The organism is Streptomyces sp. NPDC102451 (assembly GCF_044765485.1).
Classification (GTDB): Bacteria; Actinomycetota; Actinomycetes; order Streptomycetales; family Streptomycetaceae; genus Streptomyces.
Map to the genome: position 1 here is coordinate 227,297 of NZ_JBIWKD010000008.1, position 81,027 is coordinate 308,323.

General features: G+C 70.3%; 64 protein-coding genes (1 of these 64 running past the window's edge). 42 read left to right on the forward strand and 22 right to left on the reverse strand.

The window, feature by feature from the left end:
• Both ACIRD8_RS20750 and ACIRD8_RS20755 read left to right on the forward strand, forming a co-directional pair.
• Positions 1-421: the 3' portion of a hypothetical protein gene (locus ACIRD8_RS20750; RefSeq protein ID WP_403993321.1), read on the forward strand. It extends 41 nt beyond the left edge of the window; 421 of the gene's 462 nt are visible here — the last part of the coding sequence; its start codon lies beyond the left edge, outside the window; the stop codon is at positions 419-421.
• Positions 422-502: 81 nt separating this feature from the next.
• A complete protein-coding gene (locus ACIRD8_RS20755; protein ID WP_403993324.1) occupies positions 503-2,338 on the forward strand; it encodes a chitinase in 1,836 nt (611 codons plus the stop codon).
• Here the strand turns inward: ACIRD8_RS20755 and ACIRD8_RS20760 are convergent.
• Both ACIRD8_RS20760 and gabT read right to left on the reverse strand, forming a co-directional pair.
• Positions 2,323-2,889, reverse strand: a complete 567-nt coding sequence (locus ACIRD8_RS20760; protein ID WP_403993327.1) for a phosphatase PAP2 family protein — start codon at positions 2,887-2,889, stop codon at positions 2,323-2,325. The two genes, ACIRD8_RS20755 and ACIRD8_RS20760, sit on opposite strands and share 16 nt — an antisense overlap.
• Positions 2,890-3,269: 380 nt before the next feature.
• Complete coding sequence (gene gabT / locus ACIRD8_RS20765) at positions 3,270-4,610, reverse strand: 4-aminobutyrate--2-oxoglutarate transaminase (RefSeq protein WP_403993329.1); 1,341 nt, start codon at positions 4,608-4,610, stop codon at positions 3,270-3,272.
• A 246-nt stretch (positions 4,611-4,856) separates the two neighbouring features.
• On the opposite strand from gabT, the gene ACIRD8_RS20770 reads away from it, so the two are divergent.
• The 13 genes from ACIRD8_RS20770 to ACIRD8_RS20830 all read left to right on the forward strand — a co-directional run bounded on the left by ACIRD8_RS20770 (position 4,857) and on the right by ACIRD8_RS20830 (position 22,726).
• Entirely contained in the window at positions 4,857-7,244 is a 2,388-nt protein-coding gene (locus ACIRD8_RS20770; protein WP_403993332.1) for an ATP/GTP-binding protein, read from the forward strand.
• Between the two features lie 112 nt (positions 7,245-7,356).
• A complete protein-coding gene (locus ACIRD8_RS20775; protein ID WP_403993335.1) occupies positions 7,357-8,934 on the forward strand; it encodes a PucR family transcriptional regulator in 1,578 nt (525 codons plus the stop codon).
• 155 nt (positions 8,935-9,089) lie between these two features.
• The gene (locus ACIRD8_RS20780; protein ID WP_403993338.1) at positions 9,090-10,535 is read left to right on the forward strand and encodes an aldehyde dehydrogenase family protein; all 1,446 of its coding nucleotides are present in this window, start codon (positions 9,090-9,092) and stop codon (positions 10,533-10,535) included.
• Between the two features lie 184 nt (positions 10,536-10,719).
• On the forward strand, positions 10,720-12,666 hold the full coding sequence (locus ACIRD8_RS20785; protein ID WP_403993341.1) for an acyl-CoA dehydrogenase family protein: 1,947 nt from the start codon (positions 10,720-10,722) through the stop codon (positions 12,664-12,666).
• Between the two features lie 79 nt (positions 12,667-12,745).
• Complete coding sequence (gene aroA, locus ACIRD8_RS20790; RefSeq protein ID WP_403993344.1) at positions 12,746-13,987, forward strand: 3-phosphoshikimate 1-carboxyvinyltransferase; 1,242 nt, start codon at positions 12,746-12,748, stop codon at positions 13,985-13,987.
• Positions 13,988-14,029: 42 nt separating this feature from the next.
• On the forward strand, positions 14,030-14,524 hold the full coding sequence (locus tag ACIRD8_RS20795; RefSeq protein WP_403993347.1) for a nucleotidyltransferase domain-containing protein: 495 nt from the start codon (positions 14,030-14,032) through the stop codon (positions 14,522-14,524).
• A 79-nt stretch (positions 14,525-14,603) separates the two neighbouring features.
• A complete protein-coding gene (locus ACIRD8_RS20800) occupies positions 14,604-15,362 on the forward strand; it encodes a hypothetical protein (RefSeq protein WP_403993350.1) in 759 nt (252 codons plus the stop codon).
• A gap of 52 nt (positions 15,363-15,414) precedes the next feature.
• On the forward strand, positions 15,415-16,677 hold the full coding sequence (gene dxr / locus ACIRD8_RS20805; RefSeq protein WP_403993353.1) for a 1-deoxy-D-xylulose-5-phosphate reductoisomerase: 1,263 nt from the start codon (positions 15,415-15,417) through the stop codon (positions 16,675-16,677).
• Positions 16,674-17,984: a M50 family metallopeptidase gene (locus tag ACIRD8_RS20810; protein WP_403993356.1), complete on the forward strand. Its 1,311-nt coding sequence runs from the start codon at positions 16,674-16,676 to the stop codon at positions 17,982-17,984. The genes dxr and ACIRD8_RS20810 overlap by 4 nt, the downstream gene beginning before the upstream one ends.
• Before the next feature lie 181 nt (positions 17,985-18,165).
• Positions 18,166-19,323 (forward strand): flavodoxin-dependent (E)-4-hydroxy-3-methylbut-2-enyl-diphosphate synthase, encoded by a 1,158-nt coding sequence (gene ispG / locus ACIRD8_RS20815; RefSeq protein WP_103513666.1) that lies wholly within the window; start codon positions 18,166-18,168, stop codon positions 19,321-19,323.
• Positions 19,324-19,470: 147 nt separating this feature from the next.
• Entirely contained in the window at positions 19,471-20,316 is an 846-nt protein-coding gene (locus tag ACIRD8_RS20820; protein ID WP_403993359.1) for a GNAT family N-acetyltransferase, read from the forward strand.
• A gap of 44 nt (positions 20,317-20,360) precedes the next feature.
• The gene (locus ACIRD8_RS20825; RefSeq protein WP_403993362.1) at positions 20,361-20,936 is read left to right on the forward strand and encodes a GNAT family N-acetyltransferase; all 576 of its coding nucleotides are present in this window, start codon (positions 20,361-20,363) and stop codon (positions 20,934-20,936) included.
• A gap of 86 nt (positions 20,937-21,022) precedes the next feature.
• Complete coding sequence (locus ACIRD8_RS20830; protein WP_403993365.1) at positions 21,023-22,726, forward strand: proline--tRNA ligase; 1,704 nt, start codon at positions 21,023-21,025, stop codon at positions 22,724-22,726.
• Positions 22,727-22,787: 61 nt separating this feature from the next.
• On the opposite strand, the gene ACIRD8_RS20835 is transcribed toward ACIRD8_RS20830, so the two are convergent.
• Genes ACIRD8_RS20835 through ACIRD8_RS20845 form a run of 3 tightly spaced genes read right to left on the reverse strand, consistent with a single transcriptional unit; the run spans position 22,788 to position 24,779 of the window.
• Positions 22,788-23,702 (reverse strand): aminoglycoside phosphotransferase family protein, encoded by a 915-nt coding sequence (locus tag ACIRD8_RS20835; RefSeq protein WP_403993368.1) that lies wholly within the window; start codon positions 23,700-23,702, stop codon positions 22,788-22,790.
• Positions 23,703-23,760: 58 nt separating this feature from the next.
• On the reverse strand, positions 23,761-24,255 hold the full coding sequence (locus tag ACIRD8_RS20840) for a ferritin-like domain-containing protein (RefSeq protein WP_403993371.1): 495 nt from the start codon (positions 24,253-24,255) through the stop codon (positions 23,761-23,763).
• Positions 24,252-24,779: a hypothetical protein gene (locus tag ACIRD8_RS20845; protein WP_403993374.1), complete on the reverse strand. Its 528-nt coding sequence runs from the start codon at positions 24,777-24,779 to the stop codon at positions 24,252-24,254. The genes ACIRD8_RS20840 and ACIRD8_RS20845 overlap by 4 nt, the downstream gene beginning before the upstream one ends.
• A gap of 171 nt (positions 24,780-24,950) precedes the next feature.
• Between ACIRD8_RS20845 and rimP the strand changes: the two genes are divergently transcribed.
• From rimP to ACIRD8_RS20895, 10 genes are all read left to right on the forward strand, one after another.
• Positions 24,951-25,448, forward strand: coding sequence for a ribosome maturation factor RimP (rimP, locus tag ACIRD8_RS20850; protein WP_403993377.1), 498 nt, complete (start codon positions 24,951-24,953; stop codon positions 25,446-25,448).
• A gap of 2 nt (positions 25,449-25,450) precedes the next feature.
• Positions 25,451-26,491 (forward strand): transcription termination factor NusA, encoded by a 1,041-nt coding sequence (nusA, locus tag ACIRD8_RS20855; RefSeq protein ID WP_403993380.1) that lies wholly within the window; start codon positions 25,451-25,453, stop codon positions 26,489-26,491.
• Positions 26,492-26,663: 172 nt separating this feature from the next.
• Complete coding sequence (locus ACIRD8_RS20860; RefSeq protein ID WP_403993383.1) at positions 26,664-26,942, forward strand: YlxR family protein; 279 nt, start codon at positions 26,664-26,666, stop codon at positions 26,940-26,942.
• 148 nt (positions 26,943-27,090) lie between these two features.
• Positions 27,091-30,228 (forward strand): translation initiation factor IF-2, encoded by a 3,138-nt coding sequence (gene infB / locus ACIRD8_RS20865; protein WP_403993386.1) that lies wholly within the window; start codon positions 27,091-27,093, stop codon positions 30,226-30,228.
• A 203-nt stretch (positions 30,229-30,431) separates the two neighbouring features.
• Positions 30,432-30,728 (forward strand): DUF503 domain-containing protein, encoded by a 297-nt coding sequence (locus ACIRD8_RS20870; RefSeq protein ID WP_129265753.1) that lies wholly within the window; start codon positions 30,432-30,434, stop codon positions 30,726-30,728.
• 25 nt (positions 30,729-30,753) lie between these two features.
• Positions 30,754-31,215 carry a 30S ribosome-binding factor RbfA gene (gene rbfA / locus ACIRD8_RS20875; protein ID WP_014153744.1) on the forward strand — a complete coding sequence of 154 codons (462 nt, stop codon included), beginning with the start codon at positions 30,754-30,756 and terminating at the stop codon, positions 31,213-31,215.
• Complete coding sequence (gene truB / locus ACIRD8_RS20880; RefSeq protein WP_403993389.1) at positions 31,212-32,117, forward strand: tRNA pseudouridine(55) synthase TruB; 906 nt, start codon at positions 31,212-31,214, stop codon at positions 32,115-32,117. The genes rbfA and truB overlap by 4 nt, the downstream gene beginning before the upstream one ends.
• Before the next feature lie 218 nt (positions 32,118-32,335).
• Positions 32,336-35,938 carry a serine protease gene (locus tag ACIRD8_RS20885; protein WP_403993392.1) on the forward strand — a complete coding sequence of 1,201 codons (3,603 nt, stop codon included), beginning with the start codon at positions 32,336-32,338 and terminating at the stop codon, positions 35,936-35,938.
• A gap of 43 nt (positions 35,939-35,981) precedes the next feature.
• Entirely contained in the window at positions 35,982-36,935 is a 954-nt protein-coding gene (locus ACIRD8_RS20890; RefSeq protein ID WP_403993395.1) for a bifunctional riboflavin kinase/FAD synthetase, read from the forward strand.
• Between the two features lie 77 nt (positions 36,936-37,012).
• The gene (locus ACIRD8_RS20895) at positions 37,013-38,128 is read left to right on the forward strand and encodes an XdhC family protein (protein ID WP_403993398.1); all 1,116 of its coding nucleotides are present in this window, start codon (positions 37,013-37,015) and stop codon (positions 38,126-38,128) included.
• Positions 38,129-38,141: 13 nt separating this feature from the next.
• Here the strand turns inward: ACIRD8_RS20895 and ACIRD8_RS20900 are convergent, their stop codons facing one another.
• From ACIRD8_RS20900 to eccE, 9 genes are all read right to left on the reverse strand, one after another.
• Positions 38,142-39,149, reverse strand: a complete 1,008-nt coding sequence (locus ACIRD8_RS20900) for an oligopeptide/dipeptide ABC transporter ATP-binding protein (protein WP_403993401.1) — start codon at positions 39,147-39,149, stop codon at positions 38,142-38,144.
• Positions 39,146-40,207 (reverse strand): ABC transporter ATP-binding protein, encoded by a 1,062-nt coding sequence (locus ACIRD8_RS20905; protein WP_403993404.1) that lies wholly within the window; start codon positions 40,205-40,207, stop codon positions 39,146-39,148. Before ACIRD8_RS20905 ends, ACIRD8_RS20900 begins: the two co-directional genes overlap by 4 nt.
• The gene (locus ACIRD8_RS20910) at positions 40,204-41,124 is read right to left on the reverse strand and encodes an ABC transporter permease (protein ID WP_403993407.1); all 921 of its coding nucleotides are present in this window, start codon (positions 41,122-41,124) and stop codon (positions 40,204-40,206) included. The genes ACIRD8_RS20905 and ACIRD8_RS20910 overlap by 4 nt, the downstream gene beginning before the upstream one ends.
• Positions 41,121-42,212 (reverse strand): ABC transporter permease, encoded by a 1,092-nt coding sequence (locus ACIRD8_RS20915; protein ID WP_403993409.1) that lies wholly within the window; start codon positions 42,210-42,212, stop codon positions 41,121-41,123. The genes ACIRD8_RS20910 and ACIRD8_RS20915 overlap by 4 nt, the downstream gene beginning before the upstream one ends.
• Positions 42,213-42,215: 3 nt before the next feature.
• Entirely contained in the window at positions 42,216-44,090 is a 1,875-nt protein-coding gene (locus ACIRD8_RS20920) for an ABC transporter substrate-binding protein (RefSeq protein ID WP_403993412.1), read from the reverse strand.
• Positions 44,091-44,287: 197 nt separating this feature from the next.
• The gene (locus ACIRD8_RS20925) at positions 44,288-47,245 is read right to left on the reverse strand and encodes an SCO5717 family growth-regulating ATPase (protein WP_403993415.1); all 2,958 of its coding nucleotides are present in this window, start codon (positions 47,243-47,245) and stop codon (positions 44,288-44,290) included.
• A 384-nt stretch (positions 47,246-47,629) separates the two neighbouring features.
• Positions 47,630-47,863, reverse strand: coding sequence for a DUF397 domain-containing protein (locus tag ACIRD8_RS20930; RefSeq protein WP_124274972.1), 234 nt, complete (start codon positions 47,861-47,863; stop codon positions 47,630-47,632).
• An 87-nt stretch (positions 47,864-47,950) separates the two neighbouring features.
• Positions 47,951-48,661, reverse strand: a complete 711-nt coding sequence (locus tag ACIRD8_RS20935) for a hypothetical protein (protein WP_403993417.1) — start codon at positions 48,659-48,661, stop codon at positions 47,951-47,953.
• Positions 48,658-49,998: a type VII secretion protein EccE gene (gene eccE / locus ACIRD8_RS20940; protein ID WP_403993420.1), complete on the reverse strand. Its 1,341-nt coding sequence runs from the start codon at positions 49,996-49,998 to the stop codon at positions 48,658-48,660. The genes ACIRD8_RS20935 and eccE overlap by 4 nt, the downstream gene beginning before the upstream one ends.
• Positions 49,999-50,181: 183 nt before the next feature.
• Here eccE and eccB point away from each other — a divergent pair, with 183 nt between their 5' ends.
• The 8 genes from eccB (at position 50,182) to ACIRD8_RS20980 (ending at position 58,752) form a co-directional block, all read left to right on the forward strand.
• Positions 50,182-51,714, forward strand: a complete 1,533-nt coding sequence (gene eccB / locus ACIRD8_RS20945) for a type VII secretion protein EccB (protein ID WP_403993423.1) — start codon at positions 50,182-50,184, stop codon at positions 51,712-51,714.
• Between the two features lie 11 nt (positions 51,715-51,725).
• Entirely contained in the window at positions 51,726-52,985 is a 1,260-nt protein-coding gene (gene mycP / locus ACIRD8_RS20950) for a type VII secretion-associated serine protease mycosin (RefSeq protein WP_403993426.1), read from the forward strand.
• A gap of 147 nt (positions 52,986-53,132) precedes the next feature.
• The gene (locus tag ACIRD8_RS20955) at positions 53,133-53,573 is read left to right on the forward strand and encodes a hypothetical protein (protein WP_403993429.1); all 441 of its coding nucleotides are present in this window, start codon (positions 53,133-53,135) and stop codon (positions 53,571-53,573) included.
• Positions 53,570-55,297, forward strand: a complete 1,728-nt coding sequence (locus tag ACIRD8_RS20960) for a hypothetical protein (RefSeq protein ID WP_403993432.1) — start codon at positions 53,570-53,572, stop codon at positions 55,295-55,297. The genes ACIRD8_RS20955 and ACIRD8_RS20960 overlap by 4 nt, the downstream gene beginning before the upstream one ends.
• A gap of 25 nt (positions 55,298-55,322) precedes the next feature.
• Positions 55,323-56,576 (forward strand): S8 family serine peptidase, encoded by a 1,254-nt coding sequence (locus ACIRD8_RS20965; protein WP_403993435.1) that lies wholly within the window; start codon positions 55,323-55,325, stop codon positions 56,574-56,576.
• A 76-nt stretch (positions 56,577-56,652) separates the two neighbouring features.
• Positions 56,653-57,006, forward strand: a complete 354-nt coding sequence (locus tag ACIRD8_RS20970; protein ID WP_403993438.1) for a WXG100 family type VII secretion target — start codon at positions 56,653-56,655, stop codon at positions 57,004-57,006.
• A 63-nt stretch (positions 57,007-57,069) separates the two neighbouring features.
• Complete coding sequence (locus tag ACIRD8_RS20975; protein ID WP_403993441.1) at positions 57,070-57,369, forward strand: WXG100 family type VII secretion target; 300 nt, start codon at positions 57,070-57,072, stop codon at positions 57,367-57,369.
• A gap of 123 nt (positions 57,370-57,492) precedes the next feature.
• Complete coding sequence (locus ACIRD8_RS20980; RefSeq protein ID WP_403993444.1) at positions 57,493-58,752, forward strand: S8 family serine peptidase; 1,260 nt, start codon at positions 57,493-57,495, stop codon at positions 58,750-58,752.
• 118 nt (positions 58,753-58,870) lie between these two features.
• On the opposite strand, the gene ACIRD8_RS20985 is transcribed toward ACIRD8_RS20980, so the two are convergent.
• From ACIRD8_RS20985 to eccCa, 6 genes are all read right to left on the reverse strand, one after another.
• A complete protein-coding gene (locus ACIRD8_RS20985; RefSeq protein ID WP_403993447.1) occupies positions 58,871-59,944 on the reverse strand; it encodes a (+)-(1(10)E,4E,6S,7R)-germacradien-6-ol synthase in 1,074 nt (357 codons plus the stop codon).
• Between the two features lie 379 nt (positions 59,945-60,323).
• Positions 60,324-60,917 (reverse strand): hypothetical protein, encoded by a 594-nt coding sequence (locus tag ACIRD8_RS20990; RefSeq protein ID WP_403993450.1) that lies wholly within the window; start codon positions 60,915-60,917, stop codon positions 60,324-60,326.
• A gap of 81 nt (positions 60,918-60,998) precedes the next feature.
• The gene (locus ACIRD8_RS20995; protein WP_403993453.1) at positions 60,999-61,484 is read right to left on the reverse strand and encodes a hypothetical protein; all 486 of its coding nucleotides are present in this window, start codon (positions 61,482-61,484) and stop codon (positions 60,999-61,001) included.
• A 142-nt stretch (positions 61,485-61,626) separates the two neighbouring features.
• Positions 61,627-63,936: a hypothetical protein gene (locus ACIRD8_RS21000; protein ID WP_403993455.1), complete on the reverse strand. Its 2,310-nt coding sequence runs from the start codon at positions 63,934-63,936 to the stop codon at positions 61,627-61,629.
• Complete coding sequence (locus tag ACIRD8_RS21005; protein WP_403993458.1) at positions 63,936-64,406, reverse strand: hypothetical protein; 471 nt, start codon at positions 64,404-64,406, stop codon at positions 63,936-63,938. The genes ACIRD8_RS21000 and ACIRD8_RS21005 overlap by 1 nt, the downstream gene beginning before the upstream one ends.
• A gap of 144 nt (positions 64,407-64,550) precedes the next feature.
• A complete protein-coding gene (gene eccCa, locus ACIRD8_RS21010) occupies positions 64,551-68,519 on the reverse strand; it encodes a type VII secretion protein EccCa (RefSeq protein ID WP_403993461.1) in 3,969 nt (1,322 codons plus the stop codon).
• A 247-nt stretch (positions 68,520-68,766) separates the two neighbouring features.
• Between eccCa and eccD the strand changes: the two genes are divergently transcribed.
• From eccD to ACIRD8_RS21040, 6 genes are all read left to right on the forward strand, one after another.
• The gene (gene eccD / locus ACIRD8_RS21015; RefSeq protein WP_403993464.1) at positions 68,767-70,269 is read left to right on the forward strand and encodes a type VII secretion integral membrane protein EccD; all 1,503 of its coding nucleotides are present in this window, start codon (positions 68,767-68,769) and stop codon (positions 70,267-70,269) included.
• A 177-nt stretch (positions 70,270-70,446) separates the two neighbouring features.
• Positions 70,447-70,737: a 30S ribosomal protein S15 gene (gene rpsO, locus ACIRD8_RS21020; protein WP_003965855.1), complete on the forward strand. Its 291-nt coding sequence runs from the start codon at positions 70,447-70,449 to the stop codon at positions 70,735-70,737.
• Between the two features lie 270 nt (positions 70,738-71,007).
• A complete protein-coding gene (locus ACIRD8_RS21025) occupies positions 71,008-73,221 on the forward strand; it encodes a polyribonucleotide nucleotidyltransferase (protein WP_103516564.1) in 2,214 nt (737 codons plus the stop codon).
• Positions 73,218-74,597, forward strand: a complete 1,380-nt coding sequence (locus tag ACIRD8_RS21030; protein ID WP_403993467.1) for a M16 family metallopeptidase — start codon at positions 73,218-73,220, stop codon at positions 74,595-74,597. The genes ACIRD8_RS21025 and ACIRD8_RS21030 overlap by 4 nt, the downstream gene beginning before the upstream one ends.
• Positions 74,598-74,619: 22 nt before the next feature.
• On the forward strand, positions 74,620-75,372 hold the full coding sequence (gene dapB / locus ACIRD8_RS21035; RefSeq protein ID WP_403993470.1) for a 4-hydroxy-tetrahydrodipicolinate reductase: 753 nt from the start codon (positions 74,620-74,622) through the stop codon (positions 75,370-75,372).
• Between the two features lie 14 nt (positions 75,373-75,386).
• Positions 75,387-75,839 (forward strand): hypothetical protein, encoded by a 453-nt coding sequence (locus tag ACIRD8_RS21040; RefSeq protein WP_403993473.1) that lies wholly within the window; start codon positions 75,387-75,389, stop codon positions 75,837-75,839.
• 55 nt (positions 75,840-75,894) lie between these two features.
• Here the strand turns inward: ACIRD8_RS21040 and ACIRD8_RS21045 are convergent, their stop codons facing one another.
• On the reverse strand, positions 75,895-76,446 hold the full coding sequence (locus ACIRD8_RS21045; RefSeq protein ID WP_403993476.1) for a hypothetical protein: 552 nt from the start codon (positions 76,444-76,446) through the stop codon (positions 75,895-75,897).
• A gap of 93 nt (positions 76,447-76,539) precedes the next feature.
• Positions 76,540-76,779 carry a hypothetical protein gene (locus ACIRD8_RS21050; RefSeq protein WP_099177849.1) on the reverse strand — a complete coding sequence of 80 codons (240 nt, stop codon included), beginning with the start codon at positions 76,777-76,779 and terminating at the stop codon, positions 76,540-76,542.
• Between the two features lie 196 nt (positions 76,780-76,975).
• On the opposite strand from ACIRD8_RS21050, the gene thyX reads away from it, so the two are divergent.
• The 3 genes from thyX (at position 76,976) to ACIRD8_RS21065 (ending at position 80,580) form a co-directional block, all read left to right on the forward strand.
• Positions 76,976-77,713: an FAD-dependent thymidylate synthase gene (gene thyX, locus ACIRD8_RS21055; protein WP_403993479.1), complete on the forward strand. Its 738-nt coding sequence runs from the start codon at positions 76,976-76,978 to the stop codon at positions 77,711-77,713.
• A gap of 151 nt (positions 77,714-77,864) precedes the next feature.
• Positions 77,865-78,764 carry a 4-hydroxy-tetrahydrodipicolinate synthase gene (gene dapA, locus ACIRD8_RS21060; RefSeq protein ID WP_403993482.1) on the forward strand — a complete coding sequence of 300 codons (900 nt, stop codon included), beginning with the start codon at positions 77,865-77,867 and terminating at the stop codon, positions 78,762-78,764.
• 130 nt (positions 78,765-78,894) lie between these two features.
• Positions 78,895-80,580, forward strand: coding sequence for a ribonuclease J (locus ACIRD8_RS21065; protein ID WP_099177852.1), 1,686 nt, complete (start codon positions 78,895-78,897; stop codon positions 80,578-80,580).
• The last annotated feature ends 447 nt before the right edge of the window (positions 80,581-81,027 follow it).

Consider the following 81,027-nt stretch of genomic DNA (forward strand, 5'->3'; position numbering starts at 1 on the left):
ATCGGTGGCACCGGATCCGAGGGCCTGCCGGAGGGAGTGGGGGCGCGATCCCCAGGGGATGGCGCTCCTCCCCGCCGGAAAACGCTGGGACGTGCTGATCGTCCCGGGCGAGCTGGGCTATCCCACGCTCGATGTGCTGACCCGGCTCCTCGACAGGCCGGGCCCCGTCCTCGCGGACTTCGGCGAGTCCCGGATGGGCTTCTTCGTGCCCCCGGGGACGGCGGCCCGCTGGGTCGGGACGGGGATCCGAGGGGTCGGTGCCGGGGCGTGGATCGTCGTTCCCCGGCCCGGCGGCACCGTGGGCGGCGTGCGGTGGCTGATCCCGCCGGACGGATCGGGCACGCTCACCGACGCGACCCTCCTGGAGCTCGCCCTGCACGAGGCCGCGGCGGCCAGGGGCGCGCGCGAGGGCGGGAGGTGAGGCGCCGCCAGAGGTCTTGACAACCCGATTGGTCTGGACCATGTTGTGCACCACTCAATTCCCCCCTGCACGGAGGCTGTTGTGGAACGCACCGGATCCAGACCATCCGTCCGCCTCTCCGGACCCATGGCGGTCTTCTCGGCCGCTCTGCTCGCCGCCGGTGCCCTGGTCGCCACGGCACCGGCCGCCGGGGCCGCCGACGCCGATCTGGCCCGCAACGGCGGCTTCGAGGCGGGACTGGACGGGTGGAGCTGTACCGGCGGCAGCGGCACGGCCGTCAGCACGCCCGTGCACAGCGGGACCTCGGCGCTGAAGGCGACACCGGCGGGCAGCGACAACGCCCGGTGCTCCCAGACGGTGACGGTGAAGCCCGACTCCGCCTACACGCTGGGCGCCTGGGTCCAGGGCGACTACGTCTACCTCGGGGCGTCCGGCACCGGGACCACCGACGTCTCCACCTGGACCCAGTCCGCCGGGGCGTACAAGCAGCTCACCACCAGCTTCAGGACCGGCCCCTCGACCACGTCGGTGACGGTCTACACACACGGCTGGTACGGCACTCCGGCCTACTACGCCGACGACCTCACCCTGACCGGCCCCGGCGGCGACCCGGTCGCCGTGCCCGCCACCCCCGCCGGACTCCGGGCCGGCACGGCCACCGCGTCCTCCGTCCCGCTGTCGTGGACCGCGTCCGCCGGAGCCACCGGCTACCGCGTCTACCGCGGCGGTACGAAGGTCCTGGACACCACCGGCACCTCGGCCACCGTGACGGGGCTCTCGGCGTCGTCCGCGTACAGCTTCCAGGTCAGCGCAGTCAACGCCGCCGGTGAGTCGGCGAAGTCGGCGGCCGTGAGCGCCACCACGGCGGCCACGGGCGGTGGCGGAGGTGGTGACGCCGGCCTCCCGGCCCACGCCCTGGTCGGCTATCTGCACTCCAGCTTCGCCAACGGCTCCGGCTACACGCGCATGGCCGACGTCCCCGACTCGTGGGACGTCATCAACCTCGCCTTCGGTGAGCCGACATCCGTGACCTCCGGCGACATCCGCTTTTCGCTCTGCCCCGTCGCGGAGTGCCCGGGCGTGGAGACCGAGGCGGAGTTCAAGGCCGCCATCAAGGCCAAGCAGGCCGCGGGCAAGAAGGTGCTGATCTCCATCGGCGGCCAGAACGGTCAGGTGCAGCTCGCCTCGACCGCCGCCCGCGACACCTTCGTCTCCTCCGTCAGCAAGATCATCGACACCTACGGGCTGGACGGCCTGGACATCGACTTCGAGGGCCACTCGCTCTCGCTGAACACCGGCGACACCGACTTCCGCAGCCCCACGACCCCGGTCATCGTCAACCTGATCTCCGCGGTGAAGACCCTCAAGGCCAAGTACGGCGACGACTTCGTCCTCACCATGGCCCCCGAGACCTTCTTCGTGCAGCTCGGCTACCAGTACTACGGCTCCGGCCCCTGGGGCGGACAGGACCCGCGCGCCGGTGCCTACCTGCCCGTCATCCACGCGCTGCGCGACGACCTCACCCTGCTGCACGTCCAGGACTACAACTCGGGCTCGATCATGGGGCTGGACAACCAGTACCACTCCATGGGCGGCGCCGACTTCCACATCGCCATGACCGACATGCTGCTCACCGGGTTCCCCGTCGCGGGTGACCAGACCAAGGTCTTCCCCGCGCTCCGCCCCGAGCAGGTCGCCTTCGGCCTCCCCGCGTCCACCCAGGCGGGCAACGGCCACACGTCACCGGCCGAGGTCACCAAGGCGCTGAACTGCCTGACCAAGAAGACGGACTGCGGCTCGTACCAGACGCACGGCGCCTGGTCCGGGCTACGCGGGCTGATGACCTGGTCCATCAACTGGGACCGCTTCAACAACTGGGAGTTCTCGAAGAACTTCGACGCCTACTTCGGCGGCTGACCGCTCCGCGTGCCCGCCCGCAGGGCGAGCAGCAGCACCCCGCTGAGGCACCAGCCGGCCACCACGTCCAGTGGCCAGTGGTAGCCGCGCAGCACCAGACCGACGCTCGTCGCCGCCGTGAGCAGAACGGCGGCGGCGAGCGTCACCCATGACCGCCTGAGATATGGGGCCAGCAGCAGGGCCGCGGCCCCGTACGCCACCATCGCCGTCGTCGTGTGCCCCGACGGGTAGTAGCCCGTCGCCTCCGTCAGCGGACCCTGACGGTCCGTCCACAGCTTGAGCGGGACGACGAGCGCCGGAACGGCGGCCATGGTCAGCACGGCGCACACCGCCGCTCGCCGGGCCCCGCGGAACCACGCGACGAGGACCGCGCACGCCAGCACGGGAACGGCCACCTGCATGTTGCCGAGATCGGCGAAGAGATCCGAGAGCGGCGCGGGGCCCCGCCCCGCCAGCTCCAGGCCGAGCCGCTCGTCGGGATCCAGCAGCGGGCCGTCGGCCAGCACCTGCCAGGTGATCACGAGGAAGAGCGCCAGCAGCGCACCGGCCACGGGAACGAGAAGAACCGGCCACCGGGGAACAGGGGGGATTGTTCCGAGGTGGCCGGTCGGATCGGTTTGCCGCGCGCCCCGGGGGGTGTGGGGCGAGCGGCCATCCGATCGGTGAGGAGTCCCGGAGCCCGAAGCTCCAGCGGTGTGCGCGATGGCACGGCCGGTACGACGCTGGGGGAGCGCCGGCCCGGCATCACCCGCAGTCCCCTGCGGGCGGGGTGTTTCTCTCATCTGGGAAAACCGTACGTCAGAGGAAGGAGGCACCGGAAGTGACAACGGTATCCCGCCATCGCCCCCGCACACCTTCTTCACACGCCCTCACCCGGGAGCCGGTTCCCGCCCCCTGGGAGGGCTCCCGGCGCCCGGATGATTCGCACGTGTCAGAGCTGCGCGAACGCCTGCTCGATGATGTCCAGGCCCTCGTTCAGCAGGTCCTCGCCGATGACGAGCGGCGGCAGGAAGCGCAGGACGTTGCCGTACGTGCCACAGGTCAGCACCAGCAGACCCTCCGCGTGGCAGGCCTTGGCCAGTGCCCCCGCGGCGGCCGCGTCGGGCTCCTTCGTGCCCGGCTTCACCAGCTCGATCGCGATCATCGCGCCGCGCCCGCGGATGTCCCCGATGGCGTCACCGTTCGGCAGCTTGGACTGCATCTCGGCGAGGCGGCCCTTCATGACCTCCTCGATGCGCCTGGCCTTCCCGTTCAGGTCCAGCTCGCGCATCGTCTCGATGGCGCCGAGCGCACCCGCGCAGGCCACCGGGTTGCCGCCGTACGTCCCGCCGAGGCCGCCGGCGTGGGCGGCGTCCATGATCTCGGCGCGGCCGGTCACCGCGGAGAGCGGGAGGCCGCCCGCGATGCCCTTGGCCGTGGTGATCAGGTCGGGCACGATGCCCTCGTCCTCACAGGCGAACCACTGGCCGGTGCGGCAGAAGCCCGACTGGATCTCGTCCGCGACGAAGACGATGCCGTTGTCCTTGGCGAACTGCGCGATCGCCGGGAGGAAGCCCTTCGCCGGCTCGATGAAACCGCCCTCGCCGAGGACCGGCTCGATGATGATCGCGGCGACGTTGTCCGCGCCGATCTGCTTGGTGATCTCGTCGATGGCCTGCGCGGACGCCTCCGCGCCGGCGTTCTCGGCGCCGGTCGGCCAGCGGTAGCCGTACGCCACCGGCACGCGGTACACCTCGGGCGCGAACGGGCCGAAGCCCTGCTTGTACGGCATGTTCTTCGCCGTCATGCCCATGGTGAGGTTGGTGCGGCCGTGGTAGCCGTGGTCGAAGACGACGACAGCGGTGCGCTTCGTGTACGCACGGGCGATCTTGACGGCGTTCTCGACGGCCTCGGCGCCCGAGTTGAACAGCGCCGACTTCTTGGCGTGGTCGCCCGGCGTCAGCTCGGCGAGCTGCTCACAGACCTCGACGTACCCCTCGTACGGCGTGACCATGAAACAGGTGTGGGTGAAGTCGGCGAGCTGCGCCGAGGCGCGGCGTACGACCGCCTCGGCGGAGGCGCCCACCGAGGTCACGGCGATGCCGGAACCGAAGTCGATCAGCCGGTTGCCGTCCACGTCCTCGATGATTCCGCCGCCCGCCCGGGCGGTGAAGACCGGCAGCGTGGAACCCACACCTGCGGCGACCGCCGCGACACGGCGGGCCTGCAGCTCCGCCGACTTCGGGCCGGGGATGGCGGTGACGAGGCGGCGCTCCTGCGGGATGTCGGACATGCGGGGCTCCTGGGGGTGTTTCGGACGCTTCTGTTTCTGCAGGCTAGGGGCGGGTGCGGGCAGCGGTCATGCTCCGATCGGGAGTGATGGGGGCGTGTCCTTGTCCGTGACGGACAGATGTGCGTGTGGAGTGGCGACGACGCCGTCACCGGGGCAGTTGGGCCGCCTGGCTGCACCGGGCCGTACCCGCGCACTACATTGACGGGGGCAGTGGACGGGACCTGGCTGGTCAGGGGGCAATGCTTCATGAACGACGAACGCGCGCACCGTGTGCGGGACACGAGCGGTGCGGCGTGGGTGCCAGGACCTGGTGACGGATCACGCCCGCCTCGCCCCCGGTACGCGCCGGCTGCCGGCCCCCCGCTGGGCGAGTGGCTGCGCACCCCGAGGCCGCCCCAGGAGCCGGGGGTGTGGCGGTACGGGTACACGCCGCGTCCGCCCAGGGAGCCCGAGGGCGTCCCCGACCACCATCTGCTGCTCGGTCTGCTGATCTCCGTCGTGTCCGGGGTGCTCGTCGTCTTCGTCTGGTACAGCGTCTACAACCCGTACCGGCTGGTCCCGGTGAAGCTCTTCACCCCCAGCGACTGGTGGAACATCGGAATCTCCGGCGGACCCCGGACGGTGGAGGGTGCCCATGCGAGCACCATCTACCAAGGGGTTCTGTTCTGGGCCCTCGCCTACGCCTGCGGTCGGCTCGGCAACTGGGCGGAGTTGTTCCGGCGGCGTGTCGCGAGCCGTGGCCAGCCCTTCCTCGGGCTCGTCATGTTCGCAGCGGCCGTTCTGGCGCAGCTGCTGGTCTGGAAAAGCCCGCTGCCGGTGGTCGAACCGGTCCTGGCCCTGATCTTCTCTGTCGCGGGCGGCGAGATCTTCCAGAGCCAGGCCTTGGTGAACATGATCTACGCGGTCATCGCCGCGGGCGCCCTGTGGCCCTTCGCGAGGCTGGGGCGCTGGCGGGAGCTCGCCGCCTCTTACATCCGCCGCCGCCGTGGCCTGGCCGGAGAACCGGTCGCGGTCGTCGCCCGGCACACGCCGCCCGCCGCTCCCCTCCCGGCGCAGGCACCCCACGAGTCCCCGGCCCACTGGCCTCAGCTGCGGGCCGGTGGGCAGGGCGAGGCCGCCGACGTCCTCGCCGCGGCCGTGCGGGACGGCCTGATGAACGACGTGGACTGCGCACGTATCCAGCACGCCTGGGCCGCAGCAGGGGCCCGGCCCGACGGGGCGGCCTCCTTCGCGCAGGCGGTCCGGCGGGACGGCGCGGGGGCGGCGCTGCACCCTTCGGGACACCGCGACCTGCCCCTGCGGCGGTTCACCCACGACCTGCTCGCCCAGCAGGTCCGCATCGGCTTCTGCGCCGACGACGAACACAACCCCTACGAGCGGCGAGGCTCGGGCATGGCCTTGGACCCCGGCCTGCTCGGCACCTCCTTGCTGGCGGTCGGGCCGTCCGGCGCGGGGAAGACCGCACGGCTCGTGGCTCCGGTCGTGGAGTCGCTGGCGCTCCAGGCTCTCGCCGGGACGGCGGCGGTGGTCGCGGTCGGCCGGGCCGACGCCCCCCTCGGACCGGACGAGGCGTACGACATCGTCGTGAAGCCGGGCGACCCCACCTCCGTGCACGATCTCGACCTCTACGGCGGCACCGTCGACGCCGACGAGGCCGGGTCCGTGCTCGCCGAGGGGCTGGTCGGCGATGTCGAGGCGGTGGACAGCCGTCGGGCAGCCACCGCGCTCGCCCAACTGCTGGGCCCCTATCGTGCGGTGCACGGCCGGTTCCCCGAGGTGCCGGTGCTCCGTGAACTGCTCGAAGGCGCACCGGCCGTGCTCGCCGCTCTCCGAGCCGGACTCGAAGCGGGCAACCACTCGGCCATGCTCCGCGAGCTCGATGCCCGCGAACGCCAGGCGGGTGGCGCCGGCGACCCCGGGCCCGTGCTCGCGGACCGGATCGCCCTGCTCGACCGGCCGGTCTTCGCCGGATTCTTCGCGACGGGAAGCGACAGCCGTCCGTTCTCCCTGCGGTCGCTGGGACAGCTTCCGCTGCGCGTCCGCGTCGATCTGCCGGAACGCGCGCACGCGGAGGCCTCCAGGCTCCTCGCCAGGCTCCTCCTGGCCCAGTTCAACGCCGTTGCCGCCGCCCGTGCCGACCGGACGCTCTTCGTCTGCCTGGTCCTGGACGACGCGACGCACACCTTGACCGAGGAAACGATCCGTGGGATCCGGCGGCTGCGTTCGCTCAACGCGGGGGTGGTCCTCTCCCTGCGGACCGTGGACGACGTCCCGGACAGGCTGGACACGGCCCTTCTCGGGGCTGTCGGATGCTGCATGGTCTTCTCGGGGGTCACCACATGGGACGGTAAGCGCTTCGTGGAGGTGTGGGGCAAGGAGTGGATCGAGACGCGCGAGGTGGCCCAGCACACCGTGTTCGCCGACCAGCCCTTCACCCGGGCCCTGCACGGGCTGCGCAGGCTGGTCACCGGCAAGGACAAGACCACGGCGGCCGTGACCGTGCGGCGGGTGGAAAGAGAGCGTTGGTCGCCCTCGGAACTCGCCTACACCGTGCCCTCCGGACACGCGGTCCTCTCATTGACCAGCGTGCAGGGCACCCATGCGCCTCCTCTTCTGGTCGAGTTGGGAAACTAGGCCCAGCCCCGCTGCCCGTGCAGCGGTAACGCGGATTGCGCCGTCCTGGCAGAATCGAAGCCGGCCGTCTGTACAGGGCGGCGCCATCGACTCCCAGAGGTCCGGCGGTCCCATGCCACCCACTCTCGCCTCGCTCGTCCAGCACTCGGCGCTCAAGCTCACCGTCCGGGCCGGCGCCGACCGGCTCGGCACGCCCGTGCGCTGGGCACACGCCAGCGAGCTGGCCGACCCCGTCCCGTACATGGACGGCGGCGAACTGCTCCTCGTCACCGCGACCAACCTCGACGCCCGGGACCCGGGGACGATGCGGCGGTACGTACAGCGGCTGGCCGGTGCCGGGGTCGCGGGGCTCGGCTTCGCCGTGGGCGTCACGTACGAGGAGATCCCGCCGGCGCTCGTGGACGCGGCCGAGGAGGCAGGGCTGCCGCTCCTGGAGGTGCCCAGACGCACCCCGTTCCTCGCCATCAGCAAGGCGGTGTCCGCGGCGATCGCCGCCGACCAGTACCGCTCGGTCACGGCCGGCTTCGAGGCCCAGCGGGAGCTGACCCGCGCCGCGGTCGCCGGGGACGGCCCCGTCGAGCTGCTCACCCGCCTCGCCGCCCACGTCGACGGATGGGCCGCGCTGTACGACTCCTCGGGCGCCGTCGTCGCCGCCGCGCCCGACTGGGCCGCACGCCGCGCCGCCCGGCTCACCCCGGAGGTGGAGCGGCTGAGGGACCGCTCCGCCCCGGCCAGCGCGGTCGTCGGCGACAGCGAGGGCGACGACCGGGTCGAGCTCCAGTCGCTGGGCACCGGCCGCCGCAGCCGCGGCGCGCTCGCCGTCGGCACGGGGGCGGCGCTCGGCACGGCCGAGCGCTACGCGGTGCACTCCGCGGTCGCCCTGCTGACCCTCACCACGGCCCGCTCCCGCGCGCTCCAGGGCGCGGAGCAGCGCCTCGGCGCCGCCGTCCTGCGCATGCTGCTGGCGGGCGAGTCCGACCACGCGCGGGCCGTCGCCGGAGACCTGTACGGCGGGCTGCTCGACGCCCCCTTCCGGCTCCTGATCGCCGAGTCTCCGGTCCCCTCCGGGACGGAGGGGCTCGCCGAGGCGATGGAGGCCGCCGCCTCCCGGTCCGGCGAGAGCCTCCTGATGGTGCCCGAGGGCGAACGCCTCGTGGTGCTGGCCGCGGACGGCGGCGAGGCGGTCGCGGCGGGCGCCGCCCACGCCAGGGCCGCGGACGACCGGCCGGTGCGCGAAGGGGGTGAGGGCGACGCCGACGTGGTGGTCGGCATGTCCGCGCCCTCCGGCCCGATCGCCGTCTCCGCCGCGTACAAACAGGCCGAACAGGCCCTCTCCGTCGCGCGCCGCCGGGGCAGGACCATGGTCGAGCACGAGGAGCTCGCGGCCGGCTCCGTCCTGCCGCTGCTTGCCGACGACGCCGTACGGGCCTTCGCCGACGGGATGCTTCGGCCGCTCCAGGAGCACGACGCGAAGGGGCGCGGCGATCTGGTCGCCTCCCTGCGGGCCTGGCTCTCCCGGCACGGCCAGTGGGACGCCGCCGCCGCCGACCTGGGCGTCCACCGCCACACCCTGCGCTACCGGATGCGCCGGGTCGAGGAGATCCTGGGCCGCTCCCTGGACGACCCGGACGTCCGGATGGAGCTCTGGCTGGCCCTCAAGGCGACGGCCGCGTCCTCGGGGACGCAGTAGCCCGTCCGGCTCCGACAATCCGGTGCACCGGGCCTCCGCTCCACTCCACGGTGGACAAGCCTCATCCGTGCCGGATCGCCCTACGGTGGGGCCGACGGGCGCCCTCGCGGCGCCCGGCGACCGTCGTACACCACCCCCGAAGGGCCGGAACCGCCATGACTTCCACCCACGCCTTCTGGCTGGCCGGCCGCCAGGCCACCGGCGAGGACAGCTTCGACGTCACCAACCCCTGGGACGGCCGTACGGTCGGCACGGTCGCCGTACCGACCGACGCCCAGGTCGAGGAGGCCGTGGCCGCCGCGTACGCCGTGCGCGAGGAGTTCGCCGCGACCCCGGCGCACGTACGGGCCGCCGCCCTCGACCACGTCGTACGCCGCCTCACCGAGCGCACCGAGGAGATCGCCCAGCTGATCTCCGCCGAGAACGGCAAGCCGATCAAGTGGGCCCGCGGCGAGGTCGGCCGCGCCGTCTCCGTCTTCCGGTTCGCCGCCGAGGAGGCCCGCCGCTTCAACGGCGGTGACGCCCAGCGGCTGGACACCGACGCCGGCGGAACGGGCCGTCTCGGACTGACCCGGCGCTTCCCGCGCGGCCCCGTCCTCGGTATCGCGCCCTTCAACTTCCCGCTCAACCTGAGCGCCCACAAGGTCGCCCCGGCCATCGCCGTCGGCGCGCCGATCATCCTGAAGCCGGCTCCGGCCACCCCGATCTCGTCCCTGATCCTGGGCGAGCTGCTGGCCGAGACGGACCTCCCGGCCGGCTCCTGGTCCGTGCTGACCGTGCCCAACGACAAGATGCCCGCCCTGGTCCAGGACGAGCGGCTGCCGGTGATCTCCTTCACCGGCTCCGGCCCCGTCGGCTACGCGATCATGGAGTCGGTGCCGCGCAAGCACTGCACCCTGGAGCTGGGCGGCAACGGCGCGGCGGTCGTGCTCGCCGACTGGTCGTCCGAGGAGGACCTGGACTGGGCCGCGACCCGCATCGCGACCTTCTCCAACTACCAGGGCGGCCAGTCCTGCATCTCGGTACAGCGCGTCATCGCCGACGCCTCCGTGTACGACCGGCTCGTCCCGAAGATCGTCGCGGCCGTCGAGGCACTGGTGACCGGCGACCCCTCCGACGCGGCCACCGACGTCGGCCCGCTGGTCAGCGAGGACGCCGCCCGCCGGGTCGAGTCCTGGGTCGACGAGGCCGTCGGTGCCGGCGCCACCCTGCTGACCGGCGGCAAGCGCGACGGCGCCACGTACGCCCCGACGGTCCTCACCGACCTCCCCGGCACCACGACGATCGCCTGCGAGGAGGTCTTCGGCCCGGTGCTGTACGTCCAGAAGGCGCAGGGTGAGGCCGAGGCCTTCGCCGCCGCCAACGACTCCAAGTACGGGCTGCAGGCGGGCGTCTTCACCCACGACCTGCAGACCGCCTTCCGTGCGCACCGCGCCCTGGAGGTGGGCGGCGTGGTCATCGGCGACGTGCCCTCCTACCGCGCCGACCAGATGCCGTACGGCGGCGCCAAGCAGTCCGGAGTGGGCCGCGAGGGCGTGCGCTACGCCATGGACGACTACACCTACGAGCGGGTGCTGGTCCTCACCGGCCTGGCCCTGTAGCCCGGACACCCGCGACGGACCGGCCGGAGCCCGCTGTGCGGGGGCTCCGGCCGTTTCCGTACCCGCCTGGAGCCTCGCGCAGGGTGGTGGGGCCGACGCAGATCGGGTAGATACGGACGAGTGGTACCGATCGGCACGCGTACGGCCCGACCCATATCCCGACTCGCGGCGAGGTGAGCTCCTCATGTCCGCCCCATCCGACATCCCCCAGGCCCCCAAAGTCACCGAGCGCGAAGCACGGCAGGTGGCCGAGGCCGCCCGTGAACAGGACTGGCGCAAGCCGAGCTTCGCCAAGGAACTCTTCCTCGGACGCTTCCGGCTGGACCTGATCCACCCCCACCCCCTGCCGGCCCCCGACGACGTACGGCGGGGCGAGGCCTTCCTCGCCCGGCTGCGCGAGTTCTGCGAGACGCACGTCGACGGCGCCCTCATCGAGCGCGAGGCCCGGATCCCCGACGAGGTCATCAACGGCCTCAAGGAGCTCGGCGCCCTCGGCATGAAGATCGAGACCAAGTACGGCGGTCTCGGACTGACCCAGGTCTACTACAACAAGGCGCTCGCGCTGGCCGGTTCGGCGAGCCCCTCGATCGGCGCGCTGCTCTCCGCGCACCAGTCGATCGGCGTACCGCAGCCGCTGAAGATGTTCGGCACGCAGGAGCAGAAGGACGCCTTCCTGCCCCGCCTCGCGCGGACGGACATCTCCGCCTTCCTCCTCACCGAACCCGACGTCGGCTCCGACCCGGCCAGGCTCGCGACCGCGGCCGTGCCCGACGGCGACCACTACGTCCTGGACGGTGTGAAGCTCTGGACGACCAACGGTGTCGTCGCCGACCTGCTCGTCGTCATGGCCCGGGTCCCCGAGTCCGAGGGCCACAGGGGCGGCATCACCGCCTTCGTCGTCGAGGCCGACTCCCCGGGCATCACCGTGGAGCACCGCAACTCCTTCATGGGGCTGCGCGGCATCGAGAACGGCGTCACCCGCTTCCACGAGGTCCGGGTGCCGGCGGCCAACCGCATCGGTCCCGAGGGCGCAGGCCTCAAGATCGCCCTCACCACGCTCAACACCGGCCGCCTCTCGCTGCCCGCCATGTGCGTCGGCGTCGGGAAGTGGTCCCTGAAGATCGCCCGCGAGTGGTCGGCTGTCCGCGAGCAGTGGGGCAGGCCCGTCGCCCGGCACGAGGCGGTGGGCGCGAAGATCTCCTTCATCGCCGCCACCACCTTCGCCCTGGAAGCGGTCGTGGACCTCTCCTCGCAGATGGCCGACGAGAGCCGCAACGACATCCGCATCGAGGCCGCGCTCGCCAAGCTGTACGGCTCCGAGATGGGCTGGCTGATCTCCGACGAGCTCGTCCAGATCCGCGGCGGACGCGGCTTCGAGACCGCGGCCTCGCTCGCGGCCCGCGGCGAACGCGCCGTCCCCGCCGAGCAGATGCTCCGCGACATGCGGATCAACCGGATCTTCGAGGGCTCCACGGAGATCATGCACCTGCTCATCGCCCGCGAGGCCGTCGACGCCCACCTCAAGGTCGCCGGCGACATCATCGACCCCGACAAGCCGCTCGGCGACAAGGCGAGGGCGGGCGCCAACGCCGCCGGGTTCTACGCGCGCTGGCTCCCCAAGCTGGTCAGCGGACCCGGGCAACTGCCCAACTCCTACCGAGAGTTCCGTGTCCCAGGGCACCCCGACCTCTCCGCCCACCTGCGGTACGTCGAGCGCGCGTCCCGCAAGCTGGCCCGCTCCACCTTCTACGCGATGTCCCGCTGGCAGGGCCGCATGGAGACCAAGCAGGGCTTCCTCGGCCGGATCGTCGACATCGGCGCCGAACTCTTCGCGATGAGCGCCGCGTGCGTCCGGGCCGAGCACCTGCGGGCCGACGACGACCACGGCCGCGAGGCGTACCAGCTCGCCGACGTGTTCTGCCGGCAGTCCCGCATCCGGGTGGAGGAGCTCTTCAACCGGCTGTGGTCCAACACCGACGACATCGACCGGCGCGTCGTCGACGGAGTCCTCTCCGGGACCTACACCTGGCTGGAGGAGGGGGTCATCGACCCCAGCGGCGACGGCCCGTGGATCGCCGACGCCACCCCCGGCCCGGCCATCGGGGAGAACGTCCACCGCCCCATCCGCTGACCCCGGCACCCCCGCGGGGCGCGTCCACTGCCTGGACGCGCCCCGCGGGCACGCCCGCCGCAGGGCAAAATGGACGCCCGTGACCGTCATCGACATCCCCGGCTCCAAGTCCGTCACCGCCCGCGCGCTGTTCCTGGCCGCCGCCGCGGACGGCACCACCACCCTCCTGAGGCCCCTGCACTCGGACGACACCGAGGGGTTCACCGAGGGGCTGGCCCGCCTCGGCTACGGGGTGAGCCGCGAGCCGGACCGGTGGCACATCGAGGGCCGCCCCTCGGGACCCGCCACGCAGGACGCCGACGTGCACTGCCGCGACGGGGCCACCACCGCGCGGTTCCTGCCCACGCTCGCCGCCGCCGCGGCCTCCGGCACGTACCGCTTCGACGCCTCCGCGCAGATGCGCCGGCGTCCCCTGGCGCCCCTCACCGAGGCACTCCGCGCCCTCGGCGTCGACCTGCGCCACGAGGGAGCGGAGGGCCACCACCCGCTCACCGTCGAGGCATCCGGCGTCAAGGGTGGCGAACTGACCCTCGACGCGGGGGAGTCGTCCCAGTACCTCACCGCCCTGCTGATGCTCGGACCGCTCACCGCCGAAGGCCTGCGGATCGACGTCACGGAGCTCGTCTCGGCGCCGTACATCGAGATCACCCTCGCGATGATGCGCAGCTTCGGTGTCGAGGTCGTCCGCGAGGGGAACACCTTCACCGTCCCTCCCGGCGGCTACCGCGCCACCACGTACGCCGTCGAGCCCGACGCGTCCACGGCCTCGTACTTCTTCGCCGCGGCGGCCCTCACCGGCCGCGAGGTCACCGTGCCCGGTCTCGGGACCGGCGCGCTCCAGGGCGACCTGCGCTTCACCGAGGTGCTGCGCCGCATGGGCGCCGAGGTCAGCACCACGGCGGACTCCACCACCGTCCGCTCCGACGGCCGGCTCTCCGGTCTGACGGTCAACATGCGTGACATCTCCGACACGATGCCGACCCTCGCGGCCATCGCGCCGTACGCCACCTCCCCGGTCCGCATCGAGGACGTCGCCAACACCCGGGTGAAGGAGTGCGACCGGCTGGAGGCCTGCGCGGAGAACCTCCGGAGCATGGGGATCACCGTGCACACCGGGCCCGACTGGATCGAGATCCACCCCGGCACCCCGCACCCCACCGAGATCGTCACCCACGGCGACCACCGCATCGTGATGTCGTTCGCCGTGGCGGGGCTGCGTACGCCCGGCATGAGCTACGACGACCCCGGCTGCGTACGGAAGACGTTCCCCCGGTTCCACGAGGAGTTCGCCGCGTTCGTGGCCAGGACCGCGCAGCCGTAAACCGTGGTGCGGCCCGGCGCGGGCCGCACTACGGTCGCCCGCATGATGTCCCGGAACGATGTCCTGTCCGTCCTCACCCTGCTGCGCGAGGCCGGTGCCGACGTGGTGATCGCCGGGGGCTGGGGCGTCGACGCCCTGCTCGGCGAGGAGACCCGTCCCCACCGCGATCTCGACCTCCTGCACCGGCGTGAGCAGGAACCCGACGTCGTGGCCGCCCTGGAGTCCGCCGGATACACCGAGACGCTCGACCGGCGCCCCGTCCGCTTCGTGCTCAGCCACCCGGCCGGGCCCGAGATCGACCTGCACCCGCTGGAGTTCGACGCCGACGGGTCCGCCGTGCAGTCCTCGCTCGACCCTGCGGAGCCCTTCCGCTACCCGGCCGCCTGCTTCGTCACGGGCACCATCGGGACCACCACGGTGCGCTGCATCTCCGCCGAGCGGCAGGCGCTGTTCCACCAGGGGTACGAACCGGCCGAGCGCGATGTGGCGGACATGCGCCGGCTGAGGGAGCAGTTCGGCATCGAGACGGCTTTCTGACCGCCGCATGCCGCACAATCGAGCCTCGGCCACGATCGGGACACGGGTCCCGGCGTGTCAACACGAGACAGGGGCAGGGATGTTCGGGGTGTACGGGGCGGGCGGCCGGCGGGGCGCCGCGGCGGCGGGATGCGCGGTGGCGGCCCTCGTGGGCCTCACCGGATGCGGTGGCGACGGGGACAGCGGCAAGGGTGAGGCCGTGAAGAGTCCGGCCGCCTCGCGCCCGGCAGCGGCGTCCGAGGCACTCACCGAGGCGCAGCTCACCGCCGCCGCCCTCGCCGAAGGGGAGCGGGCCGGCGACCTCACCGCCTCCGAGTACACCCTGGACGGGCCGCTCGGGGACGCCTACACCGCCGACCCGGCCGTCTGCCAGCCGCTCGTCAGCCTCGCCGGTGACGTCAGCGACCACGAGCCCGTCGCCCAGGTGCAGCGCAAGGCCGACAAGCCCGAGGAGATGCTCGGGGTCACCGTCGACATCACCCTGCGCTCGTACGCAGGGGACGAGGCCGCGAAGGTCATGGCATCGCTGGAGCGGGCCGGCCGGGAGTGCGCCGGCGGCCTCACCGAGGAACGGGCCGTCGCCCGAGCCACGTACGAGAAGGTGGAACCGGCGGCGCTGCCCGCCTTCGCGGACGAGGCCGACGAGGCGAGGGCCTACCGCTTCACCGTCCTCGACGTGAAGGGGAAGCTGAAGCTGTACGAGTACCTCACCGTCCTGCGCTCCGGTTCCACCACACTCGCCTTCCGCGGTGAGATCCTCGGCACCCAGGACATCGGCGGTGTCCCGGAGGACGTCATGGCCGCCCAGTGGAAGAAATTCCGTGCCGCGCGGGCCTGAGGCGCGCGCCGACGGGGGCGCGCTGTCACGGCACACAGCGGATACGGCAACAATGGGGGCCATGAGCGACAGCCCCGCACCCCTCGCCGATCCGCATCTCGTCTTCGACGCGACGGACGGCCGCCGGGATCTGGTGATCCTCGGCTCCACCGGGTCCATCGGTACCCAGGCCATCGACCTGGTCCTGCGCAACCCCGGCCGTTTCCGCGTCACCGCGCTCTCCGCCGCGGGCGGCAGGGTCGAGCTCCTCGCCGAGCAGGCGCGGCAGCTGCGCGTGCGCACGGTCGCGGTGGCCGACGGGGACAAGGTGCCGGCGCTCACCGAGGCCCTGCGGAAGGTCTACGGGGCGGGGGAGCCGCTCCCGGAGATCCTGGCCGGTCCCGACGCCGCCACGGACCTCGCGGCGAGCGACTGCCACACCGTGCTGAACGGGATCACCGGCTCGATCGGCCTCGCCCCCACGCTCGCGGCGCTGAAGGCGGGCCGCACGCTCGCCCTGGCGAACAAGGAGTCGCTGATCGTCGGCGGCCCGCTGGTGAAGGCCCTGGCGGCCCCCGGCCAGATCATCCCGGTCGACTCCGAGCACGCCGCGCTCTTCCAGGCCCTCGCCGCGGGCAAGCGCGCCGACGTCCGCAAGCTCGTCGTGACCGCGTCCGGCGGCCCGTTCCGCGGGCGTACCCGCGCCGAGCTGGCCGATGTCACACGGGAGCAGGCCCTGGCCCACCCGACCTGGGCCATGGGCCCGGTCATCACGGTCAACTCCGCGACCCTGGTCAACAAGGGCCTGGAGGTCATCGAGGCGCATCTGCTCTACGACATCCCGTTCGACCGGATCGAGGTCGTGGTCCACCCGCAGTCGTTCGTTCATTCGATGGTGGAGTTCACCGACGGCTCCACCCTCGCGCAGGCGACCCCGCCCGACATGCGGGGCCCCATCGCCATCGGTCTCGGCTGGCCCGAGCGGGTCCCGGACGCGGCCCCCGCCTTCGACTGGACGACGGCCTCCAGCTGGGAGTTCTACCCGCTCGACACCGAGGCGTTCCCGTCCGTCGGGCTCGCCCGGCACGTGGGCACCCTGGGCGGCACCGCCCCCGCGGTCTTCAACGCGGCCAACGAGGAGTGCGTGGACGCCTTCCTCGCGGGACGGCTGCCCTTCAACGGAATCATGGACACGGTCACAGCCGTGGTGGCCGAACACGGCACCCCCGCCACGGGAACTTCACTGACGGTCGCGGACGTCCTGGAAGCGGAGGCCTGGGCCCGGTCCAGGGCCCGCGAACTCTCGGCGGCAGCGACAGCGGAGGCGCACGTATGAGCATGACGACGATCCTGATGACGATCCTCGGGATCGCCGTCTTCGCCGTGGGACTGCTGTTCTCGATCGCCTGGCACGAGCTGGGCCACCTGTCGACGGCCAAGCTCTTCGGCATCAGGGTGCCGCAGTACATGGTCGGCTTCGGGCCGACCATCTGGTCGCGCAAGAAGGGCGACACCGAGTACGGCATCAAGGCCATTCCCGCGGGTGGCTACATCCGCATGATCGGCATGTTCCCCCCGGGGCCCGACGGCCGGATCGAGGCGCGCTCCACCTCGCCGTGGCGCGGAATGATCGAGGACGCCAGGTCGGCCGCCTTCGAGGAGCTGGAGCCGGGCGACGAGACGCGCCTCTTCTACACGCGCAAGCCGTGGAAGCGCGTCATCGTGATGTTCGCCGGACCCTTCATGAACCTGGTCCTGGCCGTCGCGATCTTCATGGGCGTGGCCATGACCTTCGGCTTCCAGACCCAGACCACCGAGGTCGCCGGCGTCCAGCAGTGCGTGATCGCGCAGAGTGAGAACCGCGACACCTGCAAGTCGTCCGACCCGGTCTCACCGGCCAAGGCCGCGGGCCTGGAGGAGGGCGACAGGATCGTCGCCTTCAACGGCCGGAAGATCGACGACTGGGCCACGCTCTCGGACAAGATCCGGCAGACCATCGGCCCCGCCACCATCACCGTGCAGCGCGACGGCCAGGAACAGACCCTGAACGCCGTGCTGAAGAAGAACGCCGTGGCCAAGAAGGACTCCCACGGCGAGGTCGTCCCCGACCAGTACGTCAGCGCCGGCTACCTCGGCTTCGCCGCGAAGACGGAGATCCTGCCGCTCTCCTTCGGCGACTCGGTCGTCCGCATGGGCGACATGATCGAGAACGGCGTCGATTCGATCATCGCGCTGCCCTCCAAGATCCCCGACCTGTGGAACGCGGCGTTCAGCGACGGCGAGCGCGCCGACGACTCGCCGGTCGGCGTGGTCGGCGCGGCCCGGATCGGCGGCGAGGTGATGAACCTCGACGTCCCGGCCCAGAACCAGATCGCGATGATGCTGTTCCTGCTGGCCGGGTTCAACCTCTCGCTGTTCCTGTTCAACATGCTGCCCCTGCTCCCGCTCGACGGCGGGCACATCGCGGGTGCGCTCTGGGAGGCCCTGCGCCGCAATCTGGCCAAGGTCTTCAAGCGGCCCGACCCCGGCCCGTTCGACGTGGCGAAGCTCATGCCCGTCGCCTACGTGGTCGCCGGGATCTTCATCTGCTTCACGCTGCTGGTGCTGGTCGCCGACATCGTGAACCCGGTGAAGATCACCTGACGCCTCACACGTCTCACAGGTGGCGGCCGGTCACACAGGTGGTGTACGGCCGCCACCCATCGAGAGGTTCGGCGGCACGGGTGCGCTCCGTTCGCCTCCGGTGCCGTAACCTCGAATCCTGGAGTCCGCCGTTCTCGGTACCTCGATCCACACTGATCCACACCTTGGGGATGCTCAGCGCATGACTGCGATTTCTCTCGGAATGCCCGCCGTTCCGACCAAGCTCGCCGAACGACGGGTCAGCCGTCAGATCCAGGTCGGCACCGTGGCGGTCGGCGGGGACGCGCCCGTGTCGGTGCAGTCGATGACCACGACGCGTACGTCGGACATCGGTGCGACGCTGCAGCAGATCGCGGAGCTGACGGCGTCAGGCTGCCAGATCGTACGGGTGGCGTGTCCGACGCAGGACGACGCCGACGCGCTGGCGACGATCGCCAGGAAGTCCCAGATCCCGGTGATCGCGGACATCCACTTCCAGCCGAAGTACGTCTTCGCGGCGATCGACGCGGGCTGCGCCGCGGTGCGGGTGAACCCGGGCAACATCAAGCAGTTCGACGACAAGGTCAAGGAGATCGCGAAGGCGGCGGGGGACGCCGGCACCCCGATCCGTATCGGGGTGAACGCGGGCTCGCTGGACGCGCGGCTGCTGAAGAAGTACGGCAAGGCGACGCCGGAGGCGCTGGTCGAGTCCGCGCTGTGGGAGGCGTCGCTCTTCGAGGAGCACGGCTTCCGGGACATCAAGATCTCGGTGAAGCACAACGACCCGGTCGTGATGGTGAACGCCTACCGTCAGCTGGCCGCGCAGTCGGACTACCCGCTGCACCTGGGTGTGACCGAGGCCGGCCCCGCGTTCCAGGGGACGATCAAGTCCGCGGTCGCGTTCGGCGCGCTGCTCTCCGAGGGGATCGGGGACACGATCCGGGTCTCGCTGTCGGCCCCGCCGGCCGAGGAGGTCAAGGTCGGCCTGCAGATCCTGGAGGCGCTGAACCTCAAGCAGCGCCGTCTGGAGATCGTCTCGTGCCCGTCGTGCGGGCGCGCGCAGGTCGATGTCTACAAGCTGGCGGACCAGGTGAGCGCCGGTCTCGAGGGCATGGAGGTCCCGCTGCGGGTCGCCGTCATGGGCTGTGTGGTGAACGGCCCGGGTGAGGCACGCGAGGCGGACCTCGGTGTCGCGTCCGGCAACGGCAAGGGCCAGATCTTCGTGAAGGGCGAGGTCATCAAGACCGTCCCGGAGTCGAAGATCGTGGAGACCCTCATCGAGGAAGCCATGAAGATCGCCGAGCAGATGGAGAAGGACGGGATCGCCTCCGGCGAACCCCAGGTCTCCATCGCCGGCTGACCTCACGCCGTCTCTGTGCCCCGCAGGCCGCGTCCTGCGGGGCACAGCCGCGTTTCCCGGCCCCGCAGGGCTTCCCGCCTGGGGCGGCACCCCACAGGCTTGTCGGTTACAGTGCGGACATCGAGTAGACCGTTTGGTGAGGCCCCAGTGTTGACGCAGACCACTACCCGGGTCCTCGACCCCGGCGAGCTCCCCGCAGCGCTCGCCGTCCTTGAGAGCGACCCCGTCGAGAACGCCTTCGTGACGTCCCGCGTCCAGGTGGCCGGGCTCGATCCGTGGCGTCTCGGCGGCGAGATGTGGGGCTGGTACGCCGACGGCCGGCTGCGCTCGCTCTGCTACTCCGGGGCCAACCTCGTGCCCATCTGCGCCACCCCCGAGGCCATCAGGGCCTTCGCCGACCGCGCCCGGCGGGCCGGCCGCCGCTGCTCCTCCATCGTCGGCCCGGCCGGCCCCACGGCCCAGCTCTGGCGGCTCCTCGAACCGAGCTGGGGCCCCGCCCGTGAGGTCCGCCCCAACCAGCCGCTGATGGTGACCGACCGGCCCTCGGCCGAGGTGACGGCCGACCCGCTCGTGCGCCGGGTCCGCAAGGAGGAGATGGACGTCCTCATGCCGGCCTGCGTGGCCATGTTCACCGAGGAGGTCGGCGTCTCCCCGCTGGCCGGCGACGGCGGGCTGCTCTACCAGGCGCGCGTCGCCGAGCTGATCACCACCGGCCGGTCCTTCGCCCGTATCGAGGACGGCAAGGTCCTCTTCAAGGCCGAGATCGGCGCGGCCACCTCCCACGCCTGCCAGATCCAGGGTGTCTGGGTCGCCCCCGAGGCCCGGGGCCGCGGGCTCTCCGAGACGGGCATGGCAGCCGTCCTGCGCCACGCCCTCAGCGATGTGGCACCCGTCGTCAGCCTGTACGTGAACGACTACAACACCGCCGCGCGCAGGGCATACAGCCGGGTCGGCTTCCGCGAGACGGGCGCCTTCATGAGCGTGCTCTTCTGAAGCATCCTGTTCTGGCCGGACGGTACGGCCAGTAGGGTTCCCGCATGGCAGCAGCAATCCCCGCGTCCCCCCGGGGCTCCGGGACCCCCGACATCGTGGTCGGACCGCTCGACCTCACCGACCGCGTCGACGAGGCCCTCGCCGTGCAGGCCCTCGCCTTCGGCCTCACCCAGGACGAGATCGACGTGCGCCGCCATATCGTCCTGCGGCACCTCGACGACCCCCGGGCCCGCGCCCTCGGCGCCACCGCCGCCGACGGACGGCTCGTCGGATTCGTCTACGGGCTGCCGAACAGCCGGACCCACTGGTGGTCCACCGTCGTCGAGCCCTACCTGCGCACCAACGGCTCCGACGGCTGGCTCGACGACTCGTTCGTGATCACCGAACTCCACGTCCACCCGGAGTTCCAGCAGCGCGGCATCGGCCGCAGCCTGATCACCACCATCACGGACTCCGTCGGCCTGCCCCGTTCCATCCTCTCCGCGATCGACACCGAGAGCCCCGCCCGCGGCCTCTACCGCTCGCTCGGATACCAGGACCTGGCCCGGCAGGTGCTCTTCCCGAGCGCGCCCAAGCCGTACGCGGTGATGGGCGCGCCCCTCCCGCTGCGCCGCGGCTGAGACCGGCCCGCCCACGAATCGATTTCCGCCCGCGCGGGCCCCCCGGCTAACCTCGGGCTCACCACCCTTCCGAGCAGGAGTTCATCATGGCCCAGGTCCAGCGCATGTCCCGATTGATGATCAAGACACTGCGCGACGACCCGGCGGACGCCGAGACGCTCAACCACAAGCTCCTCGTCCGCGCCGGATACGTACGCCGCACCGCGGCCGGCATCTGGTCCTGGCTGCCCCTCGGCAAGAAGGTGCTGGAGAACATCACCCGCGTCGTCCGCGAGGAGATGGACGCCATCGGCGGCCAGGAGGTCCTGCTCCCCGCGCTGCTGCCCAAGGAGGCGTACGAGGCGAGCGGCCGGTACGACGAGTACGGCGACCTGCTGTTCCGGCTCAAGGACCGCAAGGGCGGCGACTACCTCCTCGGCCCGACCCACGAAGAGGTCTTCACCCAGATCGTCAAGGACATGTGCTCGTCCTACAAGGACCTGCCCGTGATCCTCTACCAGATCCAGACCAAGTACCGCGACGAGGCCCGCCCCCGCGCCGGTGTGCTGCGCGGCCGCGAGTTCCAGATGAAGGACTCGTACTCCTTCGACACCACCGACGAGGGCCTGGCCGAGGCGTACCAGCTGCACCGCGCCGCGTACATCCGGATCTTCGAGCGCCTCGGCCTCGACCACCGCATCGTCTCCGCCGTCTCCGGCGCCATGGGCGGCTCCGCCTCCGAGGAGTTCCTCGCCCCCGCGCCCGCCGGGGAGGACACCTTCGTCGACTGTCCGAACTGCGACTACGCGGCCAACACCGAGGCGGTGACGTACAAGGTCACGGCCGTCGCCGACGCCTCGGCGACCGGCCCCGTCGAGGAGCTGGACACCCCCGACACCCCGACCATCGAGACCCTCGCCGCCCACCTCGGCGTCGAGGCCTCGGCCACCCTGAAGAACCTCCTGGTCAAGGTCGACGGCGAGATCGTGGCCGTGGGCGTGCCCGGCGACCGCGAGGTCGACCTCGGCAAGCTGGGCGAGCACCTCGCCCCCGCCGTCGTCGAGCTGGTCACCGCCGAGGACTTCGTGGGCCGCCCCGACCTGGTGCGCGGCTACGTCGGCCCGCAGGGCCTGGAGAAGGTCCGCTACATCGCCGACCCCCGTGTCGCCGCCGGCACCGCCTGGATCACGGGTGCCAACAAGGAGGGCAAGCACGCGAAGAACGTCGTCGCGGGCCGCGACTTCGAGGTCGACGAGCACCTCGACGTGGTCGTCGTCGAGGCGGGCGACCCCTGCCCCAACTGCGGGGCCGGCCTCCAGGTGGACCGCGCGATCGAGATCGGCCACATCTTCCAGCTCGGCCGCAAGTACGCCGACATCTTCTCCCTCGACGTCCTCGGCCAGCAGGGCAAGCCCGTCCGCGTCACGATGGGCTCGTACGGCATCGGCGTCTCCCGCGCGGTGGCCGCCCTCGCCGAGCAGACCGCCGACGACAAGGGCCTGTGCTGGCCCCGCGAGATCGCCCCGGCCGACGTGCACGTCGTCGCCGCCGGCAAGGCGCTCCAGACCGAGCTGGCCCTGGACGTGTCCGAAAAGCTCAACGCCGCGGGGCTGCGCGTCCTGGTCGACGACCGCCCGGGCATCTCGCCGGGCGTGAAGTTCACCGACTCCGAGCTCATCGGCGTCCCCAAGATCCTTGTCGCCGGCCGCCGTTCGGCCGAGGGCGTCCTGGAGCTGAAGGACCGTCGTACCGGCGAGCGCGAGGAGCTCACCGTCGACGAGGCGATCGCCCGCCTGACCGACCAGGGCTGATCTCCGGCCGGACAGCGACGAGGGGCCCCGCGCGGTGCGCGGGGCCTCGTGCGCGCGGTGGCTACAGCCAGCCCGCGAACTCCAGCGACAGCTCGCCGTCCTGCGTGCGCCCCACCGTCAGCGCCCGTGTGCCGGACTCGACGGCCCGGAACAGCGTCCAGCCGCGCAGCCGCGCCTGGTCGACCTCCAGCGACTCGGCGAGCTTCTTGACCCGGCGACGGGCCGTCACGGCACCTCCGGGCGAGGCGATCAGGTCCTCGACCCGGTCACGCACCAGCCGCGCCAGGTCGTACGCCCGCTCGCCGGTCAGCGGCTCGGGGCCGACCGCCAGCCACGGGGCGCGCTCACCCGCCAGGACCTTGCTCTGCCGGAAGTTGCCGTGCAGCAGGAAGAGTTCGGGGGAGTCCTGGACCAGCTCGTCGCGGGCCGCGAGCGCCTCCGAGACGAGCGGTTCGAGCGCGGGGTCCTCGGCGGCGGCGGCCCGCATCGGCTCCACCTGCCGGGCGGTGCGCTCCTCGACCGTCTCGAAGGCGTGGCCGGCCGGCGGCTCGACCCACAGCCGCCGCACCGTGCCCGCGGCCTCCAGCAGGGCCTTCGCCTCGGGCAGGGAGCGCAGGGACACCTCGTGGTGCAGCCGCTCCAGCAGGAGGGACTCCTCGGGCACCGCGCCGTCCGGAGCGGCCAGGAGCTCGACGGCCCCCCAGCCCTTCCAGTGCGCGAGGGCGGCCCTCTCCAGCGCGGGGGCGGCCCCGGGAGGCGCGATCTTCAGCACGGCGGGCGTGCCGTCCGCCCGGTGCACCAGGAGGACGAGGCCGGTGCGCCCGCCGGGGGCGCACACCCGGTCCAGGGCGACCGAGTGGGCGGACAGCGCGTCGTCGGTGAGTGCGGGGAGCCGTCCGAGCCACTCGGCGGCGGCCGTGTCCCCGTACGTCTCGCCGAGCGCTCGCACCAGACGCTGCGGCGGTTCGAAACCCATACGTGCCTTGTTCCCTTTCGGAGCGTGCCCACGTGCTCAGTGCTCAGTGCTCACGTGCTCAGTGCGTGACACCCGTGGCGCCTGCCTCCGCCGTGTTCTCCGGCGGGGCGGCCTTCTCGGTGAGCCCAGGAAAGGCTACGCCGGTGCCACGCCAGCGCACCGCACGCACCGCGGCCTCCCGGAGCGCACCCGCGGCGTACTGCCGCAGCGGACCCCGCGCGGCCCGTACGAGGTCGGAGTACACGCCCGCGACCCGGTCCTCCAGCACGGTGGCGAGCCGCATCGCGGTCGCCGGGTCCCGCACCGCGAACGGCAGGGCGTACGCGGCGTGCGCCGCCACGGGCGTACCGCCGAGGTCGCGCACCGTACGGGCGAGGGCGTCCCGCCGGGCCCGGTGGGCGTCGCAGGCGGCCGTCGCGTCGCTCCTGCGGCCGCCCGCCAGCCGGCCGCCCAGCGCCCCGTACCCGTACACGGCTGCGTGCTCGGCGGCGAGTGCGGCCTGCGCGGCCCGCAGCGCCTGTGCCGTGTCGCTCTTTCCGGCCTCCTGGGTCATGCCGGGGTCTCCTTGGCCAGTTCGGTCAGCAGATAGGCGTGGGCCGCTCCGGCCGCGGCGATCGAGGCCAGCAGCCTGGCCAGTTCCGGTTCGGCGGTCAGCAGGGCCGTGGCGCGGCCGTCCGCCACCCGGCGCTCCTCGGCAGCCAGCTCCTTCAAGGCCGCACGCGCGTCCGAGGCGGCGGCCGGGGGCGTCGGGGAGGGGGAGCCGCTCGCGGCCTTCGCGGGGCCGCCCAGTGCCGCGAGGTGCTCCCGCACGGCGGCACCCATCGGCGCGAGCCCCGCCTCCGTCACCGGGTGGGCCGTCGCGACCTGTTCGTAGCGGGAGAGCAGCGAGGCGCTGTCACGGGCGGCCGCCGCCCGCAGCGCCGTCCGCGCTCGGAGCGAGGCGGCCCCGGCGTCCGTCGTGCCCCCGGGGGGTGTCGCCGCTCCCGGCCCGTCCCCGCAGCCGGTCAGTACCGCACCCAGGGCGAAGGCTCCCGTAGCGGTGAGCGCACTCCTGCGCGTCGTCCCCGTGCGGCGCACTTGTCTCCTTCAGCCTGGTTTTTGACAGTTTCTGACCTGAAGTGATCACCGGATGTGAGAGTACCTGCGGCGGGGCGGGAGGCGGACGGCAACACCCCTGCGGACCGGATACCCTTTGACCTGACACGCGACGATCCCCACAACAGCACACGCGGCCGAGGAGTCACCCGGATGAGCACCACCCAGAGCGACAGGCTGCGCGAACTGCTGGAGCCGCTCGTCAGCGCCAAGAGCCTGGACCTCGAGGAGATCGAGGTGTCACGGGCGGGCCGCCGCCGGGTGCTGAGGGTCATCGTGGATTCCGAGGACGGCGTGGAGCTCGACACCTGCGCGGAACTCAGCCGCTCCCTCTCCGAGGTGCTGGACGAGACCGACGCCATGGGTGAGGGCGAGTACGTCCTCGAAGTGAGCTCTCCGGGCGCAGACCGCCCGTTGACCGAGCACCGCCACTACGTACGGGCCACCGGCCGGCTGGCCAGGCTCACCCTGGGCGAGGGCGGCGAGCTGGTGGCCCGCATCCTCGGGGTGGACGACGAGGGACTCGATCTGGAAGTGCCGGGCGTCAAGGGCCGCAAGCCCACGCCGCGCCGTGTCGCCTTCGACGAGATCGTCAAGGCACGCGTGGAGATCGAATTCAACCGCAAGGACAAGAAGGAAGAGGAGGCGTAGCCGTGGACATCGATGTGAAGCTTCTGAAGGGCTTGGCGCAGGACAAGGAGATCCCCTTCGACGTGCTCGTCGGGGCGATCGAGTCGGCCCTCCTCATCGCGTACCACCGCACCGAGGGCAGCCACCGCCGCGCACGCGTCGAGCTGGACGCCGGCGGCCACGTCACGGTGTGGGCGAAGGACGACCCGGCCGAGCTCGAGGAGGGCCAGGAGCCCAAGGAGTTCGACGACACACCGTCCGGCTTCGGCCGTATTGCCGCGACCACCGCCAAGCAGGTCATCCTGCAGCGGCTGCGCGACGCCGAGGACGACAGGACGTTCGGCGAGTACGCGGGCCATGAGGGCGACGTCGTCACGGGCCTGGTCCAGCAGGGCAAGGACCCGAAGAACGTCCTGGTCGACATCGGCAAGCTGGAAGCCATCCTGCCGGTGCAGGAGCAGGTGCCGGGCGAGGAGTACACCCACGGCCTGCGGCTGCGCACGTACGTCGTGCGCGTGGCCAAGGGCGTGCGCGGTCCCTCCGTGACGCTCTCGCGCACCCACCCGAACCTCGTGAAGAAGCTCTTCGCGCTGGAGGTTCCGGAGATCGCGGACGGGTCGGTCGTCATCGAGGCCATCGCCCGCGAGGCGGGCCACCGCACCAAGATCGCCGTACGTTCCACCCGGGCCGGCCTCAACCCGAAGGGCGCCTGCATCGGCCCGATGGGCAGCCGTGTGCGCAATGTCATGGCCGAGCTGCACGGCGAGAAGATCGACATCGTGGACTGGTCGGACGACCCCGCCGAGATGGTCGCCAACGCGCTGTCACCCGCACGGGTGAGCAAGGTCGAGGTCGTGGACCTCGGCACGCGCTCCGCCCGCGTGACCGTGCCCGACTACCAGCTGTCGCTGGCGATCGGCAAGGAGGGGCAGAACGCCCGCCTGGCCGCCCGTCTCACCGGCTGGCGCATCGACATCCGCCCGGACACGGAGACCGACGAGGAGCGGGACGTCGCCGACCGCGAGCGCGCCGAGCGCGCCCGGGAGCGTTCCGAGCGCCGCTGATCCCGGATCCGTGTCCGAGGCCCGCCCCGCGCGGGCCACGGACCGGCTCCGGAGCGGATCCGGACGGGCTCCGAGGGAATAGATCGAGGCGCTGTGCCGCTGAGATCACGACAACATCCGTTCGATTTTTGCCCCCAAGGGGTGAGGTCGGTGCGGGGAGGTAGACTTAGCCGTGTCTGGCCGGACGCAAGCCCGCGCTTGCCCCGAGCGAACCTGTGTGGGATGCCGGGAGCGAGCGGCCAAGAGCGAGCTGCTGCGCATCGTGGTGGACGAGGGAGAAGTCGTCCCTGATCCACGCGGTACGCTGCCCGGCCGGGGTGCGTACGTACACCCCGTCTCTGTCTGTCTCGACCTGGCGGTCCGCCGCCGGGCATTCCCCCGGGCCTTCAAGGCCAAGGGGCCGTTCGACTCCGCGGCACTGCAGCGGTTCGTCGAGCGGGTGACACCGTAAGAAAGTGAACGGCACGGGTCCCCGTGCGGTCAGGTACCTCGCGAGTTGGAAGTAGGTCGAGATTGCGATGAGCACTCGATGAGTACGCGATGAGTACGCCCATGAAGTAGCGACGGTCCGGCGGTAACCCGGACCTAAAAGGAGCGAAGTGGCTAAGGTCCGGGTATACGAACTCGCCAAGGAGTTCGGCGTGGAGAGCAAGGTCGTCATGGCCAAGCTCCAAGAACTCGGTGAATTCGTACGTTCGGCGTCCTCGACGATCGAGGCGCCGGTTGTACGCAAGTTGACTGACGCACTGCAGGGGCCCGGCGGCAACGCCGGCAAGTCCGCTGCAAAGCCTGGCGCGCCTCGCAAGGCCGCCCCCGCAAAGCCCGCGGCGCCTTCTCCGGCCGCCGCGGCACGTCCCGCTGCCCCGAAGCCCGGCGCCCCGGCTCCCAAGCCGGCCGCCGCGGAGACCCCGGCGAGCAGCACCCCCGCGGCGCCGTCCGCGCCGGCCGCGCAGTCCGCGCCGTCGGGAGGGCCGCGTCCGGGTCCCAAGCCCGCGCCGAAGCCCGCCCCGGTCACCCCGGTGCCCGCCGCGGAGTTCTCGGCTCCGGCCCCGGCCCAGCAGCCGGCCGCGCCGCAGCAGGCCCCGCGTCCCGCGGGTGCCACCCCCGGCCCGCGTCCCGCCGGCCCGGCCCGTCCGGCTCCGGCCGGCGGTCAGCGTGACGGTGGTCAGCGTGACGGCGGCCGTGGCGGCGAGCGTGGCGGAGACCGCCCCGCACGTCCCGCAGGCCAGGGCGCCCCGCGCCCCGGCGCACGTCCGGCCGGTCCCCGTCCGGGCAACAACCCCTTCACCTCCGGTGGCTCGACGGGCATGGCCCGTCCGCAGTCGCCCCGTCCCGGCGGCGCCCCGCGTCCCGGTGGCGGTCAGGAGCGCCCCGGCGCCCCGCGTCCGCAGGGCGGCCCCGGCGGCGCCCCGCGCCCGCAGGGTCAGGGCGGCGCACGTCCGAGCCCGGGCGGCATGCCGCGTCCGCAGGCTCCTCGTCCCGGCGGCGCCCCCGGCGCCGGCGGTAACCGTCCGAACCCGGGCATGATGCCGCAGCGTCCCGCTGCGGGTCCGCGTCCCGGCGGTGGCCCCGGCGGCGGCCGTGGTCCCGGCGGCGGCGGTGGCCGTCCCGGTGGTGCCGGTGGCGGTCGTCCCGGTGGCGGCGGCTTCGCGGGCCGTCCGGCCGGTCCCGGTGGTGGCGGCGGCGGTTTCGCCGGCCGTCCCGGTGGTCCCGGTGGCGGTGGCGGCGCAGGCCGTCCCGGTGGTGGCGGCGGCTTCGGCGGTCGTCCCGGCTTCGGTGGACGTCCCGGCGGCCCGGGTGCCCGTGGTGGCACACAGGGTGCGTTCGGCCGTCCCGGCGGTCCCGCGCGTCGTGGTCGCAAGTCGAAGCGTCAGAGGCGCCAGGAGTACGAGGCCATGCAGGCCCCGTCGGTGGGCGGCGTCATGCTGCCTCGCGGCAACGGGCAGGCTGTCCGGCTGTCGCGCGGTGCGTCCCTGACCGACTTCGCGGAGAAGATCAACGCCAACCCGGCGTCGCTCGTCGCCGTGATGATGAACCTCGGCGAGATGGTCACCGCCACGCAGTCCGTCTCCGACGAGACGCTGAAGCTGCTCGCGGACGAGATGAACTACGTCCTCGAGATCGTCAGCCCGGAGGAGGAGGACCGCGAGCTGCTCGAGTCCTTCGACATCGAGTTCGGCGAGGACGAGGGCGGCGAGGAGTCGCTGGTCTCCCGTCCGCCGGTGGTGACCGTCATGGGTCACGTCGACCACGGTAAGACCCGGCTGCTGGACGCGATCCGCAAGACGAACGTCGTCGCGGGCGAGGCCGGCGGTATCACGCAGCACATCGGTGCGTACCAGGTCTCCTCCGAGGTCAACGGCGAGGACCGCCGCATCACCTTCATCGACACCCCGGGTCACGAGGCGTTCACCGCCATGCGTGCACGTGGTGCGAAGTCCACCGACATCGCGATCCTCGTGGTGGCGGCGAACGACGGTGTGATGCCCCAGACGATCGAGGCGCTGAACCACGCCAAGGCGGCCGAGGTGCCGATCGTGGTCGCGGTCAACAAGATCGACGTCGAGGGTGCCGACCCGACCAAGGTGCGCGGTCAGCTCACCGAGTTCGGTCTGGTGGCCGAGGAGTACGGCGGCGACACGATGTTCGTCGACATCTCCGCCAAGCAGGGCCTCAACATCGAGGCACTGCTGGAGGCCGTCGTCCTCACCGCCGACGCCTCGCTCGACCTGCGGGCCAACCCGGAGCAGGACGCGCAGGGTATTGCGATCGAGTCCCACCTCGACCGCGGCCGCGGTGCCGTCTCGACCGTCCTCGTCCAGCGCGGAACGCTGCGCATCGGCGACACGATGGTCGTCGGCGACGCGTACGGCCGTGTCCGGGCGATGCTCGACGACAACGGCAACAACGTCCAGGAAGCGGGTCCCTCGACCCCCGTCCTGGTCCTGGGTCTCACCAACGTCCCGGGTGCCGGCGACAACTTCCTGGTGGTCGACGAGGACCGTACGGCCCGTCAGATCGCCGAGAAGCGTGCCGCCCGTGAGCGCAACGCCAACTTCGCCCGCAAGGGTGTCCGGTTCTCCCTGGAGAACCTGGACGAGGCGCTCAAGGCCGGTCTTGTCCAGGAGCTCAACCTCATCATCAAGGGCGACGCGTCCGGTTCGGTGGAGGCTCTCGAGTCCTCGCTGCTCCAGCTCGACGTCGGTGAAGAGGTCGACATCCGGGTCCTGCACCGCGGTGTGGGTGCGGTCACCGAGTCGGACATCAACCTGGCGACCGGCTCCGACGCCATCGTGATCGGCTTCAACGTGCGCGCCGCAGGGCGCGCCGAGCAGATGGCCGAGCGCGAAGGCGTGGACGTCCGGTACTACTCGGTCATCTACCAGGCGATCGAAGAGATCGAAGCGGCCCTCAAGGGCATGCTCAAGCCGGAGTACGAAGAGGTCGAGCTCGGCACGGCGGAGATCCGCGAGATCTTCCGCTCGTCCAAGCTGGGCAACATCGCCGGTGTGCTGGTCCGCTCCGGCGAGGTCAAGCGAAACACCAAGGCGCGCCTGCTGCGCGATGGCAAGGTCATCGCGGAGAACCTCAACATCTCCGGTCTGCGTCGCTTCAAGGACGACGTCACCGAGATCCGCGAAGGCTTCGAGGGCGGTATCAACCTCGGAAACTTCAACGACATCAAGATCGACGACGTCATCGCGACGTACGAGATGCGCGAGAAGCCGCGAGGCTGATCAACGGGGAATCCCGGGGGGTGACCCCCGGGCTCTCTCCCACGGTCGGGGCCGGTCGACGGGTCGTATTTCCGTCGATCGGCCCCGGCCGTTCCGTGTACGGTTCGGGTGTCTCCGCCGAGTGACGGCGGGACGTGGCTGTGCCAGCCCGGAGGGCGACCTCCGGGCCCCCGAACCCGAACCGGCGGGACATCCGGACATACATGTATGTGGGGACGCTGTCCTTCGATCTCCTCCTCGGCGACGTACGGTCGTTGAAGGAGAAACGCTCCATCGTCCGCCCGATCGTCGCCGAGATCCACCGCAAGTTCGCGGTGAGCGTCGCGGAGACGGGGGACCAGGACCTCTACCGCAGGGCCGAGATCGGTCTTGCCGTGGTCTCCGGGGACACCGGACACCTCACAGACGTACTCGACCGGTGCGAGCGGATGATCGCGGGCCGGCCGGAAGTGGAGCTGCTGTCCGTACGGCGGCGGCTGCACAACGACGAAGACGATTGAGCACGTTCAAGAAGGAGACGGACCAGTGGCCGACAACGCGCGGGCGAAGAAGCTGGCAGACCTCATCCAGGTGGTGGTCGCCGAGAAACTGCAGCGCGGTATCAAGGACCCGCGTCTGGGCACGCACGTGACCATCACGGACACCCGTGTCACCGGCGACCTGCGGGAGGCCACGGTCTTCTACACGGTCTACGGGGACGACGAGGAGCGGGCCAGCGCCGCCGCGGGCCTGGAGAGCGCCAAGGGCATCCTGCGCTCGGCGGTCGGCGCGGCGGCGGGGACGAAGTTCACCCCCACGCTGGCCTTCGTGGCGGACGCCCTGCCGGACAACGCCAAGGCGATCGAGGACCTGCTCGACCGGGCACGTGCCTCGGACGCCAAGGTCCGCGAGGCGTCCTCGGGTGCCACGTACGCCGGCGGTGCGGACCCGTACCGCAAGCCGGAGGACGAGTCCGACGAGAACGACGGGGACTCGCCTTCCGCATGACGCAGAACAAGCAGGACAAAACGCCGGACGGCCTTGTCATCGTCGACAAGCCGTCCGGCTTCACTTCGCACGACGTCGTGGCGAAGATGCGCGGCATCGCCCGCACCCGGCGGGTCGGCCACGCCGGCACGCTGGACCCGATGGCGACCGGAGTCCTCGTGCTCGGCGTCGAGAGGGCGACCAAGCTGCTCGGTCATCTCGCGCTGACCGAGAAGGAGTACCTGGGGACCATCCGGCTCGGCCAGGACACGGTCACCGACGACGCGGAGGGCGAGATCACCTCGTCCACCGACGCCTCGGGCGTCACCCGTGAGGGCATCGACGCAGGCGTGGCCGCGCTGTCCGGTCCGATCATGCAGGTGCCGTCGAAGGTCAGCGCCATCAAGATCGACGGCAAGCGGTCCTACGCACGGGTGCGCGGCGGCGAGGAGTTCGAGATCCCGGCCCGCCCGGTGACCATCTCGTCCTTCCGGGTCTACGACGTCCGCGAGGCGGTCGCTGAGGACGGCACCCCGGTCGTCGACCTGGTCGTCTCCGTTGTGTGCTCTTCCGGTACGTACATCCGCGCCCTGGCCCGCGACCTCGGCGCCGGGCTCGGCGTCGGCGGGCACCTGACCGCGCTGCGGCGCACCCGCGTCGGACCGTACGGGCTCGACGCGGCGCGGACCCTCGACCAGCACCAGCAGGAGCTGACCGTGATGCCGGTCGCCGAGGCGGCCGCCTCGGCCTTCCCGCGCTGGGACGTGGACGAGAAGCGCGCCAAGCTGCTGCTCAACGGCGTACGGCTGGACATGCCGGCCTATCCGCCGGGGCCGGTCGGGGTCTTCGGTCCCGACGGCACCTTCCTCGTGCTCGTCGAGGAGCAGAAGGGCAAGGCCAAGAGCCTCGCCGTCTTCGCCTGACGAAGGCTCCCGGGTCCGGACGAGTCCGGCCCGTCGTGGAGCGGGCAGCCCCCCGGTGCGTGCCCGCTCCACGATCCCCCTCCCGCGACCATCCCTGTCCACGCGGACCCGCCGATTCACCCCAATGGACGGGCGCTCGGAGTGATCGGGGGGTGTGAGGGGGGCGCTTTCGCCCCGCGCATTTCCGGTGCCGATCACCGGGGACCTACCGTCGGACCATGGGCAGCGGGGACCGGTCGAAACTTGTGAGAATCTGCGATCAGGCCGGCCGGCCGCGGGGAACCGGGTTCGTCGCGGACGACCGGGGCACGGTCGTCACCAGCCACCAGGCCGTCGCACGCCCGGGCCCCCTGACGCTGCACTCCGCCGACGGCCGCAGCTGTTCCGTCGGCTCCGACGACATCACCGCGCTGCCCGCTCTGGGCCTCGCCCTGCTGCGCACGGGCGGCGCCGGCACCCTCGGGGTGGAGCCGCTCCCCGTCGCCGTACGCGAGGAGATCGGCACGGGCACCTACGTGCGGATCGCCGCCCACGGCTGGCGCGAGGCACGGGTGCTCGGGACCACCCCCGCGACGTACTCCGAGGGCGGACGCGACCACCCCCTGAGCGACGCGCTGGAGCTCGCCCTCGGCACGGACGGGCGCGACGCGCTGCGCTCCGGCGGCGCCGCCGTCGGCGGGCCCGTGACGGACCCGCGCACCGGGGCCGTCCTGGGCGTGCTCTCGACCGCGCTGAGCGCCGGGCGCGAGACCGCCGGGCTCGCGGTGCAACTGGCCCGCAAGGACGCCCCGGGGCCGCTGGCCGAGGTGCTCCGGCGCAACGCGAGCACCGTCCCCGGCTACGGCCGCGACCTCAACCTCGCCGGGGCGCTCCAGCTGACCGCCACCTCGCTCGGGCAGGCCGACGGTCGGCCCTGCGGCACCGAGGCCGTCGAACGCCCCGACATCAGCGCGGAGTTCACCGCTTTCGAGACCGGCACGGGGCCCGTGCTCGGCCTGGTCGGAGCCCCGGGCACCGGCCGTACCACCGAGCTCGCCGCCCTGGCGGCCCGCCGGGCCCGCGGGCCCGTGCCCGCCCTGACGCTCTGGCTGCGCGGAGCCGACCTGCTGGCCGACGACACCTCGGTCACCGACGCGATGACCAGGGCGCTGCAGCGCTCCGGGAGGATCATCACCGCCGCCGGGGCCCGGGGCGACATGGAGGCCGCCACCCCCGAGCGGGTGGCCGCCCTCGCCGCGGCCTCCGGGAACCCGCTCCTCGTCGTCGTGGACGGCCCGGAGGAGATGCCGCCCCTGCTGGCGCACCGGCTCGCCGGATGGACCGGGGCCACGGCCGAGTGGCTGCCGGCCCACGAGGTGCGGATGATCGTCGCCTGCCGCCCCGAGCACTGGGAGACCGCCGGCGCGCTGTACCCGCCGGGCGCCCTCCACCGCCCGGAGCGGCCCGCCGGGGGCCTGCCGCCCGCCGTCCGGCTCGGCGACCTCACGGCGGAACAGGCCGAGCGGGCGGCGGAGCGGTACGCCATCCCGCCCGGCACCATCGCGCCGGGCCACGACCGGCACCCCCTCACACTGCGCCTGCTCGCCGAGGTGCGGGCGGCCCTGCCCCCCGACGTACCCGGCAGGCCCGGTACGGAGGAGGTCTTCGCCGCCCACCTGGACCTCACCTGTGTCCGGATCGCCGTCCGGATCGGGGCCCAGGCCGAACCCGGGCTCCGGGGCACGGCGGTCCGCCGGCTGGCGGCGAAGGTGGCCGGCCAGGTCCACGAGGCGGCCAGGCGCTGCCTCGGGCCGGGGCAGGGCGAGCTGGACCGGGCCGCCTTCGAGGAGCTCTTCCCCTGGCGCACGGGCTGGGCCTCGGCCGTACTCACCGAAGGACTGCTGGTCCCGGCGGGCGCGGGATACCGCTTCGGCCACGAGGAGCTGGGCGACTGGGTGCAGGGCGCGCACCTCGACCTGGACGCGGCGCTGCACTCACTGGTCCACCGCTGGCACGCGGACGGGGCCTCCGAGGACCCTGTACCCGCCCCGCAGGGCCCCGTACCCGCCCCGCAGGGCCCTGCGCCCGCCCCGCAGGACCTGGCGGAGCCCCGCAACCTGCCGGTGCCGCGCCATCGCATCGGCCCCGTGCTCCAGGCGATGCTCCTGCTGGAGCGGCGGCAGGGGCACGCCGCGCTGGCCCACCGGATGGCGGACCTCATCGAGGCGATGGACCGCCTGTCGTCCGGCCCCGGCACCGAGGACCGACTGCCCGACGCCGCCTGGTGGGCGGCGCACCTGCTCCGGGAGAGCCTGCTCAGGGTGGCCGACGCCCGGCCCTGCCTCGGGGTGCTGCGGGTGCTCGCCGGACGGATCACCCGGCGTTCCCTGTCGGGCGGCGGGCCGGCCGTGCTCGGGCCCTACGCCGAGTTCGGCCCGTGGTTCTGGCGCCGGATCCGGCTGCCCGAGGACGACCGGATCGACCTCCTGCGCCGCCTCCTGCCCGCCGACGGCGCCCCCCGCACGGACGGCGGCGAACGCTACCTGGACGCCGTCTCCCGCCGCCTGGCCGCCCACCCCAGGGCCGTCCAGGCACTCCTGTGCCGCTGGTTCACCGACGAGAGCCCGCTGCCCGCCGAGGAGGGCCTGCCGATGCGGCTCACCGTCGCCGCCGCCGCGCAGGCACTCCTGTACGCCCGCAGGGACCTCGCCCTCGACGACCTGACCGAGGCGCTCGTCGACACCGTCCACCCACGCGCCGCCGAACTGCTCACCACCCTCGCCGAGGACGAGCCGGCCGCCCTCTGCCGTGCCGTCGACCGCTGGGCGCGCGACGACGAGCGGCCCGAGCGGCGCGCCGCCGCGGCCGTCCACGCCTCACTCACCGCCGCCCGCACCCTCTGCGCCGCCGACCGTGCCGTGCTGCGGAGCGCGGCGCTCACCCTGCTGGCCCGGCCCGACGACACGGCCCTGCACGCCCAGGCGCTCACCGTCCTCGTACGGGACCCGGGGACCGGGGGCCGCTATCTGCCGCAGGCCCTGCGGGTCTTCGCCGCCGGAGACCCCCGGCTGCCGCTGGCGCTGCTCACGGAGGTGTTCCCCGAGCACCCCGAGCCGGTGCTCGCAGCGCTGCGCGCCCGTCTGTCGCTGCCCGGCGAGGCCGCCGACGCCGTCCTGCGGGACCTGGCCTCCCTGGACACCCCCGCCCTGGCGCTGCACGCCCCCGGTCTCGTACGCGGTTACGTCGAGAGCCACAGCCGTCCCGGTGAGGACGCCGGCGCCCGGACCGCCGCCTACGTGGACATCCGGCTGGAGCACAGCCCCGCCGCCCGGGCGCTCCTGCTGCCCCTGCTGACCGGGCTGCTGCGGGGCCGGCCCGTGCCGCCGCCGGTGCGCGCGGCGCTGGTCCAGGTGCTCGCCGGCCCGGGAAGCGCCGCTTCGAGGCCGCTGCGGGCCGAGCTGCTGGAGGTCCTGCTGGAGTTCGAGCAGGAGACCGGAAGGGACCCGGAGGTCCTCGACGCCCTGCTGCGGGCGGCCGCGACAGGTTCCGGCCGCCGCCCCGAGGCCCGCACCCGCGCCCTGGTGCACCGCACGGGGATGCTGCTCGTACGGACGCCCGAGGGCGCGGCCCGCTTCGACCGGGGCCTGGTCGAACTCGCCAGGGACGTGCCCGGATTCGCGGCCCTCGTCACCCGGTGGCTGGCGGACGCCCCGCAGGAGTGGGCCGCGGTCGTGAGCCCCGGCGCCCGGCGGACGATGGAGGCACTGGACGGTTCGCGGCCCGCGATCCCTATGCCGATGCAGGCCGCGGGACGTGAGCATGGCAGTCTTAGACCTGCGTAATGGACATACACACGTACACAGGTTCGGGCGAGGAGCGGTCACAGTGCACTGCTGGCGTGGCTTGGAGGACATCCCTGAGGGCTGGGGACGCAGTGTCGTCACCATCGGCTCCTACGACGGGGTGCACCGTGGACACCAGCTGATCATCGGCAGCGCGGTGGAGCGGGCGCGCGAGCTCGGTGTGCCCTCCGTCGTCGTCACGTTCGATCCGCACCCCAGCGAGGTCGTCCGCCCCGGCACGCACCCGCCGCTGCTCGCACCGCACCAGAGGCGGGCCGAGCTCATGGCGGGCCTGGGTGTGGACGCGGTGCTGATCCTGCCGTTCACCGCCGAGTTCTCGAAGCTCTCGCCCGCGGACTTCGTCGCGAAGGTGCTCGTCGACAAGCTGCACGCGAAGCTGGTCATCGAGGGCCCGAACTTCCGGTTCGGACACCGTGCGGCGGGCAACGTCACCTTCCTCGCCGAGCTCGGCCCGACGTACGACTTCCAGGTCGAGGTCATCGACCTCTATGTGAGCGGTGACGCGGGCGGCGGCGAGCCGTTCTCCTCCACGCTCACCCGCCGCCTGGTCGCCGAGGGCGACGTCGAAGGCGCCGCGGAGATCCTCGGCCGCCCGCACCGCGTCGAGGGCGTCGTCGTGCGTGGCGCCCAGCGCGGCCGCGAGCTCGGCTTCCCCACGGCGAACGTGGAGACCCTGCCGCACACCGCGATCCCCGCCGACGGCGTCTACGCCGGCTGGCTCACCGTGAACGGCGAGGCGATGCCCGCCGCGATCTCCGTGGGCACGAACCCGCAGTTCGACGGCACGGAGCGGACCGTCGAGGCGTACGCGATCGACCGCGTCGGCCTCGACCTGTACGGGCTGCACGTGGCGGTCGACTTCCTGGCGTACGTACGCGGCATGCTGAAGTTCGAGTCGATCGACGACCTGCTCGTGGCGATGGCCGCCGACGTGAAGCGGTCCACCGAGCTGATCGCGGCGTACGAACGGGCCTGACGCCTTCCTGTGGTGCGCACTGCGGCACCGGGGCATGGTCGGGGGCAGGAGCCGTCGAGCCGGGAGGACGCCCCCGCATGCGTGAACTGCTGTCGGAACTGCGCGACTGGCACACCGCCGGTACGCCCTTCGCCCTGGCCACGGTCGTCGCGGTGCGCGGCAGCGCGCCCCGGGCGCCCGGCGCCGTGATGGCGGTCAGCGCCACGGGAGCGGTCGCGGGCAGCGTCTCCGGGGGGTGCGTGGAGAGCGATGTGTACGAGGTCGCCACGGAGACGCTCACCGCCGGCCGGACACAGGTGCGGACCTACGGCATCAGCGACGACGAGGCCTTCGGTGTCGGGCTGACCTGCGGCGGCACGATCGACGTCCTCGTGCGGCCGTACGTCGAGGAGGGCGACCGGGCCGCACTGCGGGAGCTCGTCGGCACCATCGCCGCCGGGGAGCCCGTCGCGCTCGCCACCGTGGTGTCCGGAGCGGCGCCGCCCGGCGCCCACAGAATGGTCCTGGCCGGCCGGGTCAGCGGTTCGCTCGGCGACGAGGGGCTCGACGCGGCCGTCACCGACGACGCGCGCGGGCTGCTCGCCCAGGGGGCCACCGGCAGCACCGGCTACGGCACGCACGGCGAGCGTCGGATGCAGGACGTCACCGTCTTCGTCCAGACGTACGCCCCCGCGCCCCGCATGCTCGTCTTCGGGGCCATCGACCACGCGGCGGCCACCGCGCGGATCGGGTCCTTCCTCGGCTACCGGGTGACGGTCTGCGACGCCCGCCCCGCCTTCGCCACCCGGGAGCGCTTCCCCACGGCCGACGAGGTCGTCTGCGCCTGGCCGCACACCTACCTGGAGTCGACCCAGGTGGACGGACGCACCGTCATCTGCGTCCTCACCCACGACCCGAAGTTCGACGTGCCGCTGCTCGCCGCCGCACTGCGCACACCCGCCGCGTACATCGGGGTGATGGGCAGCAGACGCACCCACGCCGACCGGGCCGCGCGGCTGCGGGAGGCGGGTGTGGGCGAGGCGGAACTGGCCCGCCTCGCCTCACCCGTGGGCCTCGACCTCGGAGCCCGTACGCCGGAGGAGACGGCCGTCTCCATCGCCGCGGAGATCGTCCAGCACCGCTGGGGCGGCACGGGACGCCCCCTGGGCGAGCTGGCGGGCGCCATCCACCACGCCCGGGAGCCCGAAACCTAGGAGGCCCAGGCCCTCAGGAGCCCTGGGAGACGGCCTGCTCCGCCGCCGCCCAGTGGCAGGCGACCTGGGTCAGGCCGCCCCCCTCCAGCACCGGCAGATCCTTCGTGCGGCACGCGTCCGCGACGCCCGCGCGCTCGGCCTCGCCCGAGGCGAGGACCTGGCACCGGGCATGGAAGCGGCAGCCGGAAGGGACCTTCGAGGGGTCCGGCGGCTCGCCCGTCAGCAGCACCGGCTCGCCGTCCGCCTCCGGCAGCACGGACAGCAGCGCCTGGGTGTACGGGTGCCGGGGAGCCGTGAGGATCTGCTCGACGTCACCGGTCTCCACGATCCGGCCGAGATACATCACCGCCACCCGGTCCGCGATGTTCCACGCCAGCCCCAGATCGTGCGTCACCACCAGTGCCGACAGGCCCAGTTCGGCACGCAGCCGCAGCAGCAGCGCCAGGATCTCGCCGCGCACCGAGGCGTCCAGCGAGGCCACGGGCTCGTCCGCGACGATCAGCTCCGGCTCCAGGACCAGCGCCCCCGCGATGACGACGCGCTGACGCTGACCGCCGGACAGCTCGTGCGGATACCGCAGGAAGAACCGCTCCGGAGGCCGCAGCCCGGCCCGCGACAGCGCCCCGGACACGGCCTCCCGCTCGTCGCCCGCGTAACCGTGGATGCGCAGGCCCTCCGCCACCGCGTCGTACACCGTGTGGCGGGGGTTGAGGGAGCCACTGGGGTCCTGGAGGACCAGCTGGACCCGCTTCCGGTACGCCTTCAGTGCCCGGCCCGCGTAGTTGAGGGGCTCACCGCCGAAGGTGACACGGCCGGCCGTGGGCGGTACCAGGCCCAGCAGGGACCGGGCCAGTGTCGTCTTCCCGCAGCCCGACTCGCCGACCAGGGCGACGATCTCACCGGGACGGATGTCGAGGTCGACCCCGTCGACCGCTCGCGCCGTCGCCGCCCCGCGCCGGCCGGGGAACGCGACCTCCAGCGCCTGCGCGCTGAGCAGGGGAGCCGGGGGAGTGGTCGTCATGTGGTGCTCCTTGCTTCCTCGGTACCGCCGTGCGGACCGGGCGTCGCGGTGGCTTCCGCTTCCACCAGCACACAGGCCGCCCGCCGGGACGGGCCGGCGGGCCGCAGCTCCTGGTCCTCGGTGGCGCAGGACTCCAGCGCCGCCGCGCAGCGCGGATGGAACGTACAGCCGGAGGGCAGCGCCGACGGGTCCGGGGGGTCGCCCGGCAGGCCGCGCGGCGCGTGCCGCGACGCGAGGTCGCCGATGCGGGGGAACGCGGCCGACAGGGCGCTGCTGTAGGGGTGACGGGCATGCTCGTAGACCTGCTTGGCTGGGCCCTCCTCGACGACCCGGCCCGCGTACATCACCGACAGCCGGTCGCAGGTGTCGGAGAGCACCGCCAGATCGTGGCTGATCATGATCAGACCGAGGTCCTGGTCGCTGACGAGCTGTTCGATCAGCCGCAGGATCTGCGCCTGGATCATCACGTCGAGAGCCGTGGTGGGCTCGTCCGCGATGATCAGCCGCGGGTCGCAGGCCAGCGCCATCGCGATCATCACGCGCTGGCGCTGACCGCCGGACAGCTCGTGCGGATAGGCATCCGCCCGCGCGGCCGGAAGCCCCACCTGCTCCAGCAGCTCACCGGCGCGCCTGCGGGCGGCCGCCGGGGTCCCCTTGCCGTGCAGCAGGATCGGTTCGGCGATCTGGTCCCCGATGCGGTGCACGGCGTTCAGCGAGTGCATCGCGCCCTGGAAGACGATCGACGCCCCCGCCCAGCGCACGGCGCGAAGCCGCCCCCACTTCATGGTGAGGATGTCCTCGCCGTCCAGCAGGATCTCGCCGCTCAGGGTCGCCGAAGGGGGCAGCAGCCGCAGCAGGGCCAGTGCCAGCGTCGACTTCCCGCAGCCGGACTCCCCGGCGATGCCGAGCTTCTGCCCGGCCTCGACCCGCAGGTCGATCCCCCGTACGGCGGGGACGGCCGAGGCCCCCGACCCGTAGGTGACATGCAGATTCCGGACGTCGAGCAACGGCCGCCCGGTCTCCGGCTTCGGAACGCTCTCGGTCTTCACGGCGGTCAACGGGACACCCCCAGCTTGGGGTTGAGCACGGATTCGATGGTGCGGCCGCACAGCGTGAACGCGAGGGCGACGACCGCGATGGCGAGTCCGGGCGGAGCGAGGTACCACCAGTTGCCGGAGCTGACCGCCCCGGCCTCACGGGCGTCCTGGAGCAGCCCGCCCCAGGAGACGATCGTGGGATCGCCGAGCCCGAGGAAGGCGAGGGTCGCCTCGGTGAGGATGGCGGTGGAGATCACCAGCGTGGTCTGCGCGAGCACCAGCGGCATCACATTGGGCAGTACGTGGCGGGACATGATGTGGCCGTGCCCGCCCCCGAGCGCCTTGGAGCGCTCGATGTACGGACGGGACTCCACGGACAGCGTCTGCGCCCGTACGAGCCGTGCGGTCGTCGGCCAGGTCGTCACGCCGATAGCGAGGACCGTCGTCCACAGGGATCGCGAGAGCACGGTGGCCAGCGCGATGGCCAGCACCAGCGTCGGCATCACCAGGAACCAGTCCGTGATCCGCATGACGACGTTGCCGTACCAGCCCTTGAAGTGCCCGGCGGTGATGCCCACCAGGGTCCCGATGGCCACCGAGAGGAACGCGGCGAGCAGGCCCACGGTCAGGGAGACCCGCGTCCCCCACACCAGGAGGGCGAGCAGGCTGCGGCCGAACTGGTCGGTGCCGAGGGGGAACTCGGCGCTCGGCGACTCCAGCGGGCCGCCCGGCGCGGCCGTGACGCTCTGCGAGTCCGCGCCGACCAGCAGCGGGGCCGCCAGCGCCGTCAGGGCGATCAGCGCCAGCACGGCGAGTCCGGCCAGGCCCGCCCGGTGGGCGCGGTACTGCCGCCAGAAGCGGGCCGCCGCCTGGCGCCGGCGTGCCCAGGTCAGTGCGCGCGGGCCGGTGGCCGGCGCGGCGTCGGTCGTGGTCGTCATCGGCCCACCCGGGGATCGAGGAGCGGATAGATCACATCGGCGAGCGTGTTCATCAGGATCACCGCGGCGGCGAAGACGAAGAACAGCGCCTGCACCAGGGGCAGATCGGGCACGCTCAGCGCCTGGTAGAACAGTCCGCCCAGACCGGGCCAGGAGAACACCGTCTCCACCAGGATGGCGCCCGCCACCGTGTTGCCCAGGTTGACGAAGAGGAGCGTCACCGTCGGCAGCATCGCGTTCGGGACGGCATGCCGGCGGCGTACGAGATCGTCGCGCAGCCCCTTCGCCCGTGCCGTCGTCAGATAGTCGCTGCCCATCTCGTCGAGCAGCGAGGAGCGCATCACCAGCAGGGTGCGCGCGTACTCGACGGCGACGAGCGTGATGACCGGCAGCACGAGGTGGTGCGCCACATCGAGGACGTACGAGAAACCGCTCTCGCTGCCTGACTCCATGCCGCCGGTCGGGAAGAGACCGGGGATGGGCCCGATGCCGACCGAGAGGGTGACGATCAGGAGCAGCCCGAGCCAGAACGAGGGCACCGAGTACAGCGTCAGCGCGAAGGCCGTGTGGAAGCGGTCGCCCGCCGAGCCGTTGCGCCAGGCGGACCTGGCGCCCAGCCAGATGCCGATCGCCGTGTAGATCACGAACGCGGTGCCGGTGAGCAGCAGCGTCGCGGGCAGCGCCTCGGTGATCTTGTCCATGACGGGGGCGCGGAACTGGTACGACGTACCGAAGTCCCCGGTCAGGGCCTTGCCGCAGTACTCGGTGAACTGCTGCCAGAGCGGCAGGTCCAGGCCGAATTCCTTGCGCATCGCGGCGATCTGCTCGGTCGACACCTGCCGGCCGCCGGTCATGTGCTTGACCGGGTCACCGGGGATCAGACGGAACAGGAAGAAGCTGGTGACGAGCACGGCGAACAGCGAGACGGCCGCACCGGCCAGCTTGCCCGCCGCATAGCGGAGATACGCGGTCGTGCTGCGGGAGCGTGGACTGCGGGCCGACGGCCCGGCCGGAGCCGGGCCGTCGGTCTGCACAGCGTCCACGCCCGCCGCGCCCTTCACGAGCGCGGGAGTGCTTTCTGTGCTCATGGACTATTCACGGTCTTCCGCGGTGGAACGACGACGCATGGCGAACAGCAGCCCGCCACCGGCGAGGACGACTACAGCGACACCGACACCGATGAGGACTCCGGTCGAGCTGCCGCTGTCGCCGGACGAATCGCCCGACGCACCGGCGGCCGGGACCGCCGACCACCAGCTCCAGTAACCGTCCTGACCGTAGATGTTGCCCGCGTCCGAGGGCATGGTCGTGAGGGACTCGATCTGGTCGGTGCGGTAGGCCTCGACGGCATTCGGGTACGCCATGACATTCATGTACCCCGTGTCGTACAGCCGCGACTCCATCTGCTTGACGAGGTCGGCCCGTTTGGCGGGGTCGTATTCGGCCAGCTGCTTCGCGTAGAGCTCGTCGTACTGCTTGTCGCAGATGAAGTTGTCCGTCGCCGCCGTCTGCTTGGCCTTGGCCGGGAGCGCGGCGCAGGTGTGGATCGACATGACGAAGTCGGGGTCCGGGTTGACGGACCAGCCGTCGAAGGCGAGGTCGTACTCACCGGCGTACCAGGGGTCCGAGACGTTGTCCATGCAGTCGACCTTCAGGCCGACGCCGAGCTCGCCCCACCACTCCTGGAGGTACTTGCCGATCGCCTTGTCGTTGGGGTCCGTGGCGTGGCACAGGATGCGGAAGTCGAGCGGCTTGCCGTCCTTGCCGGTCCGCTTGCCCGCGCTGTTCTTCTTGTAGCCCGCCTCGTCGAGGAGGGCGCCTGCCTTCGCCGGATCGTAGGCGTGCTTCTGCTCGGCGGACGGCTTCCAGAAGTACGAGCCGTAGCGGGGCGGGATGTAGCCCTCGCCCTCCACGGCGTAGCCCTGGAAGACCTTGTCGATGATGGTCGGGCGGTCCACGGCCATGAACAGCGCCTGGCGGACCTTCTGGTCCTGGAGCGCCGGGTGCCCGTCGCCGAACTTCTTGCCGTCCTTGGTCTGCGCGCCGGGGTTGACGGCCAGTGCGTAGAAGCGCCGGCCGGGGGCGTCGTTCACCTTGATGTTCTCGGTGGTCTTCAGCGACGCGGCCTGCGCGGGGGTCAGACTCGGGCTTCCGGCGACGAAGGAGACTTCACCCTTTCGGAGGGCGGCGACCGCTGCGTCCTGGTCCTTGTAGTACCGGAAGACGAGCTCGTCGAACTTGGGCGAGCCCCGCCAGAAGTCCTTGTTGGCCTTCAGCTTCACATAGCTGTCGACCTTGTAGTCCGTCAGGATGAACGGCCCGTTGCCCACGATCGGGAACTTCGTGTCGTTGTTGAACTTCGAGAAGTCGCCGACCTCCTCCCAGACGTGCTTGGGGACGATGGGCACGTCCAGCGCCGTCATCGTGGCCTGAGGCTGCTTCAGCTCTATGACCAGCTTGTCCGGGCTGGGTGCCGTCACCTTCTTGAAGTTGGAGACGAAGCTGCCGTTCGAGGTCGCGGCGCCCTCGTCGGTCATCATCTTGTTGAACGTCCACGCCGCGTCCTCGGCGGTGGCCTTCTCCCCGTCCGACCACTTCGAGTCGTCCCGGATGGTGTACGTCCACGTCAGCTTGTCCGCCGAGGTCTCCCACTTGGTGGCGAGCCCGGGGATCGTGCTGCTGTCCTTGGCGTCGTAGTTGGTCAGGAAGTCGTACATCAGCCGGCTGATGCTCGTGGAGACCAGCCGCTGGGCGAGGAACGGGCTCAGGGAGTCGACGCTCTGCGCGACCGCGACCGTGAGCGTCGACTTGCCGTCGGCCGCCTGTGCCTCCTGCGGGGCGGGGCTGAGCGGGTTGCCGGGGACGACCGATCCGGCGGCCAGCGCCAAGGCGGCGGCTCCGGCGGCGAGAAGGATACGCAGACGACCGCGTGGGCGGGGGGAGCGTGGAGGGAATCTTGTGACCATGGACGTGGACCTCGCGTCATGACTCGCACGGTGAAGGCGGGCAGATCTCTGGTTCGCCAGCTGGTGAAGCGAAGGTTTATCAGCGGCGGTCGAGTCGCGTCAACGGTCCGCCAAACCGCGTGTGGTCTGCGGGAATGCGATGAGGGCCCGCACCGGGTGAACGGTGCGAGCCCTCATTGGTTTAGACCTCTACTGCCTCACTGCTGAGGCGCCGGCGGCGGCTGCGGAGGGTGCTGCTGCCAGCCCGCGGGCGGAACGGGGCCTTGCAGTTCGGGCTGTCCCGGCTGATGTGCCTGGCCATCGTGGTGCGCGGGCGGCGGAGGCGGCCCGGCCGGGGCACCGCCGGGCTGCGCCTGGGCGGGCGGCGACTGCTGCCAGGCGTTGCTCTGCGCACCCTGGCCGGGGTGCGGCGGGTACGCCTGCTGAGGCGCGGCGGCCTGCTGCTGGCCCCCGTAGGGCTGCTGACCGCCGTACGGCTGCTGGGGTGGATACGGCTGCTGCGGCTGACCCGGATACGGCTGTCCGGGGTACGGCTGCTGACCCGGATGGGGCTGTCCGGGGTAGGGCTGACCGGGCTGCGGCTGGGGTGCGTACGGCTGCTGGCCGGGCACCTGCTGACCCGGCGTCTGCTGACCGGGCGTCTGCTGTCCGGGCATGGGCGGGGCGAACTGCGGCGGCGGGTTGCTGCCGTCCGCCGTCCACAGCCCCTGCTGCTGCTGGGCCCGCTGGAAGTCCTCCGCGACGAGCGCGGAGAGGTTGAAGTAGGCCTCGCGGGTCTTCGGCCGCATCATGTCGAGGTCCACCTCGGCGCCCGCCGACAGGTGCTCGTCGAACGGCACGACGACGACGCCGCGGCAGCGGGTCTCGAAGTGCTGCACGATGTCGTCGACCTTGATCATCTTTCCGGTCTCACGGACACCGGAGATGACGGTCAGGGAGCGCTGCACCAGTTCCGCGTACCCGTGCGCCGAGAGCCAGTCCAGCGTGGTGGACGCGCTGGAGGCGCCGTCGACGGACGGCGTCGAGATGATGATCAGCTGGTCGGCGAGGTCAAGCACCCCGCGCATCGCGCTGTAGAGCAGGCCGGTGCCCGAGTCGGTGAGGATGATCGGGTACTGCTTGCCCAGGACGTCGATCGCCCGCCGGTAGTCCTCGTCGTTGAAGGTCGTGGAGACCGCCGGGTCCACGTCGTTGGCGAGGATCTCCAGGCCCGAGGGGGCCTGCGAGGTGAAACGGCGGATGTCCATGTACGAGTTGAGGTACGGGATCGCCTGGACCAGGTCGCGGATGGTGGCCCCGGTCTCGCGGCGCACCCGCCGGCCGAGCGTGCCCGCGTCGGGGTTGGCGTCGATGGCGAGGATCTTGTCCTGCCGCTCGGTGGCCAGGGTCGAGCCGAGCGCGGTGGTGGTCGTCGTCTTGCCGACACCGCCCTTGAGGCTGATGACCGCGATCCGGTAGCACGACAGCACCGGCGTACGGATCAGGTCCAGCTTGCGCTGCCGCTCGACCTCCTCCTTCTTCCCGCCCAACTTGAAGCGGGAGGCGGCGGACGGTGTGCGGCTGCTCTTGGCCTTCTGCTTGCCCCGGACCAGCCGGTCCGACGACAGCTCCACCGCGGCCGTGTAGCCGAGCGGCGCGCCAGGCACGGAGCGCTCGCGCTGGTCATGGGTGACCGGCGTCGGCCAGGCGGTCCCGGTGCGCGGGTCGACGGGCGGGGCCTGGGGTGCGGGCGGCTGGGGCTGGTAGGCCTCGGGCTGCTGCTGCTGCTGCTGCTGCTGCTGCGGAGCGGGCAGGTTCGGTGTGCCCTGGGGCGCCTGCGGGGGGAGCGGGGCGCCCTGCGCGGGGAACTGCGGCGGCTGAGCGGCCTGGGGGAAGCCGTAACCGCCCTGGGGCTGCGCGGCCGGAGGCAGCTGGGGTGCGCCCTGCGCGGGGAGCTGCGGCGGCTGGCCCGCCTGCGGGAAGCCGTAACCGCCCTGCTGCGGTGCCTGCGGGAAGCCGTAACCCCCCTGTGGCGCGGGCGCGTTGGGCTGTACCGGCTGCTGGGGCGCAGGCGGGGACGGCTGCGCGGGCACCGACGGCGCGGGCGGCTGCGGGAAGCCGTAGCCGCCCGAGGCGTCGGCGGCCGGAGCGGGCTGCTGTGCGGGCCACTGCGGCGCGGACTGCGGCGCGCTCGGCTGCGGTGCGGCGGGCTGGAAGGCGGGCGGCAGCGGCGGGAGGGCGCCCTGCGGGGGCGGCGCCGGCGACCAGGGGGCCGGCACGTTCGACGGCACGGCGCCCTGAGGAGCGTCGGCGGCCGGTGCTGTGGTGGGCGGCGGCGCGTCCGTGGGCGTACCGGCCGGCGGTGTGTCCCGGGGGGCGGCGTCGGTCACGGAGTCCGCGGCCGCGTCGGCCTGCCCGTCCGCGCGCCCGTCCGCCCGCTTGTCGTCCGTGTCCGGCCAGTCGTCGACGTCCTGCGCCGGGGTCGGAGCCGCATCCGCCTCCGGGGCGGCGGTTCCGGCCGTACCCTTTTCGGCTTCTCCGGATTCGCCTGCTTCTCCGGGTACCTCGGAATCCTTCTCGCCCACCGGTCCGGCCGGGTCCGTGCCGTCGGCCTCGGACGGGGTGGCGGGAGGCGAGGGTTCGGCGGAACCGGCGGGAACGGACGCCGCGGGCTCCGCCTCCGCCTCGGCCTTGGCCGCCTCGCGCTCGGCGATCTCCTGCTTCAGCGCGGCGGGTGAGAACCGCATGGTGGCGCCGCTCTCCACATCACCGCCGCCGAACGGGCCGGACGCGCCGCTCGCGGCGTCGGACTCCTCGGAGCCCGGCGCGGGCGAAGCCGGTGCCGGGGGAGTGGGCTCGTAGGACGGCGAGGGCGGCTCGGACGAGGCCGCCGACGCCGCCTCGGACGGCGCGGCCGGAGCCGGCGACCAGCCGGGCTCGAATCCGCCGGCCGACGGCAGCCCCGGTACGGACACCGGCGCCCCCTGCGGCGGCGGAGGCGGCGCCAGGTGCGAACCCGCTCCGCCCGAGGAGTCGCCCGGCGCGTTCTGCGTGTACCAGGCGGGCGGGGTGTAGTCGATGGTGAACTCACCCGTCATCTCGGCGGGATCCGCGTCGGACGACTCGTCGACGGGCGTGTTCCATCCCCCGCTGATCTCGTCCCGATCGCCGTTCACTTTGCCTCCTGGTGTGGTCGAGCACCCTTGTGCCGTGGTGGGTGGGGGCGACCGTTCCCGTTCTGGCCGGTCCGCCCGGCTCTCCCCCTTGCGACGCGCAGTGCCTGCCCGCAGGTTCCTCTGCCGCGCCCCCACCCACCCTAATCGCCATGGGGCGCACTACGGCAGGCCGTATCGCCCGCGGTAACTGTCCCGTAGGTCACGCACGGCTCTCCCACGCGGTGAGTGCGTCAGAAGGTGAAGGAACGGGCCATTTGTCGCGCATCGGGACGTGGCCGGACAGAGCGAGAGGGTGCCCGGCCCGGGCAGCGAGAGGGCCACCGGTCCCGGACACAGCGAGAGGGCGGCAGTACCGGACAGCCGCCCCCGCACCGTGCAGTCGCGCTACTTGAGGTCGAACTCCCCGTCCCGTGCGCCCAGTACGAACGCGCGCCACTCGGCCTCCGTGTAGCGCAGCACGGTCTCCGGATCCAGCGACGAGCGCATGGCGACCGCACCTCCCGGGAGGTGGGCGATCTCGACCCGCTCCTCGACGTTCTCGGTACCGGGTGCGCTCAGCCACTCCACATCCGAGATGTCGAGAGCGTAGAGCTCGTCCTTTTCCTGCTGGGTGCCCATGCGCCCGTCCCTTCCGTTCCGTCGAATGTGCCGTTCCCCCGCCATGATCCTGAAAAGCGGCCGGTCCGGGGGCCGAACGGGAGAGGTTCAGTCCATCCTGCGGGCAGTGCCCAGCAATCCGGTCTCCACATCCGTCGCACTGGTCATCACCCAGTGGCGCTCGCGGCCCGCCACCCAGAGGGTGACACCGTCGGCCAGAGTGGGCAGGGCCTCGCTCTCGGTGCGTGCGAGCCCCAATATCCGGCCGATCTGCTCCGCCTCGGCCGGGGACACCCGCTGCACGCCCACCAGCGTCGCCGCCCGCATCAACCGGGGCGCCACAGGGCTCAGATAGGGCAGCAGCGTCAGCACCGACTGCCACGGCGAGGACACCACCCGGCCACGGGGCGGACGCATACCGCAGTCCCGCACCACCACGACCGGACTGCCGACGGTCGCACCGGTCGGCGGTACCCGGCCCACGTCATGGAGCGAGATGCACTCGAGACCGGCGCCCGCCGCCTGGGCCAGCGTGGTCCACGCCTGGGTGCGGCCCGTCTCGACCGCCACCCGCGCACCCGTACCGGCCGCGCGCAGCGCCAGCACCTGCGCGGTCCACAGACCACCGATCAACAGGACGTCGTACGGCGCCGGCCGGTGGAACCCGATCATCTGCGGGCGGCCCTCGGCGTCGTCTCCGATGATCACGCCGTCGTCACCCACCGGCAACGACAGCGCGCCCAGATGGTCCGCCGCCAGGGTGTGCCCTGCATGGCGCGGCCCGAGCAGCCCCCGCCTCGGAGCGATGTTCTTCGTCACTGCGCGCCTCCCAGCGGGAGCGTGGCCAGGACGCCCGGCAGCTGCTCACGGTCCAGCCGTACGAGACCGACCTCCGCGTGCCGGGCCGCCTGCTCCAATATCCTTCGTACGCCGACGAGTTCGGTGTCCGATCCGCCGGTGATCCGCACGTGGCCCCGTACGGACATGTGGCCCTGGTGCGCCCCGCGGCGCACCGTCAGGCTGAACGTCGTCGCATACGCGGGCACCGAGGTCAGCAGCGCGACGAGCCGCGGCAGCGGAGTCGCACCCCGGCCGAGCTCGGGCCAGCGGTCCACGGCGTAGGTGGTGTGCCAGCGGTCGTCGCAGCGCCAGACCCGCGTCGTCTCCGTCGTCCGCCGCTGAGGCGCGGCGTCCGGGCGCCCCGCACGCGCCGACAGGATGGGGTTGGCGCACGCGGACGTCGCCACGGCGGAGTTGAGCTCCTCCTGGTCCAGCACCGAGGCCCGGAACCCCGCACCGGTGATGCGGCTCGCCACATGGTCCGCGACCCGCACCAGACAGCGTTGAGCCCCGCCCATACCGCCGCCGCGGGCCTCCACGGCCTCCCGGCACAGCTCCGGATCCAGCTTGACCGCCACCCAGGTCATCCGCAGCGCGGGCGCCCCCGTCCGGTCCTGGAGAGGGGCGTACGAGAGCCGGGCCACCGACCGCTCCGGAAGGTGCGGCGCCGGAGCGGGACGTACCTGCTGCACGAGCTGCGCGGACTCCAGCACGATGTCGTCCACCGCGAGCGCGTCACCGAGGAGGGACAGCGGAAGCGCCCGCGCCCCCATGGCCTGACGGAGCGACTCGCCGCTCGCCTCGACCCGTACGACCGCGGTCAGGAAGGTGCCGTCCCCGATCATGCCGACCGTGCGGCGCGCGCCGTCGACGTAGATGTACGGAGCGAACCCCGGCACGTTCTCCGCGACCGGGGCCAGCTGCGGCTCCGTCTCGGCCGGGGAGGCCGTGGCGGTCCGCCTGCGACGGCGGAGGGAGGACACGGTCGACAGCCAGTCCTGGACGGCGCGGCCCCTGCGGCGTACCACCGCGAGGAGGATCAACAGACACGCGATCACACCGGCGGGGATCAGCCAGGCACCACCGAGCGCGGCGCCCACCACCGCGACTGCCAGGGCCGCTTCGACGAGCACCAGCTGCCGCAGCGCGGGCCCGACACGGCCGGTCCTGGAGATCGAATGGAGCGTGGTCGCGGCGGGGGCGTCCGCCGACTGACGGGAGGCCGCGCCGTCAGGCCCGTTGCTGCGTTGCCGCCGGGAAGGGCCGGGCGTTCGCTGGGTGGACCGCCTCGTGCGCTCGCCCGTCGCTGCAGCCATCGCCGCGTTGCCCCCTCGTGTCCGTATTCACCGTTTTTTACACGGGCGTTGATCGGGCGATCACCCTACCTGAGCGGTGAGAGCCAAGTGCCAACAGGCATAGTAGGGGTCCCGGTCGGCGGCAGCGGTCCACGGCGGGTGTGGGAACCTGGTCGCCCACTGGGGAGAAGGGGCAGCGCGCACATGGCATCACGGCGGGACGAACTCAATGCCTACACCTTCGCGAAGCGGAGGTTGGTCGCACAGTTCCTGCAGCCCCACCCGTCCGGCTCGGAGGAGGGCGCACCGCGCCCCCTTCGCGCGGTGGTGCCCGGAGCGATCGTCGGCGTGGTCGTCCTGGCGGTGTTCGGAGCCTGGGGAATGTTCAAACCCGTGGCACCCCAGAAGTGGGACACCCCCTACGAGAACGTCATCATCGCCAGCGATTCCACCACCCGCTACGTGGTGTTGGTGACCGACGGCAAGACGCAGCTCCACCCCGTTCTGAACATGTCCAGCGCCAAGCTGCTCCTGGCCCCGGACAAGGGCAAGGTCGTCAACGTCGGGGAATCGGTCCTCGACAGCGGCAAGATCCCGCACGGGGCGACCCTCGGCATCCCGTACGCCCCGGACCGCCTGCCCGGCAAGACCGAAGCCGGTGCCGCGAAGCGCTGGGCGGTCTGCGAGCGGCCCGGCGAGGGCGGCCGGGCCATCCAGAAGGCGGCGTTCGTCTTCGCGGAGCGCGAGCAGCAGAAGACCGAGGGCACGAGCAAGCTGCAGGGCGGCGAGGTGATGTACGTCGAGGGCCCCGGACCGGACAGGACCCGCTACATCGTGGACACCACGGGCACGGCCTACGCGGTGGAGAAGGACGAAGTGCTGCTGCGCGCCCTGTTCGGGCAGGGCAGCAAGCCCCAGCGGGTGTCCGACGACTGGCTGGCGACGCTGCACAAGGGGGACGCGGTGACCTTCCCCGCCATCGAGGGAACTCCCGGTGCTCCGGCGGGAGTTCCGGGTGAGCTGCAGGACGGGGACAACCGGGTGGGCATGGTCCTCGCCGCGATCTCCGGCGCCGGCACCCAGCAGTACGTGGTCCTGCCGGGCAGGGTCGCCCCGGTGTCCGACTTCGTCGCCAAACTCCTGCTCAGCAGTCGCGCCCTGGTCGGCCTCGACCAGGACGGCAAGGCGCAGCACGTCAGCGCCGGAGCGTTCGAGCCCGGTGCGGCCTTCGGCCAGGAGATGAAGTGGCCCAAGGACGAGTCGACCGCCGTCAACTCCGCGAGCACGGCGAGCGGAAGCCGTAACACCGTCTGCAACGTCCTGCGCAGCGTCTCGGACAAGAACGGCACCAGCACCCTCAGCACCTGGGCCGGCACGGGCTTCCCCGCCACCCTCCCCACCGGCTCCAGCAGCGCGTACGTCACCCCCGGATCCGGGCAGCTCTTCCGGCAGTTCAAGGGATCCAGCCCCGAGTCGGGCCCGCTCTTCCTGGTGACCGACACCGGACTGCGCTACGCGATGCAGTCCAACGGCGACAGTGTCGAGGACGACTCCGGAATCGGTGAGTCCGGCACGAAGGAGGGGAAGGCGCAGAGCCAGCAGGAAGCCCAGCAGGCGCAGAACCATCTCGGGTACAAGGACGTCGATCCCGCGCCCGTACCCGCCGCCTGGTCCGCCTTCCTGCCGACCGGCCCCCGACTGTCGACCGGCGCGGCCCGCCAGCCGCAGGGTTCGTGAGGAGCGACCGCGTGACCACGGACTCCTCTTCCTCCCGGGCTTGTTCGCGACGGCTGCTGACAGCCGCGGCCGCCACCGCCGTACTCGTCGTCTCGCTGCCGGTGCTGCCCGCAGCCGCGGACGACTCCACCCAGTGCACCTTCCCCTCGAAGAAGTACGCCGGCCGCCCATGGGCGCTGCAACGCGTGCTGATGGACGAACTGTGGGAGCAGTCCACGGGCAAGGGCGTGAGGGTGGCCGTCATCGACACCGGCGTCGACGTCAAGAACCCCCAGCTCACGAAGGCCGTGGACACCGGGAGCGGCAAGAACCTCCTGGACAAGAACATCAAGGACGACAACGGCAACAAGATCGAGCGCGGCAAGGAGAACGGCACCACCGACGTGGTCGGCCACGGCACCAAGGTCGCCGGCATCATCGCCGCGCGAGAGGCGAAGGGCACCGGCTTCACCGGCCTCGCTCCCGACGCGACGATCATCCCCATCCAGCAGAACGACGCCGAGGGCCATGGAACGGCGGAGACCCTGGCAACCGCCATCAACTACGCGGCCGGGCAGGGGAGGGCCGACGTCATCAACATCTCCCAGGACACGGCCAACGCGGTGAAGCCCACGCCCCTCCTGGAGCAGGCGGTGAACGCAGCCCTCGCCAAGGAGATCGTGATCGTCGCCTCGGCCGGCAACGACGGGCTGGGCGGAAACGTGAAGAAGACCTACCCGGCGTCGTACGACGGTGTCCTGGCCGTCGCCTCCTCGGACCGCAACAACGAACGCGCGGCCTTCTCCCAGTCCGGCGACTTCGTGGGCGTCGCGGCCCCCGGCGTGGACATGGTCTCGACGGTCCCCGGCGGGGGGCACTGCTCAGACAACGGCACCAGCTTCTCGGCCCCGTACGTCGCCGGCGTCGCGGCCCTGATCAAGGCCAAGCACAAGGACTGGACGCAGGAGCAAATCGTCGCCCAGATCGAGCAGACGGCGGAACGCTCGATCGCGGGCCACGACCACCTGGTCGGCTGGGGCGTCGTCGACCCGGTGCGCGCGCTGACCGAGGATGACAAGCCCATCGAGAAACCGGTGGCACACGAAGGTGTGAGCAAGGGCAAGGCGCCGGTTCCGGCCGCCATCCATCTGGGCGAAACCGCGGACGAGCGTAACGCCAGGCTCGCCACGTACGTCGTGGTGGGTGGGGCAGTCCTGGTCGCCGCCATCGCGGGTGCGGCAGTGACCGTACGCGACAGGCAGCGGAGGCAGGGACGACCCGGCGGAATGTGACGTCGTGGAAGTCACGTGATGGAGAAGACAGTTGGTCCTGTCAGTGCCATTGGCTAGAGTGATGCTATGGGGCCAGTGCTGTTCACGTGGGTGCGAAAGCAACGCAAAACGGCCTGAGCAAACGGGGAAACGGGGAAGGACAGCAACGTGACCGAGGGCAAAGGGGATCTCCGGCGCGGGGTAGGCGCCCTGGAGAAGTTCCAGAAGAGCGTGAACGCGTTGCTGGCCGAACTCGAGAGTTCGCCGGCCGGGAAGTCGAAGGTCGCGGCACAGAGGGTGTCGCGCAATGCCTTCAGCGGCGGGAACACGGGCTTCGCGGAGGCGGACGGCCTCTACACCCAGTACAACCGCGTCCACGAGTCGCTCGTCACGCTGTCGAAGTCGCTGGGCGAGCAGATCGAATACCTGAGCCTCGGTGTGCACGCGGCGGCTGTCGGCTTCGACAACGTGGACGACGACACGCGGCGTCGGTTCTACGAGATCCAGGCGCACATGGACGCCGAGCGCGAGAAGGCACAGGCGGAGAGGCACGCCAAGCCTGAGCAGAACGCCGACAAGCAGAGCGACGCGGGGTGGGCAGCCGAATGAGTGAACCGAAGAAGCCGGGTTCCGAGGAACAGCCGGAACTGACTCCCGCGGAACAGAAGCAGCAGGACACGGAGCGCGTCCAGGGGCAGCTGATCGTCACGGACGTGACGCGCCAGATGCAGGGCGTGATGGAGGTGTTCGGCTTCGGTGGCCCGAGCACCTCGGGGCGGACGTCCTTCGAGGGCCATGAGCTCAACGCGATGATCGACCTGATCGAGAACTCCAATCCGGCGGACCTCGAGGACGCAGGCCAGGCGCTGCTGAAGGCGCGTACCGCGATCAACGACGCGGCGAAGGAACTGGGCGACTTCATCAAGGCGGTCGACTGGGAGGGCGAGTCCGGAATCGCCTTCCGCGACTGGGGCAACGGTCTGGTCGCCCATGCCGAGAAGCTGGGCGAATACGCGCAGACGGCCGGCGACCAGATCACGGTCGCGGGCACCGGACTTGCCTCGGTACGCAGCTCCCTCCCGCCCCGCGACAGCCGCCTCATCCGCAAGTCCCCGGAACAGATCGAGAGTCCGGCGCGGATCGAGGCAAACCCGGAGTACGCGGCGGCGGTGAAGGTCGAGAAGGACCGCCAGGAGGCCATCAACCAGGCGAACCGGCTGGCTTCGTACTACGCGGTCTCGGAGGAGACGCTGGCGGCGCAGGAGCCGCCGCGGTTCGAGAAGAAGCTTGATGTTGCGATGCCTAAGCCGGGAGGGCTTCGGGTTGGCGACGGACCAGGGACATCGTCTACGGGCTCCGGCTCATCAGGCAGCGTGGACTCGGGAGACGTAGCGGCGCATTCGGTGATCGGCAGCCCGGGCTCTGCAACAAACGGCCATGGCTATGAGACGCCGCCGACCGTAGCGCCCGTCCTGGACCAGAGCACATCGACAGAAATCAACAGTGTCGCCACTCCTCCGGCGCCGGTGACCTCTTCAGGCACGCCTACACCAGCACCGACTACGAGCCCTGCGGTATCCGGGGGAGGTCCGACTCCTCCCATGGCAACCGGCTTTGTGAACCCCGTGACAACTGGCTCACGGGGGCCCCAGTCACCAACAGGCGCACCCAGGGCTGTTGGCCAAGCGGGCGGTAATGGTGCTCGGACAGGTAGCGGCCCGGCGTCCAACAGCCGCACTACCGGACCTCAAGTGGGGCGCCCCTCGCCCATGAACGGAGGAACACCCTCCGCACGTGGGGTTACCGGTCCGCAGTCCCCGACTGCCGGTCGATCCGGTGTCACGGGCGGCAGGCCGACATCTGTCGGTCATGCGGGTACGTCCGGAGCTGCCGCCCCGCGTGCGGGCCGAGGCGGCATCGTCGGGGGTACACCCCAGCGTTCGGCGCCCGGGGCGTCCGGAGGCACGCGTGGTGCCCCACGCGGCACCGTCATCGGAGCTGGCGGAGCGGCACGGCCGGGAGGTCCAGTCAGCGGGGTCGGACAACGCGGCGTCGTCGGCAATGGAAGCGGTAACGCCCCTCGTCCTGCGGGGCGGGGTACCCCCAGTGCCAACGGGGTTGTCGGCACGCCCCGTGGTGGCCCCGCACGGCCCGGGGCGGGCGCGAAGGGCTTCAGCGCAGGCGGTGCTGGTCTCGTGCGTGGCCCGGCGGGCCGGAAGGACTCCGGGGACGAGGACCAGGACGACGGCACGCCGCGCCCGGACTACCTGACAGAGGACAGAGAAACGTGGGAGGCCGGCCGGCGCGGAGCCGCACCGCCGGTGATCGAGTAGGTACACGGAAGGTTCGGAAGTCAGGATGACAGCAGGAATGAGCCAGACCCGAAAGCGCCGTGTATCTCTCGGATTGAGAGGGCGCCTGTTCGGCACGATGGTCGTAGCCACTGCCTGGTCTGTGGGATTCGCGGGGGCTGCCCCCTCGGCGATGGCTGAGGATGTGCAATCGAAGCAGTGGTACCTCAGTGCGATGCAGGCTGAGGAAATGTGGAAAATTGCAACGGGTGAGGGCATTAAAATTGCTGTCATCGATAGTGGTGTTAATTCCTCGACGCCCTCCTTGAAGGGGAAGGTGCTGAAGGGGTTCGACGCCACCGGGGCTGAAGGTGACGAGTACGACGATTATGCCGGACATGGAACTACCATGGCTGAGTTGATCGCCGGAACGGGGAACGGTGGAGGGCTGAAGGGCCTGGCACCGGGGGCAAAAATCATTCCCATGCGGATCACCGATACGGAATTCCAAAACAAGCATTCGGTGAATGCGTATGACACGCGAGACGCAATCAGGGCTGCAGCCGACAGTGAGGCGCAGATCATCAGCATGTCGTTCGGCAGTGAGTTCCCAACTGCTGAGGAGCGAGCAGCTGTCGAGTACGCGCAAGACAAGGGAAAACTATTCTTTGCTCCTGTTGGAAACAGCGGGAAGGAAGGGAATAAGGAAGAGTACCCGGCGGCGTACCCCCAAGTTGTTGGAGTTTCCGCAGCGGACAGCGGCGGAAAAGTGGGCGAATTCTCTCAACATGGCCAAATCACCGACATTGCGGCTCCCGGCAGCGATGTGCCGTACTGGTGTGACGAAACCTTCCAAAAGTACTGTGACGGCAACGGCACGAGCCAGGCAACCGCCATTGCTTCTGCCTCGGCAGCCCTCGTGTGGTCCGCTCACCCGGACTGGACCGCGAACCAAGTCCTCAACGTACTGTTTGACACCGCTAGCCGGGACTGGGAAAAGGGCACGCTCAGCAAGTATCTAGGCCACGGCCTGATTCGGCCCTCCATGATCCTTCTGAAGGGCAAGGGGGACCCCGGCGCCCCGGACATCAGTCCTCTCACCAATGAGAAGACTGCCGGCTCCCCAGCCTCACCCGCCGCATCCGCATCAGGTTCGTCACAGCCTGAGAAGAAGGAGAAGGCGGAGGACGCCGCTATGGCAGGCTCCAGCACGGAGAAGGATGACGGTAGCCAACTGGGCCTGATCCTCGGCGGAGTGGCAGTGGTACTCGTCCTCGGCGGCGGCGCTTTCGCGCTCGCTCGCAAGCGCCGTACCGCCTGACTGACCGTAGTTCCTCATACACACCCCCGGCGTGCATGCCGGACCGAACAAGAGCACCAGGAAGGAAGCCAGAACTATGGCGGATCAGAAGCTTTCAGATGAGATGCTCCTCAAGCTCGAGGGCGAGCTCACCAAGCGATTCGACTCCGTGAGGGGCCAGCTGAAGACGCTGCAGGCGACGATCGACAGCCTGGAAGGCGCCTGGAAGGGCATCGGCGCCAGCGCCTTCAACGTCAAGCAGGCTGACATCAACCTGAAGATGGGCAACATCGCCACCCGGCTGGTCAACTTCCAGGAAGCCATCAAGGCGGCCCGGACCATCTCCGGTAACACCGAAGACGAGATCAGGCAGGCCCTCCAGGGCGTCGACGTCGTCCCCGGCCACTCGGGTGGCTCCGAGGTCAAGACGTCAGCTATCAACGCCCTCTGAACCTTGCCGTACCCGTACGACGTACGGGCCATCACACCGCACTAGATTGAACTGGAGGACCGTATGCCGACCAACGACGGCACGATGGTTGTCACTTACTCGAGCCTGGAGCAGGCCGCCGGGGACATCGACCGGCAGAGCAGGCAGCTTCAGGAGGACCTTGCGGCGATCAAGCGCATGGTCGCCAGTGTGTCCGAGCTCTGGGTGGGCGAGGCCAAGTCGGCCTACGACGCCGCGCAGACCGGCTGGGACCGCGACGCCACGGGGATCCACACCGCTCTGTCTGAGATCTCTCGCAAGGTGCGCGACGCCGGTACCGCGTACCACGCGGGTGACAAGCGGGCGCGGGCCAACTTCGAGTAGGTCTCGCCAGGCAACACAACAAAGGTCAGGGTGGGCACGCACGGGAGGTGCCCACCCTGACCTTTGTCGTGGGACCCACACAGTCGGTGATCGAGTAGGTACACGGAAGGTTCGGAAGTCAGGATGACAGCAGGAATGAGCCAGACCCGAAAGCGCCGTGTATCTCTCGGATTGAGAGGGCGCCTGTTCGGAACGATGATCGTAGCCACTGCCTGGTCTGTGGGATTCGCGGGGGCTGCCCCCTCGGCGATGGCTCAGGATGTGCAATCGAAGCAGTGGTACCTCAGTGCGATGCAGGCTGAGGAAATGTGGAAAATTGCAACGGGTGAGGGCATTAAAATTGCTGTCATCGACACCGGCGTCAACCCGTCGACACCCTCACTGAAGGGTCAGGTCCTCAAGGGGTTTGATGCGACGGGCGTCGAAGGCGATGAGCACAACGATTATCGCGGCCACGGCACCACCATGGCTGAGCTGATTGCTGGAACTGGCAAGCGTGGAGGGCTGCAAGGCCTTGCGCCAGGCGCCAAGGTCATCCCGGTGCGAATCACCGATACGGAGCTGCAAAGCACACATTCTGTGAATGCGCATGACGACGCGGATGCTATCAGAGCTGCAGCGGACAGTGATGCGCAGATTATCAGTATGTCATTTGCCAGTGATTTCGCCCGAGGGGAAGAGCGGGAAGCAGTCGAATACGCGGAGAGTAAGGGGAAGTTGTTCTTCGCGGGAGTAGGAAACAACGCGCAAGAGGACAACAAGGAGCAGTACCCTGCTGCGTACCTGCAAGTTGTCGGTGTTGCGGCCACTGATAGTAGTGGTCGGGCATCAACATACTCTCAGCACGGGAAAGTCGTAGACATCGCTGCTCCTGGGGATGGCATTCCAACGTGGTGTGACTCGAATTTCAAGAACTACTGCGACTCCGAAGGTGGAACCAGCCAGGCGACTGCCATCACATCAGCCGCCGCCGCCCTGATCTGGTCCGCCCACCCGGACTGGACCGCGAACCAGGTCCTCAATGTCCTCCTCGACACGGCTGGGCGAGGCGACATGGAAAAGGGCGAGCTCAGCAATTACGTCGGCCACGGCCTGATTCGCCCCTCCATGAACATCCTGAAGGGCAAGGGTGACCCCGGCGCCCCGGACATCAGCCCTCTCACGCAGGAGAAGACGTCCGATTCCACAGGCTCCGCCGCCCCGTCCGCACCCACCTCGGCCGAGCCTGAGACGGACAGGAAGGCGGACGACGCTGCCATGGCAGACGCCAGCACCGAGAAGAACGACGACGACCAACTGGTCATGATCCTCGGCGGAGTAGCCGCTGTACTCGTGCTCGGCGCCGCAGCCTTCGCCCTTGTCCGCCAACGTCGCACCACCTGAACACCTGCCCAGCGCCGGGTAGCCGAGGGGCCGGGACGGGTGCACCCTCGGCGCCTACCAGCACGATCTGCGGTCCCCCGTCCTCAGCCTGCCGCCGGACGCACGTCCCCCATCGAGATCACTGGTCCTTCAACAGGGTCCACCACCAGCCGATGCTGGCGATCGGCAGAGGCTGATCCGCCTCCCGTTCCTGGAACGGGGAGGCCGCGCTGCCGGCGGGCAGGTCAGCGGGGTTCTCCGGATTGACGTAGCGATTGGTGGTCAGGGACCAGTCGTAGTCGGCGCGGATCCAGGAGTCGCAGTCCGTGATCCAACGGCGGAGTTCAGGGCCGGCGTCGAGAAGGATCTGGTCGCGGAGGCGCAGGTAGAGGGCCATGGCGCGGGTGTGCATCACGGCGGTCTCGCTCACCGCTTCGTCGAGGGTGCATTTCCGCTCGTACGCGATCAGGTCGACGATGTTGCCGTATCCCTCTTGGCTGCGTTCCCGCTCCTTGTGGTACGAGACCAGGTCGTTGGACCAGCCGATGATCGAGGCGAAGATCTCGACGAACCCACGGACGTCGTGACGCTCGTAGTCGGCCGCGGGGAGGTCGTACCCGTGGATGATCTCGCTGAGGGTCGAGAAGATCTTGACCCCGGAGGAGTCGAGCCGGACCGCCAGGTGGTCGGAGAGGGTGGGGATCCGTCCTGCGGCGCTGTTGGCGGCCATCCAGATCTGGCCCTGGAGGTAGGCGCGGAAGCTGGCGGCCCAGCGTGCGGTCTGCACGGGTGTGGTCAGGCCGTCTAGCCGCAGCCGCAACTCACGTAATGCGGCGCTGTAGTTGTCGTCGGCGCGTGCCGCCCAGGGGACGTCGACGACGCGCTGGAGCTTGGTGATGATGAGCAAGGTCGCGTCAGGGGATGCAGCGACCGGCCCCTCGTCGCAGAACTCGTCGTCGAACGCGAAGAGCCACATGAGGAAGTCCGAGGTCCACTGCAGCGCCCCGAGACGTCCCGCGGGCGCGCCACGGCTGGTTATCTCACCCACGGAGATCCGCGTCAGCCGCTCGCGTTGCGCTCGGTCGGAGTAGAGGCCGAATCGATCGAGCCAGGCGGCCGAGCGTTCGTCGATCTCACGCCAACTCGGGTGGATTCCGGAGGGGAGCGGAACCCACAGCTGAGGGATCTTCGGCGCTGGAGCTGGGGAGGTCATGTACCGCCCTTTCGCATGTTCTTTTCAATGCCTCTGAGACCCGGAAGTTAGCAAGGTGTACGGGGAACGGGTACAGCCGTTTCCAGCCTGCTTGGCCGGTGTACGGCTGTCCCTTTCGGCCCGGGGGCAGGCGCCTGGTCACGTCTCAGCGGCCTGTGGGAGGTGCGAAAGCGGTTGATCACGCATCGTTTACGGTTGATCGGCCTCGGAGCGCAGTTGGCCCGAAAGTGCCTCTTGATAGTTCATGATTCACCGACCCAAGCCTGCGGCACGGAGGTTCTGCCCCCGCCGGCCCGTCGCAAGGGCTGCGCTTACCCCGCTCGGCGCGGCACTCCGCCGCAGGCGGACCACGAGGGAGCATCGGCGCGACCAGGCGGCTTCAACACTCGCCCTTGCGGCTCGTCACAGCGAAGTCGTAGTTCGGGACGGTCACGGTGCCGGGGTTGCCCGCGATCCCCGGGGGTTTGTAGTCCCCGTCCTTCGACGGCGTGCGCACGACGTGTACGCAGAAGGCTGCGTCCGCGCCTGCGGCCTGGACCGTGTAGTCGGCGTCGGAGGGCTTGTTCGAGGCTGCGGCGCCGGCGTCCACACCGCTCTGCGGCGCGCCCCCGCCACCGTTCTCGACGACCTCTTCCTCGATCATCTTCGCGAATTCCTGATCGAAGCCGCTGTCATCACCGAAGATGTCGCCGAAGCGCGAAGTGCCGTCCAACTCCGCCGCGGCCTGGCTGACCGCACTGGACAGTTCGTCGTCGCTCCACTCCGCGTCGGCGACCACGGCCATGAACTGGAACGCCGAATAGATACCGATCCCCGCCATCCCGAAGAGGACGACTCGCGCGGCGACAAAGGCGGAGTCGGGAAGTTCGGGCGCCGAAGGATTGAACGACTCACGCCACCGGCGGACCCGATCCGCCTTGACGCAGCCCATGGCCACGAGCCCGGCAGCCAACACGAAAATCAGGACGACCATCAACAAAGCCTTTACTGTTCCATTTTTCGGACAGGTAGTCAAAGAAGCAGGCACATTTTGCAGCCGTGAGGCCAATATTCGCTATGAGCAGTGATCTGAATTGTCGAGTTTCTTCGAATATTCGCGAATAAGGTTCTTGAGTGCCTCTGCGTCGGGCTTCCCCCCTGAAATCCGAATGCTTGCAAATACTCTCTCGCTGCTCGTCGGGGGCACGAGGCAGGTCACTTCCCCGATTGCTCCCGTTTTTGAGTATATGTACTTTCCGTCTCTTGTTACTGTGTCGCCCGGGTCGACGTTGTTGAACGGCATGGCGGCGACCTTTAGTAGTGATGCATCCTTGCGTAGCCACTCGGAGCTGGCTGACAGTACTTCTTTGCCGTCAACGTATATGCGGCACCTTCTGATGCCTTCCGCTTCGTGACGGGATACTACGGACACCTTCTTTCCCGGTGGCATGAAAGGGTCGAGGAACTTTGACGAGATGGATTTTCCACAGAGCGAGCCGGGGGTCGCGTAGGATTTCTCGGGAGCGGAGCAGGCCGAGTTCAAGCTCGCCAAGATGATCACCCCCGCAATTGAGGCTGGGAGTCTCAGTTTGGCGCGACGGCTCAGGCCGGATCCCTCCATAATGTTTCCCTTCTACTGGAATGCTGCGGTGACGGTGTGGTTGTTCTGAAGGATCGTCGTTTTTCCGACTTTCCCTCTGTGGCTATGTGGGAATGTCGGTCTCGAGGTCATTAGCCATTTTCTGACCCGCTGTGGAGGCATCGTTAAATCCGTCCCGGGTTCCCGCTCGCGTCCACTCCGCGAACTGTTCTATCTCAGGGTTTTTGTGTGTCCTGCCAGCGCCGTCTGCTGCGATCCTGGCAAGTTCGGTATTCTTTTCCGTGCTATCTTCCCAAAGCTCTCCCACGGTCTTCCCTGCCTCCTTCAAGTTCTCGGGCTCGCTATCCTTGAAAAGCTGTTCCAGTACAGCTCCGGTCACAGTCCCTGCCACTCCGCCCGTTGCAGCTCCTACGGCCGGGCTCGCGATAAAGCTTGTGCCAATTCCTATACCTGTGCCAATCACTCCTGAGGCGATGCCCTTCTTCTGGTTCACCGCATGTTCGAAGTCGCTGTCAGCTTCGTTCGCTTCCCCCAGCACCGCCTCTTGGCGCCCGATGGCTAGGGTTCCTCCGACCTCACCGGACCTTCGGGAAATTTCTTTGATCGTTTCTTCGGTGGAGTGAGGGTACTTTTGATCATCGGGTAGGTTGGGATTCAGGTGGTAATCCATGAGGCTGGCCATGTAGGATTTCTGGCCTACTTCGACAGCAGCGTACCCCTCCGGATTCTGGCCCAGGCTCACCAGCAGGCGAGTCACATCCGTGTGCTCCAGATTGGCGATGTGCCCAGAGATCGGGAAGAGCTTCGGAACACTCGTGTTGTTCTCGCTGGCTTCGGTGGTTGCCCGATGGATGTCAGGTAGATATTCGGATGCAATCTGGCCGATGCTGTCTGACATGTATCCATGCCCGGTCAAGCGCTCTGGGTCATCTGAAATGGAGGCAGTGAGACTCTCCATGAGCCTCGCCTGATTCGCATTATGGGCCGGTAGGTCAGCCGCCGGGATTTCACCCGCCAGGTGCCCGGTCGTCGCCGCCTCCAGAGCCAACGCCATGGCGTTCCGGCCGGAGATGCTATCCTCGCCCTTGTCCGTATAGTCCTTCGGCCAGTCCCGCTCCTCGAAGAGATAGTCGAAGTTGCTGAGCTCCCTCCTCCCCATCTTTTTGTCGCTGTCAGTACCTTCCTTGAATTCGTGATCCTCGTCCTTCGTCAGGAACGTGTCATTGAAAAACTCCGTCGCAGCGTCAGGGCTGCTCGAAAGCGCCTTCATGAAGCCCGTCATCGGGTCCATGCCGGAATCCGATCCGGTGCGGTTGAGGGTCGGGTCCATGGGGGCCGGGGTGTTCCAGGTTCCGTGCCTCCCGTTGTCAGTGCGTTCCTTCTCGGTCTTGATCAGCTCGTTCCCGTAGTCGTTGAGGAAGCTGTTGTCGTAGTTCCCCCAGCGCATGAGATTGCTCATCACCTGGAAGCCGACGGTTCCTGAATTCTTCGAGATGGGCTGACTGCCGAGCTCCACCATCTCGTGCTTCCACTGCGTCATCCCGGAAGAGTCACTATGACTGGCAGTGGCCAAGGTGAGACTCAGGTTCTTCTGCAGGTCGTCGTACTGGTCGCCTCGCGCCTCCCTCAGCTCATGGGGTCCTCCAGGAGTGTTCAGCCCTGCCCAGAAGTCCAGCGTCCCCTGCGCCTTCAGCTTTTCCGCGAAGCGGGCGCTGAACAGCTCGTCACCCGACATCTTCTTGAGCCCGGCGTTCAGCTTGTCGAACTCCCTGACCGTGAGGTCCTCCGGGTCCTTCTTCGCGATAGCCGCCAGTTCATCGGCTTCCTTGATCGCGTGGGCCGCGGAGTCCCGGTCCTTGTACTCGGCACCTGCGAATCCCAGAGCTGCCTGGTCCGCAAGAGCTCTAAGCGCGACGGAGCCCGTGTGGTCGATTTCGGTCGCCTTGTCGAGGATCCTCTGCAGTTCGCCGCGGAGCGCGTTGACATCGCGCTCGGCCTCGCTGGAGGCGGGGACGGTCGGCCCCAGGGGCGGGTCGGTATAGGCGATACCAGCCGTGACCGTGAACCCGCCCCCGCTGGTCGTGGCGACCCTGAGGTTCTTCGCCGCCCCGCGTTCCAAGGCCTCGTTCAGCTGGCCCTGGCAGGCCTTCAGCTCGTTGCGCGTGTCCTTGAGGATGTTCCACAGAGACTTGGCCTGCTGGTGCGCGTCGTCGAACTCGCGCACCGTCTTGTCGACGAACCCTTTGGTGACATTGGCGTTGTCGCCTGACCAATCGGCCTTGTCGGCCTTTGCCTTGAGATCGTCCCGGGCGTCCACCTGCAGGACGGCTAGGTTGCTCACCATGGTCGACCAGTCGGTGACGGCCTGGTCCAGCTGCCCGAATGTGGCGAAGCGCAGGGTTTCCAGATCCATCAGTTGTCCGCCTTGTTCTTCTCACCCTTGGGCGCGTTGTCGTCGTCGAAGGCCTCATCGAGCACGGCGATACTGCTGACCCTGCTCCGAACGTACTGGTCGTCTCCGTCGTGCACGTACTTCGTGAAGTCCATGTGGTTCGCGATGTGACCACACGCATCCAGAAGGGACTTGAGCTGGACGTCCCATTTGCTCGCCACGTGCCTGAGAGCGCCACCGAGTTCGAAACCCTGCGTGGTGAGATCGCCCGCCGCTGATTCGCTGGTCGGGACTGCTACGCGGGCCTCTTTCCACAAGCGCGTATTCAGCTTGGAGGCCTCGTTACGGACGCCCGACAGGTCGGTCTGGTTGACGGCGAGGTCTCCCTTCTTGCCTCCACCGCCCCCAGGCGCGGCCTTGTTGAGACGCATCTGCGTCCCGCCCTCGCCGGCCGCATCCGTCTTCAACTGTTCCCACTCGGCCCATGCCATGCGTGGAGTCCCCCTAGGTCCGTACTCGGAATGTCGTCGTGCCGGAATCTCAACTGCTCCGCCGCCCGCCCCGAACGCCGGAGCGGGCGGCAACAGCGGCGTAAAGCCTGCCGTCCACCGCCCGCCCCGGTCCCGCCACAAGCCCTACCGGTCGCCGTCCATGAGCCCCGACTGCACCAGCGGGTTCCCGCGGCGCCGGGTGACGAAGACGCCCCGCCCCGGGGGCATCGGGCGCGGGCGTACGTTGCCGAGGATGTCCCCCTCGATGGGGTCGCCCGACAGCATCAGGCCCTGCGCACCCAGCTCCAGGATGCGCTGCAGGAACGGCTCGTACAGGGCGCGCCCAGCGCCCGCCGTGCTGCGGGCGATGATGAACCGCACGCCGACGTCCCGGGAGAACGGCAGCATCTCCGTGAGCTTCGCCAGCGGGTTGCCGCTGGACGTCGAGACCAGGTCGTAGTCGTCGACGACCACGAACACGTCCGGGCCGCTCCACCAGCTGCGGTCGCGCAGCTCCTGGGCCGTGACGTCCGGAGAGGGCGTACGGCGCTTCATCAGGTCGTACAGCGCGTCCATGTGGTGCTCCATGTTGTTGGACATGGGCACGTACTCGGCCAGGTGCGTCGCAGGGGTGACGTCCAGCAGCGCTCGCCGGTTGTCGATGACGAAGAACTTGGCGGCGTTCCCCTCGTACCTCTCCGTCAGCTGCTTGATGAGCAGGCGCAGCAGGTTGGACTTGCCGGACTCGCTCTCGCCGAACACCAGGAAGAACGGGTCCCGCTCGAAGTCGAGGAAGACCGGCTCCAGGTTGTTCTCGTCGATGCCGAACGCGATGCCCCGCTCCGGCCGCGCGTAGCCCGCGGGCAGGTCGTGGACCGGGAGTTCGCGGGGCAGCAGCCGGACCGCCGGGGCGGGCGCCGCGGTCCAGTGCCGGGCGACCTCCTGGTTCATCGCGGCCGTGGCCTCGGAGAGGTCGCTGTCGGAGTTGATGCCGTCGATCCGCGGCACCGCGGCCATGAAGTGCAGCTTCTCCGGGGTCAGACCGCGTCCGGGCACCCCGGGCGGCACGTTGACCGCGGCCTTGCGGTCCAGCTCCGAGTCCATGACGTCACCGAGCCGCAGCTCCAGCCGGTTCATCAGGTGGTCCTTGAGGTTGGCCCGGACCTCCATCGAGCGCGACGCCGTGACGATCAGGTGGATGCCGTAACCGAGACCGCGCTGAGCGATGTCGATGGCCGCGGCTTCCAGGGCCTCGTAGTCCGTGCGGAAGTTGCCCCAGCCGTCGATGAGCAGGAAGACGTCGCCCCACGGCTGGTCCGTCACCGAGATGTCACCGCGCGCCCGCAGCCTGCGGAACGTGGCGATGGAGTCGATGCCGGCGCTGCGGAAGTACTCCTCGCGGCGCGCCATGATCCCGTACACCTCGGAGACCGTACGGCGCACCCGCTCGGGGTCGAGCCGGGACGCGACCCCGCCGACGTGCGGCAGACCGGAGACCGAGGCCATGCCGCCGCCACCGAAGTCGAGCCCGTAGAACTGGACCTCCTGGGGCGTGTGCGTGAGGGCGAAGCCCGCGATGAGCGTGCGCAGCAGCGTGGACTTGCCCGACTGCGGGCCGCCCGTGATCTGCATGTGGCCCGCCGCGCCGGAGAAGTCCCGGTAGAGCGTGTCGCGGCGCTGCTCGTACGGCTTGTCGACCACCCCCAGCGGTACGACGAGACGCCCCGAGCCCTCGAACCCGGGCTGGGTCAGCCCACGGCCCTCGACCGCGGACAGCCCCGGAAGGAGCTCGTCCAGCGACGGCGGGTTGTCCAGCGGAGGCAGCCACACCTGGTGCGCGGAGGCCCCCCGGCCCTCCAGCCGGCGCACGATCACGTCGAGCACCGTGTCGGCCAGGGCGTCGTCCTCGGCCTTACGGGCCTCGGGCACGCCGGGCTGCGCCGTCGGCTGTACGTAACGGACGGGCACCGGGGCCGCGGTGAACACCACGGGCCTGCGGTCCACCGGCAGCGGACCGGAGGACACCGCCGGCTGGGCGCCGGAGCGGTACACCCCGGAGACGTACGCCGCCTTGAAGCGCACCATCTCGTCCGTGCCGTACTTCAGATAACCCGAACCGGGCACGTTGGGCAGGTGGTACGCGTCGGGCACGCCCAGCGCGGCCCGGGACTCGCCCGCGGAGAACGTACGCAGACCGATCCGGTACGACAGGTACGTCTCCAGCCCGCGCAGACGCCCCTCCTCGAGGCGCTGCGAGGCCAGCAGCAGATGGACGCCCAGCGAACGGCCGATGCGCCCGATCTGCACGAACATCTCGATGAAGTCCGGCTTGGCGGTGAGCAGCTCGCTGAACTCGTCGATGACCAGGACGAGCGAGGGGATGGGCTGCAGGGGTGCGCCCGCGGCCCGCGCCTTCTCGTAGTCGTGGATGTTGGCGTAGTTGCCCGCGTCGCGCAGCATCTCCTGGCGGCGGTTGAGCTCACCGCTGATGGAGTCGCCCATGCGGTCCACCAGCGTCAGGTCGTCCGCGAGGTTGGTGATCACCGCCGCGACGTGCGGCATCTGCGCCATGCCGGCGAAGGTGGCGCCACCCTTGAAGTCCGCGAGGACGAAGTTCAGCGTCTCCGAGGTGTGGGTGACGGCGAGACCCAGCACGAGCGTGCGGAGCAGTTCGGACTTGCCGGAACCGGTGGCGCCGACGCACAGGCCGTGCGGCCCCATGCCTTCCTGCGCCGCCTCCTTGAGGTCCAGCATCACGGGGGCGCCGTCCTCGCCCACACCGATCGGCACCCGGAGCCGCTCGGCCTGCGAGCGGGCCCGCCAGGTGCGGCTGACGTCGACCGAGGCGGCGTCGCCGAGATTCAGCAGATCGGTGAACTCCAGGTTGGCCAGCAGCGGTTCGTCGTCGTCGCCGCCCGAGGCCACGTGGAGGGGGGCCAGCTGGCGTGCCAGTGCCTCCGCGGCCTCGTGGCTCAGCAGGTCGGGGAGGCCGTCGTACACGAGGCCGTTCCCCGACTCCAGCTGCAGGGAGTGCGGGTCCACCACGATGGAGAGGCCGCCGCGCGCCCCGTTGACCTGGCCCGTGACGATCTCGACGACCGACACGCCTTGGAGGCCCTCCGCCGAGGCGAGCGCCGACGTCGCCGGTACGGACTCGCCGTCGAGCACGACGACGACGTGCGGCTGGTCCAGGAGCGGCTGCCCACCGGGCTGGAAGCGCGGCCGTCCGTCGAGGCGGCCCGCGAGCATCTCCTCCAGCTCGGCGACGCTCGTGCTGATCAGACGGCGGCTGCCGGCCCCGTCGATGGAGCCCTGCACCTGGACGTGCGGGAGCCACTTCGTCCATTCCCAGCGCGGGGCGGCGTCGCGGCCGGTCGCGACGGCGATGATCAGGTCCTCGGGGGAGTGGAGCGAGGCGAGCGCCCCGACCATCGCGCGGGCCGTGGCACGCGCGGACTCCGCCTCACCGCTGATCGTCAGGTGGTAGAAGGCGCGGAGCGAGACGGCCATCGGCAGCCCGTCCAGCGTGCTGTGGGTCGTCAGGAACTGCTGCATGGCCCCGGCGGTCAGCGGCTCCAGCTCATCCACGGGCGCGGTGTCCGGTGCGACGAGCGGGGTCGCGAGCTCCTGGCTGCCCAGACCGATGCGTACGTGCGCGAAGTCCGCGTCCCCGACACGGCGCTCCCACACCCGGCTGCCCTCGGCGACGAGCGCCCACAGCTGCTCCGGGGACGGGTGGAGGTAGAACTGCGCGTCACGCTGCTGCCGGGCGGTCCTCAGCACGGCACGGCGGGTCTGGGTCAGATACTTCAGGTAATCGCGCCGCATGTCCGCGAGCTGGCCCTGGGTGCCGCGCCGGAAGCGGATGATCATCGAGATGGCCATGGCGACCGTCGACGCGATCATGACCATGCCCATGATCCGCATGATCGGGTTCGGCGTCATGAAGAAGAAGACGACGGAACCACCCATGCCGAGCATCGGCAGCAGCTGCATCATCACCCCCTCCTGCTGCCCGCGGGGCAGCTCGGGCGGAGGTTGCAACTGCACCTGCTCGCCCGGAACTTCGGAGGGGAGGGCCCGCGGTGGGCGCTTGACGACAATCTGGCTCACAGCTCACCAATTCCCTTGCCGGACGGAACTGTTCCTATCGGCGCCCCCGTGGCGACGGGTTCCGTCCGCGGGAGGATCCTACTGGCGTACCCGGCGACCCGAGGGCGGTAGGGTGACGCGACGCGTGTACGCATCCGCTAACTACCGCAAAAAAATGGGTCATTCGGGACGCAGCTGGAGCCCATGACCCAGGGGGTGCGTTCCACGGGAGATCCAGGAGAACCATGAGGGGGAGCAGCACGTGACTATGACGGCCCAAACGGCGGCTACCGGATCCGGTCGGCCGGGTCCCGGAGTTCCGGCCGGCAACGGAACGGGCTTCTGCCGGGTCACGGTCGTCGCGCCCGACAGTCGCGTCGATGTGGCGCTGCCCGAGGACATCCCCGTCGCCGACCTCTACCCGGAGATCCTCCGGCTGTCGGGGCAGAGCCCCGCCCAGGGAGCCCCCGTCGGCTACCACCTGGTGCGCCGGGACGGCACGGTGCTCGACAGCGGGCGCACGCTGGCCGGCCAGCGGATCCTCGACGGCGAGCTGCTGTCCCTCCGCCCCTTCTCCGAGTCGCTGCCGCCCGCGGTCTTCGACGACGTCTCCGACGCCGTCGCCACGGCCGTGTCCCGGGACCGCACGCTCTGGGGTGACACCCTCATGCGCTCGGCCGGACTCTTCGGCGGGTCGGTCCTGCTGGTCCTGCTCGGCTTCGTGCTGTGGACCTCCGACGTCCGGCACGACATGCACGGGCTCCCGGGCATCCTGGCCGCAGTCTCCGCCCTGCTCCTGCTCGCGCTGGCGTGCGTACGCGCGCGTGTCTACGCGGACCGCGGCTCGTCCATCGCGCTGGGGATCGGCGCGCTCACCAGCGTCGCAGTGGCCGGCGCCGGGCTGCTGCCGCTCAGCGCGGGCCAGGGCATCGGCAGGCTCCAGTTCCTGCTCGCCTGCGCCGCCGTACTGGTCTTCTCGGTGATCCTCATGATCGCCGCCCCCGAGGGCGACGGCACCTTCGTCGCGTTCGTCTTCGCCTCCGCCATCGGCGTACTCGTGACCTTCATCGCGATCATGACCGGCATGGAGCCGGCCGAGACCGCTGCCGTGTGCGCGCCCCTGTCCGTGGGGCTCCTCGGCTTCCTGCCCGGACTCTCCACCCGCTTCGCCCGCCTCCCGATCGGCTTCGAGCCGCCCCGCACCACCGTCGGTGACTACGGGACGTCCGACCCGGCGCCGCAGGGCCCGGTCGACGCCGACCGCATCGCCGCCCAGGCGCGGCGCGGCCACGAACTGCTCCTCGGCCTGGTCGGCGGATGCGCGCTGGTGGCCGTGGGTGCCGCGGCAGTGCTCGGCTTCTCGGACGGCGTCTGGGGCCAGCTGCTGGCCCTCGCCACCGGGGCAGCCATGCTCATGCGCGCCCACCTCTTCCGCTACACCGCCCAGGTCGGCTGCGCCCTGGGCGCGGGCCTGGCCGCACTCGTGCTCCTCGGCCTCGGGCTGTCGCTCAACCCGCCGACCGAGCTCTTCCTGGACGCGTTCAAGGGCGACACCAGGGGACTCGACATCCGTACGATCTGGCTCACCGCCGCGGTCGCCGGCGTCGCCGCGCTGATCACCGCCATAGGGCTGATCGTGCCGCGCAAGGGAGTCACCCCGTTCTGGGGACGCTTCCTGGAGGTCGCCGAGGCCTGCGTGCTCCTGACGCTGCTGCCGCTGTGCCTCGCCGTCTTCGACGTCTACCACTCGATCCGGGCACTCACCAGCTGACGCCCGTCAGAGGCGCTCCGGACGGCTGGTACTCTGACCAGTGGCCGTTTGTGTACGCGTCCCCGGATCATCCTGGGGGCTGCGCTCATCGGACCTTCGCCTCCGAGTCATGGAAGCTCCCCTGAGATCAAGACCAGGGGCACTCGTGGGCGCATCGAACATCAAAGAGGAGTACGCGTGCCGCTCGACGCCGCTACGAAGAAGCAGATCATGTCCGAGTTCGCCCAGAAGGAGGGTGACACCGGATCCCCCGAGGTCCAGGTCGCCATGCTCTCCCGCCGGATCTCGGACCTGACGGAGCACCTCAAGACGCACAAGCACGACCACCACTCCCGTCGTGGTCTGCTGATCCTGGTCGGCCAGCGTCGCCGCCTCCTGCAGTACCTGGCCAAGAAGGACATCCAGCGCTTCCGTGCGCTCGTCGACCGCCTCGGCATCCGCCGTGGCGCGGCCGGCGGCGCCAAGTAAAGACGCTGTTGAAGGGAGCGGTACCCACTTCCAGGGGACCGCTCCCTTTGCCGTACGTGCGCTACCGGGCCTCAGCTCAGTAACCTGGACGTACAACACCAGACGAGGAGAGGCGCGCCACGGCCGCCGCCGGTCCTCGGTAGTGGCCCCCGGGACAACGCCCGGGAGCTTCGATCGAAGACCGGCCCCGCACACACGGTGCGCTTCTCCGCACCGTCCTGCGCCACACGGGCGCCAGGACGAAAGACGACGAGTATGGAGAAATCACTAGTGGAGAACGAGACCCACTACGCCGAGGCCGTTATCGACAACGGAACCTTCGGCACCCGCACCATCCGCTTCGAGACGGGCCGCCTGGCCAAGCAGGCCGCCGGCTCCGCCGTCGCGTACCTGGACGACGACACCATGGTGCTGTCGGCCACCACCGCTTCCAAGCGGCCCAAGGACCAGCTCGACTTCTTCCCCCTCACGGTGGACGTCGAGGAGCGGCAGTACGCGGCCGGCAAGATCCCCGGCTCCTTCTTCCGCCGTGAGGGCCGGCCCTCCGAGGACGCGATCCTCACCTGCCGCCTGATCGACCGCCCGCTGCGCCCCTCGTTCAAGAAGGGCCTGCGTAACGAGATCCAGATCGTCGAGACGATCATGGCGCTCAACCCCGACCACCTGTACGACGTGGTCGCGATCAACGCCGCCTCCGCCTCCACGATCCTGGCGGGCCTGCCCTTCTCCGGCCCGATCGGCGCCACCCGCGTCGCCCTGATCAAGGGCCAGTGGGTCGCCTTCCCGACGCACACCGAGCTCGAGGACGCCGTCTTCGACATGGTCGTCGCCGGTCGCGTCCTCGAGGACGGCGACGTCGCGATCATGATGGTCGAGGCCGAGGCCACCGAGAAGACCATCCAGCTCGTCAAGGACGGCGCCGAGGCCCCGACCGAAGAGGTCGTCGCCGCCGGTCTGGAAGCCGCGAAGCCCTTCATCAAGGCGCTCTGCAAGGCCCAGTCCGACCTCGCCGCCAAGGCCGCCAAGCCCACCGGTGAGTTCCCGGTCTTCCTCGACTACCAGGACGACGTCCTGGAGGCGCTCTCCAAGGCCGTCAGCACCGAGCTCGCCAAGGCGCTCACCATCGCCGGCAAGCAGGAGCGCGAGGCGGAGCTCGACCGCATCAAGGAGATCGCGGGCGAGAAGCTCCTCCCGGCCTTCGAGGGCCGCGAGAAGGAGATCTCCGGTGCCTACCGCGCGCTGACCAAGAAGCTGGTCCGCGAGCGCGTCATCAAGGACAAGGTCCGCATCGACGGCCGTGGCGTCACGGACATCCGTACGCTCGCCGCCGAGGTCGAGGCCATCCCGCGCGTGCACGGCTCGGCGCTGTTCGAGCGTGGCGAGACCCAGATCCTGGGCGTCACCACCCTCAACATGCTCCGCATGGAGCAGCAGCTGGACACCCTTTCCCCGGTGACCCGCAAGCGCTACATGCACAACTACAACTTCCCGCCGTACTCCGTCGGTGAGACCGGCCGCGTGGGCTCGCCCAAGCGCCGCGAGATCGGCCACGGAGCGCTCGCCGAGCGCGCCATCGTGCCGGTGCTGCCGTCGCGCGAGGAGTTCCCCTACGCGATCCGCCAGGTCTCCGAGGCGCTGGGCTCCAACGGTTCGACGTCCATGGGCTCGGTCTGCGCCTCCACCATGTCGCTGCTGAACGCCGGTGTGCCCCTCAAGGCCGCCGTCGCCGGTATCGCCATGGGCCTGATCTCGCAGGAGATCGACGGCAAGACCCACTACGTCGCCCTCACCGACATCCTCGGTGCGGAGGACGCGTTCGGCGACATGGACTTCAAGGTCGCCGGTACGAAGCAGTTCGTGACCGCGCTCCAGCTCGACACCAAGCTCGACGGCATCCCCGCCTCGGTCCTGGCCGCCGCACTGAAGCAGGCCCGTGACGCCCGCCTCCACATCCTCGATGTGATGAACGAGGCCATCGACGTCCCGGACGAGATGTCCCCGAACGCCCCGCGGATCATCACCGTCAAGATCCCGGTGGACAAGATCGGTGAGGTCATCGGCCCCAAGGGCAAGATGATCAACCAGATCCAGGAGGACACCGGCGCCGACATCACGATCGAGGACGACGGCACCATCTACATCGGTGCCCAGCAGGGCTCGCAGGCCGAGGCCGCCCGCGCCACGATCAACGCCATCGCCAACCCGACCATGCCGGAGGTCGGCGAGCGCTACCTGGGTACGGTCGTCAAGACCACCACCTTCGGTGCGTTCGTCTCCCTGATGCCCGGCAAGGACGGTCTGCTGCACATCTCGCAGATCCGCAAGCTCGCCGGTGGCAAGCGCGTGGAGAACGTCGAGGACGTGCTCGGCGTCGGCGCCAAGGTCCAGGTCGAGATCGCGGAGATCGACTCCCGCGGCAAGCTCTCCCTCATCCCCGTCATCGAGGGTGAAGAGGACGAGAAGAAGGACGACACCGACAAGTGACGTCCCGTAGTTCCGTGACGACGGCCCGCCCCTCCTCGGAGGGGCGGGCCGTCGCCCGTACCCAAACGCTTCTCAAGGGCAGCAACGGCATCGGCACCGTCCGCCGCACCGTCCTCCCGGGCGGTCTCCGGGTCGTCACCGAGACGCTGCCCTCCGTACGCTCCGCCACCTTCGGGATCTGGGCCAACGTCGGATCACGCGACGAGACGCCCACCCTGAACGGCGCGACGCACTACCTCGAACACCTCCTCTTCAAGGGCACCGCCAAGCGCAGCGCCCTCGATATCTCGTCCGCGATCGACGCGGTCGGCGGCGAGATGAACGCCTTCACGGCGAAGGAGTACACCTGCTACTACGCGCGGGTCCTGGACACCGATCTTCCGCTGGCCATCGACGTCGTCTGCGACATGCTGACCGGCTCCCTGATCGCCCCCGAGGACGTCGACGCCGAGCGCGGCGTCATCCTCGAGGAGATCGCGATGACGGAGGACGACCCGGGCGACTGCGTGCACGACCTGTTCGCGCACACGATGCTCGGCGACACCCCGCTGGGCCGCCCGGTCCTCGGCACCGTCGACACGATCAACGCGTTGAACCGCGGCCAGATCGCCCGCTTCTACAAGAAGCACTACGACCCCACGCACCTCGTCGTCGCCGCCGCGGGCAACGTCGACCACGCCACGGTCGTACGCCAGGTCCGCAAGGCGTTCGAGCGCGCCGGCGCCCTGGGCCGCACCGACGCCATCCCCACGGCACCCCGCGAGGGCTCCCGCACGCTGCGCGCCGCCGGCAAGGTCGAGCTGCTGAACCGCAAGACCGAACAGGCGCACGTGGTCCTCGGTATGCCCGGGCTGGCCCGCACCGACGAGCGCCGCTGGGCACTCGGCGTACTCAACACCGCCCTCGGCGGCGGCATGAGCTCCCGCCTCTTCCAGGAGGTACGGGAGAAGCGCGGCCTCGCCTACAGCGTGTACTCGTACACCTCGGGCTTCGCGGACTGCGGGCTCTTCGGTGTGTACGCGGGCTGCCGTCCCAGCCAGGTGCACGACGTGCTGAAGATCTGCCGTGACGAGCTCGACCGTGCGGCGACGGACGGCCTCGGCGACGAGGAGATCAGCCGAGCGGTCGGCCAGCTCGCCGGTTCCACCGTCCTCGGCCTGGAGGACACGGGCGCGCTCATGAACCGCATCGGCAAGAGCGAGCTCTGCTGGGGCGAACAGATGTCCGTGGATGACATGCTGGCCAAGATCGCGGCGGTCACCCCCGACGAGGTCCGGGCCGTCGCGGCCGATGTCCTCGGACAGCGGCCCTCGCTCTCGGTCATCGGCCCGCTGAAGGACAAGCAGGCGGACCGCCTCCAGGCAGCGGTCTCCTAACCACCCGTAAGGAAAAGAGCACATGAGCAAGTTGCGCGTGGCCGTTCTCGGTGCCAAGGGCCGCATCGGGTCCGAGGCGGTACGAGCCGTCGAGGCCGCCGACGACATGGAGCTGGTGGCCGCGCTCGGCCGGGGCGACTCCCTGGAGGCCCTTACGGAGGGCGGCGCCCAGGCGGTCGTCGAGCTGACCACGCCCACGTCGGTGATGGACAACCTCGACTTCTGCGTCCGCCACGGGATCCACGCCGTCGTCGGCACCACCGGCTGGACCGACGAACGGCTCGCGCAGCTGAACACCTGGCTCTCCGGCTCCCCGGAGACCGGTGTGCTCATCGCGCCGAACTTCTCCATCGGCGCGGTCCTCACGATGAAGTTCGCGGAGCAGGCCGCCCGCTACTTCGAGTCCGTCGAGGTCATCGAGCTCCACCACCCGAACAAGGCCGACGCCCCCTCCGGCACGGCCACCCGCACCGCGCAGCTCATCGCCGCCGCCCGTGAGAAGGCCGGGGTGGCACCGCAGCCCGACGCCACCGCCACCGCGTTGGACGGAGCACGCGGCGCCGACGTCGACGGGGTCCCGGTCCACTCGGTCCGGCTCCGCGGCCTCCTCGCCCACCAGGAGGTCCTGCTGGGCGGCGAGGGCGAGACCCTCACCCTGCGCCACGACTCGCTGCACCACAGCAGCTTCATGCCGGGCATCCTGCTCGGCACCCGCCGCGTGGTGACCACTCCCGGCCTCACCTTCGGCCTGGAACACTTCCTCGACCTGAACTGACTGGGCCCAACCCCATGCGCGCAAAGCTCACCTACGTCGTCACCGCTGCCGTCCTGGTCTTCTACTTCGTCCTGGCCGGCAGCCGGGGCGTCCTGCTCATCCGGCACGGGACGCTGCTCACGGTCACCTTCGGCGTCGCCGTGCTGATCCTGCCGGTGATCGGTGTCTGGTTCCTCTGGAAGAACACCCAGTTCGTCCGCAGGGCCAACGCCCTGGCCGCCGAGCTGGACGCGGAGGACGGCCTCCCCGTCGACGAGCTGGTGCGCACCCCGTCCGGGCGCATCGACCGCGACTCCGCCGACGCCGTGTTCGCACGGCGCCGGGAGGAGACCGAGGACAGCCCGGAGGACTGGCGCTGCTGGTTCCGGCTGGCGGTCGCCTACCAGGACGCGAGGGACACCCCACGCGCCCGTAAGGCGATGCAGCGCGCCATCGCCCTCCACATGAACAAGCCGGTACGCGCCTGAGTGGCGCCGTACCGGCCTGTGAGGTGTCTCCGCGGCCCGCAGGGGGCCTCCGGGATCAGCCCGTGCGGTATTCGTCGCCCCAGGCCTCGATCGTGTCCGTGGCCCGCTCGAACGCCTCGGCGCGGGCCAGGAAGTCCGCGTTGTGGTCGGTGACCAGCGGAGCCAGCGGCTCGCCGCCCTTGCGCACCACGACCAGGGCCTGTCCCTGGACGGTGCGCGGGAAACCGAGCCACTTCACCGGCTGCTGCACCGTGCGGACCGCCGCGGCGTCGCCCCACCGCACGGTGGTCGTGCGGAAGAAGCCCACCCGGCGTACGCCGTGCCGGCTCACCCAGGCACCGACCCGCAGCAGCCGCAGCGCACAGGCGATCACCACGCCGGCGATCACGAAGCACGCGGTGGCACCGGACAGCGATCCGGCGAACGTGATGATCATCGCGGCGAGCAGCACGAAGGACGCGAGCAGCAGCAGGGTGGCCGCCGCCGCGACCCGCCACGGGCCGGGGCGGTAGGGCCGCCGCCAGCTGTCATGGTCGTCGAACGGCAGTGCGATGTCCTCCGCGTCCGCGTCGAATGCGCGGTCGGCCGTCAGAAAGGGCAGGGGCACGACTGATCCTCACTCACAAGCACGCTCGATTGCTGTGCCCGGTGAGGCTACCGAGCAGCCCCCCGGCCGACCACCCCAGGGGGCCCGTACGGGTCAGCGGTGCTGGGACGCCTCGGACGTCTGACCGTGCGACGGCGTCCGGTCGGTGTCGAGAGCGGGCAGGCCGAAGAGCAGCGAACCGGCGAAGCCGGCGATCAGCGTCAGCCCTACGAGGGAGTGGGCGGCCAGCTGTGAGCGGGTGGCGCGCCGACGGGGAGGGGGAGTGACATTACTGCGGAACCGGTCGGCCTCGGCAACGAACGAGAACGGGACGGATTCACGCCGGCGGAACATGAGGAAACTCTCCTTGAACTCTGTGACGGGTGCTGCTAATGAGTCAGACGTACGACGGGCCGGATCGGTGCCCGAATCGCCGTACTTGTTGAGGGAACTCCACGAACGGCTGCCCGAGACCGCCAGGTGCATGCCGCGCCGGCCCGGCCCGTAAAGTGGTCGCCGCCCAGCGACACCTTTGGAAGGACCCCCGTCGGTGACCGACACCCCCGAACCCGCAAAGCCCCACTTCCGCAGTGACGTCACCGTCGAACTCGTGAAGAGCGACGCGCGCGACGCGGACGTGCTCTTCGCCGCGCGGGTCTCCACCGCCGGCGAGCAGTCCCTGGAAGAGGTGACGAAGGACCCCGAGCGCTCGAAGGGGCTCATCAACTTCCTGATGCGGGACCGGCACGGCAGCCCGTTCGAGCACAACTCGATGACCTTCTTCATCAGCGCCCCGATCTTCGTCTTCCGCGAGTTCATGCGGCACCGCGTGGGCTGGTCGTACAACGAGGAATCGGGCCGCTACAGGGAGCTCGAGCCGGTCTTCTACGTCCCGGGCGAGTCCCGCAAGCTCATCCAGCAGGGCCGTCCGGGCAAGTACGAGTTCGTCGAGGGCACCGAGGAGCAGTACGACCTCACGACCCGCGCCATGGAGGAGTCCTACCGGGCCTCCTACGACGCCTACCAGGAGATGCTCGCCGCCGGAGTCGCCCGCGAGGTCGCCCGTGCGGTGCTCCCCGTCGGCCTGTTCTCCACGATGTACGCCACCTGCAACGCCCGCTCGCTGATGCACTTCCTCGGCCTGCGCACGCAGCACGAGCTGGCCAAGGTGCCGTCCTTCCCGCAGCGCGAGATCGAAATGGTCGGCGAACAGATGGAACAGCACTGGCAGAGCCTGATGCCGCTCACTCATGCCGCCTTCAACAAAAACGGACGGGTAGCCCCGTAGGCGGTGTCCGTATTGCGGCGTTTCGTGAAGTTCATCTAGGCTGATCAAACGGACCCGGCACTGCTTGAACCCCCGAGCAGGCAGTGCCGGGCTCCTCTTCCTCGTCCCCCGAGGGGGCACGGCGCTCCGAGCAACGAGTAGCGTGTTACCCATGGCTCCGATCTCCACTCCGCAGACCCCCTTCGGGAGGGTCCTCACCGCTATGGTCACGCCGTTCACGGCGGACGGCGTACTCGACCTCGACGGCGCCCAGCGGCTCGCCACCCATCTGGTGGACGCAGGCAATGACGGCCTGGTCATCAACGGCACCACGGGCGAGTCCCCGACCACCAGCGACGCGGAGAAAGACCAGCTCGTACGGGCTGTGCTGGAAGCCGTAGGAGACCGGGCGCACGTCGTCGCGGGCGTCGGCACCAACGACACCCGGCACAGCATCGAGCTGGCCCGCACCGCCGAGCGCACCGGCGCACACGGCCTCCTCGCGGTCACGCCGTACTACAACAAGCCGCCGCAGGAGGGCCTCCTCCGGCACTTCAACGCCATCGCCGACTCCACGGGCCTCCCGGTCATGCTGTACGACATTCCGGGCCGCAGCGGTGTGCCGATCGACACAGAGACACTCGTACGCCTGGCCGAGCACCCCAGGATCGTCGCCAACAAGGACGCCAAGGGCGACCTGGGCCGATCGAGCTGGGCCATCGCCCAGTCCGGCCTCGCCTGGTACTCCGGCGACGACATGCTCAACCTCCCGCTGCTCTCGGTCGGCGCAGTCGGTTTCGTCTCCGTCGTCGGCCACGTCGTCACCCCGGAGCTGCGCGCGCTCATCGAGGCCCACCTCGGCGGCGACGTGCAGAAGGCCACGGAGATCCACCAGAAGCTCCTCCCGGTCTTCACCGGGATGTTCCGCACCCAGGGCGTGATCACCACCAAGGCCGCGCTCACCCTGCAGGGCCTGCCCGCCGGTCCGCTGCGCCTCCCTCTGGTGGAACTCACCGCCCAGGAGACGGCCCAGCTCAAGATCGATCTGGCTGCCGGTGGGGTACAGCTCTAACCACGGACTTCACAACTGAATACGCGAGGACACTCGCGGCGGAAACACCACCTGACAACAGCAAGTGCACGAATGACATGCGCGCCACGTGCCCTCAGCGGTACGTGGCGCGCGTGGTAAGGAGAGTCTTTTGAGTCATCCGCATCCTGAACTCGGTACGCCGCCGAAGCTCCCCAAGAACGGCCTGCGGGTCACCCCGCTGGGCGGCCTGGGCGAGATCGGCCGCAACATGACGGTCTTCGAGTACGGCGGCCGCCTGCTCATCGTCGACTGCGGTGTGCTCTTCCCGGAGGAGGAGCAGCCCGGCATCGACCTGATCCTTCCGGACTTCACCACCATCCGGGACCGCCTGGACGACGTCGAGGGCATCGTCCTCACGCACGGCCACGAGGACCACATCGGGGGTGTCCCGTATCTGCTCCGGCTGAAGCCGGACATCCCGCTGATCGGCTCCAAGCTGACCCTCGCGCTCATCGAGGCGAAGCTCCAGGAGCACCGGATCCGTCCGTACACCCTTGAGGTGGAGGAGGGCCAGCGCGAGCGCATCGGTGTGTTCGACTGCGAGTTCATCGCGGTCAACCACTCCATCCCGGACGCTCTCGCGGTCGCCATCCGCACCCCCGCGGGCATGGCCGTCGCGACCGGTGACTTCAAGATGGACCAGCTCCCGCTGGACGGCCGTCTCACCGACCTGCACGCCTTCGCGAGGCTGAGCGAGGAAGGCATCGACCTTCTTCTCTCCGACTCGACGAACGCGGAGGTCCCCGGATTCGTTCCGCCGGAGCGGGACATCTCCAACGTCCTGCGCACGGTGTTCGCCAACGCGCAGAAGCGCATCATCGTGGCCAGCTTCGCCAGTCACGTCCACCGCATCCAGCAGATCCTGGACGCCGCCCACGAGTACGGCCGCAGGGTCGCCTTCGTCGGCCGCTCCATGGTCCGCAACATGGGGATCGCCCGCGATCTGGGCTACCTGAAGGTGCCGGCCGGTCTGGTCGTCGACGTCAAGACTCTCGACGACCTGCCCGACGACGAGGTCGTGCTGGTCTGCACGGGCTCCCAGGGCGAGCCGATGGCCGCCCTCTCCCGCATGGCCAACCGTGACCACCAGATCCGGATCGTTCCGGGCGACACGGTGATCCTGGCGTCGTCGCTGATCCCGGGCAACGAGAACGCGGTCTACCGCGTGATCAACGGCCTGACCCGCTGGGGCGCGCACGTCGTCCACAAGGGCAACGCCAAGGTCCACGTCTCGGGCCACGCCTCGGCCGGCGAGCTGCTGTACTTCTACAACATCTGCAAGCCGAAGAACCTGATGCCGGTGCACGGCGAATGGCGCCACCTCAGGGCCAACGCCGAACTCGGCGCGCTGACCGGCGTGCCGAAGGACCACATCGTCATCGCCGAGGACGGCGTGGTCGTCGACCTCGTCGACGGCAAGGCGAAGATCGTCGGCAAGGTCCAGGCCGGTTACGTGTACGTCGACGGCCTCTCGGTCGGCGATGTCACCGAGACCTCGCTCAAGGACCGCCGGATCCTCGGCGACGAGGGGATCATCTCGGTCTTCATCGTGGTCGACAGCTCCTCCGGCAAGATCGTGGGAGGTCCTCACATCCAGGCCCGCGGTTCGGGCATCGACGACGGTGCGTTCACCGCGGTGGTGCCCAAGGTCGAGGACGCCCTCAACAAGTCGGCCCAGGACGGCGTGATGGAGCCGCACCAGCTCCAGCAGCTGGTCCGGCGCACGGTGGGCAAGTGGGTGTCGGACACCTACCGCCGGCGCCCGATGATCCTTCCGGTCGTCGTCGAGGTCTGACCGTACGGTCCGACGGTTCGGCCTACGGCCGCCGGCAGGCCGCCAACCAGGAGCGGGGCGCCCCGATTTGCATCGGGGCGCCCCGCTCCAGTACGTTTGCCATTCCGCCTGAACGGGAAGCCCCTCGCGCACTTGTGCGCCGGGAGCCCTTCGAGGAGGCGGGAAATCTGACTCAGAATCTCTGATAAAGTCGGATCCGCCGAAAGGCAAAGGCCACTCCACAGGCCACTGGAATCAAATTCGGACCGGAAACGGAACGGAAAAGAGTCTGGTAAAGTTGGAACCGCCGGAAAGGGAAGCGCGAAAGCGAAGAACTGGAAAGCACGGTGGTAAATTAACCGCCAAGCAGGAACCCGCTTCGGCCGGGAATCGGACACGAAAGAGTCTGATAGAGTCGGAAACGGAAGAACGAAGGGAAGCGCCCGGAGGGGCCCGGTGAAACGGGAC

Bases quoted from the DNA above. Each gene is read 5' to 3' on its own strand.
- gabT (WP_403993329.1), bottom strand. From the start codon at position 4,610: ATGTCCGACATCCCGCAGGAGCGCCGCCTCGTCACCGCCATCCCCGGC.
- ACIRD8_RS20870 (WP_129265753.1), top strand. From the start codon at position 30,432: ATGTATGTGGGGACGCTGTCCTTCGATCTCCTCCTCGGCGACGTACGG.
- ACIRD8_RS20895 (WP_403993398.1), top strand. From the start codon at position 37,013: ATGCGTGAACTGCTGTCGGAACTGCGCGACTGGCACACCGCCGGTACG.
- ACIRD8_RS21050 (WP_099177849.1), bottom strand. From the start codon at position 76,779: ATGTTCCGCCGGCGTGAATCCGTCCCGTTCTCGTTCGTTGCCGAGGCC.
- ACIRD8_RS20960 (WP_403993432.1), top strand. From the start codon at position 53,570: ATGAGTGAACCGAAGAAGCCGGGTTCCGAGGAACAGCCGGAACTGACT.
- ACIRD8_RS20930 (WP_124274972.1), bottom strand. From the start codon at position 47,863: ATGGGCACCCAGCAGGAAAAGGACGAGCTCTACGCTCTCGACATCTCG.
- dapA (WP_403993482.1), top strand. From the start codon at position 77,865: ATGGCTCCGATCTCCACTCCGCAGACCCCCTTCGGGAGGGTCCTCACC.
- rimP (WP_403993377.1), top strand. From the start codon at position 24,951: ATGAGCACCACCCAGAGCGACAGGCTGCGCGAACTGCTGGAGCCGCTC.
- dapB (WP_403993470.1), top strand. From the start codon at position 74,620: ATGAGCAAGTTGCGCGTGGCCGTTCTCGGTGCCAAGGGCCGCATCGGG.
- ACIRD8_RS20840 (WP_403993371.1), bottom strand. From the start codon at position 24,255: ATGACCCAGGAGGCCGGAAAGAGCGACACGGCACAGGCGCTGCGGGCC.
- ACIRD8_RS20920 (WP_403993412.1), bottom strand. From the start codon at position 44,090: ATGGTCACAAGATTCCCTCCACGCTCCCCCCGCCCACGCGGTCGTCTG.
- ACIRD8_RS20900 (WP_403993401.1), bottom strand. From the start codon at position 39,149: ATGACGACCACTCCCCCGGCTCCCCTGCTCAGCGCGCAGGCGCTGGAG.
- ACIRD8_RS20830 (WP_403993365.1), top strand. From the start codon at position 21,023: ATGGCCCAGGTCCAGCGCATGTCCCGATTGATGATCAAGACACTGCGC.
- ACIRD8_RS20980 (WP_403993444.1), top strand. From the start codon at position 57,493: ATGACAGCAGGAATGAGCCAGACCCGAAAGCGCCGTGTATCTCTCGGA.
- ACIRD8_RS20910 (WP_403993407.1), bottom strand. From the start codon at position 41,124: ATGACGACCACGACCGACGCCGCGCCGGCCACCGGCCCGCGCGCACTG.
- ACIRD8_RS20785 (WP_403993341.1), top strand. From the start codon at position 10,720: ATGTCCGCCCCATCCGACATCCCCCAGGCCCCCAAAGTCACCGAGCGC.
- truB (WP_403993389.1), top strand. From the start codon at position 31,212: ATGACGCAGAACAAGCAGGACAAAACGCCGGACGGCCTTGTCATCGTC.
- ispG (WP_103513666.1), top strand. From the start codon at position 18,166: ATGACTGCGATTTCTCTCGGAATGCCCGCCGTTCCGACCAAGCTCGCC.
- ACIRD8_RS21005 (WP_403993458.1), bottom strand. From the start codon at position 64,406: ATGGCATGGGCCGAGTGGGAACAGTTGAAGACGGATGCGGCCGGCGAG.
- ACIRD8_RS20775 (WP_403993335.1), top strand. From the start codon at position 7,357: ATGCCACCCACTCTCGCCTCGCTCGTCCAGCACTCGGCGCTCAAGCTC.
- ACIRD8_RS20835 (WP_403993368.1), bottom strand. From the start codon at position 23,702: ATGGGTTTCGAACCGCCGCAGCGTCTGGTGCGAGCGCTCGGCGAGACG.
- ACIRD8_RS20970 (WP_403993438.1), top strand. From the start codon at position 56,653: ATGGCGGATCAGAAGCTTTCAGATGAGATGCTCCTCAAGCTCGAGGGC.
- ACIRD8_RS21000 (WP_403993455.1), bottom strand. From the start codon at position 63,936: ATGGATCTGGAAACCCTGCGCTTCGCCACATTCGGGCAGCTGGACCAG.
- ACIRD8_RS21040 (WP_403993473.1), top strand. From the start codon at position 75,387: ATGCGCGCAAAGCTCACCTACGTCGTCACCGCTGCCGTCCTGGTCTTC.
- ACIRD8_RS20965 (WP_403993435.1), top strand. From the start codon at position 55,323: ATGACAGCAGGAATGAGCCAGACCCGAAAGCGCCGTGTATCTCTCGGA.
- ACIRD8_RS20990 (WP_403993450.1), bottom strand. From the start codon at position 60,917: ATGGTCGTCCTGATTTTCGTGTTGGCTGCCGGGCTCGTGGCCATGGGC.
- ACIRD8_RS20810 (WP_403993356.1), top strand. From the start codon at position 16,674: ATGAGCATGACGACGATCCTGATGACGATCCTCGGGATCGCCGTCTTC.
- ACIRD8_RS20985 (WP_403993447.1), bottom strand. From the start codon at position 59,944: ATGACCTCCCCAGCTCCAGCGCCGAAGATCCCTCAGCTGTGGGTTCCG.
- ACIRD8_RS20825 (WP_403993362.1), top strand. From the start codon at position 20,361: ATGGCAGCAGCAATCCCCGCGTCCCCCCGGGGCTCCGGGACCCCCGAC.
- ACIRD8_RS20800 (WP_403993350.1), top strand. From the start codon at position 14,604: ATGTTCGGGGTGTACGGGGCGGGCGGCCGGCGGGGCGCCGCGGCGGCG.
- ACIRD8_RS20975 (WP_403993441.1), top strand. From the start codon at position 57,070: ATGCCGACCAACGACGGCACGATGGTTGTCACTTACTCGAGCCTGGAG.
- ACIRD8_RS20770 (WP_403993332.1), top strand. From the start codon at position 4,857: ATGAACGACGAACGCGCGCACCGTGTGCGGGACACGAGCGGTGCGGCG.
- ACIRD8_RS20915 (WP_403993409.1), bottom strand. From the start codon at position 42,212: ATGAGCACAGAAAGCACTCCCGCGCTCGTGAAGGGCGCGGCGGGCGTG.
- dxr (WP_403993353.1), top strand. From the start codon at position 15,415: ATGGGGGCCATGAGCGACAGCCCCGCACCCCTCGCCGATCCGCATCTC.
- ACIRD8_RS20795 (WP_403993347.1), top strand. From the start codon at position 14,030: ATGATGTCCCGGAACGATGTCCTGTCCGTCCTCACCCTGCTGCGCGAG.
- eccE (WP_403993420.1), bottom strand. From the start codon at position 49,998: ATGGCTGCAGCGACGGGCGAGCGCACGAGGCGGTCCACCCAGCGAACG.
- eccB (WP_403993423.1), top strand. From the start codon at position 50,182: ATGGCATCACGGCGGGACGAACTCAATGCCTACACCTTCGCGAAGCGG.
- ACIRD8_RS20780 (WP_403993338.1), top strand. From the start codon at position 9,090: ATGACTTCCACCCACGCCTTCTGGCTGGCCGGCCGCCAGGCCACCGGC.
- eccD (WP_403993464.1), top strand. From the start codon at position 68,767: ATGACGGCCCAAACGGCGGCTACCGGATCCGGTCGGCCGGGTCCCGGA.
- ACIRD8_RS20885 (WP_403993392.1), top strand. From the start codon at position 32,336: ATGGGCAGCGGGGACCGGTCGAAACTTGTGAGAATCTGCGATCAGGCC.